Source organism: Paenibacillus sp. 7523-1 (genome assembly GCF_002276415.1).
In the GTDB taxonomy this organism is placed as follows: Bacteria; Bacillota; Bacilli; order Paenibacillales; family Paenibacillaceae; genus Paenibacillus; species Paenibacillus illinoisensis_A.
On the sequence record NZ_NPBR01000013.1, the window covers coordinates 288,357 to 403,699 of the forward strand.

The window sequence follows — 115,343 nt, forward strand, 5'->3', positions numbered from 1 at the left end:
TACATTCTTTTTCCCCGCAAAGGGGGATGGTCCACTTTTCCTTATCCGGACATTGCTGCCCTGCTCTCGGCCGAGGGAGAGGTCTTATATGTAAGCAGTCAGGAACGTTCTGAAGAGATGCCCCCGGCCATTTCAGTAATCACCCTGCCAGAAGCAGAGATTCTGCTGCAGCAGAACCGCACCGCTGCCGTCATTGCACACCCTTACTGGCTTACAGCAGTTCAATCGATGCATCCGAAGATCAGCATTGTGCTGCTTCCCGAGCCGTCAGGCGATGAAGCAAGCTCTCCGCTGTGGGAGGGTTGCATATCCAGACTGGTTGGTACTGCCGATCTGATCGGCACGTCTTCGGAAACACGGTACATGAAGCTGGCCTTTCAGGGCGTCCGCGCGGTCTGGCTGGGCGGTGAAGACAAGTCTCCGGCTGGCTCCATACACAAGGATGATCTCGAAATTCCGCTAAGAGATTATGAGCTGCTTTTTCTTCATGCCCTCAGACAAACCGTTACCGAAGCACCGGACACCATCACTCCGCTCCAGTGCAGCATGCGTGCAGACTATTACCGCCAGCTCCGTTCCAAAACGGGGCCGCATGAGACGATCTCCTTTTTGCTGGCAGCCTACGAATATTTGCTGGACGACTCCCGTGCAGCAGCGTCCCTGAAGGAGGCCTTTACACATGCGATCATGAACGGACGAAGTGATTGTGTGCAATCACACTATCGGTTTCTATCAGCCATTCATGCCAAAGCAGGAGAAGTTGAATCTGCGCTGCAAGTCTACGGAATCAGTGCAGGCAGCGAACAGGAACGGCATCACTATGAACAGCTGTGCCGCTGGCTGGAGGCGGGAGAGGATCAGCTTGTGCAGGCAGAGCTGCTGCGGTTAAACGATGATTACGGAGCTGCGCTGGGGATATTGGATGCACTTGGAGGAGAAACCGCCCGGCATTGGAAGTTCCGGATATATCAGGAGACCGAATGTGTGGAGGATGCTCTGGCTCTGGTCCATGCGGCAGATATTCAGGATCGTTCCAGCCGCAGGGATTATCAGGAGTTATCGGGGACTGCCATGGCCTTGCGGGGAGATCGTCACGGGGCAGTGCGACAGTTTCTCGAAGCTGCAATGGAGAATGAAGAGGCTCTCGCACGGATTGTGGAGATGGAACTGCTGGATCACGCTGTACAGCAGCTGCTTGGGGAGGTGCCGTGATGCTGGACCCGAAGAAGCGCACGCAGCATAATCGGGGGCTGGGCATGCAGTCTGACATTCGGACTGAAGTTCCCCCCTCCTCTTCCGAAACATTGGCAGACCATCAGATGGACTCGAAGAGCAATGAGGTGGAAAGCGAGCATTCACGCCCCACATCTTCTTCCATCCGCCGTATCCGCAAAAGTCAGGGAAACAAACTGACTGCCATGCTGCAGGTCCGTAACGAACGCGGACGATACCTCGAGGAAGTCCTCCGTGATCTGAGTGAATTCGTGGATGAGATCGTTATCGTGGATGATGCGAGTACCGATGGAACACCAGACATATGCAGGTCCTATCCAAAAGTGATTCGGCTCGAGATCCTGGAGAAGCCTCTATTTGCAGAGGAATGGCGGCTCCGCAATGCGTTATGGCAAGCGGCTGTAAGTACTTCACCGGACTGGCTGCTGTCCGTCGATGCGGATGAACTGTACAGTACGGAGGCCAAGGAAGCGATACGCGATCTGATCAACCAGGACCATGCAGACTGGGTGGCATTCCGATTCTACGATATGTGGGGCGGACGGACCCACTACCGGGATGACGAACTTTGGGGTCTGCACAGACGGCATACGGCATCACTTGTCCGCTATCTGCCGGAGTATCCCTACTTTTACCCACAGCAGAACCATCATGTTCCCCGTCTCCCCTTGTCCAGTTCGGTATTGCCTGGCATTCGCACGGAATTAAAAGTACAGCATCTGGGGTGGGCAGGCAGCCTCGAAGACCGGGTTCGCAAGTATCTGCGTTACAAACGCATTGATCCCAGCGGCGAGTGGGGCAGTCTGGAACATTACGAATCCATCCTGGACCCGGAACCTCGGCTGGTTCCCTGGAAGGAGGAGCATTGAGATGGGTGTGGTCAGCATTTTGACACACAGCTTCACGGATGGATACAACCGGGAGTTTGGACGGGTATTCGGAGGGGGGCTTGAACGTTATATTCTGGATCTGTGCAGTGTGATCCGCGAGCTGGGGCATAATCCCGAAGTGCATCAGTTGTCTTATTATGAAGCCTTTCAGACCCGTACGGAGCAGATTGATGTATTCGGGTACGCCTACGATATGGATGATGTGCCTGAAGCCTTTGCCCGGATGGCAGCTGCAGCTCGCGGCCCTGTCATCTATGCCAGCTGTCTCTGGCAGCCCATCAGCTACAAGCCCGGCAGTCTGGGCATCTGCCACGGCATTAACTGGGATCGCCCCGGATTGCCGCTGGAGACCAAGCAGCGGGTGGCTGAGCACATCCAATTGGCACTGGATGGACTGGTCCGCATCGTATCGGTAGACTCCCATTTTCAGACCTTTTGCCGGGCAGCATGCACGTTTGATGATCCCCAACAGGTTGTCCTTATTCCCAATGCTGTGGATACCTCCTACTTCACTCCCGCTCCCCCCAGACCGAGGTTCGGACAGGAACAGGAAGCGGAATGGCTGTCAGCATGGAAGGAGGATCTCGCCAGCCAGGAAGAAGCCGGGGTCGTCATCTCCGGATTGAGTGCAAAAGAAGCTGTTCTGCTTGATAACGCTGACAATTCCGATCAGACTAACGTGATCTCTGATTCTGCTGACAGCATCGACAGTACTGCTCTGCCATCACAGATTGCCCGTCCTCTGCGAATTCTGTATCCGCGCCGGATCAGTATGGAACGGGGCATCATCCCCATGATGCTTGCGGCAGATCGGCTGCTGGGCGCCTATCCGGATCTGGAGATTGAATTTGCCGGAGAACTGGTTGAAGGCAGCACGGTGGGCAGGGTGTTTCGGTATTGGCACCGCACTCATCCGCACCAGGATCGCATCTTGCAGCGTACGTACGACTTCAGGGATATCCGCGAGGCCTACCATCAGGCTGATATTGCCGTGATTCCCACGGTGTTCTCGGAGGGAACCTCCTATGCCTGCCTGGAAGCCATGAGCTGCGGCATTCCGGTCGTTGCCTCCAACGTGGGCGGGTTAAACGATCTCATACAGGACGGTTTCAATGGGCTGCTTGTGCCCCCTGGCGATGAAGCACTAACCGCCGCTCTGGTTCGCTTGCTGGAGGACAGAGCTGAGCGGGAGCGCCTCGGCATATACGCTAGGGAAACAGCTGTCGCCTACGATCTATCCGGATGGCGGCGCAAGTGGCGTTCGGTATTGGAAACGTTCTTGGCAGATGCAGGATTGAGAGAGGGGATACGGGGATGATGGACACACCTAATCAGAATGAGGCATTAGTATCCAGATATGTTCGGCAAAGCGATTCCAAAACAGATACGCTGGTATTCCCACTGCATCCGGCATGGTGGAGCAGACCTTACGAATATGAATGGGCCCGCCAGTTCGCCCAACAAAACGACGTGGTACTGGATGCAGCCTGCGGCATTTCCCATCCGTTCAAGTTTTGGCTGGCCGAACACTGCCGGGAAGCTCACGCCTGTGATTGGGATGAACGCATCTTGTCGGAGGAAGCAATCCGGCAGGATATTGCCTCCGATTTCGGCGAAGAAGCTGCGCGCCATTTACCGGAGCACTACTTGACCAGGCTGCATCGCGCTCAGGCAAACCTGGCGCAGCTGCCTTATGCCTCCGGCATGTTTGACCGAATATTCTGCATTTCGGTTCTGGAGCATCTGGATACAGGCACGATGCTGCGTGCCTTTCGCGAATTCGCCCGGGTTATGAAGCCGGATGGACAATTAATTGCAACCTTTGATGTGCCGGAGATGCGGCCCGATTTACTCGAGACCATCATGGCCGTTACCGGTCTCACCATTGATGGAAAGCTCGTGGTGGAAGAGCCTGATGATGCCATCTGGTCCGACATGTATGGGACGCCAATTCGCTGCTTCCGGGCGATCATTCGGAAAGGGTAGCCATTCGTTAGCAAGGATGAAGCTGTCAAATGCCAGCAATGGGGTTAGCTGTTATGTGGGTGAAAGCCGGGTATGTCAGAGATGGACGAATAGCATCTTACAGCGGGATGCAAAGCCTTCGGTTGCTGATGCGCCGGGAGATGTCAGGCGCAGCAGCATGTGCAGCCCCGGCGAAGATACATTCGCCGGGCGGCCAGAGGCGGCAGGCTGAAGCGCGATATGCCGGGCCCTCCTGGCCCATTCCTGCGCGGCGGACTGCCGCCCGGCGAGCAGCGCGAGCGTGCCTGCCAGCAGTGCCTCTGTGGCACCAGCTGTGGCGGGCATTTCGTCCATGAAGGGCTGCTGCATGGCCGGCGGCAAGCCGAATAGCTCCAGCAGCCCTTCACGGACGCTTGCGGGCGCGCGCAGCAGACCGCAGCGTGCCGCAGGCGGAAGCGCCGCGAGCAGCGCCGGGGCGGCACCTTGCGGCAGGGCCTGCAGCAGGCGCAGCCATGCAGCCCAGGCGCCCACGCGCGCGAGCGCCTGCGCAGCGGCGTGCACGGCCTGCAGCGGCGCAGCTGCTTCGGCGCGTGACGCAGGGGCTGCGCTGCGCGGAGCAGCATTGCACGGCACAGCCGCTGCATTGCCTGGCGCGGAGCCGCGCAGCAGCGCCTCGGCAGCAAGTGCCGCTGCAGGGAGCGCGCATGCTGTGCGGCCCTGCAGCGGCTGGTGGGCGCCTGCGCATGCAAATGCGCGCCCATCGCTGCGCTTGTGGCCGAGCGCCCACAGCGCCAGCGACGCCTCGGGCCCGAGCTGCGCATGCGCTGCCCAAGGCTGCAGCGATGCCCGCGCTGCCGCATCTTCGCCCAGCTGGGCCAGCACCAGCCCGGCGGCGAGCGGCTGCTGCCGCAGCACAGCCGCCAGCGGTGCGGCATGGCGCAGCAGCCATTCCGGCCGGTGCGCATCCACCGCGGCCGGAACAAGCGCCTGCCGTGCAGCAGGCGGCAGCAGTGCACGCGATGCGGCATCCGCAATGGCGTTTGGCCGCCCGGTGGCTGCGGCCAGCAGCAGCAGTCGCTGCCACGCAGCCATGTTTCCGGGCTGCGCTGCCAGTGCAGCAATATAGGCTGCCTCAGCCTCTTCCCAGCGGCCCAAACGCTCATGCGCGATGCCTTCCAGCGTTAGGCTTCGGTACGTTCCGGCACCTGAAACGGAAGTGTACTGTCCGGTTTTTTTCGCTGCGGATCGAGCCTTCTTCAACCAGGCCAGCGCTGCTTCTTCTCTGCCGAGGTCCAATTCCAGCACCGCGCCAAGTTCCAGCACATCCGCGAAGTCAGCATATACGGTAGCCCATGCCTGTACCACAGCCAGCGCCCGTTCCGGCCGCCCTCTTTCCCTTAAGGCATATGCTGTTTTGAGTACCAGATCCGAATGATAACCGCAGGATGGCCCAAGCCGGGCAATTAGCGGTTCAAGCAGCCGCAGTGCCTCATTGTACTTCTCTTGCTGAAACCACTCCGCAGCCAGCGCATACAGCAGCTCCGGCTGCTCATCGGCCCCATCATTCAGAGCGGAACGAATCAGACGCATATTCCGCTCTGTTTTATTTTTGCGTACAATCACCTCTTCCAGATAGCCATAATGCAGGACTTCCAGCTCCGAATACCTCATACCTTCAGGAGCAAAAGCCATGATGGATGATGCGACCTCTTCGTGGATTCTACCCTTGAATGTAATCCGGCGATCGTTCCTGAATAAGCGGCACACCGCATCCGTCACCCGTTCTTCACCAGACCGCCCCAAGAGACTCGTCACCTTGATCCAGTATCCCCAGACATGATCAGGGCTCACGGGTAGTAAGTGCGTAAGCTCTGTCTTCATTTGCTCCGTCTGCCCCCATACTTCATCTGCATCCAATACCAGAATCCAGGGCTGGGTTGCAGCGGTAAGAGACTGATTGCGAGCAGCAGCAAAATCCCCGTTCCATTCTGCACGAATGATCTTGGCACCATAGAGGGCGGCAATTCGAAGCGTATCATCTACTGAACCGGTATCGACAATGATTATCTCATCCACGATTCCCCTGACAGATTCCAAGCAGCTCCTAAGACCATCCTCCTCGTCCTTCACAATCATGCACAGGCTGATTCCAGGCTCCAAGCTCATCCCTCCATACTGACAATGATTCAGATCTCAAAACCATCCGGTCCCGGCAATTCCAGCCGAAGCTGTTGAATCACTGGCCAGCAGCGGTGACGTTCACCATTCGGTTCTCCGGCCAACTCCTGTAAATGATAATCTGCGGCACCTACGAGACTCTTCGCCAGCCAACCCGCTCCTGCAGCGGTATTGAAACCTCCGACAAAAGGTTCCTGCACATATTTCGAATTCCGGTTCAGCGCTTGCCCTTGATGGAGCTCTTCCGACGAGTGGACATCCGCTGCCAAAAATCGTTGGCAGATCTGAACGAGCCCAAGCAGCTCGGCCCATTTACCGGAGTGTACGCATCCCTCCATCAGCAGAGCCAAGGCCTGCCAGCCCTCGTAAGCTGTTGCTTCAGTCTTTGCTTCAGTATCACCAGGCCTTCCATTGGCTTTGGCATTGGCATTCGTGCTGGCAGTGGTATGCAAGACGGCCTTCTCTAGTCCTGCGGACCGTTCTGGCCCCGATTGCACACCGTGACTCAGCCACATCGTTAACGGATCCGATGCTGCTGTCTCCCGCCCTTCCAGCCAGTTCACACGCTCCAGCCAACTGGCTGCTTGGAGCGCGTATTCACCTTTTTTACGCCGAACGGTATCCAGCTTGAGCCTCGCCTTGTTCCATCTCCCCTGTCCGATATGAAGCAGCGCCTCAGCAAATGACAGCCGTTCTCTCATTTCCTTCGAAGGTTGCGAAGCTGCGCCTGGCAGCATCTCCAGCGCTGCATCATAACAACGGGTCTGCTCCAGAATGCCAATGATCTTGTGAGTGGCCTCTTCGGAAGACAGGGCGAAACGATGGGTAATCAGTGCGGGTATAACCGGTTGCTGCCCCGATACCCGCATGATCCGGAATATTCGGTAGAGAGGTGGCAGCAAACTGGATTTGGCACGTACAGCTTCCACGTAAGCATCGACTGCACCCTCAAGGTCTGCCCGCCCTTCCAGCAGCCGCCCGAGGGCGTACCAGGTCTGATAGGTGCCCATTCCTTCTTCCGTATGGTACACAGGAGGCGGCGGTCCCAACTGAATGGCTTCACGCAATGAATGCTCTGCCTGCTCCGTGTGACCCAATGCTTCCTGACACACTCCGCGGTTATGAAGCAGATCCGTATAATCCGGGAATAACACAAGTGCTTCCTCAATGTGGTCCAATGCTTCCTGCCAGCGATTCAAGTGTTGAAGGCATCGTAACTCATACTTGAATAACAAGTGGGCATAACTGGTCACCAGAGGATCGATGCCTGCCTTAGCCACACGAAAGGTCTGAAGGGCACGCTCCGCTTGCCCCACACGCAAATACTCAACGCCCAGATTATAATGATGGAACGATTGCTCGGGCTCTTCTCTCACAGCCTGTTCCAATAATTTCAGATTCCGATTCACCTTGTCCTTGCGCTCCACAACCGCAGTCTGATAACCATAATGATGGATCATCATGTCTGTCACCTGAAAAGCAGCATCCGGATTCTTCCGGCAAATAGCCCCTGCAATCTGTTCATGAATCCGCCCTTCGAACCGATGCTCCGGGGCATTACGGAACAACCGCAATACCGGATTCACTGTAGCTCCCTGCTGACCCGTACCTGTATAGTTATGAATGTTCAAAAACAATCCGTCGCATGTGCTGGCTGCCGTCCAGCTCCGAAGCTGCTCCCGCGCTGCTGAATCCAGCCCCTCGTCCGCATCCAGGAACAGAATCCATTCCCCTGTCGCCTGCTCCAGACCTGCATTACGTGCAGCCGCAAAATCATCACACCACACATATGGCACTATCCTAGCCCCGTATTGCCGCGCAATATCGTTGCTCCGATCCGAAGAGCCGGTGTCCACGACGATAATTTCATCTACAGCTCCCTGGACACTCTCCAGACATTGCGCGAGCCACTCCTCCTCATCCTTAACGATCATGCATAGCGAAATGCGGTTGCTCGGCAAGCTGGTTCCTCCTCTCTCTGGCATGCCAATCTGTACGCCAAGGAATGCCTTGGGCTGTCCTTAACCTTTGAAGAAGGGCATCCTGCTCCGCTATAAGGCCCGGGTTAGAAGGAGAGCGAATCAGCTCCATTTGAATAACGCCCAGAGCCAAATACAAATAACTTATGGCAGCTCCGGCTCGTGCCTGATGCGATCCTGCATCTTGCTCCAGTGCCTGCTGAAATAGAGACACAGCCTGATCGTAATGCCCTTTGGCAAACAACGCTTCCCCGAGGTAAAAGGTACCCTCAGCATCCAGCTTCCCTTCCGTCATGCAGCCGATTAGGAGATCAGCGGCCGCCCGGGTATATCCTTCGCGATAAAGAATGCCTGCAAGCCATCTGCTGAACTCTATACATCGGTCCTTCTCCGTGCATCCATCCACCCACTTCTCAAACCACTGCTGGGCCACTCTCAATTGTCCTGTTTGGACAGATCGCTGTACGATGTCCCGGACCAAGTTAAGCGCAGGCGATTGCAGTACTTCAGGCAACCTTTCCCCACTCTGTCTCATGGGGCTCCACGCCTGCACCTGTTGTCCTCTGAACCACCCGTCCACCGTCCCCCAGACTTCGCGATCTTCCTGCTCAGATGACTCCAGAAAAGCAGGAGAAAGGCCTGATCCACTGGCCCAACAAGCAACTGCCCAATCCAGTCGCTGCTCGGGCAGGAGAGGTTCGACACTCACATCACGTTCACCCCACAGCTGTTCTGCAAGTTGTACGGCTTCCAGGCACCGGCCCGCACATAACATCCAGTGCAGCTGAACTGCAGGGTCAATCTGAACCTTCCGGGCCAGATCCTGGAGCAGGGACAAAGCCTGCCCATAAGCTCCGCAGGATGCAAGCGCGTGAATAATCTTCCTGATCTCATCTGCACCTTCTCCTGTATGGTCCTGCTCCCGCAAATTCAACCGTTTCTTCCAGCGAAGCAGTAATGCCTCAGCAATGACCTCATCGGATTCTCCAGATTGCTGCAATACATCTGCGAGCCCCTGCAGTGCAGGGGGATATGCAGACATGTAGTCCAAGGCCAGACCATACAGATGGGCCGATTCCTGCAGGAACCCTCTCTTCTGTGCCAGACGTGCCATGGCGGTATAGGGTCTGTATGTGTCTGTACCTTGTTCATGTACATATTCGGACTGACTGCGAACATCTTCGGATGTATCCACTGCTCTTGCATAGAATTGATAGGCTCGTTCTTCGAGACCTTGTTGTTCAAGAAAGTCACCGTATAGAAAGTGAAGGTCAGCGTAGTCCGGGTAATGCTGCGTTTCCACTGCCAGAAGCGCGCGGCCTTCATCATAACGTTCCAGGGCTCCAAGAACTTTCACATAATCGCGCACAAGTGTAGACCGGTACGGTGCACCAAGCTCCGTTAGGCGCAGTGAATGGGCAAACGAATCCGCTGCCTTCCCCATCTCTCCCAGCTGGCAATACGTCACTCCCAAGTTGTAGAGATGAAAAGGCTGATCCGGGTGCTCCTTTAATTCCTGCTGCAAAAGTTTAAAATTCCGCAAAGGTTTGCGCCCCTGAGCGATTTGGGAAGCAAGATACCCATCATGCCCAAGCCGCAGCGGAGCCACGGGGTCGGATTCCTGCCTGGTGTTCTCCGTATCATCACACACCAGCTGCTCATGAATTCGACCTTCATAGCGGTATCCGTAACCCGATCGAAACAGGCGTACTGGCTGAAAGATAACTTGATCTTCCGTCTTTTCATCGATCCGATTCTCTATTGTCACTTTTAACTTCGATACGCTCTTATGGACTGTGGGCAGATAATTCATTAACTCTTCCAAACCATCTATGGCATATTCATCCGCGTCTACACACAGAATCCACTCGGTACCTGCCAGCGGCAGGCTAATATTGCGTGCCCGTGCAAAGTGATCTTCCCACTGGGCATGAAGTACGGTTGCCCCGAATTGTCTCGCGATCGCTGGCGTGCGGTCACCCGAGCCTGTATCTGTAATAAACCATTCCATACCGGGTTGATAGAAACTATTCAGACAGCGGGGCAAATGTTGTTCCTCATTTTGAACAATCATGTGAATTCCAAGCAGCCTGTTCTGCATATGCTGTCACCTCCAACGCAAAAAAGTACATGAAGTCCATTAAATGGGACTCCATGTACCTATATGATTGAGAACCTGGTTATGTGCCTTGTCCATTGAAGAACACATCGATTGTACTTGGTGCACCGATGAGACTGGAACGATAGGAAAGGCGTGTATATTTGAGAAAACGCTGGGGAACCAGTACATCCACGGAGCCTGCCAGAATTCCCGTTACTGTCGTCACATCCGTGTACCAGTTCGAGCCGTTGGCGCTGATTTCTACCTGGGCATCCACACGATTGATCCCTGGCCCCCTGTTGTATACAAAGAAGGAATATGTGCCAAATACACTGGTTGTCACCGCTGGTAGAGGCGTAAACGTATTGGCAGTGGGAGTATTGATCAGCTGCGATTCCTGGAAGCTCTTTTGGGAAATCGACGTTACGCTGCTAAGTGTTCCGGCTGTGATGGTCGCGCCGAGTACACTGGTGATCGTTCCGTTCAGTAGATTCGACAACGTTCCCGCGGTAATTGTGGCACCAAGCACGTTCGTGATTGTACCGTTAAGCAGGTTCGTTAATGTTCCGGCCGTGACCGTTGCACCAAGTACACTGGTGATGGTTCCGTTCAGCAAGTTTGTCAGCGTGCCCGCCGTGATGGTCGCGCCGAGCACACTTGTGAGGGTACCATTCAGCAGATTCGTCAACGTTCCGGCTGTAAGCGTCGCTCCCAGAATGCCTGTGATTGTACCTGCAGTAATCGTCGCACCCAGTACACTGGTAATTGTTCCTGCTGTAATTGTGGCACCAAGCACATTCGTGATTGTACCGTTAAGCAGGTTCGTCAAGGTGCCTGCGGTTACCGTGGCTCCGAGTACGCTGGTGATTGTTCCTGCTGTGATTGTGGCGCCGAGTACACTCGTAATCGTACCATTCAGCAAGTTCGTCAAAGTCCCCGCTGTGACCGTGGCCCCAAGCACGCTTGTAATGGTTCCGGCTGTGATGGTTGCTCCAAGTAAACTTGTAATCGTACCATTTAACAAGTTCGTCAGTGTGCCTGCCGTGATGGTCGCTCCGAGCACACTCGTGAGGGTACCATTCAGCAGGTTCGTCAACGTTCCCGCTGTCACCGTAGCTCCAAGCACGCTCGTAATGGTTCCGGCTGTAATGGTTGCTCCGAGCACACTGGTGATCGTACCATTCAGCAAGTTCGTCAAGGTCCCCGCTGTCACCGTAGCTCCAAGCACACTTGTAATCGTACCTGCTGTAATGGTGGCCCCGAGTACACTCGTAAGGGTACCATTCAGAAGGTTGGTGATTGTGCCTGCATTAATGGTGACCGTCGTCAAACCCGAGATGTTACTGATCGTTCCGTCCAAAATGATCCCGACAACATTACCACTCGTATCCGTTCTGACGGGCTGGGCCGTACCGGTAGCATCCTGACCAAAGATCAGGGTCCGCAGATTGTCCGGATTCGTGTTAAACGTTGTGAAGTTAGGCATGAGCCCCGTCCTCCTCCCTGGAAATCAGTCATGTTATTTCACCTTAGGGCATGCGCTGTGCCTGAAAGTAAACATCCAGCCTGGTGGGTTGATCCGGTTCCACCGATTGAATCGCAAGCCGCGTATATCGAAGGAACCGCTGCGGAACCAAAGCTTTGGTTTGGCCCTCCGCAATCACCTCCTGGCTGTCCACCGCATAATCCACTGCATTGGGACTAATCTGGATCTGTACCAGAGCCGGATTCTTGCCCCGGTTCACAATGCCATATGTGTACAAGCTGAGCGATGATGTATCCTGAGCAGGAAGAGCACTGGTGGAACTGCTGGTTTCGGCCCCGACATAGGTATGCTCTGTAAAACAGTGAGTAGCACCAGGGAGTATCGTGCGTGAGGGACGACCCTGCTTGACCCGGGGACGATTAATCCGGGAACAAGGAGGTTTCAGCAGTTTAGCGCGGCAGGATCGGCGGGGTCGGCGGCGGCTCACATATTTAGTTGGTCTCAATCTCTTCTTGCTTCGCTTCGCTGTTCGGCTCATCTCGATTCCCCTTAAAAAATGTGCTTCCGCATCGTATGCCCGGACTTAAAATACGGGCACGGCATCTGCCGCGATTTTCAATTTTGCCGTTCTTGCCCCAAACGCTTCCTCGATGTTGTACATACACTGTAAGTACAAGGACGAGAGTATCATTTGCATACCAAAGTCAGTTCAGTTCTATCAAATCGGAGGTGGGTAAGATAACGAACTATAACGTGTTCAACCAATCTAACGGTCCCCTGTTTACCCAGCTTACCAATACATTTTCCGCCCCCGGAATTGAGGCTTCGGCAGAGAGCGGTGCAGCCTCGGCCGGCAGCTTCTTCGCTTTAACCACCAATAATGCCGCGATTCCTTCCAACCAAAACCTACTTCTGCAAATTCTCAATGCTGCTGGCAGCGGCAGAACCTTGCGAATATCGAGCATATCAGGTGGAACAACCGCTGCGGCTACGCTTGTCGTATATTCCGGGGGTACTGTTACGGTGGGAAGTACACCCGTCCCAGTGAATACATTGCTTGGCAGTACGAATACCAGTGTAGTCACGACGAGGCAAAATACAGGGACGCTGGGCGGTGCGTTTACAAGCCTGCTAAGTCTTCCGCTAACCGCCGGCATGTTTCGGATGAACTTCAACGGTTCCATTATCGTGACACCGGGACAGACGTTATCCGTTAGCGTGGGTGTTGGGAATCAGACGGCAGCCATTAATTTGTTCTGGTGGGAATTCTGACAGATAACCATGAAGGAAAGGGTGGTGAATACCTTGCCGAATAATAATGTGTTCAACCGGCTAACTCAGCCTGTGTATACATCCAACACCAATACCTATACATCTCCAGGCATTGTTGCCCCACCGGAAAATAATGCAGGAATCTCTGGGAGCTTGTTCAATTCTGGCACAACCAACTCCACCACCCTTGGATTATTGGGCGGAAGCGTAATTGCGACGGTCCAGTTAAGCAACCCTTCGGGAAGTGGGAGAACGCTGTACTTATCAAAGCTCTCCGGTGGAATTACGGTTGCACTCAACCTCCTGTCCTCCTTCAGCGGCTCCATGGTCCTGAGTGCCAATGGAACACTGACCTCGCCAAGTACGCTGCCATCCGTGAACAGCAATCTGTCCAGTACCAACACCAGTGTTGCAATTGTACGATTTTCCACCGCTGCACCTACCGGAGCAACCACGCTAATGACGATGCCTTTGCAAGCAGGGCCCTTTTCTTCCAGCGTATTTGGGAGCTATGTTGTCCCGCCAGGTCAGGCCATTAATCTGACGGTCAGTGGTTCTCTTTCCGTTGCAGGGTTGCTGGCATCCACAGCCTACTTTGCTTGGTGGGAGGTCTAATGAATACCTCTACCTTTCCAAACGGTCAAAGCCGCCTCCGGCGAACCGGAAGCGGCTTTAGCGTATTTCTTTTCACACCAGATATAGATGTTATACGTGTTCCTTCAGGACATTGCCATGTGATTCCCGGATTCCCCACAATACACGCTGCAATACGATGCCTGCCACTCCAATAGCGAGCGTAGCAATGCCGATGAATTGAAAGGTAAGGTCGGGCCCCATAATATGAATCAGCGCACCACCTGCCAGCGGAGCAACGACAAGCACAACACTGGACATCGAATTTTGGATGCCGAAGACACGTCCTACATAAGCAGGAGGGGTTTCCTTTTGCAGCAAATAATTCAAAGTGACCATAGAGAGGCCGTTTCCGAGACCAATGCACAGCCCCCAAACGATAATCCATACATCCGGGGTAAGGGGAACTACCCAGCCTAGTGCAGCAATACCTGCGCCAATAAGGACAAAACCTCCACCGAGCCCCCATCCATAACTGACTCGCGGCAGCCGATTCAGCAGCAGAATCATAATAACAGCACCTGCACCTGCCGATGAGCCCAGCCACCCGATCAAAGTTTCATTCCCAGGCTTGATGCTTCGGAAAAGGGTCACGAACTGATAATCAATCATCAGAATGGCCATTAGGCCCAAACAGCCAAACAACAGCGTGCATAGAATGGCCCGGCTGTTTCGTATAAAGCTCCAGCCTTTCGTCCATTGCGTCAGCACCGATTCCGTCTCTGCTTGGTCCTGCTGATCTTGTGTCTCATTACCTATAGAGTGTTCCGGCTTCTCCGTTAACCGTCGCAATGGCCATAATACCAACCCGGATATTAGACGGGTGCAGGCATTGATCACAATACAAATCTGAGGTGAAAATACCGCCAGGATGACGGCACCCAGAAGCGGTCCGGCCACCTTGGAGCACTGTCCGACAAAGCCGTTCAGAGACGATGCCTGAAACAGATGCTCCTCGGCCACCACTTGACGCGTCAGCGCCTGCTGGGCCGGAATGTGGAATACGCCCATCATGGCTCGCAGGGCCAGAAGCGGAAGCAGCCATGCCGCGCTTGGCGCGAACAAAATGGCAACTGTAAGCACAACGGTGATTACATCACAGAGCAGCATGATCTTTACTTTGTGCAGACGATCTGCAAGTGTACCCGCGACCGAACCCAGCAGGATACCCGGGACAGCCATACAGACGGGAATCAGTGCGATGATCAGTGGATCGGCACCCCATCGATAGGCCACCAATATCTGAATGGCAAGGGCATCGAACCAATCCCCGAAGGTAGCGAGCGCATACGCAATAAACATGCGCATGAAGCGGAAGTTGGTCCACAAACTTGCGGGTGGCATTTGGGACGAAGGTGATGAGCGATGAGATTCATTTGAAACAGTATTCATTATGGGGGGTTTCCTCCTACTCCTCTGATTACAGCCTTGTTGTCAGGCTTACATGTCCCTTGGCTGTAATCATACGAGAGTTATATCAGAGGAAGATCAGACGCTGGAGAAAATGGGGATAAATACGCACGGACTTCATTCGTAATACGCTGCCCATACATAGGGACACCGTATTCTTTGGCAATTTCAGCATAGACTTGACGGTATTTATGAACCAGACGTCCCTCAATGCGGTGGTGTGCCATGAATAATAAGATCTGATTCGCTGAATTAATGTATAGTGGTGCGTTCAATGTCATTTTGAGAACATCCAGCCCGTCATCCATTCTAGGCTCTGCTTCTCGAGCTCTCCCCTGCCTCAGCAGCCACAGCCCCTCCATGACCTGAAATCGTCCAATCTCACGCAAATATGGCGCGTCCTTCAGACTTGAACGTAACATGCTCATCTGTTCTTCTACTCTTTCACCACTGCCGCCCCACAACTCTACGTACAACTCCGACAGGGATACGGGCAGCTTGAAATTGATCAGATGATCTGTCTCAATGACGTGATACGTCTCTACTAATTGTGCTTTGGCACGCCGATATTGGCCAACCTCTGCATAGATCTCGACAATATTCAAGATACGGAGCTCCCGAAGCTGATCCGCAGACAGCGCGGGTGAATTCAATGCCTGCTCATACAGATGCAAACTCTCCGCTGGTTCGATTAGCGCGTGTACAAAAATCAGCAGCCAGTATAAACGCTCCTCAAAAGGGAATTCCTCGGTGGTCATTAGCCATTCCAGATCCCCCTGGATAAAATGGATATACAGCTGATAGAACGAATCAATCTGGATACCCAGAGCATCCTGCTGATCAAACAAGGTTAACATCGATTTCCCCTGTCCAAACAAATGATATTTGCGGAACAATCCATGAATCACTTCCCGTATCTCCAGATCGTGTGCGGAGGGGTTGGCGGGCAGCACTGCCATATTCGTCCGTATGGTTAGTCTGTAACCGTAGCCCCGCACCGTATCCAGCGAAACTTCTTCCCAATGCTTCAGTTTCTTGCGCAGCCGGTACACATGGTCATCCACAGTGCGTTCAACCGGATACTCCAGCGGCCATACGCTATCCAGCAGCTGGCTGCGGGTAAATGCCTTTTCCTTGTTTTCATATAGAAAATGAAAAAGCGCGAATTCCTTCGCGAGCAGCTGGATGGAATCCGTGCGCCGGGTTACGGTATATGTACCTTCATCAAATTGCAATGACATGCCTGGTCCCCCTGTATATGCTTGCTTATCTCTTGTTTGGGTTCATTCATAATGTGATTAAACTAAACCTGGTATTCGTTCATGTAGAAAACAACATACCACAAAAAACCTTTTGCGGGTACGCAAAAGGTTTTCTGTATAATACGCCCAGCGTATGGACTGGCTTAGCCAAGTACCACGCGGTCGTCTGCCATTTTTTTGCCGCTGATGCGCTCGAATTCGCCCAGCAGCTCAGGTACGGTCAATGTGCGCTTGCGCTCTTCACTGACGTCCAGAATGATTCTGCCCTTATCCATCATGATCAGACGGTTACCCAGACGAATCGCTTGCTCCATATTGTGAGTTACCATCAGGGTCGTTAATTTCATCTCACGGACCAGCGTTTCGGTCAGCTCGGTAATCAATTCGGCACGTGAAGGGTCAAGTGCCGCCGTATGTTCATCAAGCAGCAGAATCTGCGGCTGGGTAAAGGTTGCCATCAGAAGGCTGAGTGCCTGGCGCTCCCCGCCCGAGAGAAGACCCACTTTGGCATTGGGACGCTTATCGAGTCCAATCCCCAGCTTCTGCAGCTGGGCGTTGAAGATCTCCCGTCTTGCCCGGGTAACCCCGAAGCCAAGGCCGCGTCCTTTACCGCGTTTGTACGCCATTGCCATGTTTTCTTCAATGGACATATGGGGTGCCGTTCCTGCCATCGGATCCTGGAACACCCGGCCGATCCAGCTGCTGCGCTTATGCTCAGGCAGGTTTTTGATGGACCGGTCATTGATCAGCACATCACCCATATCCGGCTTCATTACACCAGATATGATATTCATCAACGTAGATTTCCCCGCACCATTACTGCCGATGACCGTTACAAAATCCCCCGGATTCATCGTCAAATTCACGCCAACCAGTGCTGTCTTCTCGTCTGTCGTTCCCGGATTGAACAGCTTCGTCACATGTGAAATCTCCAGCATGATCACATGCCTCCCTTCGCTTGTTGACCCGTGGATCGCATGAGCTCTTCCGTTCGTTTGCGAGCAAGGCTCTTCTGCTTCATGGAGCGCTGCATGGTTGGGAAGACAAGAGCAATAATGACGATTACCGCGGTAATCAGCTTCAGATCAGAGGTATCGAACCATTCGACCTGAAGAGCAAGCGCAACGACAATCCGGTAAATAATCGAACCGACCACAGCAGCGAGCGTTGCCCAGAATACCGTTCTTGCACCCAGAATGGCTTCCCCGATAATAACGGAGGCCAATCCGATCACGATCATACCAATCCCCATCGTAATGTCTGCGAAGCCTGATTGCTGGGCAATAAATGCCCCAGACAAGGCAACCAGTCCGTTGGACAAACTGACGCCGACGATAGTCGTTACATCGGTATTTGCACCGAAGCTGCGGATCATGCGTTTATTGTCGCCTGTGGCGCGCAATGCCAGTCCAATATCGGTTTTCATAAACAGGTCCAGCATGATTTTAAATACCAGTACAACAATGATGATCAGCACCATGACATGCTCGCCCGAGAATGGATTATCCATTCCCATAATGGATTTGTTCGGCGCACCAAGAATGCGCATATTAATGGAATAGAGGGCGATCATCATGAGAATCCCGGATAACAATCCATTGATTTTGCCTTTGGTATGCAGCAGACCGGTACAGGCTCCAGCTATCATTCCTCCAGCCATTGCCGCCAAACAGGCGAGCCAAGGAGAAAAGTCATTGGAGATCATAACCGCCGCGATTGCGCCTCCTGTTGTAAAACTTCCGTCTACGGTAAGATCGGGAAAATCGAGAATCCGGAACGTAATATATACACCAAGGGCCATGAGGGCATATAACAGACCGAGCTCGATTGCCCCTTCGATTGAATTCCAACTTATACTCACGCTACTTCCTCCCTGTCTATCGAAAAGAATGAGGCGAACCCACTGCACGTCCGCCTCGCTTCCGTACTGCCGGTTGTCATCCGGTCAGATTATTGAATAATGTTGTTATCCTGATCTTGTACTTCAGCCTTCATCTCGTCGGTAACGGTGATGCCTTGAGCTTCAGCTGCTTTAAGATTCAGGATCAGATCGAGCTTGTCCGGAACCGTTACTTTCATATCGCCAGGCTTCGTGCCATTCTTCAGGATATCCGCAGCCATTTCGCCCACTTGATATCCATGGTCATAGTATTTGAAACCTACGGTAGCAAAAGCACCTTTTTCAACCGTGTCCCGGTCACTGGAGAAGAACGGAATTTTGTTGCTGTTTGCTGTCTGGATGATCGTATCCACTGCACTGACAACCGAGTTGTCGAGTGTGATATAGAAGGCATCCACTTTGCCTACCAGAGAGTCTGTTGCCTGTTTAACTTCAGATGTATTCGTAACTGGAGCTTTGACCAGCTTGATTCCGTGTGTTGCCAGTGCTTTTTCGGCATTGTCTGCCATGACAACGGCATTCGGCTCGCCCTCGTTAATGACCAAACCTACCGTTTTTACGTCCGTCATGTATTTCGCGATAAAATCAGCCAACTGCACAATTGCTTCCGGATTCGTATCCGATGCACCAGTGACATTGCCGCCTGGCTTGTCCAAGTCACTAACCAGTTTGGCACCTAGCGGGTCCGTTACTGCTGCGAAGAGCAATGGCTTTTCTTTGACCTGCTGAGCCAGTGCCAGTGCAGATGGGGTAGCAATCCCGAGCACCAGGTCATTCTTCGAATCCCCTGCGATTTTTTGGGCAATGGACAAGTTGTTGGTTGAATCCCCTTGTGCATTGTTGTAGTCAATGGTCAGGTTTTTGTTTTCTTCGATTCCCGCTTCCTTGAGTGCCGCAATGAATCCTTCACGTGTTGCATCCAGGGATGGATGTTCCACAATTTGCGAGATGGCAATGCGGTAGGATTTTTCTGCAGTACCTTCGCTTGCTGTAGTACCGGATCCTTCGGATTCCGTACCCGTACCCGTGCTGCTGTTATTTCCGCAACCTGCGGCTACAATCATTGAGGCAACCATCATCAGTGACATCCAGAATTTCTTTTTCATGTGAGAACCCCTCTCCATCTTCTAAATGTGTTGCCCATCTCTCATCCTAGTGACACGATAGGGCGGGACAAAGCGAACGCTTCAACGCATTGTTGCTTTTATCGACAAAAGCAGACAAACATAGACATTCCTCATGCGACTGAAGTCCATGACTCGTATTGGTCATTTTGTGTTTCTCTAATATTAAGGTGCGACTTCTTTCCCGTCAATGGTTGTACCGCTTCCAATTTGGTTTATTCCTTAAGCGTGATAGAAAACATTACACAAAATAAAAAAGAGACTGTTTCGAATGATCGAAACAATCTCTATTTATAAACTAATTTCCCGCAGCTTCGCGAATCTGGTATGTGCATTTTTTGCCGCCCTCAGCGTAACATTCCGTGCGCTCAACATCTGCCTGCAGCAAGGAACGGAAAAGATCCAATTCACAGCGGCAAGCCTGACGATATACGCTCGCCACCTGTACAATCGGGCAGTTCAGCTCTGTCAGCACATAAGAACCGTCTTCTTCTCTCGACGCGTCAGCCATGTAGCCATTAGCATTCTGTATGCGTGCCAACTCCTCCACACGCCCGGCCAGATCCTGGCCCTCCATCTGGGGCAATTTGCTCCGGAGCAGCTTGTCGCGCCGACTCTCGAAGAGCGTGTCTACAATGCCTTCACCGGCAGACTCCGTCAGTTCTTCCAGCAGTTCAAGCGTAAGCGATGGATAGGATTTTGGAAAAAAACCATCTCCGCGTGCGGTCAAGTGGTACACCGACGATGGGCGTCCGGCTGTGGCCCGAGCCTCCCGAACTTCAATTAGTCCATCCTGCTCCAGTGCCGTCAGATGACGACGAATCGCCATGCCGGTCAGTCCCAGTTCGGCTGTCATTTCTCTTGCGGTCATCGTGCCCTGCCGCTTCAGCATGAACAAAATCCGTTCACGCGTCGTCATTTCGTCTTCACGCTTCACGTGCAGCACCTGCTCTCCTGCTTATGCGTGTACTGGTGCTGCCTCCCGGCAAGCATCCGAGCAAAAGCGGTTATGCGTCTCTTCGCAATCCTCACAGCACACATGCTGCAGGTTGCAGGTTGGACAATTAATATATCGGTCATGTGTCGTTCCACAGTGATAACAGCTGGCAATAACGATATCCTCTTCTGTCTGGTTAATCGGCACGGAGATACGTTCGTCAAATACGTAGCACTTACCATCAAACAGTCGACCTTGTACCTCAGGGTCCTTACCGTAGGTTACGATGCCACCTTCCAGTTGAGCCACGTCCTGGAATCCCTCTTTGATCATGAAACCGGTCAGCTTCTCGCAGCGAATGCCGCCAGTACAGTAGGTAATGATCTTTTTGTCCTTCATGTCGCCCAGGTTCTCCCGGATCCACTCCGGAAACTCGCGGAACGACTCAACGTCCGGACGAATGGCTCCGCGGAAATGACCAATTTCGTATTCGTAGTCATTGCGGCCATCGATGACGATGACGTCATCACGTTGCAAATGCTCGTGGAATTCCTTCGGCGAGAGGCGTTTGCCGCTAGTCACGTTCGGGTCCAGATCCTCGTCTACGCGGAAGGTTACCAGCTCCGCTTTGTGACGAACGAATATTTTTTTGAACGCATGCTCTTCCACGTCATCAATCTTGAATACCATATCGCTGAACAGCGGATTGGCATGCATATCCTTCATGTATTGCTCCGTCTGCTCCGGCGTGCCGGATACCGTACCATTAATACCTTCCGATGCAATTAGAATACGGCCTTTTACACCCAGGTCCTTGCAGTATTGCAGATGTTCTTGAGTAAATGTCTCGGGGTCTTCAATCTTCACGAACTTATAATATAAAAGCACGCGGTACGCGCTGTTACACATGTGTATCACCTGTTCCTATTCCATGTTGATATTGGCCGGATCATCCGACAAGCCTACAACGTTGCAACCTTGCTCATTAAAAAAGAAAATAAACAGCCGCCCGAAACATCGTCTCGAACTGCTGCCCAACATACGACTTTTATTCCTGCACTCTAGTTTATCGGAATCGGAAGGGCTTAGTCAATATAAATGTATAGAAAGGGATGAAAGTTTTGGAACATTCCAACCATAATTGAGGTGTCTCTGGAAGATATCAAAATTTATTTTAAATTTGAATTAAAATCATATTCATTTTTGCCTTCGTATCCAGTACACTATGCTCATCATTATATGGCTTACCACTGTAAATCACGAAAGTGCAGTGGATGGGGATAAGCATAACGTGAACTTATTTATGAGGAAAATGGGGATGAGATTGTGAGTTTAACTTTATTGAAAAAAGTAAGTATCATCTGGTTGGTTTTCCTGATTGGACTGAGTGGTCTGTGGAGCAACTCCGGTATTCTTGAACGGGCACAGGCAGCGGGAGCAGAGCCTTACCTTGGGGAGATCCGATTATTTCCCTACAGTGCAATACCTCGGGGCTGGATGCCAGCTAGAGGGCAATCGATGTCGATCACCCAAAATACGGCTCTTTACTCTCTCCTCGGAAATAATTTTGGGGGGGATGGAAAAACAACCTTCTCATTGCCCAATCTATCCGGGGCTGCACCTGATGGCATGGGCTATTACTTAGCGTTAAACGGAATTTTCCCTTCGCGTGATGAAAGTATTTATGGTGCGGGACCATCTGTTCTTGGAGAAGTTCGTCTGTTTCCGTATCGGTTCACCCCTCCAGGTTGGTTAGCCTTGAATGGCCAAGAAGTATCCACATCCACTTACAGCGATTTATATCAGATGATCGGCACGACTTATGGCGGAGATGGGAGTACCACATTTAAACTTCCTAACATGCCCAAAATGAACGATATCATTTACTATGGGATTTCTACGGATCCAACCCAGCGTGCTGAGAATGGAACAGGTGACGAATATATAGGTGAGATCATACCTATGCTGGTTAGTCTCCCGACAAACCATTGGATACCGGCAAACGGACTAACACTGCCCATCAACCAAAATCAGCCCTTATTTAGTCTACTCGGCACCAGGTTCGGGGGTGATGGTCAAGTTAATTTTAACGTACCTAATCTCAACAGCAGCCAGTCTGCTTTCGTTTATTATGTTGCCAACACAGGCGTTTTCCCGACTTTAGACGGCGGGGAACTCCCGGAAGCCATTGAAGACAACTATGTTACTAACCAAAGCACCGTTTTGGTTGTTTCTGCCCCAGGCGTACTTTCCAACGATAGAGCCGCTTCTGCCGCTATATTGAAAAGTGGGCCGATGTACGGAACACTCGTTATGAATCCCAACGGCTCGTTTATGTATACTCCGGTGACTGATTATGTAGGAACTGACAGTTTCACTTACAGTGCTTATAACGAATGGGGTGAAAGTATACCTGTGGCAGTTACCCTGACGATTGAGCAAACTACAGCCCCCATCGTTAGCGGCGTAACCGACGGCAAAATGTACAATCAAGCGGTCACACCTAGATTTAATAATGGAACCGCACTGCTAAATGGCGCTCCATTTACAAACGGCACTACAGTCACGGTAGATGGAGATTATACCCTGGCCGTTACCAATAGCATTGGTACAACAACGATTCACTTTACGGTGGATACTCATCCTCCTATTGTTACAGGCGTTACCCAAAACGGAGTCTATACCACTGGTCCAGTCATCACTTTTAATGAAGGTACAGCGACGTTGAATGGTTTCCCATTTAACAATGGAGATACCGTTCAGGCCGAAGGAGATCATGTACTGATTGTCACGGATCGTGCAGGCAACACAACAACTATTCAATTCAGCTTTCATACGCCGCGGACCATTCATTTTGACAGTAATGGCGGTTCCGAGGTCCCTGAACAGAACGTGAATTACGGAGACAAAACGAACGAACCTGCTGATCCAACCAAAGCTGGACACAGTTTTGTTGGATGGTTCACCGATTCTGGTTTAAGTCAGGCTTTTGACTTTGACAATACACCTGTAACTACCGATCTTACCTTGTATGCAAAATGGACGATCAACTCCTACACCGTCAACTTCGACTCTAACGGCGGTACGGCGGTCGATGATCAGTCCGTTCCATATAGCGAGTTGGCGACGGCTCCTACTGATCCAACCAAAGCTGGACACACTTTCGCTGGGTGGTTCACCGATTCAGGTCTAAGTCAGGCTTTTGATTTTGACAATACACCTGTAACTGGCGATCTTACTCTGTATGCAAAATGGTCGATTAACTCCTACACCATCAACTTCAACTCTAATGGCGGTACGGCGGTCGATAACCAGTCCGTTCCATATAGTGAGTTGGCAGCGGCTCCTGATGCTCCAGCCAAAGATGGGCATACTTTCGCTGGGTGGTTCACGGATTCAGGTTTGAGTCAGGCTTTTGATTTCAACAACACAGTCGTAACCAAAGATATCACCCTGTATGCGAAATGGTCGATCAACTCCTACACCGTTAACTTCGACTCTAACGGCGGTACGGCGGTCGACGATCAATCGATTCAATATAATGAATTGGTAGCGGCTCCTGATGACCCAACCAAAGATGGGCACACTTTTGCTGGATGGTTCACCGATTCAAGTTTGAGTCAGGCTTTTGACTTTGACAACACACCTGTAACCGGCGATATCACCCTGTATGCGAAATGGACTGCTGACAAGTACACCATCTCCTTCGATACTCTTGGTGGATCTACCGTAGATGATGTATTGATTGAGCACGGGAATAAGCTTACAGCTCCGGCTTCACCAAGCCGTTCAGGCTACACGTTTAGTGGATGGTACGTCGATCCTGAGTTGAAGACACCGTTTGACTTTGATCAAACGGAGATGATCGCCGATCTTACCTTATATGCGAAATGGAACGTAATTCCTTCTCCACCATCAGGCGGCAATGGTAATAACGGCGGTGGTTCCGGTAGCCAGAACAGTAACGGATCGAGCAGTAACTCCTCGTCACCCAACTCGGCGAACTCATCAACAAATGGCCGTTTAACACTGGCAGCGGGGCAGGCAGGGCAAGTAAGTTTGGGAAATGGCATCACATTAACTATTCCTGCCGGGGCGATGAATCAGGAGCTGAAGATCACCATCGATCAGGTTAAAGATTCATCCGATCTGCTGACCAATCAAGCCCAGCTGCTCAGCCCGGTATATGAACTACTCAAAAATGTGACTAAGAATTTCGACAAACCCGTAACCTTGAAGATGGCCTTCGACGGATCAAGCTTGCGAAGCAATCAGCGAGCTGAACTATTTTATTTTGATGAACAAGAAAAGATATGGTTTTCTGCTGGAGAATCCTCTATGGATGGCGATCTGATCCAAGTCGACGTAAATCATTTCACCAAATTTGCTGTATTCGCGGTTGATCAGCCTAACGCTCCAGTAGAAGTCGCATTACACGATATAAAAGGTCACTGGGCGGAAGAGCTCATTCAGCAAGCTGTCCGTGATGGCATCGTGAAGGGATATGTGGATGGATCGTTTAAACCAAACGCATCCGTTACACGTGCCGAGTTCACAGTAATGCTGATGAATGCACTGCAAGCCGATTATGCAGAAGCACCTTTATCATTTACGGACCGCTCAAACATAGGCGCCTGGGCAGAGTCTGCCGTAGCGCGTGCCGTACAGGCAGGATTCATTCAAGGGGACTCGGGCGGTGCCTTCCGTCCAAATGATGCCGTAACCCGTGCAGAAATGGCCGTCATGGTGGCGAATGCCCTGCAATTGAAGACAGAATCCGGAACCAGCTCAACCTTTGCAGATAACGAACAGATTCCTGTATGGGCGAGAGCAGCGGTTGCTGGAATGCAACAGTCCGGGCTGTTGAATGGTAAGGGATTGAACACCTTTGCGCCAAGAGACAACACGACGCGTGCCGAAGCAGTGAAGCTGCTCATGAGTATGCCAAATTAAAGTTCCATAAATAAAGCCTGTGTTCTGGCAACACCCTCTCTAAACTGTATAAAACAGTTGGAGAGGATACACCTCAGAACACAGGCTCTTTTGCTATAATTACTCCGAGATTGTAATAACAGAAGTGACAAAATGATACGATTCATTCTGCAGCACCGCTTGGGACAGCAGAATCTTGTTGCCTTCCGGGCTCCAAGCGAGTGGATCGGAGATATCGTCCATATCAGCCGAGATCTGGAATTGTTCTGCTGATTCCGTATTGGAGACGAACAAACCCTTCTCATCATCGCTCTCCGAGTTAATCGTGTACGCGATCTTGGAGTCATCCCCGGACCAACTGGTCCCGAAGATCTGTGTGCCTCTGGCGAGCGTCGCTTTCTCGTTGCCTTCCAGATCGGTAAGCACCAGCGCCCGTTTCGTATCCGCTGTTTTTTTCACAATGGCCAGCCTGGTTCCATCATTGGACGGAATAACCCACTCCACGCTCTTCAGGACCTGCTTCACGTCACCTGTGGTTGTATCATAAGCATTCAATTGTCCGTCTTCACCGGTAATATAGTAGATCATACTGCCTGAGACCCTGACGCTGCGCACGTTGAAATTGCCCGTCTCGACCAAAACCTTGGTTGTACCATCAATACTGGCTGAGACGAGGTCTCCCTTCATATTCGGAAAGACAACATGCTCATTATCCAGCCATGCGCCTTCCTGAACGAATCCATCTTCCTGGCCCGCATTAACCGTCTCCCCGTTGTGCAAATTCAGAAAGAAACCTTTGCCTGTCGATTCCTCCGGCTCCCGGTAGAACAAGTACTGACCATTCGGTGAGACGAGCGGCGAGCTCAGACTGACTTCGCTCTCCTTGAGCGGTGTATCGGTTCCTTTCGCCAGATCGTACATATATAAGTTATGCGGATATCTCTCCTGGCCTTCAACCGTGACGGGTTTCATTGACGTGTTCTCTTTGTCCGATACGATCCAGTCATCACTTAGCCAGGCCACGCCGCGCATATTGGGCAATTTGTCAATTTTCTCGAGTTTAAAGCTCTGATACACCGATGTATTCGTATTGTCTTTTACCGTGATATCCGTGCCCGTTTTTCCGCTTGGTGTACTGCCTCCCGGCGCCGTAGTCCCCCCGCAAGCTGCTGCGGACAACAGAGCTAACGCACCCAATGTACTGAGTGCCGCCTGCTTCCAATTCATCATGGTCCCCCCCTGCTTTCTCTGCTATAGACCAAGCATACACATGTCATACTTCCAAAGTTATTCAGACTTGTTTCCAACTTGTAAACTTGAATCGGCGAGCGGGAGAACAAGCTGGAACGTTGTTCCTTCCTCATTCTTCATTTCACCCGGCAGCAGGGTGATCGTCCCGCCCTGTTTCTCTACAAATTGCTTCACGAGTGACAGACCGAGTCCGGTTCCGCCTGTTTTTCTCGCCCGGTCCTTGTTGACGGTATAAAAAGGTTCAAAGATCTTCTCTCTTGCCTCTTCCGGAATCGGCAGACCCGAGTTGTAGATGCGAATCATCGCTTCACGCGTCTGTGGCCGCTGCTCGCTCTGTACCCGAATGATGCCGCCAGGCACGTTATACTTGATCGCATTATCGAGCAGATTGATGAAGATATGCATGAGGCTCTCCCGATCACTGCGGATAACGGCAGGCTGAATGTCCAGCTCCATACGAAGCGCAAACTTCTCAGCTTTGCCTCGCATTCGTCCGCAGGCGTCCTCCAGCAGCGCACCCACCTCTACATCCTCCGCCTGGTTCTCAAAATCATATTTCTCCAATGCCGATAAATGCAGCACCTTCTCGACCATCTCGTATAACCGTTCCGTTTCCTTGCCAATGTTGCTGGATGCATCCTCCAGCAGCTGAGGGTCATCCCGATACATATCAAGCAGTTCCACATAGGCCATAATCGAGGTTAGCGGCGTTTTGAATTCATGGCTGATGTTGCCGATGTATTGTTTCTGCTGCTGTTCCAGTGCCTGCAGCTTCTCAATGGCCAGCTGGAGCTTCTGCTGCTCTGCATGCATGCCTGTAATGTTTTGCTGAATGGACGTGCTCATGTAATAAATGCCTTGCCCCAGTTCGCCCAGTTCATCTTTGCGTTTAACAGGAGATTCGCTGATATACTCGCCTTCCCGAATGGAATCCGCTGATTTCTTCAGCTTGGTTATCGCAACCGCGAACCGATTATAGAATAGGTACCCGAGAATAAAGCTCAATACAACGACGGCAATTCCCGCCCATAGGAACAACTGTAAAATGCGTGCGTAGAATTCATGGTAACTCTGGACCGAGTACTGCATCCATATCGCACCCATTTGCCCATCCGGACCATCCAGCGGTGCCGCATAGAGCAGCGTGTCCCCCTGTTCACGGTAGGCGATTTTATTTTGCAGAGCATAGTTCAGCGTCTCCTGGATCTCCAGACTCTCACCCGGTGTAATGGACGAGCCTACCTGTGTCCCATTCATGTCATAGAGCGCAATGGGCAGACCTGTCGAGTTTGCCAGTTCCTGGGCCAGCCTGCGGCCATTTTGCTTCAGAAAGGCATCCGTCTCCAGCCGTATGGCTTCCGTATAGTAGGCCTGACGCACATTCAGATTGACGAGACGCGTCTGCTGCGACAGAATGCCCTCGATCTGTGACTGCTGGTTGCGTTCAATTCCTCGCAGAACGAGTGAACTGAGCACCACAACGGTCAGGATGAGCAATGCCGCCAGAAACACGCTGAATTTCAGCTTGATGCTGACCCTCATGCCGAACCGCCCGGTTCCGGAGCTGACGCTTTATAGCCAATGCCGTACACCGTCTGCAGCTTTTGCTGATCCGTATCACCGATTTTTTTGCGTAAACGCTGAATATGAATATCCACTGTGCGTGTGCCTCCTGCGTATTCCATGCCCCACACCCGATCCAGCAGATCATCACGGGTGTACACCCGCTCCGGATTGGACATCAGGATGGTTAGCAAGTCGAACTCCTTGGGTGTAAGATCCAGCTTTTCTTCCCTCACCGTCACCGTCCGGTGAGCCACATGAATGCGCAAATCCCCATTAACGATGGCCTGATTCTTCTGCTCGTCTGGCGGTGGACTGCTCTTCTCCACCCGGCGCATGAGCGCTTTCACCCGGGCGAGCAGCTCGCGAATCTCAAACGGCTTGGTCATGTAATCATCGGCGCCCATTTCCAATCCGACGATTTTGTCCACGATGTCATTTTTCACAGTCAGCAAAATAATACCGATATCCTCGCGGTCCTCCAGTCTGCGGCATACGCCGTATCCATCGAGCCTTGGCATCATGACATCCAGAATCATGACCTGCGGATGGAATGACGCCACCTTGACCAGTGCCTCCTCGCCATCATTTGCTGTCTCCACTTCATATCCTTCGCGCCGGAGCGCATAAGCAATGGCACTGACGATGCTTGACTCGTCATCTACCACAAGCACTTTTTTAGTCATCGAATTCATCCTCTTTATTGATGTCATAAGTTCATTATTCCTGGATCTATGTTAACAAGGTCTGGCCGGATAATCCATGGAGGACTATATAATCTATACGATAAGCCGTATTCTCTAAGCTTGGACTTCGCTTCACTTTTTTTATACCCATACACGGCAAAAAGACCTCACCTGGAATGGATCGGCCTTCGTCTTTTACCATTTTTGAGCTTACCAGCATGCGAACGATCAAGCTATTCTTCAAACGACAAATTCATTGGCTCGTCCGACATCTCATATTCCGTCTCCATATGGGTCAAGGGCGTATTCAGGTCTACTTCCTCGAAGCGGAAGCTGTCCACCCAGACCTTGCCTTTACCGTTCAGGATCACTCCAAACGAGATTACTGCGCTCTCTGCGGGAACATCCAGCACAATGCTGTATTGATTCCAGGGCTGTGTCCCCGTGATCGGCCTGTCATGCATATTATCAAACTGCAGCACGTCCTGGACATGATTATCCACTCGCATCCATAATCCGCAGAATGCGTCCACACGATCGGTTTTGACAAAGCCGGACAGCTTCATACGTTTCCCCACATACTTGTCTGCACGGAATTGCTGCATCATCGTGGCAAACTCATTCGGCTCCATGGGTGTTACGGCCTTCAAATACCCCGAGGCCTTCCCTTGATGAACTTCGGCAGGGTCAATGCCCATTTCATAATTTTGCGGGTGGCTTCCGGTTAACATCCAGCCTTTGATTGCCGTTGCAGAATTCATCTGTAACTCTCCTCCTCTGGTTTTTTGATCGAATATTCTCAGATCGAACAATTTGCGAAAACGTCCAGGCGGCATGCCATACATTTTGCGAAAGGCCCGGGTGAATGCTTCCTGACTTTCGAAGCCACAGGCGAGAGAAATATCCAAAATGCCTGCATCCGTGGAGCGCAGTGCGGTAGAAGCCAAGCTCATCCGGCGATGACGAATGTAATCGATAACGGTCATGCCCACCTCATCCCGGAATACCCGGTGATAGTGATACGGCGATAACAAAGCCTCCGACGCCACCTCTTCCAGTCCGATCTCCTCATGCAGATGTGTCTCAATATAGAACAAGCTGTCCTGAATCATCTCCTGATAACGGCTCAAGTGGAGATTAACCCCCTTCCATATCCTTACTATACGTGTTCGACAAGCAGCCGTTTTGATCATTTTTGCGGAAAATATAAAAAAGAAGAGCCGGATCAGGGACAACGATGTCCTTGACAGGCTCTTTCTTGAAAGCTGTATATCCAAACGTGGCCAAACAATCAGACTGCTGGAACCGGCTCTGCACCAACCTCGTCCTCATCATGTTCCACCAGTTCATGTTTCTCCCACGCCCGGCTCTTCCAGCGGAAGTACATAATGACCGCACGTGTCCATTCGTCTGCCGCAATGGCAAGCCACACACCTGCCAGCCCCAGATCAAGCTGGAACACCAGCAGATATCCGAGAGGCAGACTCATGCATACCATCGAGATCAGCCCCATATATACCGGGAACTTGGCATCCCCTGCCGCACGCAGGGAACCGATAATGACAATGTTGCAGGTACGTCCGGTTTCTAGCAAAAGACTGAGCAGGAGTACCTGAGCGCCCAGCTTGATAATCTCCGGGTTTTCCGTAAAGATACCCATTAATGGCACGCGGAAAATAATAATAATCACGTCAATAATAACGGTGGCCAGAAGGGCCCATTTTACACTGTCGAATACCCGTTTGTATGCCTCATCTTTGCGGCGTGCCCCCACAAGACGACCAACAATGATGGATGTACCCATGCCGATCGCCATGCTGAACAGATAAATATAGCTGGAGATATTGCCGGCATATTGCTTGGTTGCCATGGCTTCCGCACCAAGATAGGTCACGTACAACGTAAATATGAGTTGGCAGGAATGATACACCATGGATTCCATCGCAGACGGAATGCCGATGCGCAGAATTTTGCCGATAAAATTTTTGGACAATTTAATGTAATAACCGAACTCTACCCGTACCTCACTCACACGGTACAACAGCCAGAAGAAGATCAGCAGGCAGATGAAACGGCTCCCCACCGTCGAGATCGCTGCCCCTTCCACGCCCAGCTTGGGCAGGCCGAAGTGTCCAAAGATCAGGGCATAGTTACCAATCACGTGGATGACGTTCATAAACACGGATACGTACATCGTTTCCTTGGTATACCCGTGTGTACGAATGGTTGCAGCCAGCGCATTGATAAGAGCCTGCAGGAAAATCCCGCCCCCGACAATGCTTATATACGAACGAGCGTAATCATAGATTTCGCCTTGAATATTCAGAAGTGTCAATAAATGTCCACCAAACACCAGAAAAATAACACTCAGGATCAGCCCAACCATAAGGTTCAGCGTAATCGCATTCCCTGTAACCTGTGCTGCTTCACTCAGTTTTTTGGAACCTATATATTGGGCTACTACAATCGCAGCACCATGTCCGATAACTTCCAGTACAAGAATGGCAATCGAAATAATCTGGTTGGCTGCGCCCACCCCGGAGACTGCATTATCCGATACCGAACTAAGCATGAGCGTATCTACGCTCCCCATCAACATAAACAAGAAGAGTTCCAGGAAAATCGGCCAGGTCAGCCGAATCAGCTTCAGATCCTTGGCATCTGAACGGAGGGACTCTTTGGTCGAGGATATTGCTGTCATTTTCTCACCTTTCTAACGTGGGCTTGATTTCATAGGGTATGTTAGCACAGGTAATTTGAAAATGCAGTAGTTTTGTGAAAATAATTGAAAGTTTTTTGAAATACCAGAAATAGGGATTTTTTTGTTTCATAAAACCTGTCATGCAGTCACCGCCACATTGCTCTGTAGACGTCGCCGAGACATAGCAAAACCCTTCTATTAAACGCAGACGATGCGTCTAATAGAAGGGCATTACCGGACAATTACCGGACCATTATCCTTTGACCGAACCGGCCGCGATCCCTTCAACAATCCGTTCACTCAGCACCAGAAATGCAATCAGGATCGGCAGGATGCTGATCATCAGCGTAGCACCAATGGCACCCCAATCGGTGGTATACTGCCCAATAAAGTTCTGTACACCAACCGTCAGCGTTTTATACGCATCCGAGCTAATGAAGGTATTGACGAAAATAAATTCGTTCCAGTCATAGATCATGTTAATGATGGCTGTTGTCGCAATTACGGAAGCGGTCATCGGCAGTACAATGCGGAAGAAGATCCGGTTCACTGAGCATCCGTCCATCACCGCCGCCTCCTCGACCTCTCTCGGAAGTGAATAATAGAATCCAAGCAGGATCATAATCGTGATCGGCATATTAAATGCAATGTAAGACAGAATGACCGATAACGGATGGTCTGTGAGATTCAGCTTCAGGAACAAGCTGAACAGTGGGATCAGCGTGGAGTGCACCGGGATCATCAGACCCACCATGAACAGCCCCAGCACCAACGAACGTCCCTTCCAGCGCATCCGTGTGATTGCAAACGTGACGAGACTGGCAAACAGAACCGTAAACACCACAGAAACCACCGTAATCCATACACTGTTGAAGAAGTATAAGCTGATATTACCTTCCGTCCATACCTTGACATAGTTCTCCCAACGCGGCGTAGCCGGGAGGGAAAAAGGAGCCATGTCAAATACTTCCTGATTATTTTTGAGCGAGAATAACAGCAGCCAGATCAAGGGCAATATCTGAAGCACAGCCACCAGAGACAAGAGCACATACAGCAGCACATATCCAAACCTTCTTAACCATGCTGAGCCTTGGCCCGTCTCCGGATGTACGGGCAGCCGAACAGCCGTATCCGTCTTCACCAGGATAGACCTCCTTTCATTTTACGTTCACGTCAGGAATACTCGATCGTATCTTTGGAAGCCGTCGCCTTGCGGAGCAACCATGTGACCACCAGACAGATCAAGAGCAGGAAAAAACCTACAGCACTGCCGTAACCAAAGTCGAAGCTGCGGAAAGCCTGACGATACATATAGGAGGCCATAACTTCACTGGAGCCATTTGGACCCCCATCGGTCATCACATAGATGAGGTCAAAATACTTGAGTGAGCCCACCACGGCGAGCACCACGGTTACCTTGATGACTTCCGTGATGAGTGGCAGCTTGATCCGAAAGGCAATCTGCCACGGATTCGCACCATCAATCCGGGCAGCCTCGACCAGAGATTCCGGGATGTTTTTCAGCGCCGCATAATAGATCAGAATATAGAAGCCCGCATACTGCCACAGAATCGGCACGAATAGTGCATACAGCACGAGCGATGGCTCCGCCAGCCAGGCCGGCGGATTGCTGAATCCGATCGCTTCCAGGAAGGTGTTCAGCACACCGTTACTGGGATGATAAATTTTCAGCCATAACTGAGCAATTGCAACCGAAGACAGCAGCATCGGGATCAGATATATTTTTCGAAATGCATTCGCGCCCTTGATCTTGCCTGACAGCACAAGTGCAATCATCAGATAACCAATCAGGCTCAGCGCAGAGAACAGGGCGAGCAAAAACGTATGATTGGCGCTCTGCCAGAACGTACTGTCCTGAATCAATCTGGCGTAGTTATCCAAACCAATAAACGTCATTGCTCCAATCCCATCCCATTGCATCAAACCGTAATATCCGGTGAGCACAATCGGGATATAGACCAGAACCAGCAGCAGAAGCAGCGCAGGCAGCACATACAGCGCAGCAACCAGACGGTTCGACATGACTTTGTCCAAGACGTGATCCTCCCTTCAAACGTTCTAACCTTCAAATGGTGTAGGTGAGGTGTACATCAGTTGCCTTTATCAATTGCAGCCTGATGATTCTTCACAAAGTCCTCCGGGGTGACCGCTTTGCCAAACAATGCCTGAATCATGTCCAGATGTACCTGAGCAGCAGCCGGTTTCATCTGCACATCTGCAAAGAGTGTCAGGCTGCTTGCCTGATTCAACTCGTTCAGCAGATCGATATAGAGCTGTGGCAGCTGTACTGCCGCCGTATCGACTTTGGTTGCCGGAATGACCCCTGCTTCGGTCACGGAGCTTTCACCCCATTTTTCCACAAAATACTGCACAAACTTCTGCGCTTCTTCCTTCACTTTGGAGTTCTGGGCTACAAACAGGCCTACGCCCGGTCCGCCTACCCAGCTGTTGATGTCTCCTTTGCCGCCGTCAATCGTCGGAAATTTGAAAAATCCAACCTTATCCTTGAATTCCTGCGGAATATCCGGGTTCGTAGTAAAGTTCGGAAGTTCCCACGTTCCCATCAGGTACATGGCAGCCTTCTCATTCATGAATTCGGATTTGCCTTCGTCATTGGATAAACCGTTAAAGCCCTTGTTGAATGCGTTCATATCGACAAGCTTCTGCACTTCTGCGGCAGCCTGTGTCAGCGCAGGATCTTCAAACTTGCCTGATCCACTAATCGCTTTCTCCAGCGCATCCCCGCCTAAACGGTTCGCCAGATACATATACCAGAGTGAACCGGTCCAGCGGTCTTTATTCCCGAGTGCAATCGGCACTTCGCCGTTCTCGGTCAGCGTCTTCAGCACATTCAGGAATTCATCGTATGTGGCTGGCGGCTGCAAATTATATTTGGCAAAGATCGCTTTGTTGTAATAAATGGGGGATATATTCAGCTCAATCGGGAGCGCATAGGTTTTGCTGTCTACCGCGTAAGCCTCTGTTGTTCCAGCGATGAACTTCTCACCAAGGGATCCATTCAGCAGTTCATCGAGCGGCGCAAACAGATTGCCCTTAACATAAGGCTCCAGGAAGCCTGCGGCCCAGGTTACCCCGACATCGGGCAGTTCATTGGATGCGGACAAAATCTTCAGTTTGTTCTTGTATTGTTCATTCTCCAGCACTTCCTGCTTGATCGTTACATTTGGATGATCCGTCTGATACTGCTGGATAATATCATTGACCAGCTTGTTCTGCTGTGCAGAGCTGCCGGCCGGCCAGAGATGCATAAATTTCAGTGTGACCTTTTCGTCTGTGGTACCGCCCTCTCCACTGCCATTACTACCGGATTCGTTGCCTCCACCGGAACCCGCGCTGCTGCACCCCGACAATATGACAGCGAGAACCAGCGTCCATGACAGAAGCATTGCCAGCGTTTTTTTGCTCATAATTCCAGCCCCCAATAGTGGTTTTTCGGTTAATGTAACCGCTTTATTGAAATTGTAGCACGGGCATAACCACGCTATAAGGTCAGGACGATTTGGTAAAACTCCACTATTTTAAGGTGAACTTGTTAGCTCTTTTCATTTACGGCATGACGGTATTTGCTTGGACTGAGTCCCTCCAGGCTTTTGAAGACTTTGATAAAATATTTATCGGTCTGATAGCCAACGCTCTCCGCGATCTCCGAGATGGGCATCGTTGTCTGCACCAGCAATTCCTTGGCCCGCTGTACCCGTTTACGCATGAGATACTCACTGAAATTCAGCCCGACCTGCTCCTTGAACAGCACGCTGAAATAACTGGAGTTCAGATGCAGCGAATCGGCAAGCTCACGCATGGTCATCGGTTCACCCAGATGTGCCTCAATGTATGCCAAAGCTTCGCCAATCGGGGTATTGCCCTGCTGTTCTCTTCGCTCCTTGACCTCGAACAGCTTCGGATCAACCATCTCCTGTATCGTTTGGATGCGCCGCTGCTGTTCATGGACGTGCAGTGCCTTCTGTACCGTTTGCAGCAGCTGCTCTTTGTCAATCGGCTTGAGCAGATAATCGACCACACCGAGCTTGATCGCCTGGTGGACATAATCAAAGTCCGCATACCCCGACATAATCAGGACAGCCGGCTTGCTGGGAAAATGCTGAATGGCCTCCACCAGCGACAAGCCCGAGAACTCCGGCATACGAACATCGGTGATCAGCAGATCTGCAGGCTGGCTGGCGAGCCAGTCCCTGGCTTCAACACCGCTTGCGGCCGTCTGAATCCGGTTTCGCCCAGTAGACCAGGCCTCAAGTGTTTTGCGTATGCCTTCTCTTGTACGCGGCTCGTCATCCACAATCAGAATGGTTTTCTCATGAATCATGTGCAGCCCCCATTTCCCTCGGAATTTCAAAACATATGATGGTGCCTCTCCCTATTTCGCTCTCCACCACAAGTTTGGCTGCATCGCCCAGTTGGCTGCCAAAGTAGACTTTTAGCCGGCGATGCACATTGATCAGCCCCACTCCCGTTCCCTTCGTGGATGCAGCAGGCCCGCCGTCCAAAGCTTGAACAATGGATAGCAGACGTTCCTCATCCATGCCCGGCCCATTATCTTGGACCTTGACGCGTACACGACCTTCTACCGAGGAAGGTTCAACACGAATCTCCACCTTTCCCGGTTTTAACGTATTTTCAATCCCGTGCAATATCGCGTTTTCCACCAATGGCTGGATCAGCAGCTTGGGGATAGGCACGCTGCGCAGTTCCTCGCTCAGCCTGATCTCCCACTGCATTCTCTCGCCCAGCCGCATCTGCATAATGTTTAAATACCGCTCCGCATGCTCCAGTTCGTCCTCGATCGTAACCCATTCATCCTGATGAGGACCCGGGATGATGTAACGAAATAACCGGGACATGGCAATAACTCTAAGTGCCAGCTCCTCTTCTCCTTTTTCCTCCAAAGACCAATAGAATGCCTCCAGGGTATTAAACAGAAAATGCGGATTAATCTGCGATTGCAGCGCCTTCAGCTCGGCCCGGGACTGCATGACTTCCTTCTCATGCACCACACGTGTCAATTCGTTCTGCCTGTACACCATCTGGTTGTACACATCATTCAGCTCGTTGATCTCCATGGTGGAACTGACCATCAGATTCGGTCTCATCGCTCCGGGCTGTGCCCCGCGCATGGCCCGCATCAGCCGAATCAACGGACGTGTGATCATGGTGGACAGGAAAAAGGACATCACAAGAAACAGCCCCACACCAATAATTCCCGAAACGAGCAGCGCCGTTCTGAGGATCGATACCCCTTCGGTTGTTTCTCCTAGCGGTGTCAGCACAGCAAGTGTCCATCCCGTCAGCTCGGACTTATGGCGGACAACGATATAGGATTCCTCTCCATTCTGAACGACGGATCCACTGTCCAAAATGGCCTTGGGATCAAGGTTAATCTGCAGATTGGAAGTCACCACTTCACCATCGCCGTCCAGCAGCAGGATGGAATCCTGCAAACGCTCAGCCTCATTCGAGTCATTCAGTTGAAAAAAACTGCGCTGCATCCGCACCACAACATAGCCCCCATGTTCAAAAGAATGCTCCAGCAGGTTGATTCGACGAATGGCGAGAAGTACACCCGGGTCTTCAGGGTCAGAGCCCGCCCACACCAATCTGCCTTTGCCTTCATCCGCTTGGGTGATCCAGCTGCGCTCCACTCGGAGATCCAGGGATCGGTCATCCATCGGGAATATACGGTTGTATCCGGTTGTGTAGATCTCCATACTTTGCGCCCCGTTAATAAAAGATTGATAGCTGCCTGCAATCTGAAGCAGTGCCTGACGTTGATTAAAGGTGGCCGGTTTACCATGCTTCTCGTCACTGAGCAGACGCTGCACATACGAATCATCCGCGACCTGGGCCGTCAGGGAGTTCACCTGTGCAATGAGCGCATCCAACCGACCACTGGCCTGCACTGCGGTCTGATGGATATGTTTCTCGGCATTGCTCTTAAGCAATGCAGCCACCCGGTCATAGGCTGTTACACCTGCGAGCAGCAGAACAATGAGCATCACCATGACGAAACCGACGAAGATCTGATTGCGGAGCGAGTTATAACGCCCTGTTTTCCTCTGCAATTCCGTCCATTCTCCTCCTTTCTGCATGTAAAAAAAACCACCATCCTACTCCCTTGCTCTTGAGATTGAGTACACCGATGCTGGTTTCATTCACTTATTTAATTAAAGCGCTTGCAAAACACGACACTCGCCTTCTTTGTTTAACGATTAAACTAACGAATAAAAAATAGCACAGTTTCCCGGGTTAATCAATCCGTTCGAAACGTTCAGGATGCGTCCTTGGAATAAAAAAAGAGAGGAGGACTCTTAGGTCCGCCCCTCTATATTCACATCCCTTTATTTTACAGAACCTTGGGTTACCCCGTTAATGATCCACTTCTGAGCAAACAGATAGATGATAATCATCGGCAGCAAGGCCAGCAGGTAGGATGCAAACGCCAGGTTGAAGTCGGTATTGAACTGACCCTGGAAGACGTATTGCACCAGCGGCAGTGTGTACTGTGCCGGATCACTGATAATGATGAGTGGCAGCAGAAAGTCATTGTAGGTGGACAGACAAGTCAGAATACCAACCGTAGCACTGATTGGTGCCATGAGCGGGAAAATGATTTTCCAGAATGTGCCCCAGGTTGTTGCCCCATCCACAAAAGCTGCCTCCTCCAGTGCCACCGGAATGGACCGGATATATCCGACATACACGAAGACGTTAAAGGCGAGTCCATACACCGTATGTAATAAGGTCAAGCCAAGCAGGTTCGTCATCTCCAGTGAAGATGTCAGTTTGACAATCGGCAGCATGATGATTGGAAACGGAATGAACATCGCACTGACGAAGTAATAGTACAGCCCTTTGAAAAACTTGCGTTTCTCCATATTGCGTGCGATAGCGTAAGCCACCATGGAGTTACTAAGGAGCGTCAAAATGACGGTAGATGCAGTAACGACAGCACTGTTACGGAACGATTGGAAGAAGTTCGTCATGTCGATGGCGCTTGCAAAGTTCTCCCAGTGCAATTGGGTCGGGAAGGCAAATACCGACTGAGCCATTTGCTCCGGATTTTTCAACGCGATCGTCACCGTCATATAGAGCGGAAATAGTATGAATAATGTGCCCAGAATAACGAGCAGCATAACCAGCCAGTTGGTACGTGTACGGCTTCTCATTACAGATCCATCTCCCTTCTTTGCAGGAACCGGATTTGCAGAATCGAAATCACCGCAATAACGATGAAGTAAATAACCGAGTTCGCAGATTGATATGCATATTCGCCGCCTTCAAATCCACCTGTATAGATCAGGTGAGAAATGGACTGTGTTGCTCGGCCGGGTCCACCGTTGGTCAAGGCAACGATCTGATCGAAGACCATCAGGGAATTTTTCATGGCCAGTACCATATTGATGGTGAAAAATGGGGCAATGAGCGGGAAGGTAATACTCCAGAATTCTCGCCATTTGCCTGCACCGTCGAGGTTGGATGCCTCGTACAGCGTTGTTGGTATCGTTTGCAGTCCGGCCAGATACAGAATCGTATTAAGTGCTACCGATTGCCATACGGCCACGATAACGATCCCGATCCATGCCAGGCTTTCGCTACCCAGAATGTTTGTCGATAGGGCATTAATCCCCAGGTTCTGTCCCCAGATTGGAAAAACGTTGGAGAACAGGTAGTTAAATATGTAACCCACGATTAATACACTCAGGATGTTCGGAAGGAAGTAAATGCCGCGGAAAAAGTTGCGGAACTTGATCTTGGCATTCAGCCCAAGTGCGATGAGCAGACTTAGAATATTGGTCAGAATGGTTACCACGATGGCAAACTTGAACGTAAACCAGTAAGCATTGCCCACATTGTCGTCCTGAAACAGGTTGAAATAGTTTTTGAAACCAACGAAATCATAGCTTTTCCCAAATCCGTTGTAGTTCGTAAAGGAATAATATATCCCCTGGAGAGCCGGCAGCGTCATAAACACGAAGAACAATACCACCGCCGGAACCGTCATCCAGTAATAGGGTGCCATACGTTTGTTCATACTCCATCCTCCTTTGGACAAGGCTTAACGCCGGTTCGCTACCTTGTCCCATTCTTTGTCGAGTGTATCCAGATAGTTGTCGATGTCTTTGTTCTGCAAAAAGGACTGTACGATGGAATTCAGCTGCACCGCAGCCGGAATGTAGTGATCGGCAAAATCAATAACTTTGCCCTGCTCGATATAAGGCGTGAGCTCCTGTACCGCAGGGTCGTCCTGCTCCACACCTTCGACTGCGGCAAATAACGTTTGCTCTTCAATGTATTTTCCGATGTTTTCGGGTTCCAGCAGGAATGCGATAAACGTCTCAGCCTGTTCCCGGTTTGGCGTATCCGCCGCGATCGTAAACAGGGAGTCGATACCGTTCACCAGCTTGATCTCGCTTGGATCATTTCCAGTCGGGAACGGGAAGAAGCCGATATCCACATTCGGGTTGGCTTTGCGAATCTCGGAGATCGCCCATGTTCCCTGGATATACATGAATGCTTCACCGTTGGCAAAAGCACGGTTACCGTCGGAATAGGCCTTACCGAAGTTGTCGCCATGTCCGTAATTCATCAGTTCAAGCTGCTTTTCCGCCACCTCGCGGTATTTCTCCTTGAAGGTCACCTTGTTCTCACGACGCTCGAGATAGAAATCAATACCGACCAGGTTGGGTCCAAGCGCATTGAACGGGAGATTGGTCTGCCAGTCATCCTTATAGGTGAAGTAAAACGGAATCTTGCCTGCATCCTTGATCTTTTGGGCGGTAGCAATCAGCTCATCCCATGTCTTGGGAACGTCCAGGCCCATTTCCTTAAACAACGTTTTGTTATACATGATGCCGTTTGCATTAGTTGCGTAAGGAATACCGGTCACTTCCTCCATACCCGTGACATCCTTCAGCATTTGTATGTAATTCGGATCAATCGTCTTGGTCAGGGAGCTATCCGTCAGATCGGCGAAAATTTCACTTTGGGCCAAAATCGAATATGTATCGGTCGCACCCATGGCCATAATGTCAGGCACATCGTTCTTCACGACGCGGGTCTTCAACACGGTCTCCGCATCTGGCGGATTCACCTGAGTGACCTGTATATCGGAATGCTCCGCATTGAAAGTTTTGATCAGTTCGTCAAAAGTTGCTTTGGCTTCGGGTTTGTTCTGGAAAAATTCGACCTGCACTTTGCCGTTTGCGCTCTCCCCACTTGTACAAGAGGATAGGAGCACAGCCATTATTCCACACAGCAGCATTGTCCCGAGTGCCTTGGTAAGCGATGTTCTCATGTTGTACCTCCCTCAGCGTTATATACGTAAAGCTTTACCCATTAAACTGGTGAAATAACCATATGGTTAATCCTTTCACCTTATCCACCATACAGAATGGCGTTATTCAACCCTTTTCTATTTCTAAAACGGTTTCGGTTAAAATGAATCATGGATGTATTTTCCAGATTATATGACTGTATAACAAAAAGAAGGACATCGGTAACTATCCAATGTCCTTCTTTTTTCCATTTTGTGTGATTGCAGCACTTGATTATTATCGTATTACCAACGTTCAATTTTGGGCAAAGCATTGCGCGATCGCTTGGCCCGGTAGCTCTTCAATGCACGGATTAACATTCCGATCACCAAGAGTATCACCCCAATGTTAATCGCTACATCAGCCAGGTTGAGGATCCCTCGGCCAGATGGAAATACTAGAAAATCCGTTACTTTTGCAAATACAAAACGGTCGATTGCATTTCCCAAGGCTCCACCGACCATGAAGCCTGCTCCTGCCTGCATCCAGAAACCGCGAATTTCACCTTTTCTCCGATAATACAGAATGCCGGCAATAAACAGAATGGCGACAACGCCAAACAGACGCGCATTTCCCTGGAACATGCTTCCCGCCATCCCGCTATTCTCATAATGCTGCAGCTGCATGCCGGAGTCACCGAGTCTCATCATGTCGCCGACTTCCATATACATTCTCACGGCCAGCTTGGTACCCTGATCCACCAGCGTAACCAGCAGTGCTATAAAATAAAACAGCATCTTGTCTTCCCTCCTGCCCAACTCGTTTTGCCCTATCCTATGTAAACCTGTGGAATGTCCAAAGTTTCGTTCCCTTCACTTTACCACAGCCGAAGTCGTGTCTCCAAATGGACTGTTGGGGAAATGTAGGGCAGAAAGCCAAACGATAACCCAGCTTGCATCCGGAAGGGACCACCCTACCCTACGTCGAATGTAGACATAAACTACACATGTAAAGGGGCTGCCTTAGATTGAACCTGACGATGACAGAGAGATTAAAGGAAATGCAGCAGGAAGAAAAGGACTTGGTATTTCGTACATTTGACTCTGAACTGGCCCTACAGCTTGGGCTCCAACTGATCGAGGAGGCAAAAAGCCGTTCACAGGCCGTAACCATCGACATTACCCTCCGTGGGCACCGTCTTTTCCTGCATGCCATGGAAGGCACTCATCCGGACAATGAAGATTGGATCCGGCGTAAAAACAACGTGGTTAACCATTTCTCCTCCAGTTCATGGCATACTGCTCTGCGTATGCGCAGTGAGAATAAAACGCTTGAGCAGGATTTCAGCCTGCCTTCCTCTGACTTTGTACTGGCTGGCGGTGCCTTCCCATTGATTGTGGAAGGTCAGGGACAGATCGGAACAATTACGGTATCGGGTCTGCCTGATGAAGAGGACCACGACCTGGTCACCACCGGAATCCGTTCATTTTTGCTGCAGCAAGGCTAACGAAATGTATCAAGAAAAGCCCACCAGGTCCTTACGGACCCAGGTGGGCTTTTCTTGTATATTGCGAACAGTACAGACAACGATATTAAAACGATCTAGAAGGATCTTTTTTCTCTGACTTACTTTATAGCAATCATGTCTACTAAAGAGGCTTCGTTTTCGTAATTTACAATATATGCTACACTCTCAGTAGTGCCCAAATAAAATATTTTTTGTTAATATGAGAGGTTATTGTTTATTCATGAACAGTTTATAAAATATAGTCTTCTACCTAATGCCATTATCAAGTTTATTTTAAAAATAAAAAAATGGAGGTTTATTATGTTTCTATTTATCCAGTTACTAGGTCAGTGCATGATGGCGTTCTCTATTTTAATTGTTGTTTTTAAATTCTGGAGTATTAATACTGCGGGTATTTTGTTTATTGTAGGACTATTAATTTATCTAATTGGAAAATTTTACAGAATGCATATACAAAAATAGATAAATTATGGTATAGTTTCCTCATACTATATTAGGAGGTAATATATATGAAAAAAATCATTCCACTAGTATTATCCCTCACAGTTGCTTCTGGACTTGTTGGGGCAACTGGAGCTTCTGCAACTACCGTTACTCCTACACCAACAGCTTCAACAGATATAGGAATTATGGCTGAGATAGACCAGCCCGTTAGTGGAGGTTACGCTTATTCACATTATCTCGCTTCCGGTGGTAGAGTAAATATTGAAGTTCATGAGTTGTATTTAAATGCTGCAGATGCAAGAGTCTATGCTACGAAAAGCGAAACATCAATTGGGGAAGGTGCTTTTTGGTTTGGAGCAAGTTTTATACCTGTCGCCGGCCCTTATCTCTCTTCTTTAGGCTTCTTAAAAACCGTAAGTGACAGCGTGTTTGTAAGTAGCATCAGAAAATATGCAGACAAAGGTCAAGGAGTTCATGTTGTTATTGCTAAGGACAATTTTTATAATACCACTACTAGATCAGCAGGATATTGGAATGGTTTGAGAGATACCGTGAAATCTAGTTCAAGTTTGAATGCAGATTATCTAGTTTCTTCTTATGCCCAAATTAAATACTAAATTTCGCTATAATTTATTTCTTATTACATTTCTCTAGTACACAAAACGGTTCTTCTACTCATGTAAGTAGAGATGGGAACCGTTTTTTTGTTTTCTTTACATTTTCATATAACTCTTCTCTGCGAAATATTTTGGTGGACATGCAGTTAAGTAATATCGATAAAGGGCAGCATATTAATAGTTCCGTTTCAAATTAGTAACCGTCTGATGAGTGACTCCCAAATGTTTGGTTTATTTAGTATCAATCTGAAGTGGCACGATTTGATCGAATTAATAGAAACGAAGCCATTTACTTTTATTAACTGTGCTTTTGTGTTCATTCAAAAATTGGACATTTCACGAAAGAATGGATAAGCAGCAACCTCCAGGGTCTTCGGCAGACCAGGAAACATATTTTCCAGATATACCATAATCTCTCCATGCTCTGTCACCACTTCCTGATAAATAGGTTTACAACCTCCTGCGTAACTTTCCATTCTTCGCATTTTTCCCTGTAATAGTCGAAGCCGGTTGGTGTAATCCGATAATACGTACGCCGTTTCCCGAGACTCTCATCCCTGTAAAAGGATTCAATGTATCCGTTCTTCTCCAACCGGGTGAAGGCGGAATACAGTGTCGTCTCTTTCATGACATACTTTTCCTCTGTTAACTGCCTGATGTTCTTGGAAATCTCGTACCCGTATGACTCCCCTTCCAACAGCATGTATAGAATGAGCGTGTCATTGTAGCCACGTATAACGTCACTGCTGATCAAAAAAGGTAATCCTCCTCTGTTACTTCATCAGTCGTAGTAGTTGAATAATATCATATTTACTACGACAGGTGAAGTAGTTGTTGTTAAAATGGGCAAAAAAATCCGTACCTGCAAAAGGTACGGATTCACTAATGATTTTCAATCGTATTTCTACTCATTTCGGAAACCTCGGCTGCATAACGTATGCCAAGGATTCCTAGGTTCATTGAATAGCTGACAAAACATCCAGCAGCATGGATTTAAACTTCGGCCGATCGATGGCTTCACATACGCGCACGTTAGGTTCTTTGCCGAAACGTCCGTTGATGTCCACTACGCTGTATCCACGCGTGAGTTCTCCTGCGGCTTCCACATCCACGTAATATTGACCGGACTTCGTCATCAGCGATTCGTCTGCTGCTACCGCCATCAGCAGTGTATCCGGGTGTGTGGTGCCATTCAGCTTATGTACTGACTTGTTGAACTGCATAACCACTTTGTTGATCGCTGTGAAGAAATCGGCTCCGGATGTTCCGAGTGCTGCAATTTCTGCATGGTCATCATCATCCATAACGGAATATTGGGTACACATCTCCCAGCCGACCATCGTGGTTGGAATACCGGCATGCAGTACAATTTTGGCAGCTTCAGGGTCAACGTAGAAGTTGTATTCCGCCGCTGGCGTAATGTTGCCCAGTGCATTATTCGTACCGCCCATGATGTAGAGATGAGCAATCTCTGGAATAATCGTCGGGTCCTTTTGAATCGCCATCGCAATGTTGGTCAGGGGTGCAATTGCCAGAAGAGAGATCTCTCCCGGATTGGCATGCACTTTCTCAATGATAAAATCAACCGCGTGGCCGCTTTCGGGACGCTGATCTGCCTTGGGGAAATGCGCGCCGCCCATGCCGTCGTCGCCATGCACATCTTCCACTGTGCGGTGCTGCGCCTGCCCGTAGGCCATCAGCGGTCGTTCGCATCCTTTGTATACAGGCACCTTGCCGCCATGTCCAGCAACCTGCACGGTGTACAGAGCATTTTCAACCTCTTGGTCAAACTGGACGTTACCGCCCGTAATCGTGATGCCTTCCACTTGGAAGTGGTGCAGTGCTGTCAGGATCGCAATTGTATCGTCTCCTGCTGTATCTGTATCAATGATGACTTTTCTCATGATGCCGCGCTCCTTCTTCCGTTTAATATTCATTTAGAACGAACATATAAGAAATACACACTTGCACTCCAAGTACAGAACAATCTTACGATCGCTGTTATCCTCAGATTTTTTTATACCTTCTGAAAAGGTGAAAATCCGATGATAAAGGCGAACGCTTCGCTTCTCCAGATTTTTTCTGTCCTCTTCATACCTGTGTAATTATTATATTCCCTCTAAATTATCATGTATCGCTAGGGTACATTTTACATCAAAAACGTACCGATGACGATGGAAACGCCGATGATAATGGAACGTAGCAGCTGTGCTACCGCCAGATTGCCTCTTGCGATTTCATCGCATACACGCATTTTCGGCGTCAGGAAATCAAATATAATATAGACCAGACCCAAAATTATGATCCCTAATGCAGACCAGAGCAGCATATCAAGCCATGAGTGCGTGGAGAAAGACACCATACCAACAATGATGCACAGTCCCAGCAGCTTGCTGCCCATGTACATGCCCGCCGCTTCGTTGCCTTTGGCAATTTCCTCACTATCGTTATAGCGGGTCAGTTTGCTAAAAGCAAAATACCCACATACCAATACCACCAGCAGAATGCCGATACCCACCGCCACATTCAGCAGGTTCAATCCCAATTTATCCATTCCTACTCCTCCTCATCATCCAGTACGTTTATTGACCGCAGCCGCACAATAATAGGCCATATCTCCGGTTACTTTCTCCCCTATCCGGGGCAGTACACCGGCGAAACGCCCCCCTATGACAAACACGCCTGTCAGCAGATAGCCACTATATTCCCCGTCTTCTGTCACGATGCTTGCCTGTTCCATGGGAAACAGCTGCTGATAAATCTTCGGTTGGTTATTATAATACGCAGCGATTTCTTCATCTTCGTCCTGGCCTGTTCCTGCCGCGTTACTCTCCGTTCCTTCACCCAGCAGCAGTGTGCCTCGGCCCTCACGGCCCCAATAGCTTTTCTCGACATAAGGAGTGGACTCCAGTTCAAAAGGTCCTGCTTCGAAATAAGTGGGCAACAGATACCGCGAAATGGACTCAAGCTCCGCATCCGTAAACAACCGAAAACCGCAGTACTCCGGTGTCTGTTCATTGCGCTCATACAGTGACCAGATCGCAGCCATGAAGCCTTTGCTCTGCATCAGGACATGCTGTACGGGGTTCATCAGCCCAAGCCGGCCTTCCTGTACCAGTGCAAGCAGTGCTGCACCGATGTCCACACCTGTTGTCTCATCCCGATCATCAACGAGATACTCCAGCGGATACAGACGATACAGCAGCTGAATCTCGTGTCCATCATGATACAGTGCCTCTCCGGGAACAATCTCAAGTTCCTCCAGAGGAGCATAACGCACCTCATATCCAGCCTCCTGGCAGCGTCTCATCAGATATTCCGTATTGGTCCGATCCTCCACATGCTCACCAAATGAAGTAAATGTCACTGGTCCTCGCAGCCCTTGCTCGGCATAAGACTCCAGCCACCTGCGGAAGCATTCCCGGATGCAGGCATCCATGTCTGCTGATGGCGCCCTGAAGTCATCACGTTCGGCCATGCCCACCATCATGCGCTCCAGCACTGCAGCTTCAGGTATGCCCGTAGGCGTGTCAGTATTGTTTTCGATACACTTGAACCCCGCCTCACCGATGATCCAGTCCTGACGCGTAATACCACCCGTCACTGTCTCCATCCTTGCTGTCGCAACGAGCCCTGGATGAATACCCAGCTGCTGCTCCAGAAAGCTATCCGGCATGTATTGCTGGATAAACCGCATGACTTTGCCGTATATTCCATCAACCTGTGCAGCGGCATGCTGCAATTCCATCATTTCTTGAGGCGTATACAGGGTTAGTGAGGGTACACAATATTGCTTGCCATACATCCGGTGATATGGAACATGCTGCCCTGCTTCGCCCGCAAACACCTCTTCGTGTCCATATGGCAATGAGTGGATATGCCTCATATCCATTAGCCCCCCGAACTGCGGAAGAAGCTGCCAAATCCGCTCGATTTGGACTTCGAGCTACTATAGGAGCTGTTCTTACTACTGCTGCTGCCACCGTATGAACCGCCATAATAATAATGCCCACTGCTGGAATCATACTCACATCCGGTGTCATAATCCGGGTCGCACTCGTCATTGCTGCCGCAGCCCGACAATACCGCGGGTACAGCCAGCATCAGGGAAAAGGCAACCAGCTTTGCCTTTGACCCGGGTTTCGATGAATGGTACCGCTCTTCTTCTGTCATTACAGGTCTACCTCCTTCATAAAAAACAACACTTTCCGGCGATCCGCATCCAGCACCGAATACACGAATTCATACGTCGTTCCGTTACGAACCATATAATGGTCCAGCAGCCGCTCGGCGAGTTCCATCGTGTACGAGGACGAATCTGCAAGTTCCAACTCCTGAAATGCCTTTCCATTCCACAGCATGTACTCTGCGCTGTACATCGAGGAGACTTTGCACATGGCCAGTGCAGCGTCCGCAATCGCTGTACCGTAATCTGCTGGCATCTGGCTGTCGTACGCAGTCACATAGATGGCATGATCCCGCAGATCCTCACACTCGTTGGACAGGTGGGCCCACAGTTTGTTTTTCATCAGGGTTGCATCCACCAGTTTGCGCATAAACAGTTCATCCCGGGTAACAGATACGTGCTCCAGCTGCCCGGTCTCAGCCTGCCGATCGTCCGACCAGCTTCGATAAGTCAATGCGTAATAGATAACGATAACCTCCCTTTTGTGTAGCTCTAAGTTGAGCCGCTTCAAAATCATACAAACGTATTTAACGCATGAGAAGGGAAAAAGTTACACTATTCCCTATGACATGTAAATAAGGACATTCGCAACGCACCTTTTGAAGCCTATTGCAGTGTAGGATGACTGTATTCACCATCCAGAAAACAAAAAGGCCGGAGACCATCCTCCGACCTTTCATGTTCGTCCTTGCCTTGACGCACGATCATAATTCAGCCCATTGGGCCAATAACTCATTATATTCACCCGACAGCTGCTCACGCTCATTCCACAGCTGTTCCAGCTCAGCAGAGCTAGCCTGCAATTCAAGCTGGTGGTCGAGCTTCTGAATCTGTGCCTCCAGACGAGCCAGCTTCTGTTCCAGCTGCTCGGCAGACTGTCGTTTCCCCGCTCCGTTCTCTCCTTGGCGAGAATTACGTTGTTCCTTAGATTCGGCACGCTCACGAGGAAGAGCCGGAATCGGAACGGCATGCTGGGCCGCTTCACCTGCTCGCATTTGTAGTTCAAACTTTTTCTCCCGATAGGCTTCATAATCCCCGAGATAGGTGGTCATCTCACCATTCTCCAGCTCCCAGACACGTGAAGCCATACGGTTCACGAAGTAGCGATCATGAGAGATGGCAAGCACCGTGCCTTCAAAGTCAACCAAGGACTCTTCCAGTGCTTCTCTTGAAGCAATGTCCAGGTGGTTCGTTGGTTCATCCAGCAGCAGTACATTCGGCTTGCGATGCACCAGCAGGGATAACCGTAGACGGGTCCACTCCCCGCCAGATAACTGCCCAACCGAGCGGAATACATCTGCCCCATAGAACAGATACCTTGCCAGAATGCCACGTGCTTCGCCTTCTTCCACGCCTGCCTCCAGGCGGAAATGTTCAAGCACGCTCAGCTTCGGATTGGAAGGCTCCTCCTGCTGTGCAAGATAACCAACATCCACCCTTGCTCCCCATTCAAGCTGACCGGAAGTAGCCTGCTCTTCTCCCAGCAGCAGCTTGAACAATGTGGTCTTGCCTGAGCCATTACGTCCAATCAGGGCAACCTTGTCTCCGAACTCCAGCAGCGCTGAAACGCCGCGCAGGATCGGACGTTCTCCGTAAGCCTTCTCCACCTGATCAATCACCGCCACGCGGCGGCCCGTGCGGTCTGTAGGACGCACATCGAAATCTGCATTACGCCGCTCCAGCACAGGCCGCTTCACCTGCTCCATCCGCTCCAGTGCCTTCCGCATCGAAGCGGCTCGCCGGAAGAACTTCTCGTTCCCGCCGATTCGTCCCCATTCCTCCAACTGACGGATTGTTTCCTTCATTTTCTTCATGGCCTTCTGCTGCTCCTTGAACTCCTCAAATTGCTGCAGCAGCCGTTGTTCCTTCACCTTCATGTATTCCGTATAACCGCCTGCTGACGTTTGCGCTTCGCCATCTTCCAGCTCCAGTGTTCGGGTCACCACCCGGTCCAGAAAATAACGGTCATGGGAGATCAGCACGATCGTGCCTGTGTACTCCCGGAGATAGCCTTCCAGCCATTCCACCCGCTCCAGATCAAGGTGATTGGTCGGCTCATCCAGCAGCAGCAGATCAGGACGGACGATCAGCTGTGAAGCAAGTACGACGCGGGTCTGCTCTCCTCCGGAGAGGGAACCGAACCTCCAGCCATAGTGTGCTTTGACAATATCCAGTCCGTCCGCCACCTGATCAATCCGTGCGTCCATCTCATATCCGCCCTCACGTTCAAACTGTTCCTGCAGTGCGGCATATCGTTTCAACAAGCGTTCCAATTGGTCTGGATCTGCTGCATAGTCCGGGTCAGACATCTGCTGCTCCATTTCCTTCATGCGGCTGCGGCACTCCATAAGCGATTTGAATCCCAGAGCCAGCACATCCAGTACCGTATAATCATCCAGTCCTTCTGGTACCTGGGCTACATAGCCGATCCGTGTATCTTTTTTGATCATCAATTGCCCTTCGTCCGGCTGATTCAGCCGGGCCATCAGGCGCATCAGTGTCGTTTTGCCGCTTCCGTTGCGGCCGATAAGGGCGACTTTGTCCCCCTCCATAATTTCAAAAGTAATGCCGTCCAGCACCAGATGTGCTCCGTGGTATTGAGTCAGTTGCTGCGCGCTAATGATCATCATAATAAGGTTCCTCCTATGGTATGGAAGATCCTGACCGCAACACAAAAAGAGCCGCAGAGGTTAGCTCCGCGGCCCTTCAGAATTCAAGCTTAATCGCTTATCGTCCGAATGAGGTCAAGGCAGGCATCTTCTCGCAATGGTTAACTTCCGTATATTCAAAATTGGACAGACTTCTCCCGTTGTCGCGAAAAGTGTGAACAATGCCAGCCATAGCAATCGGCAGCTGGCTAATACGGTTGTTAAGCATCTCGTGATTCACCTGTCTTCACCTCCCTTGTCATAATTAATGACAATATATCACAGACGATTGCATTTCTGCAACCATGTCATGCGCCTATCATCTTCGCCCTTTTTGCAAACGTCACCTCAAATGGCTGCAGTTACTACCTAAGATATGTCATCTTAATATCTGCTAAGGAATCCAAATTTATTTCAATACTCATGTCTCCATGTTCATTGATAGCAATCAGCGTTTTCCCTTTAACACTTAATTTTTTTATGGGATTGGTCTCATCCAAAAAAATACCCCAGACCAAACTGTCGTTTGCGTCTGTGCAGGCAATGAAGCCTTCATTCCCCATTTGGCCATCCCCGCCATAGATTTTCCCACCCTGATAGTCCATACTTGTCCAAGCATCAACTTCAGTCCAATAATCATCGTTATATTTATCAATGCTCTCGATGGTTGTATCACACAGGGGAGTACAGGAGATTGTGCGCTCATTGTTGTTAGGGTTGTAATATTTGCTGATATTTAAGATGATGATGTCTCCATTTGCAAAAGCAATGCAATTCATTCCGGGCAGCTCACGTTGTTCAGCGGACCAGTGTTTCATCATTAGGCTGTTCATCTTGTTATCCTTTCAGTTATTGCATCAAGTCCGTGGCTCCTTCCCCCAAAAACCCGATCATTTCCTTCCCCGACGCTGCAGCACCAAAGCCGTAATGGCAACCGTGATCAACGTCAATAAGCCCGATGTACCCAGAGCTGCACCAAGCAGTGCATACCCGATACCGTTCCATTCACCAATTTCGATGCTGATCATAATTACAATAGCCCCTCCGAGCAAAGTCACACAAGGCAGGATGGACTGAACCCATGTCATTCGGCGGCCCTGGATCCGGTACACAAGCCATTCCATTAACAGCTGTACTGCCCACATGCCAAGCGTCCATAGAATAACGATATCCACAAAATCCTCTCCTCACAGTTGGAGTTTGCTACTCATCAGCTTATTTCAACCAATCTGCAAAAAACGTCTGGTACCCTTCCTTCATAATTGTGCGAGAAAAGGCTCCAAACGCATACTCACGGTTATCCTCCGATACATTGCGCGGTGCAGCAGCTGCCATATTCACCAGCTCAAACCAGTTATCCTCATTGCCTGCAAAGGCATGTGTAGAACGAATATGGCCGTAGCACGCATGCTCAGGCTTCACGATCATTTTGCCCATAGCCATCGCTTCCGTCAGGGGCATCGCAAACGTATCAAACGCAGAGCAGCTCCAATATACCTTGGCAGAGTTCATCAGAGTAAAGACCTCATCCTGGGTCAATGCAAACTGAAGTTTCACATTATCCGGAATGTCATACTTCTTCATGCTCTCCTCATAACGCCGTCCGCCAAATACCATGTACACTTCCTTGTCCGGGTTCTGCCGGGCATATTCCAGCACCAGATCCGGGCGACGATTCGCTTCATCCCGGCCGATCCAGAGCACGCGGTTGTGCACGACCTGACTTGGGTCATAATGGCGGTGTGCCAGTTCCTCATTGAAGCCGATCGGAATGACGCTCACGTCATGTACGCCGAAGTTGCGTCCGAGTTCCGTTTTCAAAAACTCTGTCTGCACAATGGCTTTATCCACCATGCTATAGAATGGCTTCATCATCTCATACCCCGTCAATGCCGGGTCAGGGAAGCTGTGCGGAAAAAGTACACTTTTGGGCAAAAACATTTTCAAAAACGTAAACCCGGATACCGTGTAGATGACATGCTCTATATTTTGGCTATAAATCTGGTCAAGCACGATATCGTAGTTTACCAGATCTCCCTTCTCGTGTTCATAACCGAGCAGCCAGTCATACCCGCTCACATGGCGCTCCGGCGATATAAACACAATATCTACCCCAAGCTCCAGACCGATCTGCTTCAGCCGATCAGCGAATACGCGTGGTCCCTGCGCCTCGGTGAATTGAATTTTGCGCATAACGAGTCCTACTTTACGCATGTTCTGCCCCCTCATGTCTATTCAGTAAATAGCTGGTTCATGCACTGTTCCAGCGTGGTTGACGTCTCATTCCATTGATTGCGCAGCTGCTCCTCCGGCCATACGCAGTCTGCCTTCTGCAGATCCGAATCAATCAAGCGCAGCATCCAGAGCGAGAATACAACGGCATACGCGGCATACCATCTTCGAAAAGAAATTCCCTCGGCCTGCCGCCCGCGCTGCTCCAGCTCGTTCAGATACGTCTGAATGATCCGCTCCCGAAGCTGTGGTGTAACTTGTCTCGGAAACAGCGGATGAGACAGATCCACCAGATGATATACATCCCAGAGGGGCGTATTCAGATGGGCATGTTCCCAATCGATAATGACAAGTCTGCCATTCACATCGGCCATATTACCGGGATGCAGATCCCCGTGACACAGGACAAGCGGAAGTTCTTTGTCAGCTGTTTGAATAAGCACCCTGATCTCGTCCCAAGCAGGTGCAGAGAGCGTCATTCCCAGCTTGGACAGCAATTCATCCGTTGATTCCTGGGCATCCCAGAGTTCCTGCAGCATGTTCCCAATGGACGGCTTCTGGCCTACACGCGGCAGCTCGTCCCATTGGGGTGCCCAGAGCGTGTGCCATTCCGCCATATGTACAGCTGCGGACAGCATTGTATCTTCCTGCAAATCATGCACAAGCGGCCCCAGGTCCTCGTAGATCAGCCAGCTCTGTTCCGGAGCAATGGCTTCGTCCGAGGAATCTATTAGCCTCGGGTAGATAGAAGGCAGTAAGGACAGTACATGCATGGATACCCACCGTTCACGCCCATGCTGTCCCAGATTCGTGAGTGGTTTGAAAATGTAACTCTCTCCGCTGTGGACCGTAAATCGCTCCACATACCTCGCGTTCATCCCCTTATAGAGCCGTTCCCGGCTGGTTATAACCTGTTCATTCAGGGTCCCTTCAGCCGTGACCCAGCCATGAGCATGTTTGTTCATGATTGACACCTTCCATTCGTCTTTCCGTACCTGCTCATTGATATGTTCTATCCATCATACGTTGCTGCGCACATGCCCGCAAGCGTGAAACGAAGTACTCTCGCCCTAAGGAAAACAAAAAAAGACGCACATGAGGATAATCCAAGATTATCGACATGTACGCCTTTTTCTTCGTCATTGCTCGCTCTGCTTCATCATCAATGTCGCAGTTCGTAACTTCCCTATAGCTAGTGGGGCTAAACTTCGACCGACAACCTTTCATAGAAGCGACGAATAACACGCTCTGCCGGTTTACCATACACGCCGTAACCATCATCGGTCAGGGCATTCTTTTCCTGATACAGGTTCGCACTCCAGTCCCATAGACCGAATCCTCGCACCCATTCCCGCTGGCTGGCATGCCTAAACATGGCCTCGTAGAAACGCTCCTGTTCCTCTGCACTGACCACACCTTCCAGGCCCCAGTCATTCGGCACTTGGGCTGATCCACTGCGGCTGGGACAGCCTGCTTCGGCGAAGAAAAAGGGTTTCTTGTAAGGCGCAATCTCCTGTTCTATACGGTCCAGCTGCGCTTCCCAGTCTCCGATGGGATAATATCCGCTCGATGAGATCACATCCACTGCATCCCACCATGTCACATGACCTTCCTGATACTTGTCCGTGTTGTATGACACAAGTCCGGTGTACACCTCACGTACAGCCGCAATCACCTCGCGCCATTCCGCGCTTCGACGCTCGGACTGTACCATCTCGCAGCCAACAATAAACATCTCGCATTTCTCCTGCTCCGCAATGGCTGCATAGTGCTTCTGATAAGCGGTATAACTGCGGAACCAGTCCGTCCACTTCGGCTCACACGGCACATCGATATCAAAAAAGTTAATGTGTGCACGCCACGTGCCATCGTTGCAATTAACGGTTGGTTTCAAAATCACGCGCAGCCCAAGGGTGCGAGCGTAACGAATCATGTCCAGCAATTCGTCATCCTCGACCATATGCTCTCCCCGATACTTCACTTCTACCGCTTGCGGGTGATCCTGGAGTGCCGCCAGCGCAAAAATGACATGTGAACTGCCCGTTCGTTCAGCCATCAGGCGCAGGGACTCTTTGGCTTCCGGTTTACGGAATTCCCCCCTGCCGCTCATCCAGCCAAATGTAAACCCCTTAATGTACTCCATATGCATTGCCTTGTAGAACCCCTTTCAATCTAGAGAAATGTTCAATTATAGCTTGCCTTCCTCACGGTCTCCGGCGATGACTTCGTCCGTCTCAATGACGTAATTTACGATCTCTTCCACGGTGGTATACGCCACGCCAACATACGTATCTGCAGCTCCATAATAGATGGCGATTCGTCCTGTCTCCGCATCATGCAGTGTGGCGCATGGGAAGATGACATTGTCCACAAAACCTTGCTCCTCATACCACTTCTCAGGCGTCAGCACGAAATTGGAGGAACGATATTTTACTTTTGATGGCTCATCCAGATCCAGAATGACTGCACCCATGCTGTATACAAAACCGTTGCACGTTCCGGTGACGCCGTGGTAGAACATCAGCCAGCCTTCAGATGTTTCAATCGGAGCAGGACCGCCGCCAATCTTGACCGATTGCCACCAGCCCTGACCGCCTTTGCTCATGACATGGCGATGCTTGCCCCAGTACACAAGATCCGGACTTTCACTCAGGAAAATGTCGCCGAATGGCGTGTGGCCGCTGTCACTCGGTCTGGACAACATGACATAGTTATCATTGATTTTACGTGGAAACAACACGCCATTGCGGTTGAACGGCAGCATCGGGTTTTCGAGGCGCACGAACGTTTTGAAATCATCCGTTTTGGCCAAGCCCAGCGCTGCACCGTAGAAATCTGTACACCAGATGATATAATACGTGTCTTCTACCTTCATCAGACGCGGATCGTACGCATAGTTCGGCATGAAGGGATCGCCATTCTCATCCACAAAAGGAATTCGTTTCTCTTCAATGGTCCATGAAAGACCATCTTCACTCGAACCCATATGCAGGTGCGGACGGCCATTAATCGTTTCGGCGCGGAACACACCAATGAACTTCCCTTCATAAGGAACAACGGCACTGTTAAAAATGCGGGCAACTCCCTTGACCGGGTTACGCGGAACGACCGGATTGGCTGAATGTCTCCAGACCGGCCCTTCTGTCCCCTCCGGTTTATCCTCCCATGGCATATTGGGCAAGGCTTCTCCAACAATGTGTACGTTTTTTGCATCAACTACTGTCATCGTTTCATTTCTCCCTTCGGTGATAAAGGCGAACACTACGTTTCTCCAGGTTTTTTCTGCCCTCTCCGTTCCAGTGTATTTTCATATTAATTTCATATAGCCTACGTTTTTTATTTCACAGAGCCTTGGGCGAAGCCGTTGTAGATGTACTTCTGTAACAGCAGGAAGATGATCATCGTTGGAATGATGGCAATCATGATGCCAGCGCTGATGACCTCCCACTGGGAACCGAATGGCCCCTTGAATTTGAACAAGGCGGTAGATATGACCTGCAAATCGGTCTTTGGCATGTATAGGAACGGTGTGTAGAAATCGTTGTAGATGTTGACTCCTTTTACGATGATGACCGTAACAATGGCCGGTTTCAGCAAGGGCAAAATAATTTTCCAGTAGATCGTGAAGTAGGAGGCCCCATCCAGCATGGCGGATTCATCGAGTGCATTGGAGATGGAACCCAGGAACTGGAGGAAAATATACACGGCAATGATATCTGTCCCCAGGTACATCACAATGGCTGCCCAGCGGGTGTTGAACAGGTCCAGGGCGTTAATAATCTGGAATGTGGCGACCTGTGTCGTAACACTCGGGATGAGGGTAGCGAGCAGGAACGCGGCAACCATGATTTTTTTTCCTTTAAACTTGAAACGATCCAGCACGTAAGCGATCATGGAGCCCGTTAAAGTCGCACCTACAATGGAAATGATCAGGATAATAATCGTATTCTTGAAACCGACCAGCATGTTGCCGTCCACAAAAGCCTTGGTATAGTTCGCAAAGTTCAGCCAGTTGGCTGGTGGGGCAAGCGGACTGCTCGTGGCATATTCGGCGTTGGTCTTGAGTGATGCAAACAGCACCACAACGATGGGTACAAGCGCAATGAACGCGGCAAGAAGGAGTGAAGCATATTTGAATAGGCTCGCAAGGGTGTATTTGAGTTGATGCACGTTCATTCCTCCCCTTTCATGGTCACACGCTGAACGAGCGTAACGAGAATGACGATGAACAGCAACACAACGGCCATTGCCGATGCCAAGCCCAGTTTGCCGTACTTAAATGCCAAGTGGACAGTCTGGATGACAAAGGTCTCACTTCCGTTGGAGCCGTCGGTCATAATATATGGAATATCGAACGCACTGATTGCGCCGCTAATCGCCAATATCAGGTTAAGTTGCAGGATACGTGTAATACTCGGCAGGATGATATGGCGGAACTGCTGCCAGCGATTGGCCCCGTCAATATCCGAAGCTTCATAGACATCCTTTTGAATGGAAGAGATCGCACCGAGGAAGATGATGAAGTTAAAACCCATGTATCTCCATACGGATGCGCCTGCGAGTGATACGTTAATAATGTTCGGATTCCCCAGCCAGAGCTGGGTATACTGCCCAAGTCCAACCGCCTGCATGAGGGTATCGAGGGTACCGTCCGGTTTGAAGAAAAAGAGGAAGATAAATCCGATCGCTACGCCATTCAGCAGATAGGGAAAGAACAATATCCCTTTGAAAAAGTTTTTGCCTCGAATTTTGAAACTCAGGATCGTTGCAAAGTAAAGGGCCAGGCCCATTTGTATGAACGTGGCAGCAAAATAGTAGAGACTGACAATAAACACTTTGAAATATTCAGGGTCACTGAATATCCGCGTGTAGTTCTCAAACCCAACATAGTCGAATCTTTTGCTGTATCCGTTCCAATCGGTGAAGCTGTATTTGAACATGTTAATCACAGGTAAATAAGCAAACGTGAACAGCAATGCCAACGGAATAATTGAGAAGGCACAGATGATAAATATGCGCTGCGCTGAATAACCCCAATTCGAAATCTTTAAGTATTTCATGCTCTCCACACCTCCAAGCGGTTCTGCCGCTTTTATATCGAAAGACTCTCGCCCAATTACGCTGATAAAACCACTACTGAAGATGGCATTTCACATCCGTTAATCAGATGCAAAATGCCTTGCTGAAAAAGGGAATCCCTTCTTCCTTCAGTCCGTGTGCGATGCCTCGCTGTATATCAACGGTGGTCAGACTTACGTATTGCAGTGACAACGATGCATCTGCTGTATACCGCTTACTTCGTGAGTTCTGCCCGCGCTTTCACCCATTTGTCATTCAGGTCCTTCATGATGTCGTCATACGATTCGCTGCGGTTACCGATGGCTGCTTCGATAATGCGTTTCTTGAAGTCCGGCTGCCAGAGGCCGATCTCGCCTTCATTGTCGATTTTATCAACCAAGCCTTCCTGTCCTTCTTTGGCAGGGGTTAATGTGGAGAATGTAACGTCCTTGTATTGATCCAAAATGGGTGGCAGCTCCGCATTTTTGTCTGCGCTCATGCCTCCGCCCTGCTCAACCGCATAGTTTGATTCCGCGAGGAACCAGTCAATCCATGCTTTCGCAGCAGGTTTGTTCTCGCTGTTCACGTTCATGCCGATGTTATAGTCTGCAGCAAGCGGAACGACTACATCACTTGCATTTGTAGGGAATGGCAAGAATCCGATATTATCCGGTGTATCCGTCAAGCCCTGAATTTGCGTAATCGCCCATGATCCCAGCGCCATCGTTGCAATTTTGCCATTTGCAAGGTCAGCCTTGGAGCTTTCCCAATCGGTTGTGGTTGGATCCTTCTCGATCAGGCCATTCTTGGCTGCATCATAGAGCACTTTATACAATTCATAATGCGGCTTGCCGGCCACAAAGTTCTCATCCGTGTTCGGCTGATCAATGTTAACGTAGTCCACACTGCCTGCAACTGTCGCCAGATCAGATTCCCACTGCGTCAAAGCCCAACCGGACGCATAGTTGGTGTACAGAGGAATCGCATCCGTGTTGTCTTTCACAAGTTGGAGTGCTGCCTGGAACTGCTCAGGCGTCTTGGGCACTTCTGTAATGCCGGCATCCTTGAATACCTGCTTGTTATAGATAATTCCAGAGAACGTGATAACTGTTGGGATACCATATACCTGGCCATCGACCATGCGTTCTTCAATCCCTGTGTACTTGTCTTTCAACTCGTCATACGTGCCCAGCGGTTCAAAAAAGTCCGGGATATCGGCAATAGGTACGCTGGTCGGAATCATCAGCACGTCACCGTAGTCTTTGGTACTCATCCGGATTTTCACTTGGCCCTCGTAATCCGCCAGTGACTGGAAGTTAACTTTGACATCCGGATACTCCTTGTTAAATGCTGCTGCGTAATCCTTGAACACGGTATCAACGATATCCGTACGCTGCGTCAAAACGGTAATTTCACCCTTGATATCCGCAGGATCTGTGCTGATTTCCTCCCCTGCCTGTGAAGATTCACCTCCGGAAGAACAAGCTGCGAGTAGTGAAGTAATGAGCAGCATGGTAAGCAGAAGCATCCAGCCTTTGTTTTTCTTCAATTGATTCGACCCCTTTGCTAAGTTAATTTAAGTTATCGTTAAGGTTACAAAATGGATTTTATTATGGTAACGCTTACCTGTCAATTAATTTATTTATTACTTAACAAAAATTTTTCATAAATGATTCGTTGACAACGTCTATATCCGAATCTAATATTATTAAATAAAGTTACCGATAACTTAACTAAACTTGATCCTGTAATTCGAAGGGGCGCTTACTTATGACGAACAGCAGTGACATCCGGACTGAAATAAAAGAACACTGGGAAGGACATATTTTGCCATTCTGGTCTGCCCTCAAGGACCATAACCACGGCGGATACTATGGTTGGGTTGCCAATGATCTTCAGGTCGACCCTCTCGCTCCCAAAGGCGGAATCGCCACGGCACGACAGCTGTGGTCTTTTGCAGCAGCTTACCGGGTGACGGGAAATGAAATCTGGCGCGATCACGCAGAACACGCCTACCGTTTTCTTGCGGACCATGTCTTTGATACGGAATTCGGCGGCATGTATTGGATGGTGGATGCCCAAGGAGCACCACTCGATACAAGTAAACATGTGTATACGCAATCCTTCGGGGTGTATTCACTGAGCGAGTACTACCGTGCTACTGGGGATGCATCTGCTTTGGAACTTGCAAAAACGCTTTTTGCTCTGATTGAGGATAAGGGCCTGAATGCAGAATTACCTGCGTATAAGGAACAATTCGACCGCTTCTGGAATGAACAACCGAATGAAATGCTGAGCGAGAATGGCGTGATTGCGGATTACACGATGAATACACATATCCATGTGCTGGAGGCCTACACCACCCTCTACCGAGTATGGCCGGATCAGCAGGTAAGAGCGGCACTAGAACGCCTGCTCGGCATCTTGTATGAACGGGTGTACGACAAGAACACGAAGTTTCTCGGGGTATTTTTCAACAAGGCGTGGGAATCCATTATCGATCTGCAATCCTTCGGGCATGACATTGAAGCCAGCTGGCTAATTGACGACACGTTGAGAGTGCTGGGGCTGGATCAACACCCGGAGTATTCCGCGATGGTGACGGATATTGCCTATAACATCTCCAATGTGGCCGTACAGGCCGACGGCTCTCTTATGAATGAACAAGAAGGAACTCATGTGGATGAGAAACGGATATGGTGGGTGCAGGCAGAGGCGATGGTCGGCTTCTATAACGCCTATCAGCGTACTGGCGACCCTTTGTTTCTGGAGAGAGTGAACCGCTTGTGGGCATATACGAAGGAACATATTATTGATCGCCGTGCTGGCGGGGAATGGTACTGGTCGGTAGACGGGGACGGCATTCCGGATCAGAGTGAAATTGCAGGACCATGGAAATGCCCGTATCACAATAGCAGGTTTTGTATTGAACTAATCGAGAGGATGGGATAACGATGATACACCCAAAGTACAAGGAGTTACTGGAGCAACAGGAGCAGCTGCTTACACGCCAAAATGAGATTGATCCTACATTCTACAACGGTGTATATGATCGGTATCGTTATCCGGTGATTACTCGCCATCACGTGCCGCTCCACTGGAGATTCGATCTGGATGAAACGACCAACCCCCATTTCATGGAGCGCCTGGGTATTAACGCTACGCTTAATCCGGGGGCCATCTACTTCAATGGCAAATACGTGATGGTCATCCGAACCGAGGGATTGGACCGCAAATCGATCTTTGCTCTGGCTGAGAGCGACAACGGCATCGACGGATTCCGCTTCACGGGCAAGCCATTAGTGTGGGAAGACATCGATGCAGAAGAGACCAACCAATATGATATGCGATTGGTGCAGCATGAAGATGGCTGGATCTACGGCATTTATTGCTCTGAGCGCAAAGACCCCGAAGCTCCGGCATTTGATACGTCCAGCGCGGTGGCACAGGCAGGTCTTGTGCGCACACGAGATCTGGTTAGCTGGGAGCGCCTGCCCAACATTACGACAAGCTCACCACAACAGCGGAATGTGGTTCTGCACCCGGAGTTTGTAGATGGCAAATATGCATTTTACACCCGTCCTCAGGACGGATTCATCTCCACTGGCAGCGGCGGTGGAATCGCCTTCGGTCTGTGTGATGATATTCTGAATCCGGTTATTGACAAAGAAACCATTATCGACGAGCGCAAATATCATACGGTATACGAAGTGAAAAACGGCCAGGGACCTGCCCCGCTCAAGACAGATCGCGGCTGGATTCACATTGCGCACGGGGTACGCAACACGGCGGCGGGTCTGCGTTATGTACTGTACACATTCGCCACGGATCTGAATGATCCGGCACGAATCATTGCCAAGCCGGGCGGGCATTTCATTGCACCTTATGACGACGAGCGCGTAGGCGATGTATCCAATGTTATTTTTTGCAACGGTGCGGTGGTCAATGAACAGGGTAAGGTCTTCATTTATTACGCATCCAGCGATACCCGTTGTCATGTCGCCACAACGACGCTGGATAAACTGGTCGATTACACCTTCAACACCCCGGCCGATCCGTATCGTTCCCTGGATTGTGCCAGCCAGCGTGGTGATCTGATCGAACGGAATTTGGAACTTTTGCAAAAACAATCGTTTTAATATGAAGACCAACCTTCAACCATAAAACGCAAGATGCTGAAAAATTAGCGCAGATCCTGCCAGAATTTCTTTATTCCATGTGGGTAACGATGTATACTAATATGGATGGTTATTATGTTTAAGTAAGCGCTAATCATAATGACAGCACATTGTATGTAAACCGGCTTGAAGGAGGCGACCAAAGCTGAAGAACAATATCACCATGCGGGATATCGCCGACAAGCTCGGAGTTAGCAGTGTGACGGTCTCGAAAGCATTGAATGATAAAGATGGCGTCAGTGGCGAATTGAAGGAAAAAATTAAAGTGCTTGCCGTTCAGATGGGCTATCGGTATAATGCCGCAGCCCGCTCGATGAAGGAAGGCTTAACTCATAATATAGGCGTTATTATCCCGGAGCGTTTTACGGGTCCTACCCAATCGTTCTACGTACGTGTATTCCAGCGCATCACCAAGCATTTGGAGGACCAAGGATACTATGGTATTCTGCACATTCTGAATGGTCAGGACGAAGAGGATCTAACACTGCCCAAACTATACAGCGACAGCAAAGTGGATGGGTTCATTGTGCTTGGGCAGATCAGCAAAGAGTATATCGAACTGGTGCAATCGATGGACGTTCCCAAAATGTTTCTTGATTTCTACGACGAGCACGCGGATATCGATTCTGTCGTTACCGATAACTTTTACGCTGCTTACGAGCTGACCAACGTTCTGGTCCAGCAGGGACACCGACGTATTGCTTATGTCGGGAATCTATACTCTACAAGCAGTATTCAGGATCGATTCCTTGGATATTACAAATCATTGCTGGAGCATCGGTTGCCGATGAATCAGGATCTTGTGCTTAACGACAGGGATGAGCGGGGTACGTTCATTGAGATCGATCTGCCCGAGCAGCTGCCGACGGCTTTTGTATGCAACTGCGATCAGGTCGCTCATTTAGTCGTTCAGAAACTGACCTCCTTGGGGATACAGGTGCCCGCACAATGCTCCGTGGTTGGTTTCGATAACGATATCTATGCCACCCTCTCCGACCCCCAACTAACTACGGTTGAAGTCGATGTGGAACAGATGGCGCGCACGGCGGTTCAATCCATGCTCAAAAAGATTGATAACCCAAGTCGCAGCTTCGGACGTGTACATGTGAAGGGCAATATCATTTATCGTGATTCCGTGAGTGCTGCACCTGCCTCTCAGGATGATGGATTGGTTTAACGAAGAATTTCTGTTACTTAAAAAGAGTGCTCCCGGCCATGGTGGCTGCAGGAGCACTCTTTATTTATAAATAAAGCGGTGAAGCGGGTTGGCATCCCCCACCCCTCAGTCACTCATCACCTTACCTGCTGCATTGGGTTTCTAGTAGCTCGTCTTCAGCCAATTGTCTTTGGACCAGGTTAATTTGCCTGCACCCGCTCCACTTGATCCCGTCAGTCGGGCATTCAGTGTCGCTGGGTCATCCATATTGTAGCTGTAAGGAAGGGACGAAAATCCGTTCCAGGAGAAGCCCTTCACTGCAGCCGGTACCGGGCTGAGCGGACTGCCAGAAGTATCACTGCTACCGCGGAATGAGCTTCCATCCAGCGAATACATCGTATCCGTCACTCGAATCTTGCCTGTATACGCGGCATCGGCCGGGTCCGTCTGATTATTGCGAACCGGGAACTGTACGTCTTGAATCACCGATTTCTCCACCAGCACCGCCCCGCTCTCTGTGGAGATGGCCCCGTTGCTGATGATATCAAAATGATAGCCTTTGGACGAGATCGCAGCAGCCATTGCCGACGTGATTCTGGATTTGGCCGCACGCGCTCCTGTCGCATCCATCACGATATTGTAGGCATGAGCGTTCCCTCCACGCAGGCGTGGCATGCGATCCTGAATGTCCTTGTACAGATTATGGTGCAGAGTCATGGACAGGTTGGCATTCGCTGATTCGAAGCTCGTTGAGCCGACCAAATGTCCTTTTTTCTGAGGGGACGAAATGGCAATGATATCGGCTTTGCTGAGTCCAACCGCGCTGCTGCGCAGGTAGTTGTACATCGGATAGGATGCTTTGTTCGCTTCCAGCTCATTGATCTGCTGGGTAACCCAGCTGTTCGCGCTGCCGTCATCCCCTTTGAACAGAGACCAGGAAATGGTCACACCGCTGGTTCCCTTTTTCGAATCCACAAGCCCGTCGTAGGCTTTATTGAATGTGCAGTGGTCAATCCATACATTACTGTTCTCTTCAAGGGTGATATAATCCCAGTCGTTTTTGTCATAATCGCCCTTGGTTGCTTCATCCCATTCCCATAACTCGTCAAATTCAAGGTTACGAATGATAACATTCGAACTGCGTTTGACGCTGATGGCTGCATGTTTGATCTTAGCCCCGTTAGCGGAGAAAATGGTCAGGCCATTGAAGCTATCGATCGTCAGCTTGCTTACGCCCGTCTGCTTCAGTACGGGATGAGTCAGTGCATCATTATGCTTCGCAAAAGGGGATGTCTGGGCAGTGCTCGGAATTTCGTTCCACCCCAGATTCAGGTCGTTCATGATCTCGACGACTTTGACACCGGAGTTCTTTTTCAACGCTGCAGCCAAATCCGCTGCATTATAGACCTTTTTATACTTGGACGTATCCGATTCGCTGATGGAACCCCCGCCCGTGTTCCCTTGGGAGAAACCTGTAAGATTGTAATCTGCGTTTCCTGCTGCCTGTACACTTATTGGGCCAGACAGTAGGGTCAGCCCCAATGTAAGAGCCAGTGCGGCGCTGCACCATGTTCGAATCCTGCTTTTCATCAAACCATTCCTCCCTGAATTATAATGAGCATGTCCGTCCATTCCTGCCAGTGCATGTCATGAAGGACATGTCCACAATGTACATCCTGGAAGCGATTACAACAATAATCCCTATTTTAGGTTCGTGATAACCGTTGTCGGTGCTGCATGGATGCTGCATGGAGTGTACTCTAGGCAACCACCAATCGTACGCAATTAACTTCTAAGGAAGTTCTTCAGGGATAAGGAAAAGCAATGAAACCGAAACTGCTCACAAAAAAACAGGCCTGCAGCGCGGCATGCCTGTCTTATCCTATTTTTTGATGGAGCGTGTCCAAAATCCGCCATGGAACTGCTTCGGTTCTACAGTGATCACAAATGCCTTCGGGTCCAGTTCCAGAATGGTCTGGTACAGCAATTTCTGATTTTTCCGTTTCGCCAGAATCTCCATGACCAAACGATCCCCGTCACGTCCACTGCCTACCCAGGCCGTAACCCCATAACCTCTATCTCGCAGTGCATTAGCTACATTCCCGCCCATCTGATTACAGATCACTTTAACCGTAACATAACCGAGCGCAATCTTTTCTTCAATCCAGGCTCCGAGCAATACACCCAGGCCATAGCCTACGGCATAAACGATCAATGCAGACGGTTGGGTCAGGTACTTCAAGACCAAATTCAGCCCCAGTACATAAATGACGATCTCACCCATGCTGATGAGGGCTGCGATATATTTCTGTCCTTTGAGTGTCAGAATCATCCGAAGCGTATACGCCGACACGTACACGATTTGGATCAAAAAGATAAACAACAATATTTTAAGCAACGACAATCCCTCTTTCCTGGCATGCACAACGGCTGGGCCCACGATCCTGGCTGCGGTCCGTTTCCTGTACGTTTTTCCATATCTCCATCATTGGACATTATGCGAGCTTTTTAAACGGTTGAAAGCAAATCTCGGGGTTTTCCTGTCGAATGCCACGCTGGAATTGCCATTATAGAACCGTTTGTCCCGATTATCAACCCGACAGAAGACCCAGGGGCGAAACCTGGTTTTTGTGAATAGAATGAAGAGCAGTGAACGGAGAGCAAACGCTCAGACGACAAGAGGGGTACAAGGTGACATAAGGGGGAAGGGCCATGCTGCTATGGCAGGAAATGGAGCGCGAAGGCCTCGAAGAACTCGTGTTTTGTCATGATCCGCACAGTGGACTGCGGGCTGTCATTGCCATCCACAGCACCGTCCTTGGACCGGCACTGGGAGGCTGCCGCTGCTGGTCGTATGCTTCGGAGGAAGACGCTGTTCGTGATGCAATCAAGCTGGCCAAAGGCATGACTTACAAAAATGCCGTTTCCAACCTGCCGTATGGCGGCGGAAAAGCCGTGGTCTGGGAGGTACCAGCGGCAGAGCAAGTATCGGGCGTGGAGCCGTCTGGCAATAACAGCTTGAACCCAAGTCTATCTCAACGTGCGCATATCTTCCGCTCACTGGGACGCTTCCTGGAACGGCTGAATGGCCGCTATGTTACAGGCCTTGATCTGGGAACGACGGCAGCGGACATGGACCAGATCCGATTGGAAACCACCCATGTGACGGATACGACTGGGTCACTGGGGGCTCAAAATGACTTCACCGCCGAAATGACTGCCTACGGGGTGTATACAGGCATTGTGACCTCGCTGCAGCATCAGGGGGTCACTTCTCTTCAGGGCATTCCCATTGCCGTCCAAGGACTGGGCAAGGTCGGGCATGCCCTGTGCCGCCACCTGCATGCAGCCGGGGCACGGCTCATTGTGGCAGACGTTGTACCGGAACGTGTACAACGTGCCCTTATGCAGTTCAGCGGCACTACCCCGGCCGATCCGGCCCATATTCACGCCGCTGACTGCAAGGTGTTCGCCCCCTGTGCACTGGGGGGCGTGTTAACCCCGGCAACGGTGGAGGAGCTGCGCTGCTCCATCGTTGCCGGGGCGGCGAACAACCAGCTCAGCGAGCGGGAGCCGGTTGTTCGCCGCCTGCAGGCGCAGGGCATTATGTACGCGCCTGACTATGTGCTTAACGCAGGCGGCATCATCAGCACCGCCTACGAGCTGGAGGGTGAAGGGCCGGACGAGATCCGCCAGCGGGTGGCGGAAATCGCGGATACACTCACCCAGGTCTACCAACTAGCTGCTGCATCAAGCATCTCCACTGCTGATGCAGCAGACCTCATGGCTGAGGCCCGACTTGCTCAGCCATGAATTCCCCTTCCTCTTTCTTTACCGAATGATCTTCAAAGGCAAAAGGCCAACCTGGTTCAGATGAACGGGTTGGCCTTCGTTCTTACGGTGTACTACGTGCATTTTGTTCCTTGCCTGTTCCTTGCCTGCTCCCCACTCACGTCAAACCTGAACATGCACCCGCTTAACCCGGTATAACATGGTCCAGAGCAGCACATTGGCCACAATCAGAAGTCCTCCGAAGATCCAGATGCCTCCTGGCAGCGTACGAAAGAAAACATGGATCCCCCACAGCAGGGCAATCACCGGAAATGCCGCGAATACGAACCACCCATCACTTTGCTGGGCAATACTAAAGGACAGGGAGAACGGCGGCTTGCGCAATAACAGTTTGCTTGTTAACGTGATCAGCGCCGTACCCACCAGCAGGATCACCGCCAGATCAGGCAGAATGCGCAGCCCGAATGTCCAGGCGAACACAATGGCATTCAGCAGAAAAACAGGCAAGAACATATTGCACATAAATGCCTTCAGTGCACCCTTATAGAGCACATTTTCATTCGCAATCGGTGCAGCCCGGAAGGTCCAGAATGCCTTGTATTGGCCCGAATATTTCAGCATGATAATCACCGAAACCACAAGAATCAGCATGATGTACAGCGTATAAAAGAACGAGCCCTCTCTAAGCTCCGCCCATGTCGAGGACTGCAGCTGGGTGAACCAGAATACATAAGGCAGGACAAAGGATAATCCAATGGATGGATATACCTTCAGCTTGAATTCCCGCTCATTCCGCATCATGCTCGCTGACAGCCGGAAGCACGCCTGCTCCTCTCCGGAACGGCAGAACGCTCTGGCAACCGTGCGATCCCATGACCCTTTTCTTCGCCCCGAGGTCGATCCGGAATGGGCCATTTTCTCCAAATACAGTTCAAAGGAAGGCATCAGCTTCACATAGATAACCAAACTGATCATTGGAACAACAACAGCCAGCGCGCTGAAGGTATACAGCCATGCATTCCCACCACCACTGAACAGCCATTCATATACAGCTGCATACCACACGGGAGGAAGTAAGAGCTGCCACCAGGCTGGCATGAAGACCATGTCAAAATCAATGATACTGAATGACCGTGCAACGAGCTGATATCCAACAGCGATTCCAACGGATAACAAAATCTGTACCATGTTAATCATGTCTTTCAGCTTCTCTCCATCCAGAAACTTCATCATGAACAGGTAAACAAGAGAGGTGGTGACCAGAATGAACATATTGATCAGAATGAGTTCCGCAATGAATAACAGGAAGAATCCGATGCCATGTGTGATTAAGCCTGCAACCAGTGGTACGGCTGTCAGGGAACCTGTCAGCAGCAGCAAATACACTCCGGCATGAATAGCCCGGGCCATGCCAACCGTACGGGCATTCACCGGCTTGGTCATAATGATATTCCGATCCCGGATATCCAGCAGCACAGAGGAAAAGTCCGAGATCATGGATGTCATGATGATAAACATCAGCACAGCGGTGACCAGACCCATCTGAAGCATATAATGACCCGTATCCCAGACGACGAATGGCACCAGAAGCAAACCCATCAATCCGTACAACCAGAGGGACCGAAGATACAGGTTCCCTTCCTTCTGCTCCTTATTACCGCTTCGCGAAGACAATACAGTCGGTGCCCTCCGCTGATCCATCTGAAATTTCACTTTCAATATAAGCCGCAGTACATCATAATCCGCACCCATCTTCGTAATGATATGACGAAAATGATCCAGGATCTTCAGCGTACGGAATTCGGAGGCTTCCGCCATATCAATACACCTCCTGTACAATTGATACAAAGCGTTCAGCTATCGCCTTATGCTCATTAAAGCCCGTCAATTGGTTAAACACCTCTTCAAGCGTGCCTTCCCTGGACTGCTGCTGCAGCTGCCTGAATGTCCCGTCTGCCATCACTCTTCCTTCCGCAATGAGAATGATCCGGCTGCTGATCTTCTCGACCACATCCATGATGTGTGAGGAATAGAAGATGGTTGTCCCTTTGGCCGACAGCTGTGACAAAATCTCCTTGACCACCATCACGCTGTTGGCGTCGAGTCCACTGAGCGGTTCATCCAAAAACAACAGATCCGGATCATGCAGCAATGCTGAGATGAGCAGCACCTTCTGGCGCATCCCCTTCGAGAACGAGGCAATGCGGGAATGATAGGATCTCTCGAGTCCAAAGCAATCCATCAGCTGCTTTGCCTTGTAATCGGCATCCTCATAAGACAAACCATACAGTTCCCCAATGAAGGTCAGGTATTCTGCTGGCGTCAGTTGTTCATACAGCTCTGCAACTTCAGGTACATAACCGATTCTTCGTTTATATTCCGTATCCCCATCTGCGATATCCTTGCCAAAGATGCAAACCTTGCCCACATATCCTTCAACCAGTCCGAGCAGGATTTTGACCGTGGTGCTTTTGCCGGCTCCATTGGGACCGATATACCCGATCATCTCTCCCCGCTTCACCTCAAGATCAATTCCGTTCAGGACATAACGTCCGTTATAACGCATCCGCAAGCCTTCAATGGAAAGTACTTGTTCTTCGTTCACTTCGTTATCCAGCTCCTGTCTCTATCTATTTCTATAATTATACTAGTTTACCACAGTTTAGGATGCTGTGATCCGGAATGAACATCATAACTAACAACAGACCTTTAAGATAATGATGAAAAGACAGCAAAAAGGACGCTTCATATGAAGCGTCCTTTACCATGAGCATGCAGCTTTCAAGAGGTATTCTCTCAAGATGTAAGAGCATGCTATCTTGTATTTATTTTAATGGGTCTCTTAACGTTCTTTCATTAATCCTCGTCGTCAAAATCCTGGTCAAAGGACAGCACTTTACCTGTATTGGCATCCACATCAACATCTGCTTCGCCATCCGCAGTTCTGATTTCGATCTCATAGACATAACGTCCGTCATCATGATCAAGCTCAATTTCGGTTACTTTTCCACCTGTCACCTGTTTCAGGGCAATCGCAGAGGCTTGTGCTTCGGTCAATTTAACCTGTTTTGCAGCAGACTGGTTGGAAGAAGTACTTGTGGCAGAGCCATTGTAATTATAATCATCATCGTCGTCATAGTCTTCATCATCCACAACCGCCAGGATCTTGCCTGTGTAGGCATCCAGACGCACCACAACGTCATTGCTTCCTTTGCGGTCGATTTCAACTTCGTAGAACGTTTGGCCGTTTCTGCGCTCCAGATCAATGTCGTCCACTTTACCCTCAACCGCTTTTAATGCCGCTGCTTTGGCTTGCGCTCCGGTCAGCAATTTGCCAGTACTGCTCTGATCCTGTGTGACCGACTGCGAAGTCGATGATGGTGTGGTTTGTACCGACTGTCCGTTTACGCTGCTGCTCGCTGCTACCGCCGATCCTCCAAGAAGTACCGCTGCCGAAATGCTGCCAATCCATAGTTTGTGTTTGTTCATCATCATGTTTCATCTCCTCGTTGTTGTTCTCGATCTCGTCTACAGTTATAGAATAACCTGTGCGTATGAGAGATCAGCGAGAGTCAGATTAGAATTTGATGAGAAAATGAGACAAACATTCACAGCATCATTTCATTTCTATTGCTGAGGTTTTACTTAATCTTCTTCGTCTTCATCCCAGGTCACGGATCGGATCGCTCCGGATATCGCATTCACCTGCACGATAGCTTCCCTGCCATCCTCCAGATCAATCTCGACCAGGTAATAGGGATTCCCACTATTCGTTCCACGGAGCTCCGTGTCATCCACTTCCCCGGGAACTCTGGCAAGTGCCTTTTGCTCAGCTTCCTTCTCACTAAGAAACTGCGGAGTATCATTCTCTTTTCCCGGTTCCGATGCTGGAGCATCCAGCGTCTGGGAAGATTGCTTCTCCCCGTTATATGGATCAACCACCCACTGCTCTCGGCGATTATCCTTCATTTTCAATACGGCCAGATACACCGGACTTCCCTGCTGTTCCACCAGTTCCAGTGATACCAGCTGCTCATCCGTTTGCTTCCGCAACTCCGTCTTGATCTGCTCCCGGCTGAGCAGTGTTTTTTCTTCAGCCTGAGGATTGGATTCCAGCCGCTTAATGGCATTGACTGTAGCAGTTACCGCATCCAGCTGTACATCATATAGCCCTGTTTCGGATCGAAGCTGCATGATATACGTACCGTCCTTCAAAGTGGAATTCACAATTTCTCCAGGGTATTGTTCCAATACGGCCTGCGCTGCTGCATCTGCACTCAGCATCACACGGCTCGATTGCCATGGCTGCCACCAGCCTACGATTGCGACAAGCAGCACAGCCACAATACCCGCTCCCCACCATATCGGTCGCTTTGACCTTCCGCTCGGCTGCTGCTGTTCCCGTTTCATTTCCGGTGGTATCTGTGACTTTTCCAATCTGCCTCCCCCTTTCACACGTGCATCTGCTCCCGTGACACTCTTGGCATCAGTATACAAGAGAAGAATGAGAATTTCATGAGAACAGGGTTGTCTGAACGGATACTGGCAAAATAATTGAAGCTTCGGTCCCTACGCCTTCTGCACTCTTCAGTTCAACACGTGCCCCTATAGCCCCTGCGATGTCTTTCGCGAGAGATAATCCCAAGCCGGATCCACTTGCTCCGCCGCTGCGGGTCCTTGCCGGATCCACACGGTAAAAACGGTCAAATACTTTGGTTAGCTCTTCCTCCCGCATTCCAATCCCCGTATCAACGATGCATATCCGGCATTCCTGTCCTTTGGATTCCAGTCTGACTTCAATGGCATCCTCGCTATACTTGCGGGCATTGTCCAGCAGAATAAACAACATTTGCTTCAGCTTACTTTCATCACTGATCACCCAGATACCGCCCGGATCATCACAATGAACTTCCCGGTGATAGGCTTCCCGGAAGGCTCGAGTGGAATCCTGAGCCAGACGTGTGATATCAAGCCTTTGCAGCTGTACGTTCCATTGCTCTGGCTGCTTGGCCAGCAAGAGCAGCTGTTCGGTCATCTCCCGCATGCGAACAGATTCGGATAGTATGGCTTCAACAGCCTCATCGAACACCTCAGGTCGCTCCTTGCCCCGTCGCTGCAGCAGACTGGCATAACTCTCAATAATCGTCAGCGGCGTTTTAAGTTCATGCGAGGCATCCGATACGAAACGCTCCTGCCGCTCGAAGTTGGATTCCAGCAAATCCATCATGCGGTTGAACGTCTGCCCCATGGTACTCAGTTCATCCTTCGATTGGGCAGCCAGCGGAAGCCGCTTAAACTGGCCGCTTGACTGGATATCACTCATGGTACGTGTCATCTGCTGAATCGGCCTTGTCATCCGGTTCGCCAGAATTCGGCTGGAGATAATCGCAGGGATCAATGCGATAATCGTTACAGCGACCAAAACCGTACGCAGCACAGACAGGCCATTCTCGGTATCTGCGACACTTTCGGTGACTTGTACATTCACCACTTCACCATCAGGCCAGATTACTGGCACAGACACCCAGACATACTCCAGCTGTCCAACCCGGGTATACTCCGATTTCTTTTGGCTCTCGTACTTATAGGGCAATTTGCTTAGCATCTCGTTCAATTGAGGCTCTGTCGCTGTTGTTACCGGATCGGAACTGGTACCATCCTCATTGACAATGCGGAGCATTCCTTCCACTGGCGCATAGGCACGCAGCAGATCGTCCGGTGGAATGGATTCGGCAGAATCACGTACTCCCGTTACGATCGAGCCAGCCTCAGCTTCGACACGCTTGATCTCATTGGACATTGAAATTCGTTCAAATACGATATACACGGACAGGTTTACAGCGATGAGCAGTACTGCAAACAATACCGAGGAGTATCCATAAATTTTGCTCCGCAGACTCATGATTGCTCCTTCATAACGTATCCAACACCACGAACCGTATGTATTAAGGGTGGAGTGAACCCGTTATCTACCTTTTTGCGCACATAACGGATATACACATCCACCACATTGGTATCTCCATAATAATCGTAACCCCAAACGGCCTGTACAATCTGGTCACGACTCAATACCTGACGCTGATTCTGCAGCAGATACACGAGAAGATCGAACTCACGTGGAGTAAGCTCGATAGGTATTCCATCCCGGTATACCTCCCTTGTACCTTCATTCAACCTCAATCCTGCGGCAGTAAGCCAGCCTGTTTCTTCTTCAGTCATTTGGCTTGCTGAGTCTTGATTGGCAGGTCGTATTACCCCGGATGAAGAAGCTGCTGCGGCACTCAGCCGGAGCGCTGCCCGTACTCTGGCAAGCAGTTCTTCGATTCGAAAAGGTTTAGTAATGTAATCATTGGCACCGAGATCAAGTCCAGACACCTTGTCCTCGACTGAATCCTTCGCTGTCAGCATCAGGATGGGCACCATGGCATCTTTGGCACGAATTCGCCGCAACACCTCAATCCCGCTCAGACCTGGCAGCATGATATCCAACAGAATCAGATCCCACTGGCCGCCATGATACATTTCCAATCCTTCCGTACCGCTCCCTGCCTTCCCCACCTGATATCCCTCATACTGTAATTCAAGTTCAAGCAGGCGTGCGATTTTGGGTTCATCTTCAATCACCAGCACGGCTTCATTCATACAGAGTTCCCCCTCGTTCCATTCTCCCGATATCTTACAATAGAACTCTACAGTTTGCCCAATGCATCCTCTACAAGGTCGTCCCCGGCAATCAGGTCAAATGCCATTCGATATGTCTTCTCCTCTTGCAGAGATGCCGCGATAACTCGGGCCACATCCTCACGAGATATGCTTCCTGGTTTCAAGTCTGTCCCTACGGCGATTTTGCCTGTTCCTGGTTCGTTTTTCAAGCCACCAGGACGAATAATCGTATAATTCAGCTCGCTTGCAAACAGCGCACGATCGGCATAATGCTTCGCCACATAGTATGGTTTTATGGCATCCGACCATTTCTCCCGCTGATCTGCACCAAAAGCACTGATCAGAACATATCTGGAAATGCCCTGCTGCAGTGCGGCCTCCATTGTTTTTACAGCCCCGTCGAGATCAATAAGGAGTGTCTTGTCTGCACCTGTAGAACCACCGGACCCTGCCGTGAATACGACAGCATCATGATCCTTCATCGCTTCAGCCAGATCATTCACGCTGCCCTCCAGATCACCCATGACTACATTTGCACCCAGCTGTTTCAAAGCATCTGCCTGTTCCGGTTTGCGAATCATTGCCGTTACCTGATGCTTGCCTTCCTGGGCGAGCTGTTCCACAAGCATCTTGCCAATTTGTCCGTTTGCTCCAATAACCATTACATTCATATGTCATGCTCCTCTCGGTTAAACGGGTAACCCCGTGTAGTTTTATCCTTCTCTGGACTTGTCTTTAATTTAAACGAAAGCCGGCGCTTCTAAGCGCCGGCTGCTGTGATCCCATCCGTTTAGCGCATTGACAGCGCATAAATACTGTTTCCATATACATCTTAATATACCATACACCCTGTACTGTCTATACCTGACCCAGCTCATCCAGTTCTACAGCCCTTTCAACCTCACTTGCTCCCCTTAGCGTTTAACCCTGGCTAAAGCAACGCAAAAAGGGTGCCCCGAGGGGCACCCTTATATGGATGGCTACTAAATTAGTAAGCCAGTGCGAACAATCCGTGGATGTGAGACAGGTAACGAATGTTACTTGCTTCTTTCATCATGGTTGCTGGCAGACCTTTCAGACGAGTCTGGTTGCCACCGATCATGCCGACAGCATCCTTACGACCCAGACTTCCCAGTGTACCGGAGAATACTGGTGTGAAAGATTCCATTGCGCCACCTTTGAACATTACGCTCAGGTTGTGACCAATGGTTTCACCCATTTGCCAAGCCAGTTGTGCAGTTGGAGGATAAGGGCGAGCGCCTTCGCTAGGGAAGACCACTGCGCTGTCACCAGCAACGAACACATCTTTGTGGGATGTGGATTGCAGAACTTCCGTAACTTTAGCACGGCCGCGATCCACTTCAATTCCACTGTTAGCAACAACCGCATTACCTTGTACGCCACCTGTCCATACGAGTGTGTTCGTAGGGATGGAGCTGCCGTCTTTCAGCAATACTTCGTTTTCTTTCATCTCTGTGATCGCTACGCCAACGATGAATTTAACGCCACGTTTCTCGAGACTCGATTTTGCACGGTCAACCAATTCTGGCGGGAATCCTGCAAGAATGGATGGACCTGCTTCAACGGTATACAGGGAGATATCGTTGAAATCGATACCTTTTTCTTGGCATACGCCTGGCAGCAGGTCAGCGAATTCGCCGACAAGCTCGATACCAGTCAAACCGCCGCCACCAATAACAAACGTTGCGTCTGCTTTGTTGCCGGATTGTTTGTAAGCATCCAGACGTGCTTCAACGTGTGCACGAATGCGGTTAGCATCGCTAACGGATTTCAGCGTGAAGCTGTACTCCTGCAATCCCGGAATTCCGAAGAATGCCGTTTCGCTACCCAGGGCAACGACGAGTGCATCATAAGAGTAAGTAGAGCCGCTGGTCATCAGAACTTTTTTCTCGTCCGGCTTGATTGTATCCACCGTATCGATTTTCAAGTTCACGTTTTTACCACGCAGCAATTTTTCAAGCGGAAGAGCAACTGCCTTTTCAGCAATGCTTCCTGCTGCAAGACGGTGCAGTTCCGTAATAATTTGGTGCGTAGGGTAACGGTTCACGACTGTAATTGTCGCTTCTTCCGGTGTCAGGTATTGACGCGCAGTCAGCGCAGTCAAAAGACCACCGTAACCTCCGCCCAAGATCAAAATTTGCTTCGACATATCCATCCTCCGTTCTTCTAATCTTAACGTTGCTGTTGTTGACGCTCGTTCAGAATGCTCAGGAATGATTGAGCAAAACGCAGCGTTTGTTGTACGTTTGGATCTTTAAGCATTTTGAGCATAGCGAACAGACCAACCGAAGTTTGCTCTGCTTGCGCACGATCACTTGCTTCGATTGCAGCGGAAGCTACACCTTTGGCTTTGTCTACAACTGGTTTAGCGAATTCACCCATTGCGCTCATTGTGTCGCTGATCAGAACTTTGTCTGTAGCTACGCTTTGTGCAAAGTCATAAGCTTTGGTCATGGCAGTAACCATTTCAGCCAATTTAGGCAGGTTTTCAACCAGAACGGTCAGAGACTCCTGTACCTCAGGCTTCATCAGTTGATCGAGCACGTCCAAGGACTGGCGCTCGGAAACGTTGGCACCTTCTGTAACTGGCACCTCTTGTTGAGTAGGCGATTGTGACATAAGAGAAAGTCCTCCTTTACTTTGGGATAGAAGTCCGCGACTTTCATGATGCCTGTCAAGCAGAGCCGAACCACGAATACAAGGGATACATTGAAATGTACCAAATTTCACACAATAGAAAGAGCGAAGCCCAAGGGCCGCTCTCGGATCATGTATTGTATTGGGTCTATTGCGGACAACATGTGTTGACGCAAAACGACAAGCAGGCCGAAACCGAACTCTATACCCTTATATTACACCTCTTACACATGAACATGAAAAAGAAATTTTTTACACTTGTGAAGATATTGTGAACATTGTAACAAATCCGATTTTTTTGTCAAGCTTCGCGGTCGGAATGTAACCGCTTATCCTTTTGATCCAGATCTGCATTCCTACCACATGTGGTATTAAGACAAGATCACATACGTCCATATGTGCGAAAAAGTACATATAGAGGTTTTTTTCAGTCTTATTTTTAGGAAGTGTTTTCCAAAATCATGAATTCCATGCAACGAATTTGGTCACTATCGTTATTATGCAGCTTGTCTTGCTGGCTTATTCCCTATTCGCTCAATTCTTCCCGATGAGAATCTTGACCTTATTTCAGGCCCTTACGACAGCTTCTTCTGACAGACAAAGTTTAAAATTACAGGAACCCGGTTAATAAGGACTACACCAGAAATGAAGGAGATGTTCGATATGAGTAATTCAACTAGCGATAAAATCAAAGCAGGCGTGAATAAAGCAAAAGGCGAAGTGAAGGATCAGATCGGTAACGCAACAAACAACAGATCCCTTCAGGCTGAGGGTAAAAAGGACAAGGCGAAAGGCGCGGTTCAAGATAAAATTGCCGATGTAAAAGATCGCCACTAGGATCCGGTCTCATATGCTTCGCACGATCAAGTCGTGCACTATATACGTGATGATGTGGGCCCGTAGACATGCAGTTTGAACATGCCTGCACCTACGGGACAGAAAAAAGCCAAGGAAGGTGTTATTCCAATCACCCTTCCCTGGCTTTTTTTGATTGCAGTAAGTTGTATCAAATTGCTGGAGCCACATATCTAGCCATATCCACGATAAACTCATGACTTCCTCTCGATGTTTGATACTGTCTGCTGAATTGTCGCACCCAATCCGGATGCTCCTGATACCAGCGGTATGTCTTCTCCAGCCCCTGTTCCAATGTAATCTGCGGTTTCCATCCCAGCTCTTCTCTTAATTTGCCCGAATAAACGACTAAACTCGAACCTCTGGACTGGGTCGGTTCCTGATCCCGAATCTCCACATCACCTGTGGAGCGCTGCAGAGATTGCAGCAGCTCGCCAATCTCCTGCATTGTTGTGCCTTGTCCTGTCGAGATGTTATACGTATGCCGATCTTGTCCATGCAGCATAATCTGTTCAATGGCTTTTAGTGCATCATCGATATACAGAAAATCACGTACAGCAGATCCTTGAATATCCAGCCGCAAACCATCCATCATCCGGCCAAAATTGCGGGGAATGATTCGGTCAGGTAGCTGCCATGGCCCATACAGGTTGGTTAGGCGGAAGATTTTGACGGGGAGGTTGTAACATTGGGCATAGGAATGAGCCAGCGTCTCACAGGCTACTTTGGATGCCGAATAGGGTGATACGGGAGCATATACGTCTGATTCGGAGTACACTCTGCCAAACTCGCCTCCATAGACCTCTACCGAGGAGGCCAGTACAACCGGAATACGATGATTGGCTGCATACTGCAAAATGGCCTGCGTGCTTAGTGTGTTGTTACGAAACACTTCTCCTGGGTGATGGTAGGAATAATCCACATGCGGCATGGCTGCCAGGTGAATAATATAATCGGTTCCCTGGGGCAAGCTGAAGCGGTCTGAAGCGAGGTCACAACAAGTGAAGGTCATCTCATGCAGCGGGGAGCTGTGAACAAGTCTCTGACAATAGTCATCCCGGTCGATCAGAGTAATACGGTGGCCTTTTTGCGCTAAATAATGAGAAAGATTGAATCCCACAAATCCGGAAGCCCCTGTAATGACAATGTTCACCAAACCATTCCTCCTTGGATTTTACTCAGGCAGGCTCTTGAGGCGAGCGTATGTATTGAGTATAACCTCAAAATGATACGTTTTGTATCATTTTCCATTCATTTTTTATTTTTCTTTTTCCGTAGAGCAGACCGCTAATGAGGGTAATAAACAGTGAGGTGATGATAATGAATGAATCCAGAGATAATCTAGAGACCTTTTACTTCAAAGACGATGGCGTGATTCCCAACAACCCAAACTTGCCAGTACTGTTGTATAAGGGTGTATGGGCAAAAGACCCGTCCCGAGCAGAGTCGCTGCTCAACAGCAATAACTGGGGTAACAACTGGATTAATGGTGTGTTTGACTATCATCATTTTCATAGCAATGCCCATGAAGCACTAGCAGTGGTTAGCGGTTTCGTTCAACTGATTCTAGGCGGGGAAAAGGGACAAAGAGTTTATCTGCAAACGGGAGATATTGTTGTGCTTCCTGCAGGAACAGGACATAAGCGTCTAGAAGCCAGCTCTGATTTTCGTATAGCAGGTGCTTACCCTGGCGGCACAAGCTACAATACCCGTACAGGTGATCCGCGAGAACGTCCTGAAGTTCTCCGGGAGATTGGCGATGTGCCCATCCCTGAAACGGATCCAGTCTACGGGAACGAGGGACCATTGTTGGAATTATGGAATAAAGGCAAATAAGAGGGTGCCTGCATATGAGTGAACCAAAAAGAAAAACAGACTGTTAACGAGAAAAATCCATGTCCTCGATAACAGTCTGTTTAGCTTATGCACGTAACCGGATGCCGTAGAACCGCATTGCATGCGGCTTGCCTTCCATTTCAAGCAACCCTTGCAGCACCAGCTGGCGTATTCGGTACTCAATAAATCCATCCCCAACAAATTGATCATATGTGCCGAGCACTTCACCCACAATGCGGGCAGATTTTATATACTTCGCAGGCTCCCAATAAGCAGTAAGCTCTTTAACCTTCTCCATGATGTATTGATCCATGGCATCTTCGGAGAAGCTCTGGAGCGTGCCATCTTTTATTAATCTCAAGAGACCTGGCTTGACCGAAAGTTCTAACCATTCCTGCTCCAGTTGATGGCGCTCTTCTATAGACAGCGGCCCCTTTTCGGAGCAAGCTTGCCACATCTTAAGCAACTTCTCTGGACCAATCTCACCAGTATTCAAGATCGTGTATTCGACATCCTGTCTGTTAAATAGCTGCTGATACAAACCACTGGTCTCTATCACATAAATAGGTGATTTCCGGTTACGCAGTAAATGGATAGCGTATAGAAGCCCTGTTCTCTCATGTGCATTATTCGCATACCAGATGGTTATTCGGGTCTGTTCATCAATGGAACAGATCCTATCATTCAATTCATACAGTGAATCCAGACCATGTTCGGCATACTCTTGACGATCATTCAGGCTTAATCGCTCCATTAACCATAGATGCCTGCGATGCAAGTCAGCATTGCTCGTCAAATCCCCTAACGGACCAACGGCATAATAGTCGCTCATGGATATGAAACGCCTACCCTCACGCCCAGGGACGTTGGCCATCGCAATCTTCAGGCTGCCCAGCGAGGAATCTCCAATCGTGATATGAATTTCAGCGGGTCCATCCAATCCGCTAAGCTCCTGCTGTTCCATTTGACTGAAATCCATCGGCTTGTCCATATCCTTCAACAAGGTTAAGACGTTGTTTGCAAAATCCATAACCTCTCCTTGTTCCTTCTGCCACTGGACCACCTGTTCGGATTTTATATAGAGCAGGCGCATGAATGAGCGCAGCTCATGTTCATTCATGCGATTGATGTGCCGACTAAATGCAAAAACATCATTCACGATGTGAAGCCCCCTCGGATTGTTTTATATAAAACTGCACAACTTGGGCTGTTATACGACAGGCTTTTCATTTTCAGGAAGAAATGGAGTTCCCCGAAGGTTGATTGGATTCGTCCAGTTTCTCCTGTGCCGATGAACGGGTGAAGTGTCTCTCCAGCTTCCGACTGGCCCACAACGATACAGCGATAAACAGCAATACACCAATCCACCTTACAGGATGTTCGAGGAATTGAGCCACATTAGAGCCAATGTAGGTCACGCAGAATATCATGATGGCCTTACCGAATCCTACAGCCAGCAGGAAAGACATAAGTCTCATTCGGGCAATACCTGCCGCCACATTAATGATGACAAACGGTCCGACCGGAAAGATGCTCAGCAAAAATACATAACTGAAGGCATTCCGCCGAATCCATACCATGCTCCGCTGAACACGCGGTTTGCTGGACCATCGTTCCACGAAGGCAGATTTCCCAATCTCCCGGACCAGCAAGAAGGTCAGGGTACAACCCAGCACCATCCCAATCCACGAGTACAAAAATCCCGCCCATAGGCCGTACACCGCCCCATTAACTCCCACGATCAGCAGGGTCGGCAGCGGTGGCACAAAGGACTTCATAAAGGTAAGCAGTATACCTGGAAGCGGCCCCAGGGAACGAAACTGCTCCAGCCAATAACGAATATTCTCTTCCGTAATATAGGACATGATGTCCAGAGGTACCGGGGTCATGTGCATCCTTCCAATCTATTCAGTCTCCATCCGTTTACACCGCAATTCCTGTGCTCGAATGATCTGGGTACGGTTCATCTTCTTCTCACAGTATAACGTACGAATCCACTTCAAACCGTTGTTAATTTGAAGAAATATTCACAGATGAGACCAACATAACGAAAAGCACACCCTGACCTGTACAACAAGTCTTGGTGTGCTTTTCTATATTGGTATCCCTCTCCCTAACAGGAGAAGAAATAAACACAATTCTATTCCAGCTGCGCTTCCTGCAGCTGCAGTTCGTTCAGTTCCTCCTGATGAGCAGCATTCCATTCAGGTATACCGGACCGCATGAACTCGTCAGCATCCATCGCAGCTTTGGACTGGTTGCACAGATTGCAGGCACATACACAGTTTAACGGAGTTGTATGACCGCCTTTGGCCCGAGGCAGGAGATGATCGATCGTATCACCATATGATCCACAGAAGTAGCAGGTATACTGATCCCGGGTCATGATGTACCGTTTGAAATCCTTGTTGCTGAATAATCGGCGAATCGTGTACCGATTGACAACAACTGCCGCTTTTTCCTTGACCAGCGTGACCGCAAGCTCCATGTCAATCTCCTGATGCCAGCGGCGGCCTTTATCCGTCTTGCCACGCATGCGGACCATGCCCTGCCTGTTCGTACGGAGCGATGACGGATCTTCCGGATCAATGGCTGCCGGAACCGCCGGAGTCTGACGGCGCGGCCGGCCATCTGCGCCCGCGCTTCGGCTGCGGGCATGATGGGAATGGGGACGGTGCCCGGAAGTCGTTGTCCGGGCGCCGTCTTCACTCGCGGGCTTATGCGCACGTTCTTTGCGCATTGGCCGCGCCCTGCTCCCTTGCGGACCCTGTGGCCGCACGGGAGCAGACTCGGCTGTCCCGGCCGCAGCAGGAGCTGCCTGGCCCGGGTCCAGCCCTGGAGCAGCAGGCTGTGCACCTGCCGCCAAAGGCCCGTCGACCGTAGCGGCAGCGCCACGGTCGCTCGCTGGCACATCGGACTTGACCGCGATGCGGTCCGGTCCAGTGCCAGCGCCAGGCGGCGCCGAGCGTTTGCGGCGCCGCTTGCGCTTGCGCCCCGCTGCGACCTGCTGACCCGCAGCTGCTGTTCCTGCTGCCGGATCCTGCGGATCTTCCGGCAGCGAAGCCTCGCTGGCCGCCACAGCTGGCTGCGCAGCGGCCTGTTCAGCACGCACATTGGATATCGTGCGTCCACCAACCTTCGGATCACGATCTGTCTGGCCTGCGGCGCCTGATTCCGTGATCCGTTCAGACTGTTCAAGGCCTGGCTGTGCCTGCTGCCCTTTGGACTTTCGTCTCCGTCTTCTTTTCTTCCGATCACCTGATGGCTCCGAGGAAGCGGAAGATAGAGGTTCAGCTTGGCTGTGCTTTTTCTCAGAACCTTCATCCGATGTCTCCTGAATCACCCGTTGACTGGCTGCAGCACTCGATTCATTTGTAATCTTCTCCGTTCTTTGCATTCGCATGTGCAAGCTCTGACCCTGCTGCACCGGGATGTCGCTAACGTCAGCCTGTCCACTGCGCTGACGACAATGACGACAGGCCCCTCGTCTGGCACCGGGCCCTGCCCTCTTTCCGGTTCTGCGCCGAAATTCAGACAACGGACGCTGTTGCCCGCAATACATGCATACCTTGGTCTGTTGCGCTTCATGTTCCGTCATTTCCTGCCGGAAAGGGGCTGAGCCCGTCTCCATGTTGTCACCTCGGTTCCGTATGAATCCGGTTTCTTTCTATTGTATCACATCTGCTCGCGGACGCACTCATACCCCTGTGTCTGTGCCGGATAGCCATCTGTGCTGTACTCTGTTGTCTGTCCATTGCATTCATGAAGAATGTGCTCTACATATTCCAATATATCTTGCATCGGTTTCCCGCATTGTTCACATGTTTTCATTCATCTCACCTTAATCCTGTTCTGTAAGTCTCTGCATTTTTGATTTGTGTTCCGCCTTCTCATTACCCCTGGCAGCTCCAAAAGAAACATTCGTTCCCACATGATGCTCATTGATCGCATGAAAAAAACCGTTCCCCGCTCAACCCTAAGGTCGACCAAGAAACGGCTTATTATTCCTATAATGGCAATTAAATATTAACGAACATCGAGCTGGCCCGAATTGGACTGCGGGATGACCCGTGGTTTTGGTTTCGGCAGATTGCCGAAGATGACCCAGGCAAACGGAATGAACCTCGCAGTCAGCCCCACTACAATCCATGAAGCGAACAGCGCTACAGCAAAGCCTCCGGCATACCATAGGTGAACCAGCCAGGAGACCCCGGTTTGCGGCGGGAACTCCCGATACAACAGCAGGAAAAATGGATGGATCAGATAAATTCCGAAGGACAGTGCACCAAGTCGATTAAGCGGCTTGGCAATCAATGCAGGCCCCTTGCGATACAACAGGTATGCAATCTGAATCAGTACGAGCGCACAAGCAAAGGTATGCAAATTCCAGAAAAACTCATACCACAGTGTGTTATACGTGGCAATCTTCATACGAAGCAGGTAATAAATATATACATGTCCGAGTCCGGCAGCAATCCAGACGGCCCACAGCAGAATCCAGGATGCTGCGCGGCCTTTGGTCGCATTTTCACGGCTGATGACAAACCATTGCTTGATCTTTGGAAAATAGACCCCAATGAACGCTCCCAGCATGAAGTAGGAGAAGTATGAGAAGGCCCAGCTTCCCTTGTTCGGCACCTGGAAGCCGTATTTGTTACTTACGATAAATGCCCACTGGATCAGCAGCCCAATCGGTACAGACCACTTAACCACCGCAGGATACTTCTTCAACAGCCACAATACAAGCGGGAATAACAGATAGAATTGCATGTTGATGAATACAAAGTACAGATGCGTATACGCCTTACCCGTGAACAGTTTGGTAATGAAGCTGATGGCAGATTCACCAAACGGACGGCCTTGATAATGGGTGAAATGCAGAATAACAAAATAAAACAGGGAAAACAGGAAATACGGCAGCAAAATGTAAACGAATCTCTTTTTATAAAAATTGCTGACCAGTTTCTTGTCCAAGGGACGGGAATAATAGTTATAGAACAACACGAAGCTGCTCATGAAAATAAAAGTAGGCGTACCATATTTCATGAAGATATTAATAAAGTTATACAGCCAGTAGTAACCCGAACCCGTCATGTCCACCGTCGCATAAGACGTGGAATGCACACACAGCACGCCGATAATCGCCATGGCACGTACCAGGTTCAACTCCGGTATTCGCTCTCTTTTCAATGTCTCACTCATGTTTAGCGTTTCTCCTTAATGTGTTCGTCAATATGTCAGATATGACTTAGTACGATAAGCTCTCTATCTATTAAAAGGCATAATGCTTAAGATGGGTAGTCCATTTTCTTAACAATTCCTAAATTTTCAGTGGATTTCACACTATTTTCATGTCTATAAATGTAAAAAAGACCGCTATAATGCGGTCTTCGGGCAATGCTGCCTCAGCAGGATTTATTTCTGGTTCACTGGGATGAAACTGGTAAACTCGGGCTCCCTGTCTGTGTGAGCACACATCCTGAGGCACCCAATCAGGCCGGGATTGATCCATCCTGTCTCCTTCTAATCCTTCTGACGACTCGCCAGAATTTGTTTATAGACCTCTATAGCCGCCTGTCTGGATGCCTTCAGATCCACAATGGCACCCTCGCGTGGTTGATGGATATCCTTGCTGTGCAGATCCTTCAGATCAGGCAGCCATTTCCGGATATAATCTCCCTGCGGATCATACTTCTCCGACTGTGTTACCGGATTGTTAACCCGGAAATACGGAGCAGCATTCTCACCCAGTGATGCGCACCATAACCAGTTCCCCCGATTCTGAATGTTGTCATAATCCAGCAGCTTGCGTCTGAAGTAGGCCTCACCCAGGGGAAATGGGCACTGCAGGTTTTTGGTCAGGAACATCGCCGTCAGAATACGCAGTCGATTAGGCATGCGTCCCGTCTCATTCAGCTCGGTCATCGCAGCATCAATAATCGGTATTCCCGTCTCTGCCTTGCACCAGCGTTCGAAGTGATAATCACTTAACGGTGACAGATCGTATACCTTTTCGTATGTAAAATAATGACCCTCATATACTGCACGATACAGATAAAAGTCACGGAAGCACAGCTGTCTAATCCATTCATCCGGCTGTTCTGCCCGGTAAGCGGCATCGTACATCCTGCGGATCGAGATGGCTCCTACCGCCACATAGGAACTCAGATGGCTTGGTTCGTATGCTTCATATTCATCCCGGTGCTCCCCATACTCCGCGATACGTTCCTTCAGGAATGCATCGAGCAGTCCATAAGGCTCTTCTGCCCGCTCGACATCCATAAGTGCTGCGGGAACCCTGAATGAATCAGGAAACTCGATGGATAGCTTACTGATCTTAAGATCAGCTACCGTTAGTACCGAAGGAGGATTCGGGAATTCATTCATAAATTCCACCCAGCGCCGGTGGAAAGCAGCAAATACTTTATAAGGCTCCGATTTGCCTGTAAAGTCAGCGAACCGCGGAAGATCGATCAGCAGATGATCCGTCAGCTGTGTGAACTTGGCCTGGTATTGGTCAACAACCTTGCGTATGCTGCGATCCCTTTCGATCGCGTAAGGTGTCATATCCCGGTGAACTACCACTTCATCGATAATTTCTTCTGTGTGTCCCAATATGTAATCCACAACTTCTGATGGCTTGCCATGTGCCACATGCAGCAGCTTGCCTGCCTCCCGGTACTGTCTCGCAAGCCCGGCTGCATGCCTCAGAAAGTTGATGCCGCTGTGCTCCTTATCACGTCCTTGACGAAGCAAAAAGGGGTCGTAGATAAACAGGTGCAAACTCTCATCTTCCTGGTTCTGCAAATAATCAAAAGCGTGCAGATCCTCCGTACGCAAATCCTTGCGATGTATGAATAATTTCACTACAACCCTCCCGCCTGGCCTGTGCCTACTTCGCCGTTAGCTCCTGAAAGAGGCGGCTCGTTTCCGGTTCCGGCTGATGCCCCAAATCCTCCAAAAGTGTCTTGGCAAATGATGAATATACTTGGAGTATGGCTGATCCATCACCCATGGATGCATACACCCTCATCATTAATCGGCAAATCTCTTCAGCATAAGGCTCTCTTTCCTGTAAATCGAGTAACTGCTCGGTGGCATCCTTGCCGCGTCCATGCTTCATGTTCCAGTCAGCCAGGTCCATGACCAATTGTATATATTTGCGTTTCAGCTCACGGGCCTTTGATTGTGCCCAAGGGTAGTCATGCTCTTCAAGATAGTCCCCGCGATATAACAACATGATCTCCCGCAGCTCTTCCACATTGGTAGAAGTAACTTCTGCATATCCCGCTCCTAGTTCAAATTGCTCCACGTCACTCACCAGATTGCCCGGCAGCAAACGGTAACGATTCATGTTGTATTCCAATTTGCCTGTCATACTCCATTCCTTGAACAGTTTTCGGATCTGATATACGGATGTATGCAGATGAGTTAGCCCTTTTTCCAAGGTGACATCGGCCCATAATTTATCAAGCAGAATTTCTTTGCTTACCCATTCTCCACGATGGTGAAACAGAAAAGCGAATAACTCCTGGGATTTGGTCGTCCTCCATTTATGCTTGGTTGCCTCCGGTTTCAGGCTTCTGTAGATATCCAAATGTTTGAAGGTGAGCAATCCCGGTAACTGGATGTCATCCTCGGCAGCATTGGAAACGGGTTCCTTTACTTCAGCGGTTGCTGCCATTTCGGGCATAGCAGACTTCCAAGCAGCAATCCGGTCAATGGTTTTGCCCAATCTTGCCGAGCTTACCGGCTTCAGAACATAATCCAGTGCATGCAGTTCAAATGCTTCGACTGCATGATCAGCGTACGCTGTTACAAATATAATTCGAATGTTGTTATCCAGCTGCTGTATATACTCAGCCGCTTCCAGTCCGTTCATTTCTGGCATGCCAATATCCAGAAACACCACATCGACACGCTCTTTTGCCAGAAAATCCAGTCCATCACGAGCTGTTGAAAAACATTGCACGGGTGTAATCCGTCCGTCCGACAATAACAGGCGCTCCAGGTGGAGCTGCGCCGGCTTCTCGTCATCGATTACAATGGCTCTCACTGTTCTTCCAGCCTCCTGCCCTTACTTATTCTTCTTCGTTCTATATCAAAGGAATTACTGAATAAACTTCATCAACTTATTAGTCTGTTAACCATTATGATCGGTCACGGCACAATTCTGGGATAATTAACCTCTGGGCAGAGGAATACGGAAACGAATTTTCGTCCCTTTGCCCACATGGCTTTGAATATTCAATCCCTCGCCATATAAGGACACTAAACGCCGGTTGATATTTTGCAGGCCCACGCCTCCCGGTCCTTCCGTCCTTCCCGAATGAACCTGGGCCAAACGCTCCGCAGGGATGCCCACCCCATTATCTTCAACCTGGACGATGATACGATCGTCTTCTCTGACAATTTTCAGAGTCACGGTTCCACCCGCGGCCCGCTCCATCACACCATGACGAATGGCATTTTCAACGAGTGGCTGAATGCTGAGCGGCGGCACATAGATCCGAACGTCCGGTTCCACTTCATAGTTGACCACCAGCCGTTCTTCAAACCGGGCCTGTTCCAGATGTACATAGGACTCCACCAGCTCAAGTTCCTTGGTCAGCGGTACCAGCTGATCCCGGTTCTGAAAGTCGAAGCTCCCACGCAGATAGTGACTCAGCTCAATCAATAGATCTGTCGCTTTGTCCGGGTTAACGGCACAAGTAGCGATAATGACATTAAGCGCGTTATATAAAAAGTGGGGTTTGATCTGCGCCTGCAAAAAAGCCATCTCTGTGCGAATGGCGCCTTGAACGGAGGCCCGCATTTCAATCAGGGTTCGCACCCTAGCACGAAGCTCCCCCGCATCGACCGGCTTGCTTAGGAAATCATTGGCACCAGCCTGGAAACCCAACCTGATATCCTCAGGCAATCCACGCGCCGTCAGCATCAGGATAGGCAGTTCGGACAGGGAATTACGCTCACGCAGTTTGCGGCATAATTCAATTCCGGACATCTGAGGCATCATCCAGTCGGTAATCACCAAGTCGATTCCCGGGTATTGTTCTCGCATTTTCAAGGCGGCAGCACCACTATCAGCAGAAATGACCCGGTATCGCTCTGTTGATAACAGATTGTACAATACCTGCAGATTTACCGGATCGTCATCTACAATCAGAATCGTATGCTTTGCTGCGGGGCCTTCTTCTGATTCATCGAGTTCTGTAGGAAACCCTCCAGATGAATTAGCACGCTCGGCAGGCACGTAGCTCGCTGCAGTCGGTCTGGAAACCGTATGAAGCAGCGGCGTTTTGGCAATTGGCAGGGTGAAGTGAAAAATAGACCCCCGACCCGGTTCTGACTGGACCCAAATCATGCCTCCGCCCAGCTCTACAAGTTTACGCGAAATACTGAGACCAAGCCCTGTCCCGCCGTTAATTCGTTCACTTGTACCATTCTCCTGCTCATAGGACTGGAATATATCCTCCAGCTTCTCTGGAGCAATACCAACCCCGGTATCCGCCACAGACATTCGGATCTGATCCCCCTGCACAATCGCATATAGCCGTATCTCGCCTTGCTGCGTGTACTTGTATGCATTGCCAATCAGATTATAGAGAATCTGCCGTAACCGATCCTCATCTGCTTCGACCAGTGGCAGGGATGGAGGCCAGTCCTGTATTAACACAATAGGCTTATCCCCGAAGGTAAATCCCGAAACTTCAACCACTGTGCGGGCAACGGACTCCAGATCCACCGCCTCCCGCTTCAGCTCGATCTCACTATTCTTGAGCTTGGCGAAATCCAGAATGTCATTGACCAGCAGTGAAAGCCTCTTACCGGTAGACGTGATCATGGACAGGTTTCTGGCCTGCTTCGGCGTCACAGCCCCTGCCGCTCCTTCCAGCATGGACTGGGCAATATTAATGATGCCATGCAGCGGGGTCCTCAGTTCATGCGACGTATTGGCCATGAATTCATCCTTCAGGTTATCGATCACAAGCAAACGTTCGGATAATGCCTCAACTTCACGAAAGGACTGCGCGAAGCGGATTGCCGTAAGAATCATCTGAGCAAAAACAAATAACAATAGCTCATACAGGGCGAGAAAGGCCGTATCCTGCGTCGTAAATGCGCCGATGGTATACAGAATAACGACCATGAGGATGCTCATCATGCTGATCAGCACATAATGGCTGTCATTGGGCCTCTTTTTCAACCAATAAAACATCGCTCGAAGAGTGTATACAATGACGCTAAGCGATACCATCAGCATTAGAGGCTCCAGTTGCGAGAATAGAACCGGAGACAAGGTCAGGCCAATAGTGCATTGCAGAATCACCAGCGTAATTCCCAGACGTACGTACCATTTGTGAATTGCACCCGGAACAAGCGCATCCATATAGCGAAGCAAATAGTAGTAGGCCAGTGCTGAACTTATTAATTGAAGCCTTAAAATTTCAGTATTCGGTAGAAACGGTACAAAGGTGCCCAGCAGTTTCTCCCCATGCGTCAGTGCATACATGGCACCGGAGAGACTGAATAAGCCCAGGTAGCGAAGTTCCTTCTCACTCCGGCGCAGCCTGAACAGCAGTAGGAAAAACGCTGCAGGGAGGATAAATCCGAAAAGGGTCATCAGATCCTTGAGCCAGTCCCACTGCTGGCTGTACAGAATGCTATGTTCATCTCCAAATAACAGTGAAGCTACGATTCCTCCGGAAGAGTATGTATAGTTGGAAACTTGAATGATGATATCTGCACGGTCTCCCTCAATCGAGGTAAACCCGGTGAACGGCAAATTGTACTGGAGGTCCGTTTCCCTTGTTTCGCCAGGCAGTCCCTTGCCTCCGATCTCTTTGCCATCTATAAAAATACGGTGTGCCATACGAATATTCTGTGTACGAATGCCATAGTCATTCTTCTCGAAGCTGGGCCTGAGTTTGACACGAAGGTGATATGTTCCATAGCCATGGGCTTCACCCATCGTCTTATTCCACCTGGCCGGGACTTGAATAGCTGTAGGTGGCCCAATTGGCTTGCGTCCGGACACATCCGCCTCAAAATCAACCGGGGTTAATAATTGGTTCGGGTAGAAGTCCCAGACTCCGTCCAATGTGGCTGCACCCTTTTTGGTGAAATCCCATGTGGTCAAATCGATTAGGCCTTGTTTAACGACCGGATTCCCGCGCTCAGATACAATACTCTGCACAATCCACCCTACGGGAAAGACAACAATACAAATGAAACTAATCGTCAGCATAATCCAGTGCTTTTTCATCAATGAAATCCTTCTGACACGTGACGATAGGCGTCACTTTTTGTCGTTTTATCTTCATGATCCATGTTACACGTTTCTGCTGCCCACGGAAATAGAAGGAAACTAAAAAGAATCACATTTTTTAAGGCGGTTCACCATCTCGTGCGAACTCTCCATGAAAAGCTCACAAAATAAAAAAGGACTGCCAGCTGTTCATCAGAAAATGACCCTGATCGCAACTGACAATCCTGTCTTATTGGCTTACAACCTGTGCCAGTTTCTGCACGATGCCTGACCAGCCCTGCTCCATTCGCTCACGTACGATAGCATGAGCCTGTCCAAATTCAGTTAGTTTATCGGCATCCCAACCGCTGTGAATCAACGTAAATGCCGTACCTTCCGGCTGTTCATCCAGTTCGAAGGTAAGGGTCCAATCCTTGCCCCATTGAAAGGATAACTTGTGAAGCGGCTGAACCTCCGTTACCCGGCACGGTGATTTGCCAAAAGGCCCAGCCTCCAGCACGAATTCATGTCCTTCCACCGGCTCCAGATTGCTTGGCATAAACCAGGTCTCCATGCCTTCTGCCGTTGAGACAGTCTCCCATACTTTCTCTAGCGCAGCATGAAGTACCAATTGCTGCCGGATATCCGGCAGTGCGCTCGATGATGATGTCATAACCATCGCCTCCTTAAATAGATATTACTCATTGTTCGGGATATGAAGATGGGTGTCAAATGAATTCATTTAACAACCGAATCTAGCATTGGATCTCCTCTTAAACGAACCTCATCTTGAAACTCATATATTAAAGATGTGTAACTCCCGTCTTAGTCTGCTCTGAACGATGGAATCCCAACCGTGACCGCTTGACTATCAAAATGCAAAATCAGGCCGCAGCTAAGGTTCACCCTTGCCGCGGCCTGTCGTACGAGCTGATATATGTTTTAGATAAAATTAATAACCGCGGGAATACTGCTCCGCAATCGCTGCTTTATCCTTGCTGACACCAAGCTCCAGAGCCGCATGGTTAGCCCAGTACGGATCGCGCAGCATGCCTCTGCCCACTGCAACCAGATCGGCATCGCCGTTGCCAATAACGGCTTGAGCGAGAGCTGCATCATCCAGCAGCCCTACTGCAATCACCGGAACGTTCAGTTCTTCGCGGAAACGACGGGCAAATGGAACTTGATAACCTGGGTAGTTACCCGGCTTCCGTTGTCCTGCAGGTCCTTCTCCTCCAGAGCTGATGTGGAATATGTCCACACCTGCTGCCTGATAGGCACGAGCCATTTCCAAGGTGTGCTCGATATCGTAGCCGCCATCAGCGTATTCAATTGCAGATATGCGCATAATGAGCGGCATGTCTTCCGGCATTTCCTTTTTCACAGCATGAATAATCTCAACGCCGAATCGAGCCAAATCCTGTCCATATACATCTTCACGATGATTCATCAGCTTGGAATGGAACTGGTGAATGAGATATCCATGTGCTCCGTGCAGCTCAATGGCATCCACTCCAGCCTGAACTGCGCGGCGAACACCGTCCGCAAATTTCTGCACCATAGCTTCTACTTCTTCGGTAGTCAGTGCACGAGGCTCTCTAAAGTCTTCACCCGGGAAAGTGACCACGGATGGAGCTACCGGCTGTTCTGCATCCTCCGCTTTTCGCCCAGCATGCGCAATTTGAATCGCCACTTTCGAGCCATGGGCATGCATGCCATCCACCAGCTTGGCAAAAGCCGGAATATGCTCGTCCGACCAAATGCCCAGGTCGTTATCAGTAATGCGGCCATCTGGTTCAACATCTGTCATTTCGATGACAATCAGACCTGTACCCCCAACCGCACGACTTACATAGTGAACCTGATGCCAATCATTCGGGATGCCATCCTTGGCTGTTACCGAGTACTGGCACATTGGCGCCATAACTACACGGTTATTCAGTTGAAGCCCCTTGAACTGGTAGGGGGAAAATAATTTCTCTGACATATGGATACATCTCCTATTCAATATATTAGTATATGTTGAGGCAATCGCTTGTTTTTCAACATGAAAAACAGTTACCCAATCTTGTGCAGTCTTTCTCGCCAATCCGTGGACCATTCTTTATTATGAAGCAGCCTCCCCTGAATGCAAGTACGTACATTTTTGTGCCATAGTACCCTTTTTTATACCTAGAGCTACCCCGCCAGCACTTACAGCCCCTACACGAAGTAGCTCCAAAACATGATATGATACCTTCATACACAGGAGATAATATACCCAACCTATAATATAAGTTGTATCTAACCCTTAGACGAAAACGGAGAGGGCAGAAACAACCTGTAGAAGCGAAGCTAAAAGCTTTCTGAAAGAAAGCTGCGTCGGAAGCATACACTTCGCCTTTATAACCGGATTTTCACCTTTATATGTAATCAAAAAATCTGGGGATAACAGCGATCAGAGGGTTGTTCTGACCTCGTAGTGATTCGTTCCAAGAATAGTGATAACTTATATATCAACCCAAACAGAAGGAGCGATGATGGTGAAAGATATTTTAATCGAGCGACTGACAACTTATGCTCAAATGGATACACAATCGGATGAAAACAGTGAAACCTGCCCCTCCACGCCGGGCCAACTCGCGTTGGGCGAATACCTTGTAGGGGAATGCAAAGCCATTGGTTTACAGGACGTAACGATGGACGAGAATGGCTATGTCATGGCTACTCTGCCATCTAACACGGACAAGGAGGTACCCGTAATCGGCTTCCTGGCTCACTTGGATACAGCGACAGACTTCACTGGCAAAAATGTAAAGCCACAGGTCATCGACCAGTATGATGGTCAGGATATCGTATTGAACCAGGAGCTGGATGTGGTACTGTCTACCACTGACTTCCCCGAACTGCGTGAATATAAGGGCCACACCCTCATGACAACAGATGGGACAACCTTGCTTGGTGCGGACAACAAGGCAGGTATTGCCGAAATCATGACGGCAATGGCCTATCTGATCGATCACCCGGAGATAAAACACGGAAAGATCAGGGTTGCCTTCACTCCCGACGAAGAGATTGGACGCGGACCGCATAAGTTCGACGTGCCTGCTTTTGGAGCCAAGTATGCCTACACGGTAGATGGCGGACCACTGGGAGAGCTTGAATACGAGAGCTTCAATGCGGCTGCAGCCAAAATTACAGTCAAAGGTACGAATGTTCACCCTGGAACCGCGAAAAACAAAATGGTCAATTCGGCCAAAATCGCCATGGAGTTCAACCGCCGTCTTCCTGCGGAAGAAGCTCCCGAATTCACGGAGGGGTATGAAGGGTTCTACCATCTTATATCCATTGAAGGCGATGTTGAGCAAACGCAGCTCAGCTATATCATTCGTGATTTTGACCGGGCGAAGTTTGAAGAACGCAAAGCCTATGTATTGAAGGTTACGGAAGAACTCCAAGGCAAGTATGGAGAGAAGAGCATCACCGTTCAGCTGAATGATCAATATTACAATATGCGTGAGAAGATCGAACCTGTGCGCCAAATTGTTGATATTGCGCATGAAGCCATGACTCGTCTGGGCATTGAACCCGTTATTCGCCCCATCCGCGGAGGAACTGACGGTTCCCAGCTCTCGTATATGGGCATGCCTACACCAAACATCTTCACAGGTGGCGAAAACTACCACGGCAAATTCGAATATGTTTCGGTCGATAACATGGTGAAAGCCACTCAGGTTATCGTGGAGATTGCTCAATTATTTGAAGAGCGCGGCGATATTTAATCATTGCCACTGTCCATTGATTACACTGTTTAGATAGCAAAGAGCACCCATTGCTTGAGGCATAGGTGCTCTTTGCGTTACATTTGAGACTTTTACGTCCATGGAGCCGATCTCATTCATACATGTTCCCTCCGGCAATCTCGCGCAATTGCTCCAGATGGCAGATAACAATCTTGCGCTGTTCCTTACGGATAATCTGCCGATCACAGAGGTCATGGATTACCCGGTTCAGATGTCGGTAGCTCGTCCCCAGCATATCCGCCAGCTCTGTCAGCTTGGAAGTTTGGATCTCTTCCGTCACCTGCTCGCCCTGTTCCATCGTTGACAACAGATAGCTGGCAAACCTGCTCTCCACCGGGTACAACAGATTCAGGCTTGATAAATTGGAGAACGTATACAGTTTATGGGTCACATGACTAAGCATGAAATGCAGGAATTTCGGATTATCCGCATACGTGTTTTGAAGGTAACGGTAGCTAACGCCCAGCAGCAGACTTTTGTTGACAGATTCAACCGTATTCTTGGCTTCCTTCCCATTCACCAATTCCAGATCCCCTACAAGCGCTGGCGGCGTGCTAAAACGAAGCAGCAGTGACTTGCCGTTTGGCAGTGTCGTATAAATCTTGAGTTTGCCTTCAACAAGAAAATAAAACCGTTCCGGCCGTTCCCCCTTCGCACATATAATCTCACCCTTGGAAGCTTCCAACAGTCTTAATTCCGCAAGTGCAGGCTTATCCAGCACCTGATCCAGGCCATGTTCACGTGCCAGCTGACGCATTCGACCAAAATCCATGATTTCTCTCATTCCCGGTAACCCCCACCCAAGTATTTAACGTATAGAAATGGACATATGTCCTAATTTCGGACATCAGACAGCTCAATTATTCTGATATAAAAATAGTTACAACTAACACTTATATCCAATAAATCATTTTACATGGGAAAATTCTCAGATTTCGTCCGTAATTCGTCATCATTTTATATAAAAATGGAGTTAATGATAGCGCACTCTTATCCGATGATAATTAAAGCATTATGTACGTTTTTTGAATTCAATCGCAAATTAGGAATAATGAAAGGATGGTTCGACCCATGAATGTTGTAGATGCACTTCTGAAAGTTATGCCTTATATTAGCCTGATCCTTAGAGAACCAGCCGGATTGACTGTGTATGATCATGAGAAAGTATTGTACGCTGTCCCCACTGAGAGATTTAATCTCGGGTTCAAAGAAGGAGAACCACTGTTGGATGATTATAAAAACTTCACGGCTCTAACCAATGGACGTGAAGCTTCACTCACCCACCTGCCTGCGGAAGTCTACGGGATTGAATTAGATATTCTGAATATCCCCATATTTGATGACAATAATGAAGTTGTCGCCATTTTCTGCATATCTTACGATCAATCCAATCAGAATCAGCTAGAAGCCATTATACAAGAAAATCAATCCATTAATAGCAACCTGGTGGAGATGGTTCAGCATGTGGCTGCTCATGCCGAGGAATTGCAGGCTACCAGTGAACAAATTCTGGAGAATACACGCCTTGCAGTGCAAAACTCCTCTCAGATCAATAAGGTTGCCGGATTCATCCGGGAAGTTTCGGAACAAACCAACCTGCTCGGTCTGAATGCCGCTATTGAAGCAGCACGTGTAGGCGAGGTCGGTGCAGGATTTGGCGTTGTTGCTTCCGAAGTACGCAAGCTCTCTGTGGACGCCAAACAGGCCACAACTGATATTGATGCAAGTCTGAAAGACGTTCAACAGGTCATTAAACAAATGGAAGTAGAAGTTTCGCAGATTGCTGCCTCTTCACAGGAACAAGCTACCCTTGTATCGTCCTTCACTGATGTCATTGAGAAACTGAATGAAACGGGCGATCGGATGAAAATGCTGGCAGATCAACTGATCAGTTACTCTGTTCATACAAAGTAAAGTTGTATCCTGAGCGATCAATATGTATCTGAAACTATACCAAATAATGAAACAGGACCCCGCGCGCCCTATTGGCATCGTCGGTGTCCTGTTTTTTGTTTTTTATCCTACCCGGCTCATATCAACCGAGCTTCGCTAATCCTATTTTGCAATCTTCATCTCTTGGGTTCCTGTTACGCCCGCTTCAGACTCCCAGCACTCCACCTCACCCGGAATACGAATAAGGTCACGGGTAAAGACTGGGTCAAGCCCCTCAGCCTTCTGTCTTTTGTAATCCTTCAGCGCTTCAAACGTGACCTTGGACAACATGAGGATCGCAATCAGATTGACGACGACCATCAGCCCCATAAAGAGATCAGCCAGATCCCAGACCAGCTGGACTTTGGCTATTGCACCAAACAGCACCATGGCGATGACGCCAATCCGGTACACCCACAGCCACATTTTATTGGACTTGATAAACTCAATATTGGTCTCCCCATAATAATAATTCCCGATGAGTGTACTGAAGGCAAACAGGAATACCATAACAGCCAAAAAGCCTGATGCCCAAGATCCGATATGCACACTTAATGCCGCCTGGGTCAATTCAATACCCCCCAGATTGGAGCCCTCGTAGACTCCGGACAGCAATATAATCATGGCCGTACTTGTACAAATGACAAGTGTATCGGTCAGGACGCCAAAAGCCTGAATAAGTCCCTGCTTGACCGGATGTGTCGTATCCGCCGTAGCTGCAGCATTAGGTGCACTACCCATCCCAGCCTCATTGGAGAACAATCCACGCTTGACGCCATTCATCAGCGCAGCACCCAATGTACCGCCAGCAACCTGTTCAATGCCGAAGGCATTTTTTACGATTAGCACGATCATGGCTGGAAGCTGGGTGATATTCGCCAGCACAACAAATGCAGCAACCCCGATATACAGCACTGCAAGGACCACCACAATGTATTCGGAAGCCTTGGCGATCCGTTTCACGCCGCCCATAATGATTCCGGCAAAGATCACCGCCATTACAATACCTACCGTCAGCCGATCGAGGCCAAACGAATTCTGGAATGCCACAGTGATCGTGTTGGACTGCACAGCGTTAAAGACAAGGCCGAACGAGAGTGTGATGAGAATGGCAAACAATACCCCCATCCACCGTTTGCCCAGCCCACGTTCCATATAATAAGCCGGTCCTCCGCGGAATCCTCCATTATCCTTCACTTTATAGATCTGTGCGAGTGTACTCTCTACGAAACTGGAGGCTGAGCCGATAATTGCAATGATCCACATCCAGAACACAGCACCCGGTCCCCCAAGGGCAATAGCCAGCGCAATTCCTGTAATATTACCGGTACCTACACGGGCAGCCATGCTAATACAGAACGCCTGAAAAGGCGAGATTTTATCCACTTCCTTGCTCTTGGGCTCAACCAGCACCTTGACCATGTCTCCGATCATGCGGAACTGCATGAAACGGGTCTTGGTCGTGAAGTAAATCCCGCATACTACCAGCAATAGGATCAACAGCTTGGACCATAAAAAATCGTTGAAAACAACGACAATATCTTGTATCGTTTGCTCCATTAGCAATACTCCTTTTATTCAACTATTGTTAAACAGCATTCCATTTGCATGTCTGAGCGTAAAATTCCCATACTATTGCATATAGAATCTCATGGCATACTTCTGAATGATGATCTTTCGTTCCGTTTGGCATTTGTACCATTCCACACAATTCATAGCCAGCTCATTCAGATGTTACTTATACTACAGTCCTATCTACGAAAAACGACACTTTCCTACAACAAACATTGGATTTTTTTTATAAAAAGGACGTTTATAGCGAAACTCTGTTACGTTATCTGACATATTGGTTTATTACTGCATGGCTGGTTCTATGCAGAAAGGAAACGACGAAGTATGATAGGAATTAAATTGAACCACGACTCAGAACAGTTCATCTGTCTGCAACATACATTGGCCCAATTACATCCGCTGAGGAGAGGAGGATACCGAAAATATGCGTTATTTTATCGTGGATGATGATCCTGGCGTTCGTTCCATGCTGATGGATATTATTGAAGATGAAGGATTGGGCGAGATTGCCGGAGAAGCAGAGGACGGAGCTCACATCCATGCCGAGCTGCTGGAATTACAGAAGGTAGACGTGCTGCTGATTGATCTGCTCATGCCCCATCGGGACGGAATCCAAACCGTACGCGCACTGGAAGGAAGATTCGAGGGTAAGATCGTGATGATCTCCCAGATTGAATCCAAAAACATGATCGGTGAAGCCTACTCGCTAGGCATCGAATACTACATTACGAAGCCGATCAATCGGCTGGAGATTCTATCCGTTCTCCGTCTGGTCGAGGAACGCCTGCGGATGCAGCAGTCCATTCAAGATATTCAGCGGACATTGCAGGGATTGACCGGCATTCAATCTGCCGGACGCCATACCGCACCTGTCCCTAATAAAACCATTTCCACAGCAGGACATTTCCTTCTCTCGGAAATGGGCATGATTGGTGAAGCAGGCAGCAAGGATCTGCTGGACATGCTCGAATATCTGGAACAGATTGAAGCTGAAGATCATACCATCTCGCCTTATACATTCCCGTCACTCAAGGATATTTTCCAGAATATCGCGATACGCAAACTGGGAACGCATGCCTCGGCCACCGAGATAACCAAAGAGGTGAAGGCCTCAGAGCAGCGTGTTCGCCGGGCGATATTTCAGACGTTAAGTCATGTGGTATCCCTGGGATTAACGGATTATACACATCCCAAATTCGAGAACTATGCATCTAAATTCTTCGATTTCACGGAAATCCGCAAGAAAATGCTGGAGCTGCAGAACAATGTGGAGCCATCCTTGTCCCAGACGCGAATTAACACCAAAAAATTCGTTCAGGTACTGTATATGGAAGCCAAACGACTTTTACATTGAAACGCTTCCAAAACACATGCGGGCATGAATTAACAGGAATCATGCAGCTTCGAGAAGAAAGCTGTCCTTCCGGTTATGTTCATGCCCGCATTGTCATATGTACTCATCTATGGTTGTCCTACTATTATATGAATCCCTCAAGCTCTTGTCTGGCTTCGATTCATTCGATTGTATTCATTAATCAATTCATCCAATGCCATGGACTGCCTGATGACATCCGGATGCCCAAGCCCACCCTCGTGATGCTCTACCAACATATGAAGGTTATGTCTGGCTTTTTCGATTTGATTTTTTAAATCCAAACTCATAACCATGCCTTTGACCTCCTTATTTCTGTGTTATATTTTAGTTTTTACTGTCAATCTATAGTTGGATTAACATATGGCATAGTCGGCATGGATGTTTTGTATCCTTCCCCAGTTTTTGAAAGTCATGAATGACTATGTTTGCCCGGATGTTGTAAAAGTGGCTCTGCCAAGCCATTTCTGCAGTGAAATGAATGTTTTTGCATCCATATTTTCTTCCTCTATCCTACTTCTTGTATGAATGTGTCTTTATTGTGTATTTTGGAAAATGAACAACAAAAACACCCCTTTGGCAGGCAAACTGACCAAAAGAGGCCAACCTGCATGCTATAGAGGGGTGTTTGAACGTTCAGGATACCGGAATCGTGCGGTGAACAAATTCCTTTTCATAACCGGGCCATTCAGGTACAATAGGGCGATGTGTGTGTCCGGACCCGGCGGATACGAAAGTTACTAGAGGATTGTATTCTTGTTTACATCCTGATTTGATATCATTGGAGGCTCATCAACACCATGCAAACCGATTCACGGACTCAAGTTAAAATCATAAACGCCGATCCCAGCGCAATGGGATTATTTGGGCTGGCTATTGTGACCCTGGTCGCTTCCTCCCAGAAACTCGGCATTACTGACGGACTCAGCTATGCTATCCCATGGGCGATCTTCCTAGGGGCATTTGCCCAGTTGTTCGCCTGTATCCAAGATTCCAAACGCAATAACACATTTGGCACGACTGCTTTTGGCGCATACGCATTTTTCTGGTTTGCGATGGGTGCCAACTGGCTGATCAAAATGGGCGTGTTTGGCTCCACCCTGGCAGAACAGGCTGACGGTAAGCAGCTCGGATTTGCTTTTGCCGGATACCTCGTATTCACCCTGTTCATGACGCTGGGCGCTGTGGAAGCCAATAAAGTACTGCTCATCATTTTCATTCTGATTGACTTCCTGTTCCTTGGCCTGACGTTTGATGCTTTCGGCGTAGCTCCTCACGTGTTCCATACCATCGCAGCATATGCTGAAATGGGTATCGGTATCGTGTCGCTCTACGGCACAGGAGCTTCTGTACTGAACGCTCATTTCGGATACACTTTCCTGCCCGTAGGCAGACCGTCCGGCATCTTCAAAGCCAAGGTTTAATATACAGCAGCACCAAACCGCTCGCGCGCCGGTCCGCGCCTGGCGGTTTTTTTGGCAATCATGACATCATTGGAATATGAACTTGGTGGGCACCTATACTAGGAATAACATGAATAGACGATAGACCTGGCACATGCTTCAGAGACGCAGCAGCCAGAGGGTCAGGAGGAAGAAACATGAGAGAGATACCTAAAGCTACGGAGTCCGAACAAGCGGAGAAAAAATATGTGCGTGAGACGCGCTGCTTCAAGACGGCACGAGTATTCCCGACCGATGTGAACAACCATAACACTTTATTCGGCGGCAAGTTGATGTCCTACATTGATGATATTGCATCCATTGCCGCTTCCAAACTATGCCGGGTCAATACAGTAACCGCTTCAACCGACTCAGTCGACTTTCTGTACCCCATTAACCCAACCGATTCAGTTACCCTGGAATCCTTTGCCACCTGGACGGGACGCAGCTCCATGGAGATATTTGTGAAGGTAATCCGTGAGGACTTGAAGACAGGGGAGAAAAAGATTGCGGCAACGGCATTTCTGACCTTTGTGGCATTGGATGAAAATAATCGAAAACTTATTGTCCCCCGCCTCATTCCGGAAACGGAAGAAGAGAAGAAACTATATGAGACCGCTCCGGATCGGGCGGCCATGCGGAAGCAGCGGCGGGAAGAGAGCAAGAAATTTGCTGACTTCCTTACCGTCACTTATCCTTGGGAATAGTTACAACATCATCTGGAGGTAGCCGGATACGTGGACACCGTTCTGCTATCCGGTAGTTCCCCGCCCATGGAGACCGTCCATTGCTGATACTTCCGATACGCTGCACCGCTATCCAGTAAACCTTGGCAGGTATAGATGCCCTCTTCAATCGAATTGACGCGGCCTGTTACATACAGACGGAAGCCACCATTCAACAATACCTGATTCACAAAAGCAATATGCCCCTCTCCGCTGAGCACCGATTGTGCCACTTCAAGCTGTTTCGCGGCCGTCCATGCCATCTCGGGTACAGGAATATCCAGCTCATAAGCGGCAGGGTCCACCAGTTCCAGTCTTGTATCTCCGTTTTCCACAGCATACACACGTGTAGGCCGATCAATATAGAGGTCTTCCGAACCTTCCATTCCCTGCACCACGTAAGCACGGCGGTATCCAAAGCGAGTAAGCAGCTTCGCGATCCGATCCAGAAATGTATTATGAAATACGCCAAAAACAAGATACGGCGAATGGTTAAAATCAATCAGCTTCTCCGCTGTGTTAAACACGGTACGAAAGCCAAGTTCTTCTCGAAGCGGTCTTAGCTGTCGAAGCGGAGCGCACCAGTCTTCGGAAGATACGTACATGACATCCGTTCTCTGCGCCGCCACCCTGGCTTCTTCCCGATCCATTTTCCTTGTATCAATACCCGCTTCCCTGAGCAGCATGGACAGGGTTACCCCCCACTTGGGCGGCAGAGGTTCGCTTCCGTGCAATGTCACCGGAAGCCCGGCTGCTGCCAGTACAAAAGCAACCGGAAAGGTAGCCATGAACGATTTGGTCCGTCCATCATATGGACCTGCACAGTCAAGTCCATCCTGGAATACGGACAGGCGATCTGCACTGTTCCGGCATGCGTGGACAAAGGCCTCCAGTTCCTCGACATTCTCCATCTTCATCCGCTCCGCCATTAGAAAAGCGGCTGTCTGAGCAGGTGATACCTCCTGTCTCAGAATGTGCTCGGCAACAGCCAGTGCTTCGGCATAATTCAGATCACGTGAGCCACGTTTCCCACGTCCAACCTCCCTGAGAATCTCAGACATATCCATGATGCATCCTCCTTTCAATTACGACTGGAGCAGTTGATGCGCCTTAACGATTGCCGTAGCAACATCCACCATCCGTTTACGTTCATCCATGGCTCTCTTGCGTAACAGGTCATAAGCTTCCGACTCGGAGATCTGCTTCAGATCACATAAGATAGCCTTCGCCATATCAATCCACTTTCGATCCTCCAGCCGGGATTGCAGCTGTTTCCGTTCCTGCTCCCACTGCTTGCGTTCCATATAACGCTTGGCTGCAAAGTGCAGCGTCCAGTGAATTTCAGGCCCAATCATGGATGGGGTCAGTATTCCATCCAATGACGTTTCTACCTCGCAGGATTCTACTGAGGAAGAGGCTGTATCCGGTGCACACCACCATATCAATGGGGTGTTCGCCTTCCCCTTTCCCAGGCAGCGTACCCAATATTCCACATCGGCCAGCGACAGATGCAGGATGGATGCCTCTGCTTCAGCTGCCAGCTTCAGGGCCTCCGTCTCACTGTCTGTCACCTGCACATGGTACCCGTTTGCCCCCAGCAATCTCTCAGGAGTTAGAGGGATTGCATCGGATGAGGCCGCTATCGTTGGTTCTACACGGATGACCAATAATGATCGCATGATGGATCAATCCCTCCCTAATGCATAGGCAGAATGGTTAGCTTAAACACCTAAAATGGTTCATCAAGATAATATGTTATATAACCTAACAATATCTTAAGTTGAAAATATACATGTTTGAAACTGATTAGGCATGTCGGTAACCTATTGGGCTAATTTCAATAATTATAAAAAGGGTTCTTTTCTAACTCCGTCTCTTGTTATTGCCGAGGGTTGTATGCCTCTTCTTCCCTGTAACCGCTGCGGCTGTTAGCTTGCACGTTGCGATACACGCTGTTCGTTCCTCGTTCAGATCTTGTTTCCATTACACACATGTAAACATAATTAACTTCAAATTTCAAATACTTTTTTGTGTTAACTATATTGACATGGAAGGAAGGATCTTTTATAGTTAGGCCATAACAACTCCATATTTAAACGATCACAGTTACAACGGCGTAGCTGGTTGAAACGGCAATGAAGCCTGTTTTGCAATCTCGGATCCATGGCATGCGTATGCATATGCGCAGTCCTCCGAGGCATGACAGGCTTTTTCTATTTTTCCTGAACGAAAAGCGAGGCAGTTCGCAGAATGGAACCAAGGGGGCTAATCACAATGAGTACAACGAAAAAACTGGTGCTGGTCGGCAATGGTATGGCAGGTATTCGTACAATTGAACATATTCTTAAACTCGCTCCGCATGCTTATGAAATTACGGTTTTTGGTGCTGAGCCGCACCCCAACTACAATCGCATCATGCTCTCCTCTGTACTTGCAGGCGGCACGAGCATTGAAGATATCGTAATCAACGAATGGAGCTGGTACGAGGATAACGGCATTCGGGTGTACCCAGGAGATCCCGTGATTCGCATCGATGCCGAGCGCAAGGAAGTGGTGTCCCAGGCTGGTGTCCGCGCTTCATATGACGAGCTGATTCTGGCAACCGGATCGCAGGCATTCATTCTGCCGTTACCTGGAGCAGACAAGGAAGGTGTCATCGGTTTCCGTGATATCAAGGACTGTGAGACGATGATGGCAGCATCGCAAAAGTATCGCAAAGCGGCTGTAATCGGTGGTGGACTGCTTGGGCTGGAGGCCGCACGCGGGCTGCTTAATCTGGGAATGGATGTCACCGTTATTCATATTAACGGACATCTGATGGACCGGAATCTGGATCTGCCTGCAGGGCTGATGCTTCAACGGGAGCTTGAGGAACAGGGCATGAAGTTTCTTCTTAACAAACATACAGAAGAAATCACGGGCAAACATCGGGTAAAATCACTGCGCTTCACGGATCAGACGGTGCTCGAGACCGATCTGGTTGTTATGGCTGTCGGCATTCGCCCTCAGGTTGAACTGGCCCGTCAGGCAGGCCTGAACGTGAACCGCGGCGTCATCGTGGATGATTACATGAACACCAGTATTCCTGGCATTTCGGCAGTCGGTGAATGTGCAGAGCACCGCGGCATCGCATATGGATTGGTAGCCCCGCTGTATGAACAGGGCATGGTTCTGGCCAAACGCCTGGCAGGTGCAGCAACCGAAGGATATGAAGGGTCTGTGACGTCCACCAAGCTGAAGGTATCCGGCGTGGATGTATTCTCTGCAGGCCAATTCAAGGATGCGGCTGATACCCGCAGCATTCGTATACAGGATGACGTAGACGGGGTTTACAAAAAGATGGTTATGAAGGACGGACAGCTTATCGGAGCTGTACTGTTCGGAGATACCTCAGACGGTGCCTCCCTCTTTTCCCTCATTAAAAGCGGAGAGAATATCAGTGGACGTGAAAAGGAAATTTTGCTCGGGGTATCCGCCAGCGGTTCAGGGTCCGGCCCATCGGTAGCCGAGCGGATGGCTGCTATGCCAGACGATGAAATTGTCTGCGGTTGTAACGGTGTCACCAAAGCTGCCATTGGAGATGCAGTTCTGAACAAAGGATGTAACACACTTGGTGCCATCAAGTCCTGTACCAAAGCTTCTGCTTCCTGCGGGGGATGCAAGCCCATTGTTGAATCGCTGCTCGTCCATTATGCAGGGGATGCTGCCTTGGAACAGGTCAAGGAAGGCATCTGCGGCTGTACCTCCTACGACCGCGATGAGATCGTTGCCCAGGTCAAAGAGATGGGGCTGAAAACCGTCAAGGAAGTCATGAATGTGCTTGGATGGAACGAACCGGAAGGCTGCTCCAAATGTCGTCCGTCCCTTAACTACTACCTTGGCATGATCTGGCCAGCTGAGTACGAAGATGAGCGGGTATCCAAGTTCACGAACGAACGCTACCACGCCAATATTCAAAAAGACGGAACCTATTCGGTCATTCCCCGAATTTACGGAGGTGTCACTTCCCCGGCAGAACTGATCAAGATCGCAACCGTTGCCGAGAAATATGATGTACCGATGGTGAAATTTACAGGCGGACAGCGACTTGACCTGCTCGGTGTACAAAAGGAAAACTTGCCGAAGATCTGGGAAGAACTCGATATGCCTTCCGGATTTGGCTACGGGAAGGCGCTTCGCACGGTGAAAACATGTGTCGGCAACACCTTCTGTCGCTTCGGAACTCAGGATTCCATTGAGATGGGCATTCGTCTGGAGAAGAAACTCGACAAAATGGTTGCTCCAGCCAAAGTAAAGCTTGCAGTCTCTGGATGCCCGCGGAACTGTGCGGAAGCCACCATTAAGGATCTGGGGGTTGTCGCGATTGACGGTGCATGGGAACTGCACGTTGGCGGTAACGGCGGGGTCAAGGTGCGCGCAGCAGAATTACTATGCACCGTGAAAACCGATGCCGAAGTCGAAGAGTGGACTTATGCTTATCTTCAATATTATAGAGAAAACGCACGCTGGAATGAGAGAACGGCAGCCTGGATTGAACGTGTAGGTCTGGACCATGTGAAGAAGGCACTCGAGGACCGTGAAGAGCGTCTGGCTCTGGTCGAACGGCTTGAACTGACACTGGGCCGTACGGTTGATCCATGGAAGGAAATTATTGAAGACGAAAAATTGCGTAAAAACTTCACCCCACTCGCTGGCACCCAGCCGGCAGCCCACTAGAAGAGGAGGATCAGCGATGAATCGATTGCGAATTGGACATCTGGCAGATATTGATGAAAAGGGAGCTCGGACGTTTACGGTCTTGGATACCGAGATTGCCGTCTTCAAATTGAGTGATGGAACGCTGCATGCCGTAGAGAATCGCTGCCCTCACAAGGGCGGCAGACTGTCAGAAGGCATGGTGTGCGGAACGGCTGTCCACTGCCCGCTGCATGACTGGAAAATCGACCTTCGCAGTGGCAAGGTACATGAGCCGGACGATGGATGTCTGAACACATATAAAACCGAGGTCGATGATCACAGCGGTGAGATCTACATTACCATTGCAGGTTAGTCTTTAACCAGAAGATATGCCTGACATCATGAATCAGGGAGGCGTGCACGATGGATTTTGTTAAACCGGCAGAAGTCCTGCAATCGATGGTGGACGCAGGCGAGAATAAAGCCAGAATGAACCGGGTGCAGATGGTAATCCGTGGCTTTCTGGCCGGTGCAATTCTCGCTTTTGCAACAACGCTGGCATATACCGCTGTATCTCAAACTTCCGTTGGTTTGGCAGGTGCACTGATCTTCCCTGCAGGGTTCGTGATCATTATTCTGCTCGGACTTGAGCTGGTGACAGGCAGCTTCGCCATGATTCCCCTCGCGGTTATGAAACGCAGAGTCACACTGATGGATATGCTGCGTAATTACTTCTGGGTAATTGCAGGCCATATACTGGGATGCCTGTTCTACGCTCTGTTATATGAACTCACGCTAACGAAGATGGGAACCGATATGAGCAGTCCCCTCATTCAAACGCTGATTCAGACCAGCGAAGCCAAGACGCTCGGATATCAGCATCTGGGCGGCGCAGGTATTGTTTTGGTCATCATTAAGGCTATTTTATGTAACTGGATGGTGACACTAGGTGCGGTCATGGCGATGACGTCCACCTCCACACTCGGTAAAATCGTGGCCATGTGGCTGCCGATTACGATATTTTTTGCTCAAGGATTCGAACACGCTGTTGTAAATATGTTTGTCATCCCCGCGGGCATAATGCTGGGTGCTGATGTCAGTATTGCCGACTGGTGGCTGTGGAATCAAATTCCGGTGCTGCTTGGTAATTTCATTGGTGGTGCCATATTTACCGGGTTAGGGCTGTACGCTGCACATCGCTGGGGAAACCCCATCCCGATGGCATCCAAACTTGCAACCATCCATGGCGGTCGTTCAGGATTGGCAAATGCAGAGTCTGCGTCCAAACTGGGGACACGATCATGAGCCGGGGCCTGGTAAGTATCGTTGGCGCTGGACCTGGAGATCCGGAACTCATTACGGTGAAAGCTCTGAGACGCATTCAAGCGGCAGATGTACTGCTGTATGACCGACTGGTGAATGATGACTTGCTTGCCGAAGCTCCTGAAGCAGCTCTCCGAATCTATTGTGGGAAGGCCCCTGGGCTGCATTCCATGAGTCAGGAGATGATTGGTCGGTTACTGGTTGCTCACGCTGCAGAAGGCAAACAGGTGGTTCGGCTCAAAGGCGGTGACCCATTCATCTTCGGTCGCGGCGGTGAAGAAGCACTCGTGCTGGCTGAAGCCGGAATTCCTTTTGAGATCATTCCTGGCATCACTTCTGCTGTGGGTACGTCCGCTTCATCCCTGATTCCGCTAACCCATCGGGGAGTGGCTTCGACCTTCGCATGTGTCACAGGAACAGGGAGTGATGGCCGTGTATCTTCCGTTCGCTGGGATCTGCTCGCCCATAGTGTTGACACGCTGATAATCTACATGGGTATTAGCCAATTGCCACTCATTCAACGTGAATTGCTGCAATCCGGCAAAAGCAGTAGTACACCAGCAGCCTTGATTGAACGCGGAACCACCGCGAACGAACGAATCATTACTGGCACACTGGGCCAGCTTCACGCTCTTTCCCTTTCGGAAAAGGTGACCAATCCCGCGCTAATCATTATTGGCGAAGCCGTTCTCGTACGCGAACAATTGATTCAGCTCCAGCAAGCAGCGGACACCTCTATGACGGGATAGCTGCCCGCTTTCATTTTCTTAATCCAACAGCATACGTTCGTGAATGGTCCGACCCTTCTGTCCTGGTTCTATCAGCAGACGGGTCGGTTTGATGTTTATTAATGCCGTCAGCTGCTCCCCCATATAATGCGCAGAATATTTGAATCCAATCTCTGCCCAGTGCATGATGACACCCACCGTCGCAGAGATCAGGTAGCTCAGCATAATATCGTAATTGATTGTGTACTCACTATCTTCAGTTACCAGCACGAAATCCTCGGTCAAGTAAGTCCGGAACATATTGCACAGTCTTAAGGCCATATCGCCATGCATGGTGATCAAGGCACGGAAGACATCCTGATGAGCTTCGATATATTCAAATACCGGCATCGTCGAAGGAAGTAATCCGGTCATATCCACTTCCTTTAATTCAGCATACGGTTTGGCATAGGCTTGGCCCACTCCCTGCATGAAATCCTCCAGAATGAAATCAAGCAGTTCCGGCTTGCCAGGAAAATGCAAATAAAAAGTGCCCCGATTGTAATCTGCACGCTCTGTAATGTCACGAATGGTGACGGCGTCGACTCCCTTTTCCAATATTAATGAAACCGTCGCAGCGATAATGGCATCCTGCGTTCTTCGTGCTCTCCGGTCCTGGGGATGTTCGATAATCAACATTTTCGCCTCCTCTGTCCATTATTGTAACCTAAATGAACACCGCTTACATCTGTGTCCGATACCAGACATATACGCTGTCAATGATTATTGTCACACCGTTATGTATATCTTAACATTGAGACAGGAAAGATAGACGACAGGTTGAAACTTTTTTTAAAGAAAAACCTGCCAATAATAAATAAGGAGCGAATATATCATGAGTACTTATACACATACAGCAGTAATTACAGGAGCTGCCGGAGGCATTGGTAAAGAATTGGCACGCAGACTGGCTGAACGTAAAATCAATCTGGTTCTGGTGGATCTCAACGAAGAAGCCATTCAAAAAACAATCACTGAACTGAACCTCGACAAAGAGCATGTGATTGCGGTTAAAGCAAACGTATCCCAAGAAGCAGACGTGAAAAATTATGTTCAAAAAGCACTCGATGCTTTTGGCAGAATCGACTACTTCGCCAATAACGCAGGTATCGAAGGTCCTACTGGCCTGATCGAAGATCTCAGCGTGGAAGCACTGGATACAGTATATAACGTTAACGTTCGTGGCGTATTCCTTGGTCTGCAAAATGTCATTCCAGTAATGAAAAAACAAAAATCCGGTGCGATCCTGAATACATCTTCCCTTGCAGGTCTGATGGGTGCTCCAGCCGTATCTCCATATATTATGTCCAAACATGCCGTAGTTGGTCTCACTCGTACCGCAGCAAATGAACTTGCTCCTTACAATATCCGGGTAAACGCGGTATTACCAGGAACGATTAACACTCGCATGATGCGTCAAATCGAAGCAAACTCCGGTGACGTGGAAAACTATCAAGATGCTACTGTAGCCAGCATTCCAATGGGACGTTATGGCGAACCGGAAGAAGTTGCAGCCGTAATGAACTTCCTCTTGTCTGAAGAAGCTTCTTATGTAACAGCATCCCTCTACACTGTTGATGGCGGCATGATGGGTCAATAATAAGCTGTACCAATGTTTTACCAAAACGATCGGGTTATCCATTAAGACCCCTTCACAGGAAATAAAAGAAGACCTCAACATCCACCGTTACGTGGAGGTTGGGGTCTTTTTTGGTTACATTGTTTACGATGTGGATAGCACCTAAAATAATTCAATGATCTTAGTCCACGTATCCCGCGTGGCCTTTTTCCATGAGATAGTCCATTTCGGCATCCAGAATGCCTTCTACTGTCAATTCATCGAGCTTCACATCTTTGCGGCTCAGGATATAGTCAGCCAGATCATCGCCGTCAATGTCCACTTCGCCCTTGGCATTTTCATGCGCTTTGTTGATGTAGGCTTGCTCATGCTTCAGCACAAGCAAAATATTCGCCTGGCTCGCTTTGGTTTTGTCCGCAATATATTGCATCATTTCCTGCTCGTTAATCGAATTCGCTTCCGTCACGTTCAGTTCAGCTCCTTGGTTCATTCATACTGTTGCCATTGTAGCATAGGTTAACCCATAACAGACATGCCTTATTCAGAACTAAGTTAGACGAACGTAGAACGTTGCTCCCTCTCCTACTACACTACGAGCATAGATCTGACCTTTGTGCTGGTCCACGATGGATTTGGCAATCGCCAGACCGAGACCATGTCCACCATGCTTACGTGCTCTGGATGCATCCGTACGATAGAACCGATCGAAGATACGTTCCAAATGCTCCGGTGCAATACCTTCCCCTGTATTGGAGACGGCTAGTACCACCTCATGATTATGTTTCTTCAGTGAAACATTGACCGCGCCTTTGGCTTTGGAATACTTCACGGCGTTATCCAGCAGAATCAGAATGACCTGCTTGATCTGTTCACTATTGCCATGGACCATGAGCTCCGGCTCAATGCTGTAGTCGAGAGATACATTTTTCTCAAAAATAACAGCTTCCATCGTCAAAATAATGGTCTCTACCGCATCGCTCATATCAAACTTGGAGTGGATCATCGTGGAACGTGAATCGTCGATCTCGGTCAGATATAACAGATCACTCGTTAACCTGGACATGCGCTCTGTCTCCGACTTGATATAATGCAGCCATTTGGACTGATTATCAATGGTATCCTCCCGGTTGGCAAGCAGCACGTCGGTGTTGGTATTAATGATGGCCAGAGGTGTCTTCAGCTCATGGGAGGCATCCGCGATGAACTGTTTCTGTTTATCGAACGCTTCCTTGACCGGAGCAATGGAACGATTGGCAAAGTAACGGCTCAGGAAGTAAATGACTATCAACATGAACAGGCCTACGATGGTGAAGGTATAGATCAGATTCGTAAGAATGCCCTGCTGGGCAGTTACATCAATGAATACAACCATATGCCCATCGCTGCTCGGATCAATGACGTACGCCCAGTTCGTTCCATTTAGCGCAAATTGTCCGGTCTTACGCTCTGCATAATCAGCCTTGTCCACCTTCTCCAGTGCCTCTGCATAAAATGGTTCCTCCATGCTGAATCTGGATTGCGAATCCGTAATGTTCCATTCATTATCCGTCTTCACCATGAACGAGACGGAACGCCCTGGTGGAGAATTGGGATCTCCGCCGGGGCCGTTCTGCTGCACGTCCGTTGGCAGATTACCTGTGATAGCATCGTCCCCACGCGGCATCTTGGACGAATTATATGGGCTGTGATAGAAATCCGATACCTTGAATAACTCCATATTGGTTTCCCGCTGCACATTCTGGTAAGTAATGATATAGATCGTCGCAAAAGCAACCAGCATCATGATGGAGATCGATACCAGATTGACGACCAAAAACCGGTTTCGAAGTCTTTTAAACATTAGGCCGTCACCTCAAGTACATAACCTACACCCCGGATAGTATTGATGCGGACCTTGGAGTTCAGGAAGGTCAACTTCTTGCGCAAAAACGAGATGTACACCTCCACATTGTTATACTCCACTTCAGAATCGAACCCCCACAGCTTCTCGATAATCTGCTCCTTGGATGTGATGGCCTGTTTGCGTGTGATCAGCAGCTCCAGCAGCTCGTTCTCTTTCAGATTAAGCTTAATCTCCTTGCCCTGCACAGCCAGCTTCAACTGCGTTGTATTCAATTCAATATCGCCAAACTTCAACCCATCCTCGGGTACAACTTCGCCCTTCCTTCTAAGGGCTGCCCGAATCCGGGCCAGCAGTTCTTCTGTCGCAAACGGCTTCGCAATATAGTCGTCCGCCCCATAATCGAGTCCGGTTACTTTGTCCGATAGCTCACCCTTGGCAGTCAACAGGATGACAGGCGTGTGGTTTCCCTCACTGCGCAGCTTCCTCAGCACGCTGATTCCATCCATCTCCGGCATCATGATGTCGAGCAGAAGCAGATCGTATATACCGCTTAACGCATAATCGAGTCCTGATCTGCCGTCGTGGACCATGTCCACCGAGTAATTGTTTTTCTTCAATATCTGGGATACGGCCTCTGCCAAATGAACCTCATCTTCCGCAATTAAAATTCTCATGATCTATTCATTCCTCTGCCTTGAATTGTTCGTCGCCACTTTCTTTTATTATATCAATCATTCTACCTGCGGAACCTTGAATCAATCTTAATTCATTTATTTTACGAGAACTATTATAGGAAGGTAAAAAAAGATCAACGGAATGTAAAATCATTTAAGATTCATTCAAGGTTGGCGCTCTAAGATACAGACATGGAAGTGATACACGATGAAACAAAACATACAACCCATGGATGAAAGGAATGAATCTTAAATGGCGATTGAAGTATTCAACCGATATGAGAGCAAGTATCTTCTGACCGATGAGCAATATGAACGTTTCTACCGTGATCTGCTGAAGTACATGGAGCTGGACGCATACAACAAGAAACACGAGTTCTACTCCATCAGCAACCTGTACTTCGATACTCCGCAGGATTCCCTTATCCGCGCAAGCCTCTCCAAGCCCAAATACAAAGAGAAGCTGAGATTGCGGGCTTACGGGGTACCTGAAGAAAATGCCAAGGTGTATCTGGAGATCAAAAAGAAAGTGTTTGGCCTGGTGAACAAAAGAAGAACGGCCTTGATGCTGGATGAGGCTTACGAATTCGTTCGTACGGGACAGACGCCTGAGCTGGCAGACTACATGAACAAGCAGGTTGTTGATGAGATCGAATACTTCCTTCGCTTATACAACCTGGAACCGAAAGTGTATCTGGCCTATGAACGCAAAGCATTGTTCGATAAGAACAGCCGCGATCTCCGCATCACCTTTGACACCAATATCCGCAGCCGCAGATACGATCTGAAGCTGGAACAGGGCGACTACGGCGAACCACTGGTGGAGGACGGTCGCTGGCTGATGGAGGTCAAGGCGGAAAAAACCGTTCCGTTCTGGCTATCCCAGCTATTGTCTGAACACGGCTTGTACCGTGTAGGCTTTTCCAAATACGGCAACGAATTCAAACGCCTCGTCAGAACGACGAACCTGAACTACCAGGGCGAACGAATCCTCGTTCCGGGTACCGACTTCGATCCTGCCATGAAACCAAATCAAACGATCATAGAAAGAGAGAGTGTAGTATATGCTTGATTCCATTTTCAGTTCTGCTCTAACCGACACAACGCTGACATTCAGCAGCGCCGTGATCACGATTGGCCTAGCCATCCTTATGGGTGCAATTATCAGTCTCACATACATGAAAACCAATGCAAACACATATTCACAGAGCTTCACATTAACCATGGTTGTCCTGCCCGTCATTGTTGCGATCATCATCCTGCTGATCGGCAGCAACGTGGCCCGCGCCTTCAGCTTGGCCGGCGCCTTCTCGATCATCCGTTTCCGAAGTGCTCCTGGTGATCCCAAGGATATTTCGTACGTCTTGTTCACCATGGCTTCCGGTCTTGCCTGCGGCGTCGGCGCATTTGGATACGCGGTAATGTTCACCATCATCTTGTGCGTACTGATGTTTGTTCTGAGCCATTTCAAATTCGGAGCCAAAAAGAGCCAACAAAAATTGCTCAAGGTCACCATTCCTGAAAACCTGAGCTATGAAGAAGCCTTTGATGAAGTATTCAAAAAATTCAATGTCGAGTATCAGTTGAACAAAGTGAGAACAACCGAACTTGGCAGCTTGTACGAACTGGTCTATCTGGTTCACCTTGGCCAACACGTCAATCAGAAGGAATTCCTTGATGCCGTTCGCACACGTAACGGGAACCTGGATATCTCCCTCAACATGGCACCTACGCCAGAATATTAATTCGAGACATTTTATAATCGAAAGGAACGATACATGATGAATAAAAAATGGATTACAGGCAGCAAGTTATGGTCCGTAGCGATGATTACCGCAATGCTTGCAGCATGCAGTGCTCCGGCAGCAACCAACTCAACCGCCAACGCCGCAACGTCAACAACAGGCACAACCAAAACGGTCTCCGTTAGTGAGCAGACCTCCGTCAAATATGCGGATCTGGTCTCCCTTGATGCAGACGATACCAATGTAAGCTGGAGTGAAACCGACTCTACAACCATTAAACTGAGCGGCAAGACAGCAACCGTTACCGGCTCCGGAGCCAAAGCGGCGAACGGCTCGGTAACCATCTCCGAGGCAGGTACGTATGTGCTTAGCGGGGAACTGACAGACGGGCAGATTGTAGTTAATGTAACCGATAAAGGAACCGTTCACCTCGTGCTGAATGGGGCAACCATTCACGATAACGACAGTGCGGCCATCTATATTAAGGAAGCTGGCAAAGCTGTGATTACCCTGCAAGAAGGAACGGAAAATGCCGTTTCGGATGGTACAACCTACGTATACGCTGATGATGCAACGGATGAGCCTGATGCAGCCATCTTCAGTAAAGCAGATCTGACGTTTAACGGCACAGGTAAACTCAACGTAACAGGTAACTACAACGAAGGGATCACAAGTAAAGATGATCTCATCATTGTAAGTGGTACTATTAACGTCAAAGCAGCAGATGACGGCATCAAAGGTAAGGATATGCTTGCTGTCCAAGAAGGTACCATTACAGTTGATGCTGAAGGCGACGGTATGAAATCGACCAACGATACTGATGCCGAAAAAGGTTTTGTAGCCATTGCCGGTGGTACATTCGATATCCAAAGTGGTAACGATGGTATTCAGGCTGAGACTGCGCTCGTTGCTGATGGCGGAACCTTTAACATCGTAACTGGCGGCGGCAGCGCCAATGCACCAGCCAAAGCAGAAGAGGGACCATTCGGCGGCGGTGGCGGTGGCTGGGGTGGTGGAACACCTCCAACAGACATGGGTACTCCACCAGATGGTGAACCGCCTGCTGATATGCCAGCTGCGGATGGAACTAATGCAGCAGGTACAGCACCGGCAAGTTCTGCTGATAAGGCATCGACTACTGCTTCAGATGCAGATGCTGCGACGACAACTACAACAGAAACAGAATCAACAAGTGCCAAAGCACTTAAAGCAGGGACAGATCTTACCGTTAACGGCGGTACGTACACCATTGATTCCATGGATGATTCCCTGCACAGCAACAGCAATGTAACGATTAATGACGGCAAGATCTCACTAGAATCCGGCGATGACGGCATTCATGCCGATCTGGCGCTGACCATTAACGGTGGAACAATTGTCATTGCGAAGAGCTATGAAGGGCTTGAAGGAGCATCCATTACACTGAATGATGGTGATGTGGACGTAACTTCTTCAGATGATGGCGTCAATGCTTCGGGTGACATCACTGCAACAACTGCGGATGCTGAGGCAACGACAGGAGAAGACAGCACTCAAGCAGCAGACACAACTGCCGCTTCCAATATCTCTGTAACCGAGACGACGGGAACAACATCAACAACTACAGATACGGATCAAGCAGATCAAAGCACAGACGCTAGTGGCAATACTCGCCCACAAGGTGGCGCTCCAGGCGGTATGCCGGGTGAATCCGCTGGAAACAGTGAGCTTCACATTAACGGTGGATCCCTTACCGTCAATGCAGGTGGCGATGGACTTGACTCCAATGGTTCCATCTACATGACCGGCGGAACCGTGATTGTGAACGGACCAACCGATAATGGCAACGGACCACTGGATTATGACGGTACATTCGAGATGAGCGGTGGCTATCTGGTCGCAGCCGGCAGTTCCGGCATGGCACAAGGTACATCGGATTCCTCCACTCAAAACACCATTGTGATGACATTCCCTGAAACGCAAAAAGCAGGAACCCTGGTTCACGTACAAGATAGCGATGG

At 49.6% G+C, this 115,343-nt stretch carries 102 protein-coding genes and 1 pseudogene (2 of these 103 cut by a window edge); 28 read left to right on the forward strand and 75 right to left on the reverse strand.

The features are described from left to right. The 4 genes in view from CHH60_RS16370 to CHH60_RS16385 are tightly spaced (at most 1 nt apart) and all read left to right on the forward strand, a layout consistent with a single transcriptional unit that may run on beyond the window. Positions 1 to 1,212, forward strand: partial view of a hypothetical protein gene (locus CHH60_RS16370; protein ID WP_095360131.1) — the 3' portion only. Its footprint begins 81 nt before the window's first position; the window shows 1,212 of its 1,293 coding nt (coding positions 82–1,293); the start codon falls outside the window, past its left edge; the stop codon is at positions 1,210 to 1,212. Then, positions 1,212 to 2,102: a glycosyltransferase gene (locus CHH60_RS16375; RefSeq protein WP_095360132.1), complete on the forward strand. Its 891-nt coding sequence runs from the start codon at positions 1,212 to 1,214 to the stop codon at positions 2,100 to 2,102. Before CHH60_RS16370 ends, CHH60_RS16375 begins: the two co-directional genes overlap by 1 nt. A gap of 1 nt (position 2,103) precedes the next feature. Then, on the forward strand, positions 2,104 to 3,441 hold the full coding sequence (locus CHH60_RS16380; RefSeq protein ID WP_095360133.1) for a glycosyltransferase family 4 protein: 1,338 nt from the start codon (positions 2,104 to 2,106) through the stop codon (positions 3,439 to 3,441). Further along, positions 3,438 to 4,109, forward strand: a complete 672-nt coding sequence (locus tag CHH60_RS16385; RefSeq protein WP_095360134.1) for a class I SAM-dependent methyltransferase — start codon at positions 3,438 to 3,440, stop codon at positions 4,107 to 4,109. Before CHH60_RS16380 ends, CHH60_RS16385 begins: the two co-directional genes overlap by 4 nt. A gap of 75 nt (positions 4,110 to 4,184) precedes the next feature. Here CHH60_RS16385 and CHH60_RS16390 read toward each other — a convergent pair whose 3' ends face one another. The 5 genes from CHH60_RS16390 to CHH60_RS16415 form a co-directional block, all read right to left on the reverse strand. Beyond that, positions 4,185 to 6,224, reverse strand: coding sequence for a glycosyltransferase (locus tag CHH60_RS16390; protein WP_217989992.1), 2,040 nt, complete (start codon positions 6,222 to 6,224; stop codon positions 4,185 to 4,187). A gap of 50 nt (positions 6,225 to 6,274) precedes the next feature. Further along, a complete protein-coding gene (locus CHH60_RS16395) occupies positions 6,275 to 8,227 on the reverse strand; it encodes a glycosyltransferase (protein ID WP_176476087.1) in 1,953 nt (650 codons plus the stop codon). Then, positions 8,190 to 10,346: a glycosyltransferase gene (locus CHH60_RS16400; protein WP_095360137.1), complete on the reverse strand. Its 2,157-nt coding sequence runs from the start codon at positions 10,344 to 10,346 to the stop codon at positions 8,190 to 8,192. Before CHH60_RS16400 ends, CHH60_RS16395 begins: the two co-directional genes overlap by 38 nt. Positions 10,347 to 10,425: 79 nt before the next feature. After that, positions 10,426 to 11,832 carry a DUF6385 domain-containing protein gene (locus CHH60_RS16405; protein WP_255247956.1) on the reverse strand — a complete coding sequence of 469 codons (1,407 nt, stop codon included), beginning with the start codon at positions 11,830 to 11,832 and terminating at the stop codon, positions 10,426 to 10,428. Between the two features lie 43 nt (positions 11,833 to 11,875). Continuing rightward, positions 11,876 to 12,370 carry a DUF6385 domain-containing protein gene (locus tag CHH60_RS16415; protein WP_095360138.1) on the reverse strand — a complete coding sequence of 165 codons (495 nt, stop codon included), beginning with the start codon at positions 12,368 to 12,370 and terminating at the stop codon, positions 11,876 to 11,878. 191 nt (positions 12,371 to 12,561) lie between these two features. Here CHH60_RS16415 and CHH60_RS16420 point away from each other — a divergent pair, with 191 nt between their 5' ends. Next, positions 12,562 to 13,104: a hypothetical protein gene (locus tag CHH60_RS16420; RefSeq protein ID WP_255247957.1), complete on the forward strand. Its 543-nt coding sequence runs from the start codon at positions 12,562 to 12,564 to the stop codon at positions 13,102 to 13,104. Positions 13,105 to 13,137: 33 nt separating this feature from the next. After that, the gene (locus tag CHH60_RS16425; RefSeq protein WP_095360139.1) at positions 13,138 to 13,719 is read left to right on the forward strand and encodes a hypothetical protein; all 582 of its coding nucleotides are present in this window, start codon (positions 13,138 to 13,140) and stop codon (positions 13,717 to 13,719) included. 90 nt (positions 13,720 to 13,809) lie between these two features. On the opposite strand, the gene CHH60_RS16430 is transcribed toward CHH60_RS16425, so the two are convergent. From CHH60_RS16430 to trhO, 7 genes are all read right to left on the reverse strand, one after another. Further along, the gene (locus CHH60_RS16430; protein WP_255247958.1) at positions 13,810 to 15,129 is read right to left on the reverse strand and encodes an MFS transporter; all 1,320 of its coding nucleotides are present in this window, start codon (positions 15,127 to 15,129) and stop codon (positions 13,810 to 13,812) included. An 80-nt stretch (positions 15,130 to 15,209) separates the two neighbouring features. Continuing rightward, positions 15,210 to 16,388: a winged helix-turn-helix domain-containing protein gene (locus CHH60_RS16435; RefSeq protein ID WP_095360140.1), complete on the reverse strand. Its 1,179-nt coding sequence runs from the start codon at positions 16,386 to 16,388 to the stop codon at positions 15,210 to 15,212. Positions 16,389 to 16,552: 164 nt separating this feature from the next. Next, a complete protein-coding gene (locus tag CHH60_RS16440) occupies positions 16,553 to 17,347 on the reverse strand; it encodes an ABC transporter ATP-binding protein (protein ID WP_095290912.1) in 795 nt (264 codons plus the stop codon). A 2-nt stretch (positions 17,348 to 17,349) separates the two neighbouring features. Next, entirely contained in the window at positions 17,350 to 18,210 is an 861-nt protein-coding gene (locus CHH60_RS16445) for an ABC transporter permease (protein ID WP_236146853.1), read from the reverse strand. A 149-nt stretch (positions 18,211 to 18,359) separates the two neighbouring features. Beyond that, positions 18,360 to 19,415: an ABC transporter substrate-binding protein gene (locus CHH60_RS16450; protein ID WP_095360141.1), complete on the reverse strand. Its 1,056-nt coding sequence runs from the start codon at positions 19,413 to 19,415 to the stop codon at positions 18,360 to 18,362. 316 nt (positions 19,416 to 19,731) lie between these two features. Then, positions 19,732 to 20,370, reverse strand: coding sequence for a helix-turn-helix transcriptional regulator (locus tag CHH60_RS16455; protein WP_095360337.1), 639 nt, complete (start codon positions 20,368 to 20,370; stop codon positions 19,732 to 19,734). A gap of 21 nt (positions 20,371 to 20,391) precedes the next feature. Then, positions 20,392 to 21,279: an oxygen-dependent tRNA uridine(34) hydroxylase TrhO gene (trhO, locus tag CHH60_RS16460; RefSeq protein ID WP_095360142.1), complete on the reverse strand. Its 888-nt coding sequence runs from the start codon at positions 21,277 to 21,279 to the stop codon at positions 20,392 to 20,394. A gap of 432 nt (positions 21,280 to 21,711) precedes the next feature. Between trhO and CHH60_RS16465 the strand changes: the two genes are divergently transcribed. Then, complete coding sequence (locus CHH60_RS16465; RefSeq protein ID WP_217989993.1) at positions 21,712 to 25,323, forward strand: InlB B-repeat-containing protein; 3,612 nt, start codon at positions 21,712 to 21,714, stop codon at positions 25,321 to 25,323. Positions 25,324 to 25,422: 99 nt separating this feature from the next. Here CHH60_RS16465 and CHH60_RS16470 read toward each other — a convergent pair whose 3' ends face one another. From CHH60_RS16470 to lspA, 14 genes are all read right to left on the reverse strand, one after another. Beyond that, positions 25,423 to 26,529: a hypothetical protein gene (locus tag CHH60_RS16470; RefSeq protein ID WP_095360144.1), complete on the reverse strand. Its 1,107-nt coding sequence runs from the start codon at positions 26,527 to 26,529 to the stop codon at positions 25,423 to 25,425. 60 nt (positions 26,530 to 26,589) lie between these two features. Then, positions 26,590 to 28,095, reverse strand: coding sequence for a sensor histidine kinase (locus CHH60_RS16475; protein WP_095360145.1), 1,506 nt, complete (start codon positions 28,093 to 28,095; stop codon positions 26,590 to 26,592). Beyond that, entirely contained in the window at positions 28,092 to 28,802 is a 711-nt protein-coding gene (locus CHH60_RS16480; protein WP_095360146.1) for a response regulator transcription factor, read from the reverse strand. The genes CHH60_RS16475 and CHH60_RS16480 overlap by 4 nt, the downstream gene beginning before the upstream one ends. 233 nt (positions 28,803 to 29,035) lie before the next feature. Continuing rightward, entirely contained in the window at positions 29,036 to 29,914 is an 879-nt protein-coding gene (locus CHH60_RS16485) for a helix-turn-helix transcriptional regulator (RefSeq protein WP_095360338.1), read from the reverse strand. Positions 29,915 to 30,093: 179 nt separating this feature from the next. Continuing rightward, complete coding sequence (locus tag CHH60_RS16495; protein ID WP_095360148.1) at positions 30,094 to 31,503, reverse strand: MATE family efflux transporter; 1,410 nt, start codon at positions 31,501 to 31,503, stop codon at positions 30,094 to 30,096. Between the two features lie 253 nt (positions 31,504 to 31,756). Then, positions 31,757 to 32,620 carry a carbohydrate ABC transporter permease gene (locus CHH60_RS16500; RefSeq protein WP_095360339.1) on the reverse strand — a complete coding sequence of 288 codons (864 nt, stop codon included), beginning with the start codon at positions 32,618 to 32,620 and terminating at the stop codon, positions 31,757 to 31,759. A gap of 56 nt (positions 32,621 to 32,676) precedes the next feature. Then, positions 32,677 to 33,558 carry a carbohydrate ABC transporter permease gene (locus CHH60_RS16505; protein WP_095360149.1) on the reverse strand — a complete coding sequence of 294 codons (882 nt, stop codon included), beginning with the start codon at positions 33,556 to 33,558 and terminating at the stop codon, positions 32,677 to 32,679. 56 nt (positions 33,559 to 33,614) lie between these two features. Further along, the gene (locus CHH60_RS16510) at positions 33,615 to 34,952 is read right to left on the reverse strand and encodes an extracellular solute-binding protein (protein WP_095360150.1); all 1,338 of its coding nucleotides are present in this window, start codon (positions 34,950 to 34,952) and stop codon (positions 33,615 to 33,617) included. A 125-nt stretch (positions 34,953 to 35,077) separates the two neighbouring features. Continuing rightward, a complete protein-coding gene (locus CHH60_RS16515) occupies positions 35,078 to 35,866 on the reverse strand; it encodes a response regulator (RefSeq protein ID WP_095360151.1) in 789 nt (262 codons plus the stop codon). After that, positions 35,856 to 37,646 carry a cache domain-containing sensor histidine kinase gene (locus CHH60_RS16520; protein WP_176476089.1) on the reverse strand — a complete coding sequence of 597 codons (1,791 nt, stop codon included), beginning with the start codon at positions 37,644 to 37,646 and terminating at the stop codon, positions 35,856 to 35,858. The genes CHH60_RS16515 and CHH60_RS16520 overlap by 11 nt, the downstream gene beginning before the upstream one ends. A gap of 249 nt (positions 37,647 to 37,895) precedes the next feature. Then, a complete protein-coding gene (locus tag CHH60_RS16525) occupies positions 37,896 to 38,723 on the reverse strand; it encodes a carbohydrate ABC transporter permease (RefSeq protein ID WP_095290886.1) in 828 nt (275 codons plus the stop codon). Beyond that, positions 38,723 to 39,589, reverse strand: a complete 867-nt coding sequence (locus CHH60_RS16530; RefSeq protein WP_095290884.1) for a carbohydrate ABC transporter permease — start codon at positions 39,587 to 39,589, stop codon at positions 38,723 to 38,725. Before CHH60_RS16530 ends, CHH60_RS16525 begins: the two co-directional genes overlap by 1 nt. Positions 39,590 to 39,613: 24 nt before the next feature. Beyond that, positions 39,614 to 40,801, reverse strand: coding sequence for an ABC transporter substrate-binding protein (locus tag CHH60_RS16535; RefSeq protein WP_437126872.1), 1,188 nt, complete (start codon positions 40,799 to 40,801; stop codon positions 39,614 to 39,616). Between the two features lie 315 nt (positions 40,802 to 41,116). Beyond that, entirely contained in the window at positions 41,117 to 41,608 is a 492-nt protein-coding gene (gene lspA / locus CHH60_RS16540; RefSeq protein ID WP_095360152.1) for a signal peptidase II, read from the reverse strand. A gap of 242 nt (positions 41,609 to 41,850) precedes the next feature. On the opposite strand from lspA, the gene CHH60_RS16545 reads away from it, so the two are divergent. Together CHH60_RS16545 and CHH60_RS16555 are read left to right on the forward strand one after the other, a co-directional pair. Next, positions 41,851 to 42,318: a heme-degrading domain-containing protein gene (locus tag CHH60_RS16545; protein ID WP_095360342.1), complete on the forward strand. Its 468-nt coding sequence runs from the start codon at positions 41,851 to 41,853 to the stop codon at positions 42,316 to 42,318. A gap of 530 nt (positions 42,319 to 42,848) precedes the next feature. Beyond that, positions 42,849 to 43,400, forward strand: a complete 552-nt coding sequence (locus CHH60_RS16555; protein WP_095360154.1) for a hypothetical protein — start codon at positions 42,849 to 42,851, stop codon at positions 43,398 to 43,400. A 427-nt stretch (positions 43,401 to 43,827) separates the two neighbouring features. On the opposite strand, the gene CHH60_RS16560 is transcribed toward CHH60_RS16555, so the two are convergent. The 18 genes from CHH60_RS16560 to CHH60_RS16635 form a co-directional block, all read right to left on the reverse strand. Continuing rightward, entirely contained in the window at positions 43,828 to 44,154 is a 327-nt protein-coding gene (locus tag CHH60_RS16560; protein WP_095360155.1) for a PadR family transcriptional regulator, read from the reverse strand. Positions 44,155 to 44,173: 19 nt separating this feature from the next. Beyond that, a complete protein-coding gene (locus tag CHH60_RS30265; RefSeq protein ID WP_255247959.1) occupies positions 44,174 to 44,296 on the reverse strand; it encodes a hypothetical protein in 123 nt (40 codons plus the stop codon). Between the two features lie 60 nt (positions 44,297 to 44,356). After that, positions 44,357 to 45,304 (reverse strand): nucleoside hydrolase, encoded by a 948-nt coding sequence (locus CHH60_RS16565; RefSeq protein ID WP_095360156.1) that lies wholly within the window; start codon positions 45,302 to 45,304, stop codon positions 44,357 to 44,359. Positions 45,305 to 45,549: 245 nt separating this feature from the next. Beyond that, a complete protein-coding gene (locus tag CHH60_RS16570) occupies positions 45,550 to 45,954 on the reverse strand; it encodes a DUF350 domain-containing protein (protein ID WP_095360157.1) in 405 nt (134 codons plus the stop codon). Between the two features lie 15 nt (positions 45,955 to 45,969). Beyond that, the gene (locus CHH60_RS16575; RefSeq protein ID WP_176476090.1) at positions 45,970 to 47,286 is read right to left on the reverse strand and encodes a glutathionylspermidine synthase family protein; all 1,317 of its coding nucleotides are present in this window, start codon (positions 47,284 to 47,286) and stop codon (positions 45,970 to 45,972) included. Between the two features lie 5 nt (positions 47,287 to 47,291). After that, positions 47,292 to 47,573 (reverse strand): hypothetical protein, encoded by a 282-nt coding sequence (locus CHH60_RS16580; protein ID WP_095360159.1) that lies wholly within the window; start codon positions 47,571 to 47,573, stop codon positions 47,292 to 47,294. Beyond that, positions 47,573 to 48,103 carry a hypothetical protein gene (locus CHH60_RS16585; RefSeq protein WP_255247960.1) on the reverse strand — a complete coding sequence of 177 codons (531 nt, stop codon included), beginning with the start codon at positions 48,101 to 48,103 and terminating at the stop codon, positions 47,573 to 47,575. Before CHH60_RS16585 ends, CHH60_RS16580 begins: the two co-directional genes overlap by 1 nt. Before the next feature lie 187 nt (positions 48,104 to 48,290). After that, positions 48,291 to 50,216 (reverse strand): ribosomal protection-like ABC-F family protein, encoded by a 1,926-nt coding sequence (gene abc-f / locus CHH60_RS16590; RefSeq protein ID WP_095360161.1) that lies wholly within the window; start codon positions 50,214 to 50,216, stop codon positions 48,291 to 48,293. Positions 50,217 to 50,313: 97 nt separating this feature from the next. Beyond that, the gene (locus CHH60_RS29820; protein WP_176476091.1) at positions 50,314 to 50,475 is read right to left on the reverse strand and encodes a hypothetical protein; all 162 of its coding nucleotides are present in this window, start codon (positions 50,473 to 50,475) and stop codon (positions 50,314 to 50,316) included. A 124-nt stretch (positions 50,476 to 50,599) separates the two neighbouring features. Then, positions 50,600 to 51,055, reverse strand: coding sequence for a hypothetical protein (locus tag CHH60_RS16595; RefSeq protein WP_255247961.1), 456 nt, complete (start codon positions 51,053 to 51,055; stop codon positions 50,600 to 50,602). Positions 51,056 to 51,124: 69 nt separating this feature from the next. Then, positions 51,125 to 51,409, reverse strand: a complete 285-nt coding sequence (locus CHH60_RS16600; RefSeq protein WP_095360163.1) for a hypothetical protein — start codon at positions 51,407 to 51,409, stop codon at positions 51,125 to 51,127. A gap of 40 nt (positions 51,410 to 51,449) precedes the next feature. Continuing rightward, positions 51,450 to 52,448, reverse strand: a complete 999-nt coding sequence (locus tag CHH60_RS16605; RefSeq protein ID WP_095360164.1) for a glycosyltransferase — start codon at positions 52,446 to 52,448, stop codon at positions 51,450 to 51,452. Positions 52,449 to 52,465: 17 nt separating this feature from the next. Then, on the reverse strand, positions 52,466 to 53,431 hold the full coding sequence (locus tag CHH60_RS16610; RefSeq protein ID WP_095360165.1) for a phosphotransferase family protein: 966 nt from the start codon (positions 53,429 to 53,431) through the stop codon (positions 52,466 to 52,468). A gap of 236 nt (positions 53,432 to 53,667) precedes the next feature. Then, the gene (locus tag CHH60_RS16615; RefSeq protein ID WP_095360343.1) at positions 53,668 to 54,609 is read right to left on the reverse strand and encodes a glycoside hydrolase family 113; all 942 of its coding nucleotides are present in this window, start codon (positions 54,607 to 54,609) and stop codon (positions 53,668 to 53,670) included. A gap of 45 nt (positions 54,610 to 54,654) precedes the next feature. Continuing rightward, positions 54,655 to 55,692, reverse strand: coding sequence for a glycoside hydrolase family 130 protein (locus CHH60_RS16620; protein WP_095360166.1), 1,038 nt, complete (start codon positions 55,690 to 55,692; stop codon positions 54,655 to 54,657). A gap of 110 nt (positions 55,693 to 55,802) precedes the next feature. Beyond that, positions 55,803 to 56,642, reverse strand: coding sequence for a carbohydrate ABC transporter permease (locus CHH60_RS16625; protein ID WP_418039757.1), 840 nt, complete (start codon positions 56,640 to 56,642; stop codon positions 55,803 to 55,805). After that, on the reverse strand, positions 56,639 to 57,526 hold the full coding sequence (locus CHH60_RS16630; RefSeq protein ID WP_095290862.1) for a carbohydrate ABC transporter permease: 888 nt from the start codon (positions 57,524 to 57,526) through the stop codon (positions 56,639 to 56,641). Before CHH60_RS16630 ends, CHH60_RS16625 begins: the two co-directional genes overlap by 4 nt. Positions 57,527 to 57,759: 233 nt before the next feature. Further along, positions 57,760 to 59,073, reverse strand: coding sequence for an ABC transporter substrate-binding protein (locus CHH60_RS16635; RefSeq protein ID WP_095360168.1), 1,314 nt, complete (start codon positions 59,071 to 59,073; stop codon positions 57,760 to 57,762). Between the two features lie 221 nt (positions 59,074 to 59,294). Here CHH60_RS16635 and CHH60_RS16640 point away from each other — a divergent pair, with 221 nt between their 5' ends. The 3 genes from CHH60_RS16640 (at position 59,295) to CHH60_RS16650 (ending at position 62,879) form a co-directional block, all read left to right on the forward strand. Further along, the gene (locus tag CHH60_RS16640; RefSeq protein ID WP_095360169.1) at positions 59,295 to 60,476 is read left to right on the forward strand and encodes an AGE family epimerase/isomerase; all 1,182 of its coding nucleotides are present in this window, start codon (positions 59,295 to 59,297) and stop codon (positions 60,474 to 60,476) included. A 2-nt stretch (positions 60,477 to 60,478) separates the two neighbouring features. After that, positions 60,479 to 61,663, forward strand: coding sequence for a glycoside hydrolase family 130 protein (locus tag CHH60_RS16645; protein WP_095360170.1), 1,185 nt, complete (start codon positions 60,479 to 60,481; stop codon positions 61,661 to 61,663). A 202-nt stretch (positions 61,664 to 61,865) separates the two neighbouring features. Further along, entirely contained in the window at positions 61,866 to 62,879 is a 1,014-nt protein-coding gene (locus CHH60_RS16650) for a LacI family DNA-binding transcriptional regulator (RefSeq protein ID WP_095360171.1), read from the forward strand. Between the two features lie 141 nt (positions 62,880 to 63,020). Here CHH60_RS16650 and CHH60_RS16655 read toward each other — a convergent pair whose 3' ends face one another. Continuing rightward, positions 63,021 to 64,448, reverse strand: a complete 1,428-nt coding sequence (locus CHH60_RS16655; protein ID WP_095360172.1) for a pectate lyase family protein — start codon at positions 64,446 to 64,448, stop codon at positions 63,021 to 63,023. A gap of 292 nt (positions 64,449 to 64,740) precedes the next feature. Then, positions 64,741 to 65,256 (reverse strand): DUF2179 domain-containing protein, encoded by a 516-nt coding sequence (locus CHH60_RS16660; RefSeq protein WP_095290851.1) that lies wholly within the window; start codon positions 65,254 to 65,256, stop codon positions 64,741 to 64,743. Positions 65,257 to 65,570: 314 nt separating this feature from the next. Between CHH60_RS16660 and CHH60_RS16665 the strand changes: the two genes are divergently transcribed. Beyond that, positions 65,571 to 66,671: a Leu/Phe/Val dehydrogenase gene (locus tag CHH60_RS16665; RefSeq protein WP_095360173.1), complete on the forward strand. Its 1,101-nt coding sequence runs from the start codon at positions 65,571 to 65,573 to the stop codon at positions 66,669 to 66,671. A gap of 141 nt (positions 66,672 to 66,812) precedes the next feature. Here the strand turns inward: CHH60_RS16665 and CHH60_RS16670 are convergent, their stop codons facing one another. The 9 genes from CHH60_RS16670 to CHH60_RS16710 form a co-directional block, all read right to left on the reverse strand. Then, positions 66,813 to 68,468: a hypothetical protein gene (locus CHH60_RS16670; RefSeq protein WP_095360174.1), complete on the reverse strand. Its 1,656-nt coding sequence runs from the start codon at positions 68,466 to 68,468 to the stop codon at positions 66,813 to 66,815. Between the two features lies 1 nt (position 68,469). Next, positions 68,470 to 69,255 (reverse strand): ABC transporter ATP-binding protein, encoded by a 786-nt coding sequence (locus CHH60_RS16675; protein ID WP_095360175.1) that lies wholly within the window; start codon positions 69,253 to 69,255, stop codon positions 68,470 to 68,472. A 251-nt stretch (positions 69,256 to 69,506) separates the two neighbouring features. Continuing rightward, positions 69,507 to 70,145, reverse strand: a complete 639-nt coding sequence (locus CHH60_RS16680) for a PepSY domain-containing protein (protein WP_095360176.1) — start codon at positions 70,143 to 70,145, stop codon at positions 69,507 to 69,509. Between the two features lie 150 nt (positions 70,146 to 70,295). After that, on the reverse strand, positions 70,296 to 71,087 hold the full coding sequence (locus CHH60_RS16685) for a PepSY domain-containing protein (protein ID WP_141236960.1): 792 nt from the start codon (positions 71,085 to 71,087) through the stop codon (positions 70,296 to 70,298). A gap of 76 nt (positions 71,088 to 71,163) precedes the next feature. Further along, a complete protein-coding gene (locus tag CHH60_RS16690; RefSeq protein ID WP_095360177.1) occupies positions 71,164 to 72,552 on the reverse strand; it encodes a sensor histidine kinase in 1,389 nt (462 codons plus the stop codon). Further along, positions 72,549 to 73,292: a response regulator transcription factor gene (locus CHH60_RS16695; RefSeq protein ID WP_095360178.1), complete on the reverse strand. Its 744-nt coding sequence runs from the start codon at positions 73,290 to 73,292 to the stop codon at positions 72,549 to 72,551. Before CHH60_RS16695 ends, CHH60_RS16690 begins: the two co-directional genes overlap by 4 nt. Positions 73,293 to 73,339: 47 nt before the next feature. After that, complete coding sequence (locus CHH60_RS16700; RefSeq protein WP_095360179.1) at positions 73,340 to 73,984, reverse strand: SDR family oxidoreductase; 645 nt, start codon at positions 73,982 to 73,984, stop codon at positions 73,340 to 73,342. Between the two features lie 317 nt (positions 73,985 to 74,301). Further along, positions 74,302 to 75,483, reverse strand: coding sequence for an NAD(P)/FAD-dependent oxidoreductase (locus tag CHH60_RS16705; protein WP_095360180.1), 1,182 nt, complete (start codon positions 75,481 to 75,483; stop codon positions 74,302 to 74,304). 23 nt (positions 75,484 to 75,506) lie between these two features. After that, entirely contained in the window at positions 75,507 to 75,953 is a 447-nt protein-coding gene (locus CHH60_RS16710; RefSeq protein ID WP_095290826.1) for a DUF1641 domain-containing protein, read from the reverse strand. 681 nt (positions 75,954 to 76,634) lie between these two features. On the opposite strand from CHH60_RS16710, the gene CHH60_RS16720 reads away from it, so the two are divergent. Then, positions 76,635 to 76,808: a CsbD family protein gene (locus tag CHH60_RS16720; RefSeq protein WP_082704104.1), complete on the forward strand. Its 174-nt coding sequence runs from the start codon at positions 76,635 to 76,637 to the stop codon at positions 76,806 to 76,808. Between the two features lie 169 nt (positions 76,809 to 76,977). Here the strand turns inward: CHH60_RS16720 and CHH60_RS16725 are convergent, their stop codons facing one another. After that, the gene (locus CHH60_RS16725) at positions 76,978 to 77,979 is read right to left on the reverse strand and encodes an NAD-dependent epimerase/dehydratase family protein (RefSeq protein WP_176476093.1); all 1,002 of its coding nucleotides are present in this window, start codon (positions 77,977 to 77,979) and stop codon (positions 76,978 to 76,980) included. A 167-nt stretch (positions 77,980 to 78,146) separates the two neighbouring features. Here CHH60_RS16725 and CHH60_RS16730 point away from each other — a divergent pair, with 167 nt between their 5' ends. Then, positions 78,147 to 78,662 carry a cupin domain-containing protein gene (locus tag CHH60_RS16730; protein WP_095360182.1) on the forward strand — a complete coding sequence of 172 codons (516 nt, stop codon included), beginning with the start codon at positions 78,147 to 78,149 and terminating at the stop codon, positions 78,660 to 78,662. 85 nt (positions 78,663 to 78,747) lie between these two features. Here the strand turns inward: CHH60_RS16730 and CHH60_RS16735 are convergent, their stop codons facing one another. The 10 genes and pseudogenes from CHH60_RS16735 to CHH60_RS16775 all read right to left on the reverse strand — a co-directional run bounded on the left by CHH60_RS16735 (position 78,748) and on the right by CHH60_RS16775 (position 91,897). Then, the gene (locus tag CHH60_RS16735) at positions 78,748 to 79,821 is read right to left on the reverse strand and encodes a DUF1835 domain-containing protein (RefSeq protein WP_095360183.1); all 1,074 of its coding nucleotides are present in this window, start codon (positions 79,819 to 79,821) and stop codon (positions 78,748 to 78,750) included. A 73-nt stretch (positions 79,822 to 79,894) separates the two neighbouring features. Next, on the reverse strand, positions 79,895 to 80,551 hold the full coding sequence (locus CHH60_RS16740; RefSeq protein ID WP_095360184.1) for a TVP38/TMEM64 family protein: 657 nt from the start codon (positions 80,549 to 80,551) through the stop codon (positions 79,895 to 79,897). Between the two features lie 251 nt (positions 80,552 to 80,802). Further along, a pseudogene (locus tag CHH60_RS16745) lies at positions 80,803 to 81,240 on the reverse strand (HNH endonuclease); the annotation flags it as partial. Positions 81,241 to 82,337: 1,097 nt separating this feature from the next. Further along, entirely contained in the window at positions 82,338 to 82,463 is a 126-nt protein-coding gene (locus tag CHH60_RS30270) for a hypothetical protein (RefSeq protein ID WP_255247963.1), read from the reverse strand. 225 nt (positions 82,464 to 82,688) lie between these two features. Then, positions 82,689 to 83,864 carry an acyltransferase gene (locus CHH60_RS16750; protein WP_095360185.1) on the reverse strand — a complete coding sequence of 392 codons (1,176 nt, stop codon included), beginning with the start codon at positions 83,862 to 83,864 and terminating at the stop codon, positions 82,689 to 82,691. 321 nt (positions 83,865 to 84,185) lie between these two features. Further along, positions 84,186 to 85,529 (reverse strand): cryptochrome/photolyase family protein, encoded by a 1,344-nt coding sequence (locus CHH60_RS16755; protein ID WP_095360186.1) that lies wholly within the window; start codon positions 85,527 to 85,529, stop codon positions 84,186 to 84,188. A 25-nt stretch (positions 85,530 to 85,554) separates the two neighbouring features. Then, the gene (locus tag CHH60_RS16760; protein ID WP_095360187.1) at positions 85,555 to 86,718 is read right to left on the reverse strand and encodes a response regulator; all 1,164 of its coding nucleotides are present in this window, start codon (positions 86,716 to 86,718) and stop codon (positions 85,555 to 85,557) included. A gap of 126 nt (positions 86,719 to 86,844) precedes the next feature. Next, positions 86,845 to 89,910, reverse strand: coding sequence for an ATP-binding protein (locus CHH60_RS16765; protein ID WP_255247964.1), 3,066 nt, complete (start codon positions 89,908 to 89,910; stop codon positions 86,845 to 86,847). Between the two features lie 250 nt (positions 89,911 to 90,160). After that, entirely contained in the window at positions 90,161 to 90,583 is a 423-nt protein-coding gene (locus CHH60_RS16770; protein WP_441339397.1) for an SRPBCC family protein, read from the reverse strand. Between the two features lie 279 nt (positions 90,584 to 90,862). Beyond that, a complete protein-coding gene (locus CHH60_RS16775; protein WP_095360190.1) occupies positions 90,863 to 91,897 on the reverse strand; it encodes an NADH:flavin oxidoreductase/NADH oxidase in 1,035 nt (344 codons plus the stop codon). Between the two features lie 535 nt (positions 91,898 to 92,432). On the opposite strand from CHH60_RS16775, the gene pepT reads away from it, so the two are divergent. After that, the gene (gene pepT / locus CHH60_RS16780) at positions 92,433 to 93,671 is read left to right on the forward strand and encodes a peptidase T (protein WP_095360347.1); all 1,239 of its coding nucleotides are present in this window, start codon (positions 92,433 to 92,435) and stop codon (positions 93,669 to 93,671) included. A gap of 112 nt (positions 93,672 to 93,783) precedes the next feature. On the opposite strand, the gene CHH60_RS16785 is transcribed toward pepT, so the two are convergent. Further along, entirely contained in the window at positions 93,784 to 94,476 is a 693-nt protein-coding gene (locus CHH60_RS16785; protein ID WP_095360191.1) for a Crp/Fnr family transcriptional regulator, read from the reverse strand. A gap of 287 nt (positions 94,477 to 94,763) precedes the next feature. Between CHH60_RS16785 and CHH60_RS16790 the strand changes: the two genes are divergently transcribed. Continuing rightward, a complete protein-coding gene (locus CHH60_RS16790) occupies positions 94,764 to 95,606 on the forward strand; it encodes a methyl-accepting chemotaxis protein (protein ID WP_095360192.1) in 843 nt (280 codons plus the stop codon). A gap of 141 nt (positions 95,607 to 95,747) precedes the next feature. Here the strand turns inward: CHH60_RS16790 and CHH60_RS16795 are convergent, their stop codons facing one another. Next, on the reverse strand, positions 95,748 to 97,184 hold the full coding sequence (locus tag CHH60_RS16795) for an alanine/glycine:cation symporter family protein (protein WP_095360193.1): 1,437 nt from the start codon (positions 97,182 to 97,184) through the stop codon (positions 95,748 to 95,750). A gap of 436 nt (positions 97,185 to 97,620) precedes the next feature. Here CHH60_RS16795 and CHH60_RS16800 point away from each other — a divergent pair, with 436 nt between their 5' ends. Next, the gene (locus CHH60_RS16800) at positions 97,621 to 98,550 is read left to right on the forward strand and encodes a response regulator (protein ID WP_095360194.1); all 930 of its coding nucleotides are present in this window, start codon (positions 97,621 to 97,623) and stop codon (positions 98,548 to 98,550) included. Positions 98,551 to 98,687: 137 nt separating this feature from the next. On the opposite strand, the gene CHH60_RS16805 is transcribed toward CHH60_RS16800, so the two are convergent. Next, a complete protein-coding gene (locus CHH60_RS16805) occupies positions 98,688 to 98,864 on the reverse strand; it encodes an aspartyl-phosphate phosphatase Spo0E family protein (protein ID WP_095290779.1) in 177 nt (58 codons plus the stop codon). A gap of 504 nt (positions 98,865 to 99,368) precedes the next feature. Here CHH60_RS16805 and CHH60_RS16810 point away from each other — a divergent pair. After that, positions 99,369 to 99,992 (forward strand): acetate uptake transporter, encoded by a 624-nt coding sequence (locus CHH60_RS16810; RefSeq protein WP_095360195.1) that lies wholly within the window; start codon positions 99,369 to 99,371, stop codon positions 99,990 to 99,992. Positions 99,993 to 100,168: 176 nt separating this feature from the next. Beyond that, entirely contained in the window at positions 100,169 to 100,717 is a 549-nt protein-coding gene (locus CHH60_RS16815) for an acyl-CoA thioesterase (protein WP_095360196.1), read from the forward strand. Between the two features lie 8 nt (positions 100,718 to 100,725). Here the strand turns inward: CHH60_RS16815 and CHH60_RS16820 are convergent, their stop codons facing one another. Together CHH60_RS16820 and CHH60_RS16825 are read right to left on the reverse strand one after the other, a co-directional pair. Further along, positions 100,726 to 101,802, reverse strand: coding sequence for an anthranilate phosphoribosyltransferase (locus tag CHH60_RS16820; protein WP_095360197.1), 1,077 nt, complete (start codon positions 101,800 to 101,802; stop codon positions 100,726 to 100,728). Between the two features lie 18 nt (positions 101,803 to 101,820). Continuing rightward, positions 101,821 to 102,414 (reverse strand): ANTAR domain-containing response regulator, encoded by a 594-nt coding sequence (locus tag CHH60_RS16825; RefSeq protein ID WP_095360198.1) that lies wholly within the window; start codon positions 102,412 to 102,414, stop codon positions 101,821 to 101,823. Between the two features lie 595 nt (positions 102,415 to 103,009). Between CHH60_RS16825 and nirB the strand changes: the two genes are divergently transcribed. The 4 genes from nirB to cobA are packed head-to-tail and all read left to right on the forward strand — an operon-like array spanning position 103,010 to position 107,484. Further along, the gene (nirB, locus tag CHH60_RS16830) at positions 103,010 to 105,451 is read left to right on the forward strand and encodes a nitrite reductase large subunit NirB (protein ID WP_095360199.1); all 2,442 of its coding nucleotides are present in this window, start codon (positions 103,010 to 103,012) and stop codon (positions 105,449 to 105,451) included. Positions 105,452 to 105,467: 16 nt separating this feature from the next. Further along, complete coding sequence (gene nirD, locus CHH60_RS16835; RefSeq protein WP_095360200.1) at positions 105,468 to 105,785, forward strand: nitrite reductase small subunit NirD; 318 nt, start codon at positions 105,468 to 105,470, stop codon at positions 105,783 to 105,785. A gap of 50 nt (positions 105,786 to 105,835) precedes the next feature. Further along, positions 105,836 to 106,717 (forward strand): formate/nitrite transporter family protein, encoded by an 882-nt coding sequence (locus CHH60_RS16840; RefSeq protein ID WP_095360201.1) that lies wholly within the window; start codon positions 105,836 to 105,838, stop codon positions 106,715 to 106,717. Then, entirely contained in the window at positions 106,714 to 107,484 is a 771-nt protein-coding gene (cobA, locus tag CHH60_RS16845; protein WP_095360202.1) for a uroporphyrinogen-III C-methyltransferase, read from the forward strand. Before CHH60_RS16840 ends, cobA begins: the two co-directional genes overlap by 4 nt. An 18-nt stretch (positions 107,485 to 107,502) precedes the next feature. On the opposite strand, the gene CHH60_RS16850 is transcribed toward cobA, so the two are convergent. Continuing rightward, positions 107,503 to 108,138, reverse strand: coding sequence for a TetR/AcrR family transcriptional regulator (locus tag CHH60_RS16850; RefSeq protein WP_176476094.1), 636 nt, complete (start codon positions 108,136 to 108,138; stop codon positions 107,503 to 107,505). 199 nt (positions 108,139 to 108,337) lie between these two features. Between CHH60_RS16850 and CHH60_RS16855 the strand changes: the two genes are divergently transcribed. Continuing rightward, complete coding sequence (locus tag CHH60_RS16855; protein ID WP_095360204.1) at positions 108,338 to 109,102, forward strand: SDR family NAD(P)-dependent oxidoreductase; 765 nt, start codon at positions 108,338 to 108,340, stop codon at positions 109,100 to 109,102. Between the two features lie 160 nt (positions 109,103 to 109,262). Here CHH60_RS16855 and CHH60_RS16860 read toward each other — a convergent pair whose 3' ends face one another. The 3 genes from CHH60_RS16860 to CHH60_RS16870 form a co-directional block, all read right to left on the reverse strand. After that, a complete protein-coding gene (locus CHH60_RS16860; protein WP_426642959.1) occupies positions 109,263 to 109,547 on the reverse strand; it encodes a hypothetical protein in 285 nt (94 codons plus the stop codon). A gap of 81 nt (positions 109,548 to 109,628) precedes the next feature. Continuing rightward, positions 109,629 to 110,921 carry a sensor histidine kinase gene (locus tag CHH60_RS16865; RefSeq protein ID WP_095360206.1) on the reverse strand — a complete coding sequence of 431 codons (1,293 nt, stop codon included), beginning with the start codon at positions 110,919 to 110,921 and terminating at the stop codon, positions 109,629 to 109,631. Next, complete coding sequence (locus CHH60_RS16870; protein ID WP_095360207.1) at positions 110,921 to 111,598, reverse strand: response regulator transcription factor; 678 nt, start codon at positions 111,596 to 111,598, stop codon at positions 110,921 to 110,923. The genes CHH60_RS16865 and CHH60_RS16870 overlap by 1 nt, the downstream gene beginning before the upstream one ends. Before the next feature lie 253 nt (positions 111,599 to 111,851). Between CHH60_RS16870 and CHH60_RS16875 the strand changes: the two genes are divergently transcribed. The 3 genes in view from CHH60_RS16875 to CHH60_RS16885 are tightly spaced (at most 36 nt apart) and all read left to right on the forward strand, a layout consistent with a single transcriptional unit that may run on beyond the window. Next, complete coding sequence (locus CHH60_RS16875; protein ID WP_095360208.1) at positions 111,852 to 112,670, forward strand: polyphosphate polymerase domain-containing protein; 819 nt, start codon at positions 111,852 to 111,854, stop codon at positions 112,668 to 112,670. Beyond that, the gene (locus CHH60_RS16880; RefSeq protein ID WP_095360209.1) at positions 112,663 to 113,343 is read left to right on the forward strand and encodes a DUF4956 domain-containing protein; all 681 of its coding nucleotides are present in this window, start codon (positions 112,663 to 112,665) and stop codon (positions 113,341 to 113,343) included. Before CHH60_RS16875 ends, CHH60_RS16880 begins: the two co-directional genes overlap by 8 nt. Before the next feature lie 36 nt (positions 113,344 to 113,379). Beyond that, positions 113,380 to 115,343: the 5' portion of a carbohydrate-binding domain-containing protein gene (locus CHH60_RS16885; protein ID WP_095360210.1), read on the forward strand. 364 nt of this gene lie beyond the right edge of the window; 1,964 of the gene's 2,328 nt are visible here — the first part of the coding sequence; the start codon lies at positions 113,380 to 113,382; its stop codon lies beyond the right edge, outside the window.

What these genes read in the sequence shown, in the direction of transcription:
- CHH60_RS16375 (WP_095360132.1), top strand. Translation starts at nt 1,212, where the DNA reads ATGCTGGACCCGAAGAAGCGCACGCAGCATAATCGGGGGCTGGGCATG.
- CHH60_RS16380 (WP_095360133.1), top strand. Translation starts at nt 2,104, where the DNA reads ATGGGTGTGGTCAGCATTTTGACACACAGCTTCACGGATGGATACAAC.
- CHH60_RS16385 (WP_095360134.1), top strand. Translation starts at nt 3,438, where the DNA reads ATGATGGACACACCTAATCAGAATGAGGCATTAGTATCCAGATATGTT.
- CHH60_RS16390 (WP_217989992.1), bottom strand. Translation starts at nt 6,224, where the DNA reads ATGATTGTGAAGGACGAGGAGGATGGTCTTAGGAGCTGCTTGGAATCT.
- CHH60_RS16400 (WP_095360137.1), bottom strand. Translation starts at nt 10,346, where the DNA reads ATGCAGAACAGGCTGCTTGGAATTCACATGATTGTTCAAAATGAGGAA.
- CHH60_RS16405 (WP_255247956.1), bottom strand. Translation starts at nt 11,832, where the DNA reads ATGCCTAACTTCACAACGTTTAACACGAATCCGGACAATCTGCGGACC.
- CHH60_RS16415 (WP_095360138.1), bottom strand. Translation starts at nt 12,370, where the DNA reads ATGAGCCGAACAGCGAAGCGAAGCAAGAAGAGATTGAGACCAACTAAA.
- CHH60_RS16430 (WP_255247958.1), bottom strand. Translation starts at nt 15,129, where the DNA reads ATGAATACTGTTTCAAATGAATCTCATCGCTCATCACCTTCGTCCCAA.
- CHH60_RS16435 (WP_095360140.1), bottom strand. Translation starts at nt 16,388, where the DNA reads ATGTCATTGCAATTTGATGAAGGTACATATACCGTAACCCGGCGCACG.
- CHH60_RS16440 (WP_095290912.1), bottom strand. Translation starts at nt 17,347, where the DNA reads ATGCTGGAGATTTCACATGTGACGAAGCTGTTCAATCCGGGAACGACA.
- CHH60_RS16445 (WP_236146853.1), bottom strand. Translation starts at nt 18,210, where the DNA reads ATGGCCCTTGGTGTATATATTACGTTCCGGATTCTCGATTTTCCCGAT.
- CHH60_RS16450 (WP_095360141.1), bottom strand. Translation starts at nt 19,415, where the DNA reads ATGAAAAAGAAATTCTGGATGTCACTGATGATGGTTGCCTCAATGATT.
- trhO (WP_095360142.1), bottom strand. Translation starts at nt 21,279, where the DNA reads ATGTGTAACAGCGCGTACCGCGTGCTTTTATATTATAAGTTCGTGAAG.
- CHH60_RS16470 (WP_095360144.1), bottom strand. Translation starts at nt 26,529, where the DNA reads ATGAATTGGAAGCAGGCGGCACTCAGTACATTGGGTGCGTTAGCTCTG.
- CHH60_RS16475 (WP_095360145.1), bottom strand. Translation starts at nt 28,095, where the DNA reads ATGAGGGTCAGCATCAAGCTGAAATTCAGCGTGTTTCTGGCGGCATTG.
- CHH60_RS16480 (WP_095360146.1), bottom strand. Translation starts at nt 28,802, where the DNA reads ATGACTAAAAAAGTGCTTGTGGTAGATGACGAGTCAAGCATCGTCAGT.
- CHH60_RS16485 (WP_095360338.1), bottom strand. Translation starts at nt 29,914, where the DNA reads ATGATTCAGGACAGCTTGTTCTATATTGAGACACATCTGCATGAGGAG.
- CHH60_RS16495 (WP_095360148.1), bottom strand. Translation starts at nt 31,503, where the DNA reads ATGACAGCAATATCCTCGACCAAAGAGTCCCTCCGTTCAGATGCCAAG.
- CHH60_RS16510 (WP_095360150.1), bottom strand. Translation starts at nt 34,952, where the DNA reads ATGAGCAAAAAAACGCTGGCAATGCTTCTGTCATGGACGCTGGTTCTC.
- CHH60_RS16515 (WP_095360151.1), bottom strand. Translation starts at nt 35,866, where the DNA reads ATGATTCATGAGAAAACCATTCTGATTGTGGATGACGAGCCGCGTACA.
- CHH60_RS16520 (WP_176476089.1), bottom strand. Translation starts at nt 37,646, where the DNA reads ATGCAGAAAGGAGGAGAATGGACGGAATTGCAGAGGAAAACAGGGCGT.
- CHH60_RS16525 (WP_095290886.1), bottom strand. Translation starts at nt 38,723, where the DNA reads ATGAGAAGCCGTACACGTACCAACTGGCTGGTTATGCTGCTCGTTATT.
- CHH60_RS16530 (WP_095290884.1), bottom strand. Translation starts at nt 39,589, where the DNA reads ATGAACAAACGTATGGCACCCTATTACTGGATGACGGTTCCGGCGGTG.
- CHH60_RS16535 (WP_437126872.1), bottom strand. Translation starts at nt 40,801, where the DNA reads ATGGCTGTGCTCCTATCCTCTTGTACAAGTGGGGAGAGCGCAAACGGC.
- lspA (WP_095360152.1), bottom strand. Translation starts at nt 41,608, where the DNA reads ATGCTGTTTTATTTTATAGCACTGCTGGTTACGCTGGTGGATCAGGGT.
- CHH60_RS16545 (WP_095360342.1), top strand. Translation starts at nt 41,851, where the DNA reads ATGACAGAGAGATTAAAGGAAATGCAGCAGGAAGAAAAGGACTTGGTA.
- CHH60_RS16555 (WP_095360154.1), top strand. Translation starts at nt 42,849, where the DNA reads ATGAAAAAAATCATTCCACTAGTATTATCCCTCACAGTTGCTTCTGGA.
- CHH60_RS16565 (WP_095360156.1), bottom strand. Translation starts at nt 45,304, where the DNA reads ATGAGAAAAGTCATCATTGATACAGATACAGCAGGAGACGATACAATT.
- CHH60_RS16570 (WP_095360157.1), bottom strand. Translation starts at nt 45,954, where the DNA reads ATGGATAAATTGGGATTGAACCTGCTGAATGTGGCGGTGGGTATCGGC.
- CHH60_RS16575 (WP_176476090.1), bottom strand. Translation starts at nt 47,286, where the DNA reads ATGAGGCATATCCACTCATTGCCATATGGACACGAAGAGGTGTTTGCG.
- CHH60_RS16580 (WP_095360159.1), bottom strand. Translation starts at nt 47,573, where the DNA reads ATGACAGAAGAAGAGCGGTACCATTCATCGAAACCCGGGTCAAAGGCA.
- CHH60_RS16585 (WP_255247960.1), bottom strand. Translation starts at nt 48,103, where the DNA reads ATGATTTTGAAGCGGCTCAACTTAGAGCTACACAAAAGGGAGGTTATC.
- abc-f (WP_095360161.1), bottom strand. Translation starts at nt 50,216, where the DNA reads ATGATGATCATTAGCGCGCAGCAACTGACTCAATACCACGGAGCACAT.
- CHH60_RS16595 (WP_255247961.1), bottom strand. Translation starts at nt 51,055, where the DNA reads ATGATGAAACACTGGTCCGCTGAACAACGTGAGCTGCCCGGAATGAAT.
- CHH60_RS16605 (WP_095360164.1), bottom strand. Translation starts at nt 52,448, where the DNA reads ATGCGTAAAGTAGGACTCGTTATGCGCAAAATTCAATTCACCGAGGCG.
- CHH60_RS16610 (WP_095360165.1), bottom strand. Translation starts at nt 53,431, where the DNA reads ATGAACAAACATGCTCATGGCTGGGTCACGGCTGAAGGGACCCTGAAT.
- CHH60_RS16615 (WP_095360343.1), bottom strand. Translation starts at nt 54,609, where the DNA reads ATGGAGTACATTAAGGGGTTTACATTTGGCTGGATGAGCGGCAGGGGG.
- CHH60_RS16620 (WP_095360166.1), bottom strand. Translation starts at nt 55,692, where the DNA reads ATGACAGTAGTTGATGCAAAAAACGTACACATTGTTGGAGAAGCCTTG.
- CHH60_RS16625 (WP_418039757.1), bottom strand. Translation starts at nt 56,642, where the DNA reads ATGAACGTGCATCAACTCAAATACACCCTTGCGAGCCTATTCAAATAT.
- CHH60_RS16630 (WP_095290862.1), bottom strand. Translation starts at nt 57,526, where the DNA reads ATGAAATACTTAAAGATTTCGAATTGGGGTTATTCAGCGCAGCGCATA.
- CHH60_RS16640 (WP_095360169.1), top strand. Translation starts at nt 59,295, where the DNA reads ATGACGAACAGCAGTGACATCCGGACTGAAATAAAAGAACACTGGGAA.
- CHH60_RS16645 (WP_095360170.1), top strand. Translation starts at nt 60,479, where the DNA reads ATGATACACCCAAAGTACAAGGAGTTACTGGAGCAACAGGAGCAGCTG.
- CHH60_RS16650 (WP_095360171.1), top strand. Translation starts at nt 61,866, where the DNA reads ATGCGGGATATCGCCGACAAGCTCGGAGTTAGCAGTGTGACGGTCTCG.
- CHH60_RS16655 (WP_095360172.1), bottom strand. Translation starts at nt 64,448, where the DNA reads ATGAAAAGCAGGATTCGAACATGGTGCAGCGCCGCACTGGCTCTTACA.
- CHH60_RS16665 (WP_095360173.1), top strand. Translation starts at nt 65,571, where the DNA reads ATGCTGCTATGGCAGGAAATGGAGCGCGAAGGCCTCGAAGAACTCGTG.
- CHH60_RS16670 (WP_095360174.1), bottom strand. Translation starts at nt 68,468, where the DNA reads ATGGCGGAAGCCTCCGAATTCCGTACGCTGAAGATCCTGGATCATTTT.
- CHH60_RS16680 (WP_095360176.1), bottom strand. Translation starts at nt 70,145, where the DNA reads ATGATGATGAACAAACACAAACTATGGATTGGCAGCATTTCGGCAGCG.
- CHH60_RS16690 (WP_095360177.1), bottom strand. Translation starts at nt 72,552, where the DNA reads ATGAGTCTGCGGAGCAAAATTTATGGATACTCCTCGGTATTGTTTGCA.
- CHH60_RS16695 (WP_095360178.1), bottom strand. Translation starts at nt 73,292, where the DNA reads ATGAATGAAGCCGTGCTGGTGATTGAAGATGAACCCAAAATCGCACGC.
- CHH60_RS16700 (WP_095360179.1), bottom strand. Translation starts at nt 73,984, where the DNA reads ATGAATGTAATGGTTATTGGAGCAAACGGACAAATTGGCAAGATGCTT.
- CHH60_RS16705 (WP_095360180.1), bottom strand. Translation starts at nt 75,483, where the DNA reads ATGTCGAAGCAAATTTTGATCTTGGGCGGAGGTTACGGTGGTCTTTTG.
- CHH60_RS16710 (WP_095290826.1), bottom strand. Translation starts at nt 75,953, where the DNA reads ATGTCACAATCGCCTACTCAACAAGAGGTGCCAGTTACAGAAGGTGCC.
- CHH60_RS16720 (WP_082704104.1), top strand. Translation starts at nt 76,635, where the DNA reads ATGAGTAATTCAACTAGCGATAAAATCAAAGCAGGCGTGAATAAAGCA.
- CHH60_RS16730 (WP_095360182.1), top strand. Translation starts at nt 78,147, where the DNA reads ATGAATGAATCCAGAGATAATCTAGAGACCTTTTACTTCAAAGACGAT.
- CHH60_RS16740 (WP_095360184.1), bottom strand. Translation starts at nt 80,551, where the DNA reads ATGACCCCGGTACCTCTGGACATCATGTCCTATATTACGGAAGAGAAT.
- CHH60_RS30270 (WP_255247963.1), bottom strand. Translation starts at nt 82,463, where the DNA reads ATGCAAGATATATTGGAATATGTAGAGCACATTCTTCATGAATGCAAT.
- CHH60_RS16750 (WP_095360185.1), bottom strand. Translation starts at nt 83,864, where the DNA reads ATGAGTGAGACATTGAAAAGAGAGCGAATACCGGAGTTGAACCTGGTA.
- CHH60_RS16765 (WP_255247964.1), bottom strand. Translation starts at nt 89,910, where the DNA reads ATGCTGACGATTAGTTTCATTTGTATTGTTGTCTTTCCCGTAGGGTGG.
- CHH60_RS16770 (WP_441339397.1), bottom strand. Translation starts at nt 90,583, where the DNA reads ATGACATCATCATCGAGCGCACTGCCGGATATCCGGCAGCAATTGGTA.
- CHH60_RS16775 (WP_095360190.1), bottom strand. Translation starts at nt 91,897, where the DNA reads ATGTCAGAGAAATTATTTTCCCCCTACCAGTTCAAGGGGCTTCAACTG.
- CHH60_RS16785 (WP_095360191.1), bottom strand. Translation starts at nt 94,476, where the DNA reads ATGAGAGAAATCATGGATTTTGGTCGAATGCGTCAGCTGGCACGTGAA.
- CHH60_RS16790 (WP_095360192.1), top strand. Translation starts at nt 94,764, where the DNA reads ATGAATGTTGTAGATGCACTTCTGAAAGTTATGCCTTATATTAGCCTG.
- CHH60_RS16795 (WP_095360193.1), bottom strand. Translation starts at nt 97,184, where the DNA reads ATGGAGCAAACGATACAAGATATTGTCGTTGTTTTCAACGATTTTTTA.
- CHH60_RS16800 (WP_095360194.1), top strand. Translation starts at nt 97,621, where the DNA reads ATGCGTTATTTTATCGTGGATGATGATCCTGGCGTTCGTTCCATGCTG.
- CHH60_RS16805 (WP_095290779.1), bottom strand. Translation starts at nt 98,864, where the DNA reads ATGGTTATGAGTTTGGATTTAAAAAATCAAATCGAAAAAGCCAGACAT.
- CHH60_RS16810 (WP_095360195.1), top strand. Translation starts at nt 99,369, where the DNA reads ATGCAAACCGATTCACGGACTCAAGTTAAAATCATAAACGCCGATCCC.
- CHH60_RS16815 (WP_095360196.1), top strand. Translation starts at nt 100,169, where the DNA reads ATGAGAGAGATACCTAAAGCTACGGAGTCCGAACAAGCGGAGAAAAAA.
- CHH60_RS16820 (WP_095360197.1), bottom strand. Translation starts at nt 101,802, where the DNA reads ATGGATATGTCTGAGATTCTCAGGGAGGTTGGACGTGGGAAACGTGGC.
- CHH60_RS16825 (WP_095360198.1), bottom strand. Translation starts at nt 102,414, where the DNA reads ATGCGATCATTATTGGTCATCCGTGTAGAACCAACGATAGCGGCCTCA.
- nirB (WP_095360199.1), top strand. Translation starts at nt 103,010, where the DNA reads ATGAGTACAACGAAAAAACTGGTGCTGGTCGGCAATGGTATGGCAGGT.
- nirD (WP_095360200.1), top strand. Translation starts at nt 105,468, where the DNA reads ATGAATCGATTGCGAATTGGACATCTGGCAGATATTGATGAAAAGGGA.
- CHH60_RS16840 (WP_095360201.1), top strand. Translation starts at nt 105,836, where the DNA reads ATGGATTTTGTTAAACCGGCAGAAGTCCTGCAATCGATGGTGGACGCA.
- cobA (WP_095360202.1), top strand. Translation starts at nt 106,714, where the DNA reads ATGAGCCGGGGCCTGGTAAGTATCGTTGGCGCTGGACCTGGAGATCCG.
- CHH60_RS16855 (WP_095360204.1), top strand. Translation starts at nt 108,338, where the DNA reads ATGAGTACTTATACACATACAGCAGTAATTACAGGAGCTGCCGGAGGC.
- CHH60_RS16865 (WP_095360206.1), bottom strand. Translation starts at nt 110,921, where the DNA reads ATGTTTAAAAGACTTCGAAACCGGTTTTTGGTCGTCAATCTGGTATCG.
- CHH60_RS16870 (WP_095360207.1), bottom strand. Translation starts at nt 111,598, where the DNA reads ATGAGAATTTTAATTGCGGAAGATGAGGTTCATTTGGCAGAGGCCGTA.
- CHH60_RS16875 (WP_095360208.1), top strand. Translation starts at nt 111,852, where the DNA reads ATGGCGATTGAAGTATTCAACCGATATGAGAGCAAGTATCTTCTGACC.
- CHH60_RS16880 (WP_095360209.1), top strand. Translation starts at nt 112,663, where the DNA reads ATGCTTGATTCCATTTTCAGTTCTGCTCTAACCGACACAACGCTGACA.